Genomic DNA, 112,452 nt, shown 5'->3' on the forward strand with positions numbered 1-112,452 from the left:
CGCGATGACGAAGATCGAACACACGCATCGCACCGAGGCTCACCGACGCGATCACCGGCGCATCGCCGAGTTCGGGCTCGTTGTCCGCGTGCCAGCCCAGGCTGTCCTGCCCGTTGCGGTAGCGATTGAGCAGCACGCTGTTGAATCGCGCGCCGCACGTCGCCTCGACCGCGTGCTTCAGGTCAAGCACGGCCGGCGTCCACGGCGCCGGCACGTTGCGGATCCCCGAATACACGTAGACGGCGTCGGGTTCGCCCTGCCACGCGGTGAGCCTCGGCAACGGAATGCGTCCGCGCGGCGTGCGGATCGTGTCCTGCCGCCACGCGACCTCGCCGATCAGCGCGGCCAGCGCGCGGTCGGCGTCGGGTTGCGCGAGCCAGTCCGGGTACCAGTCCACGTCTGGCGCGGGCGTATCAGCGAAGAGATCGGACGTCGACATGTCGGCAGGAAACGGGCGATGAACGGGACGAACAGCGCATGTCTGCATACTAGCCAACGGCGCCGCGCGCCGCCATGCGCTGTCATTCGCCGATGCAAGGAAACCGCCGCGCACCGCACTGTGCGTTCGCGCATCACACTATCATCGCGGCGTGTCGCGGCGCCCTGCCGCAAGGCGCCGCTTGCTTCCGCCATGCCTGCCGGCGCGACCCGGCCGCTTTCTTTCCGGATCCCATCATGACGACGCTCTCCGATTCCGCCCTCGATCAACTGTTCCTCACCGCGCGCACGCACAACGCGTGGCAGGACAAACCCGTCGACGACGCGCTGCTGCACCGGCTGATCGACCTGACGAAATTCGGCCCGACGTCGGCGAACTCGAGCCCCGCGCGCTTCGTGTTCGTCAAGTCGCCCGAAGCGAAGGCGCGCCTGAAGCCCGCGTTGTCCAAAGGCAATCTCGCGAAGACGATGGCCGCACCCGTCACCGTGATCGTCGCGATGGATTTCGCGTTCCTCGATCACCTGCCGCGCCTGTTCCCTCGCGCCGACGCACGCAGCTGGTTCGCCGGCAACGATGCGCTGATCGAGGCCACCGCGTTCCGCAATTCGTCGCTGCAAGGCGCGTACCTGATCCTCGCCGCACGCGCGCTCGGCCTCGATGCGGGCCCGATGTCGGGCTTCGACAACGCGAAGGTCGATGCCGAATTCTTCGCGGGCACCGCGATCAAGAGCAACTTCCTCGTGAATCTCGGCTACGGCGATCCGGCCGGCCTGTTCCCGCGCAGCCCGCGCTTCGACTTCGACGATATCGCCCGCATCGAATGACGGGGCTCGCTAGCCGCCGCTCGTCAACCGGATCAGCGTGATCTCGGACGGCACGCCGAAGCGGTTCGGCGGCCCCCAGTATCCGGTGCCGCGGCTCGTATAGAGCCACAGATCGCCGAAGCGGCTCAGCCCGCCGATCACCGGCTGCTGCATCCGCACGAACGGCGGCCACGGCAGGAACTGGCCGCCGTGCGTGTGCCCCGACAGTTGCACGGTAAAACCCGCGCGGTTCGCCGCTTCCGCGCTGCGCGGCTGGTGCGCGAGCAGGATCTTGGTGCCGACGTCGTGCGGCGCGCCGGCCAGCGCCTGCTCGGGGTCGCTCCGATGCGCGGGATCGAACCCGCCCGCCGTGAAGTCGGTCACGCCCGCGAGCACCGCGCGCGCGCCGTCGTGCTCGATCAGCACGTGCTCGTTCAGCAGCACCGTCAGCCCGATGCGCCGGAATTCGTCGATCCACGCGTGCGCGCCCGCGTAATACTCGTGGTTGCCCGTCACGAGAAAGCTGCCGTGCCGCGACTGCATGCGGCCGAGCGGCGCGGTGTGTTCGCGCAGGCGCTTGACCGAACCGTCGACCACGTCGCCCGTCACGACGACGAGGTCGGCATCGAGCGCATTGACCGCACGCACGATCCGTTCGATATAGGGCCGCTTGATCGTCGGCCCGACGTGAATGTCGGACAGTTGCACGATCGTCAGCCCGTCGAGCGCGGCCGGCAGCCCGGCGACCGGAATCGACACGCGCTTGACCGCCGCCGTGCGGCGCGCGCCGACGAACCCGATCGCGGTGACGAGCACCGCGGCCGCCAGCACGCCGAGCGCCGTGTCGGCCGCGGCGCCGCTCCACGCGCCGTCGTACCCGAGCTGCCGCCACGCGAACACGCCGAGCAGCACGAACTCGCGCAAGAACGTCAGCACCAGCAGCGACGAAAAGAATCCCATCAGGAGCGAGCCGGTCCAGCCTGCCAGCGTCGCGGCCCAGCCTTCGTCGAAGCGGCGCGAGAACATGCCGACCGGGATCAGCACGACGAAGCTCGCCAGCACGAGCGCCGCGATCGTGCGCGCGACCGGCGACGCGAACGCGTCGGGAATGATCCGCATCCCGACATACAGATGGAACAGCACGCCGATTGCAATGAACCGGACAAAGAAACTTCGCATGGAGCGCTCACCTTCGTTGCAATACGGCTTCCGCGACGCGCGTCGTACGGGGCCGTGACGCCCCGGGCCGCGCTTCGCGCCATACGTACGATGGTACACAGATCCCGGCCGCGACGACCGGTCGCGGCCGCCGGTGGTGACTCGCGCGGCTTCGCGCGGTAATCGGCCGTTTCCACGCCGATTCCGCCGCATCGGCGCGGCAAATTTCGCCAGCCCTCTTTCGTCTTACGATCCTTTACAGTCCGTTAGCAACCCTACACGAGCTTGCGCTGGCAGAATCACGGCGATCCGGCCGCCCCGCCGCCGAAACGCGATGCCGGACGGGCCGGCACCACCGCCAGCGCGACCGCGACCGGCCATGGCCTGTACCGCCCCCCTCAAGACGGACGGCTGGCGATCCGCATCGCGCTGCTTTATTATCGGCCCCGTATCTCGGAATCGTCGTCGCGGCGACGAACCGCATTGCGCCGTGCCCGGCATCCACCCCCATCGTCGAGCTCGTCACCCCATGAGAAAAACAACGCCGCGCGCGCCCCTGCGCGTCGCCGCCGTCCTGGCGCCAGCCCTGCCGCTCGCGGGCTGCGCATCGCGCGGCGCACCGTCGTACGTGCTGTTCGGCGCGTATTTCCCGCTCTGGCTCGTCAGCGCGATCGTCGGCATCGTCGGCGCGATCGTTGCGCACCGCGTGTTCGTCGCGACCGGCTGGGCCGCCACGGTCCCTTACCAGCTTGCCGTCTGCACCGCGATCGGGCTCGTGATCGCCGTGATCGTCTGGCTCACCGGCACGGGGCCGTTCGCATGAAGGCCGCCGGAACCGCCCGCCCCTCCTTCAAAGGCCGCGTGATCGCGCTCGCGATCGTCGCGCTCGGCATCGCGGCGCTCGCGTATGCATACCACCGCACGACGGCCTACCCGTCCACCGACGACGCATCGATCGACGCGGACGTCGTGCATGTCGCATCGCCTGTCGGCGGGCGCATCGTGCGGCTCGCTGTGCATGAAAACCAGCGCGTCGCGAAAGGCGACCTGCTGTACGAAATCGATCCCGTACCGTACCGGCTGACGGTTGCGCAAGCGCAGGCCGATCTCGAGCTCGCGCGCGCATCGCTCGACACGCGCCGCCGTTCGCTGATCGGCGAACGCTCGAACGCGGCGGTCGCCGCCGAGCAGGTCAAGCGCGCGACGCAGAACGCCGACCTCGCGACGCGCGACGTGAACCGGCTCGCGCCGCTCGCCGCGCAGGGCTACGTCAGCGCGCAGCAGTTCGACCAGGCGAAGGTCCGCCAGCGCGACGCGGCCGTGTCGCTCGCGCAGGCGCAGGAACAGCAGCGCGCGTCCGCGCAGACGATCGGCGACGAAGCCGACGCGATCGCGACGCTGCATGCGCGCGAGGCCGCGCTGGCCCGCGCGCAGCACGCGCTCGACGATACCGTCGTACGCGCGCCGCACAACGGGCTCGTGACGGGCCTGACCGTGCTCGCTGGCGAGACCCTCGCGCCGAACCAGTCGATCTTCACGCTGATCGATGCGAGCGAATGGTTCGCCGTCGGCAATTTCCGCGAAACGTCGCTGAACCGCATCGAGGTCGGCGACTGCGCGACCGTCTATTCGATGATCGACCGCAGCCGCCCGATGACGGGCAAGGTCGTCGGCATCGGCGCGGGCATCGCGGACAGTGCCCGCATCAACCTGCCGCGCTCGCTGCCGATCGTGCAGAACTCGGTGAACTGGGTACACGTCGCGCAGCGCTTCCCCGTGCGCGTGAAGCTCGACGAACCCGACGGCAAGCTCGTGCGCGTCGGCGCCAGCGCGATCGTCGAGGTCCGGCATGGCACTGCCTGCCGCTGACGTCCGCTCGCCGGGCCCGCGCGAAGTCCTGCGGCTGCTGGCACCGTTTCCGGGGCGCGCGGCGATCGCCGTGCGCGTCGCGCTGATCTGCGCGCTGGTCGTGCTCGTGACGAGCGGCTACGGCACGCCGGAAGCCGCGATCTCCGCGTATGTCGTGTTCTTCCTGAACCGTGCCGACCGCGTGACGAGCGTCGTGCTCGCGGTCGCGATGCTGCTGCTCGTCACGGTCGTGATCGCGCTCGTGATGGGCGTCGCGATCTTCAGCATCGATTATTCGATCCTTCGGGTCGCCTGCATGACGGTGATGTCGATCGGCTTGCTCTACCTGACATCCGCCAGCAAGCTGCGCCCGGTCGGCGCGATCCTCGCGATGATCATCGGCTTCGGGCTCGACCAGCTCGGCCTGGCGCCGTTCGGCGAAGCCGCGACGCGCGCGCTGCTCTATGCATGGCTGATGGTCGCAATCCCGGTCGGTGTCGCGATCGTCGTCAACCTGCTGATCGCGCCGTCGCCGCGCAAGCTCGTGCACGCGCAGCTCGCGAAACGGCTGCGGCTCGCCGCGCGGCGGCTGCACGGCGATGACAGCGGCGACTCTCGCGCCGCGTTCGACGCGAGCCTGCGCGAAGGCGACAAGCAGTTGCTCACGTGGCTCAAGCTGTCGAAGCTCGAAGGCTCGTCGGCAGCCGCCGACGTCGTCGCGCTGCGGCAGGCCATCGCATCGAGCACCGCGCTGCTCGTCGCGGTCGCGCTCGCCGACCGCGAACCCGACGCGCGGCTGCCCGACGCGTTTGTCGAGCCGATCGCGACGACGCTCGACGAGATGGCCGCCATCCTCGAACGCGGCGGCTATCCGGTCGACGTGACGCTCACGCTGCCGGCAGCCGATGCGCTGCCGCCGCTCGCGCGCGTCGTCGCGACGGATCTGCACACGGCGATCACACTCTTCGCGGAACCGGCCGAGGCCGATGCTTCGACCGACACAGCCCACGCGCACGCCGCCGACACGCCTGCCGAACCCGCCGCACCGCCTGCCCCCGGCGGCGGCTTCTTCCTGCCCGACGCGCGCACCAATCCCGACCACGTCCGCTATGCGCTGAAAACGACGGCAGCGGCGATGTTCTGCTACCTGCTGTACTCGCAGCTCGACTGGTCGGGCATCCATACCTGCTTCATCACCTGCTACATGGTGTCGCTCGGCTCGACGGCCGAAACGGTCGAGAAGCTCACGCTGCGCATCGCCGGCTGCATCGTCGGCGCGCTGCTCGGTACGGCCGCGCTCGTGTTCGTCGTGCCGTCGCTGTCGTCGATCGGCGAGCTGATGGCGCTCGTGTTCGCCGGCGCATGGCTCGCCGCGTGGATCGCGTTCGGGTCGCCGCGCATCGCCTACGCGGGCTTCCAGGTCGCATTCGCGTTCTTCCTGTGCGTGATCCAGGGCGCGGGCCCCGGCTTCGACCTGACGCTCGCGCGCGATCGCACGATCGGCATCCTGCTCGGCAACGTGGTCGTGTATCTCGTGTTTACGCGCATCTGGCCCGTCAGCATCGGCAAGCAGATCGACACGGCGCTCGCGGCGCTGCTCGACCAGTGGCGGCGCGTCGCGCAGATCGCACAGCCGGCCGAACGGCGCGCGCTGGCCGCCGAAGCGTTCGCACGCCACGGCGCGATCGCGCAGGAGCTCGGCCTGATCCATTACGAACCGTCGTGGGTGCGGCCGGGCGCCACGTGGCTCGCCGCACGGCGGCGCGCACTCGCGGAACTCGGCGCGCTCGAAGGCCCGCTGTTCCTGCTCGCCGAGCGCGCACCGGGCGACGCCGCGATCGGCGCGCGGCTCGCACGCGTGGTCGACCTGCACGACGACGAAGCCGCGCCTCGCGCGGATTCCCCCGCGCCACCGGCCCCACCGCCGAATGCCGCCCCCACCGACCCCGCACGCGACGCGCTGCTGAACCTGATCGACACGCGGCTCGCGCACATCGCCGACGCCGCCCGTCAAGACACACCGAAGGAGCCTGTTCCCCATGCGCCTACCTGAACCGCCGGCCGCGTCGATCGCCGCCGCCGCCCTCGCGACCGCCGTCGCGCTGGCCGGCTGCGCGACGTCGTCGATCGATCTGGCGCCGGAGGCGTCCGACCGCCCGTGGCAGCCGCAGACCTCGGCCGCGGGCGACATCGTGCCCGCACCGCCGCGCGCGACCGCGCAAGGCGCGCACGACTACACGCTGCCGGCCACGCCCGCGCTCGCGTCGGTAGCGCCGCCTGCCGCGCTCGATGCCGCGCATGCGTACACGCTGCCCGAACTGATCGACCTCGCCGAATCGGCGAACCCGCTGACGCGCATCGCATGGAACGACGCGCGCAATGCGGCGCTCGCGGTCGGCATCGCGAAATCCGCCTACCTGCCGAAGCTGTCGGCAACGGCCATGGGCGCGTACCAGGCGAGCCACGGCTCGACGTCGACGATACTCGGCGACTCGTCGAGCGACACGACCGCGCACGGCACGATCTCGGCGCTGTCGCTGCAATGGCTGCTGTTCGATTTCGGCGGGCGCGCGGCGCGCGTCGAAGCGGCCGAACAGGCGTCGATCGCGTCGAACGTCGCATTCACGGCCGTGCACCAGCAAGTGATCCACGACGTGACCGTCGCGTACTACCGGTACGAAGCCGCGCGCTCGCGCGCACTCAGCGCGCAGCAGGGCCTCGCGAACGCGGACGCGATCCTCGCGGCGTCCCGCGCGCGGCTCAAGCATGGCGTCGGCACGGTCGTCGAGCTCGCGCAGGCGACGCAGAACCGTGCGCAGGCGAACCTCGCGCTCGTACAGGCGAGCGGCACGGAGAGCGACAGCTACCTCGCCCTCGTGTCCGCGCTCGGCATCTCGCCGCTGTCGAAACCGACGATCGCCGCGCTGCCGAAGCGGCCGCTGCCGCCCGCGCTCGGTTCGTCGGTCGACGCGATCGTGTCGGACGCGATCGCGCGCCGCCCCGACCTGCAGGGCGCGTTTGCGCTCGAAAAAGCCAATCGCGCGAAGATCAAGGCCGCCGAAGCCGCGTTCATGCCGAAGATATTCCTGTCCGCTTCGACGTCGTATGCGAGCGGCGGCACGGCCATCACCGCACTGCCTGCGATCGGCGACCAGGCGCCGACCGTCAACCTGAACGGCAGCCGCTACGGCGGCGGCGTGTTCCTCGGCGTGACGATCCCGCTGTACGACGGCGGCCTGCGTTCGGCCGTGCTGATGCAGGCGCGCAACGACGCGCAAAGCGCATCCGCGCGCCTCACGCGGACCAAGGAGGAAGCCGTCCGCCAGGTCGTCGCCGCGCAGAACGCGGTGCAGACGAGCCTCGCGTCGCACGACGCCGCGACCGCGCTCGTCGATGCCGCGCAGACGAGCTACGATGCGGCGCTGACCGCGTACCGGAACGGCGTCGGCTCGGTCACCGATACGACGATCGCGCAAAGCCAGCTGCTCGCAGCGCGGAATGCGGAGGTCGACAGCTACGCCGGCGCGCTGTCGGCGGCTGCCGCGCTCGCGCTCGCAACCGGGACGATCGGCTCCGCGCAGTAGCGCAACCGCCGCCGGGCGGTTGACGCATGCGCACGCCGCCCACTAGAATGCCGCCCATTCTTCCTTCAGGAACCATCGTGGACAGTTGCAGCACTCCGTTGCGTGCGCCGCTTGCCGCCTGAACGCCTGTCCGACGCAGTTCTCCTGCCCCGGCTCGCGTTCCGCGAGCCCGCACGCCTACCGTTTCACACTGAATGACGCATACGCGCGGTACAGTACCGCGCGATGACGGCTATCTTCGCGTCGCCTTCGGCATTGCGCCACGGCGATGCGAGCCGCTATGCGCGCCTTGCACGGCAGGACAACCATGACTTTCGATTTCGCACTCCGTCTTTTCACCGCGTTCGCCTGCGGCGTCGCCATCGGCCTCGAGCGCCAGATGCGCCAGCGCACGGCCGGCCTGCGCACGATCACGCTCGTCGCGAGCGGCGCGTGCCTGTTCGTCACGCTCGGCGTGCTGACCGGCAACGGCGTCGCGGGCGTCACGCAGATCGCCGCGTACGTCGTGTCGGGCGTCGGCTTTCTCGGCGGCGGCGTGATCATGCGCGACAAGGGCTCGATCCAGGGCATCAACACGGCCGCGACGCTGTGGTGTTCGGCCGCCGTCGGGGTGCTGGCCGGCTCCGGCCATTACGTGCCCGCGCTCGCCGGCACCGGCGTCGTGCTGCTCACCAATACCCTGCTGCGCGGCGTCAGCCAGGCGATCAACGCAACGCCCGTGTCGAATGCCGATCTCGTGCGCGAATACCAGATCACCGTGATCTGCCTGGCCGCCGACGAGGTGCACATCCGCACGCTGCTGTCGAACGCGATGTACGCGAAGCCGCTGTCGTTCCAGAGCCTGACGAGCGAGGACGTGCCCGACCAGCCTGACCGGCTGAAAGTGACCGCGACGCTGAAGCTGCATCCGAAGGATCAGCAGAAGCTCGAGCAGATCGCGAGCCGGATGAGCATGGAGAAGAGCATTTCCAGCGTGAGCTGGACCGCGAAGGAAGCGGAGCCGTTGATGGAGTGAGCGGCATGGCGGCCGCCGGATTCGGCGCCGCCGCCCTCGCTTGCGTCAGGGTGCCTCGATGAGCCCGGCCGAGATCGCCTTGACGACCGCCTGGACCTTGTTCGTCGCGCCGAGCTTCTCGAGGATGTTGTTGACGTGGAAGTTGACCGTCCGCTCCGAGATGCTGAGGATCTGGCCGATTTCGCATGCTGTCTTGCCTTCGGCGGTCCAGCACAGCACCTCGCGCTCGCGCGCGGTCAGCGTGACGCCCGCCGCGGGCGACAGCTTCGGCACCATGAAGCGGCTCATCAGCGAATGCGACAGGTTCGCGAGCCAGTTCGTCTGCAGCGTCAGCATGTTGATCTCGGCCGGCGTCAGCCGGTCGGCGTGGCGCGCGATGCTCAGCAGCCCGAACGCACCGCGGGCCGCCCAGCTCGACTGCGCGACACCCACCGACAGCCCGAATTCGCGCGCGTCCTGCCACAGCGGGTTCGGATCGATCCGGTCGACATCCGGCCAGACGATCATGTTGGTGCTGTGCGCGCCGTCGCGCACCGTCGAATCGATCTCGATGTAGTTCCGCGCCTGGTAGTGCGCCATCCAGCCGTCCGGATAGGTATCGAAGATCGCGACCGACGGTTTCGACACCGGCAGCGGCACGCGAATGCCGTAACAGCAATATTCGAATCCCAGCCGCCTGGAATAGGTGGCGATCCGCTGGAAGAGCTGCTGCTCGTCTTCCGCGGCGCTGAATTGTTGATAGGCATCCTGCCAGCGCAGTTCCATTCGTTCTCCGACAACGTCACGCTGTCATACTTGTCAGGTGCCAGCTCCGGTTCGAGGCTGATACATTCCGCGCATGACTTTACCTTTGCTGCACCCGGTTCCCGGCCCGTCCCCGGACGGCTACGTGCGCCTGTCAAAAGGCGCACTGGCCGCGCTTGCACTCGATCATGTCACAAGCGGCCTCGACGCATCACTGCTCGCGGAACTGCGCGACAACGCGATCGACGCACGCCTCGCCGGCTATACCGAATGGCAGCGCACGGCCCGTGCCGGCGTCCCTTACGTGACGGTCGGCTGGGACTGGTACCTCGAACGCGCAACGGGCACGTTCGTCATCGCCGGCGGCGACGTCCGCAGCAACGTAATGGCCGTCGACGCCACGGGTGCCGACATCGGCATGTTCCGCACGGCCGCCGCGCTCGTCGCGCGGCTCGCCTGCATCGACTGGCACGCCGCGGTCGCGTCTGCCCTGCTCGGTTGCAACGACGCCTATCATGCCGGTCCGACGCTCCAGTGACAACCGGCTGCGCATTCCTCTGACAATTTCCAAGATGCTGGCGCTCTTTATAAGCAAAAGCGCCCGGTTTTTCAATCCCGTCGATCAAGAAACCGTTACCACGTCCTAAATGGCGCTTTTGCGCCGCCCAACCTGTAAGAGTTACCAGTTACCGCCCCCTCGTGCCGCGCGATGTAATGCATGCATACAAAAGCACAAATCCGAGGACACCATGCGGACCTTCGTTCACGAAGAAGGGCGGTTACCACACGAACTTGCAGCGGATCTCGGGCGCTACCGGCGCCGCGTGTTCGTCGAACAACTCGGTTGGGAGCTCCCGTCGGCGAACGAAAGCTTCGAGCGCGACCAGTTCGATCGCGACGATACCGTGTACGTGTTCGCGCGAAATGCCGGCGGCGACGTGTGCGGATGTGCGCGCCTGCTGCCCACGACGCGCCCGTATCTGCTGCAGTCGCTGTTCGCCGACCTGATCGCCGTAGACATGCCGCTGCCGCAATCGGCGGCCGTCTGGGAGCTGTCCAGGTTCGCGGCGACCGACGACGAAGGCGGGTCGGGCAATGCCGAGTGGGCCGTGCGGCCGATGCTCGCGGCCGTGGTCGAATGCGCGGCGCAGCTCGGCGCGCGGCAGCTGATCGGCGTGACGTTCGCGAGCATGGAGCGGCTGTTCCGCCGGATCGGCATACACGCGCACCGCGCAGGCCCGCCGAAGCAGGTGGACGGACGTCTGGTGGTCGCATGCTGGATCGATATTGATCCGCAAACGTTTGCGGCATTAGGAATCAAGCCGGGGCAGGCAGCCCGGCAAGCCATCGCCGCCTGAGCCGGAACGCGCGTTTCCGTCCGGGCGGCATCGTAACGAAGGAGAACCAACGTGGACCAGTCTCAGGTCTTTCGCGCGATGATGCCCGGGTTGACGAGCGCCAACGGCGCCCGCATCGCGGTCGCCTATCCGTCGTTTCCCAGGCCGCTGCCGCTCGTTCGGCTCGACCGCCGCGGGCTCGTGTTTCGTGCCGCCGGCGCCGCGCCGCTCGTCTGCGGGCTGCCGCGCGCGGCGACGCTGCTGGTCGCGGACGAGCCGCTGTGCTCGCTGCGCCTCGTGATCCGCGACATCGCCCCTGCCGGCGACGGCCGCCACGACCTGACGATGCAGCCGTCCGGCGCCGTCGGCGACGAATTGCTGTGGCATGCGCTGCGCGACCATGCGCCGTACCGGCGAATTCAGCATCCGCTCGCGCCCGTCGACGCGCCCCTCGCCGCGAATAACGAACCGCGCGCGGCGGCCGGCGAAGCCGGGCCGCGCCCGTCGCGCAGCGCGGCTTTCCGCCTGCCGTGCCACAGCGACGCGCTGTTCTTCGCGGACTGGCTCGAATATCACTTCGACGAGCTGCGCGCGCTGTCGCAACAGCACGGGCCGCAACTGCAACTCAATCAGCTCGAGCGGAAAGTTGCCGACGACGAGGTTGGCGTGCGCTTCGTCTACGACATCGACGGACACGCGACGCGGCACGCGCTGACCGACTGCGCGCGCGAGGCCTGTGCGTGGATCGAGACGGAGATGCGCGACAAATACGCGCTGCCTGTCGCGCAGGAGCGGTTCGGTGCGTTTGCGGCGCACGCGCGGGCCGGCGGCATGTGAGTGCGGTACCGACGCGAGGCGACCGGAACGGCAGCAAGTTGCATCGATACAACGGGGGCTTGCCAACCCTCGGGTTTTCCCTTAAATTTGTGTCTGTCTCCTCCATGTCTCCAAACATGGATTCAGCCCGCTCAAGCAGCGGGCTTTTTCTTGCCTGCGTGAATTGTGGGGCCATACCGCCCGACGCCCTCTGCCAGAGCATTCCTGCGCGCCACAATCCGAATTGGCCGGATTATCATCGGCGGGACTGCCACGCTCCCCCCGAGTCCAACTTGCACGCCCATCTGCGCATTGCTCGCCCGGTTGGCAACCTCGCCAGAACCGAGCGCATGTATCGCGACGCCCTCGAATTGTCGGTGCTCGCGCGCTTCGAAGATCACGACGGCTTTTCCGGCGTGATGCTCGGACGCGAAGGACTCGACTACCACTTCGAATTCACGCACTGCCCGGACCATCCGATCGCGCCGTCTCCGACGCCCGAAGACCTGATCGTCTTCTACCTGCCCGATCGTCCGGCATGGGAAGCTGCCTGCGAGCGCGCGACCGCGCACGGCTTCATGCCTGTGATGTCGTTCAATCCGTACTGGGAGATATCGGGCCAGACATTCGAGGATGCCGACGGCTACAGAATCGTGCTGCAGAACGCCGCATGGCGCTGACGGCCCGATGTACGTGAGCCATTACGCGCCGACGCTGCCGCCGGGGCGCGCGACATACACGACGTGCCGCCGCAGCGCATGCCCTTCCGGCAACACCGGATGATCGAAATCGCGCGCGGGTTCGCGCAGCATACCGAGCCGCTGCATCACGTGTTGCGATCGCAGATTGGTATCGGCCGTCCATGCGAAGATCTCGCCGAGTCCGATCCGGTCGAATCCGTCGACCAAAGCCGCGGCCGCCGCTTCGGCAATATAACCATGACCCCATGCGGGACGCGCCTGCCGCCACATGATCTCGACGCACGGCGCCACCGGATGCGTTGCGCGCGCTTCGTGCGACAAGCCGCACAGCCCGATCAGCATCGCGTCGGCGCGACGCTCGACCGCCCAGAGCCCGAAACCGTGCGCATCGAAATGCGCTTCAAAGCGCGCGATGGCGTCGTTCACCTCATCGATGGACATCGGGCCGCATGCGAGCCACGCGGTCACGTCCGGATGCGCATGCATCGCCGCAAGTGCGTCCGCGTCCGCCGGTCGCCAGCGACGCAGCGTCAGGCGTTCGGTTTCGATCCTCGATGGCGTGGTCATGGGTGATACGGATCGTACGGGTTGCGGTGCAACGCGGTAACGTCACGAACCCGGATACAGAACGAATGAAGGGGAAATCGCGATCGTCGCGTCAGCCGACGACGACCGGAAGAACAAGCAGCGAGAAACGGGCGCCAGTGCGCCCGCTGTAATTACTCGTTTTCCTCGAAGTAATGCCCGAACTTCGTCTGCTTCGTACGGATATAACGCTCGTTTTCCTCGCGCACGGGCACCGCGAGCGCCACGCGTTCACAGACGGGAATGCCGTGCTTCGCGAGCGTGTCGAACTTCTTCGGGTTGTTGCTCATCAGGCGCACCGACGTCACGCCGAGGATCCGGAGGATCGCGGCGGCCGAGTCGTATTCGCGAGCGTCGTCGGGCAGGCCGAGGTCGAGGTTCGCCTCGACGGTATCGCGCCCCTGCTCCTGCAACGCGTATGCGCGAATCTTGTTGCTCAGGCCGATCCCGCGCCCCTCATGGCCGCGCAGATACAGCAGCACGCCGCGGTCTTCGGCCGCAATGTAGCGCAACGCGAGATCGAGCTGCTCGCCGCAATCGCAGCGGTACGAGCCGAACACGTCGCCGGTCAGGCATTCGGAATGCAGCCGCGTCAGCACGGACTGCTCGCCGGTCACGTCGCCCATCACGAGCGCGAGATGTTCGGCATCGCTGCCCGATACGCGGAATGCGTATGACGTGAACGTACCGTAGCGCGTAGGCAGCGACGCAGTGGCGACGAGCGTCACGCACTCGTCGGCCTGGCCATTGCCCGGCGTGGGCGATTGGGGACGCAAAGACATCATGAATTCAATCGAAACGTTCAGGAATGTAGGAGTTGTGTGGATAGTGCGTGACGGGAGTTTACCGCTAATCTGGAAACGTCACGCGACTGCCGCCGCCTGCCCGGCTATACTGGGCCCATCGGGTGACGCGCATCACGCCTGCCTTCCCTGCATCGACCTGCACACGGAGAAAGCGAATGAGCACGACTGTCGCGCAGATTCTCAAGGCCAAGCCGGATTCGGGCCGCACCATCTACACCGTCAAGAAGAACGACCTCGTCTACGACGCCATCAAGCTGATGGCGGAAAAGGGCATCGGCGCTTTGCTGGTCGTGGACGGCGACGACATCGCAGGCATCGTCACCGAGCGCGACTACGCGCGCAAGATCGTCCTGCAGGACCGTTCATCGAAAGCCACCCGCGTCGAGGAAATCATGACGGCGAAGGTGCGCTACGTCGAACCGTCGCAGTCCACCGACGAGTGCATGGCGCTGATGACCGAGCACCGGATGCGCCACCTGCCCGTCCTCGACGGCGGCAAGCTGATCGGCCTCATCTCGATCGGCGACCTCGTGAAGAGCGTGATTGCCGATCAGCAGTTCACGATCAGCCAGCTCGAACACTACATCCACGGCACGCCCTCGGTTACGTCCGTCTGACCCGCTCCAGCAAAAAAGGCCCAAACGCGTAAGCGTCTGGGCGGAAAGCCGCCGGAATGCGGCGACGGAGGTTCTGCTCCTGCGGGCGAACGACGCGCGCGGACGGCGCGCGCCTCGTCGATTAAGTGGTGCGCTCGGGCAGACCGGGGACGTTCGCTTAGTTGCCGAAGTAGACCGAGTTCACGGGGTTCGGTGCTTCCCGCGTCATGCGACGGCCAGTTTGTCCGGCACCCGTCGCCACCGCACCGTAGCCGCTCGTATCGGCCTGCGCGAGCATCGGCTGGTTCGGCTGGATCCGTTGTTCGGCGGCCTGGATATCGCTCGGATATTGCGAATCGCTCGCCAGCGGCTTGTAGCCGTTCTGTTCGAGTTGCACGAGTTCGGCCTTGACCTGGTCGCGGGTCAGCCCTTGGTCGGACTGTGCAAACGATGCGATCGGGGCGGCAAGGACGGATGCGGCGATGGCTGCGTAGATGATCGACTTCATGATTTACCTCCGGAATATGTTCTGTTTTGACGTCGCCTCGGCAGGACTGTCTGAAGCGATTGAATCCAGTGTAGTTCTCGCCGCCTCAAGGGAAAACCCTTGGTTTGAACATACAGCGTTGCGATTTTGGAAAATATCGCCCACTGTTTATGGGCCAGGGCATCGCCACTTGCTTCATCCGCACAACAATCGTTGACGAAACGCCAACAGCCGGATCACATATCCCGAAGGTTGTGTTGTAAAATCGTAAGGTTTTATTCGCCAGTCGATTCGATATTCCATCCACCATGTACGCGCTCACGCCCCTCTCGGTTTCGCTGTCCGGCCCGGCCGGCGCGCGCGCACGCGCCGGCCATCCGGCGCATCCACTCGCTCGACGCACGGCCCAGGCGCCGCTCGCCCCTGCCCGGCGCCTGATCTGACGGCTCGGTCTCCTCCCGGAGCCAGGTCAGACAGGCTCCGGGCGATCCTCATAGGCACGCCACGCCTGCCCCTGCCGATCATTTGGAGAACTGCCATGAAACAACGCCTTTACCAGTTGACTGAACTCGACGTCGCTCGCCTCGAGAAGCACGCCGAACACAACCCGCGATTCCAGACGATGCTCGACACGCTGCTCGAACGCGCCGATATCGTCCAGCCCGACGCCATCAAGGCGAACGTCGTCACGATGAACTCGCAAATCACGCTGCTCGACGAAGCGACCCAGGAACAGGCCACCTGGACAATTGTTTATCCGGACGCCGCCAATCTCGAACTCGGCCGCCTGAACGTCTTCTCGCCCGTCGGCATGGCTCTGCTGGGTACGCAGCGCGGCCAGATGGTCAAGGTGATGCAGCCGAGCGGCGCCGAAAAGCTGATGAAGGTCGCCGCGATCGTGTTCCAGCCGGAAGCCAACGGCGAATACACGCGCTGAGCCATCTGCCACGGGTACCGCCCCCGCGACGGCGCGCAACGAGAAAAGCGAGGCCCGTGCCTCGCTTTTTTTGCGTCCGGACGATGCGAATCGCCGACATCTCATTCCACAGACGAAAAAAAGGCGCCCGAAGGCGCCTTTTTCGATGCTGCGAAGCGGGTTACCCCGCCGTCACGCTTAGAAGCGGTGACGCAGACCAACCGTTGCTGCGGTTTGGTTGATCGACGAGCTCGGAGCCGTCGTGACGTCGCCGTTGTAGATCGAAGCGCCGCCGGCGTTCTTCGATGCACGTTGGTACACAGCTTGTGCGTACACGTCCGTGCGCTTCGACAGAGCGTAGTCAGCTTGCAGGCCGAACTGGTTCCAGTGCGCGCTGCTGCCGTCAACCTTCGCGTTCGTGTACGTGTAAGCAGCACCCAGGCCGAGAGCCGGCGTCAGGTTGTACTTTGCGTTGACTTCGTAGTTGTCAGCGCGCAGCGAGCCGCCGCCGTTCGCTTGGTTGTCCAGACGCGATTGCGTCCATGCTGCACCGACTTGCGCCGGGCCGAATGCGTATGCTGCAGCTGCACCGAACGTGCGGTTACGGCCTTGAGCGGCGAACGCGTTGACTGCGCCCGACGGGTTAGCCACGGAACCGATGTTCGCTTGCGAGTATGCTGCACCCAGCTTCAGGCCTTGGAACTGGTACGACGCACCGCCGCTGTATGCACGGTTGTTGCCGAAGTTCGTGTTGTTCGAGAACGAGTACGTGCCGCCGAATTGCAGACCAGCGTAGTTCGCGCTCGTGTACTTGACCGTGTTGTTCAGCGCGACGTCGCCATTCGTGCTCAGACGGTCATTGTTCAGCGGGTGCGCGAAGTACGTGCCGCCCCACGAACCCGTTGCCGTCAGCGGCGCCAGGTAGTCTTGCGTTGCGTCGTACTGCTTGCCCAGCGTGACCGTGCCGTACTGGCTCGACAGGCCAACGAACGACTGACGGTTGAACATGCCGCCGTTGCCGTTTGCGAAGCGGCCGTTACCGATGTTGAAACCGCTTTCCAACGTGAAGATTGCCTTCAGACCACCACCGAGGTCTTCCGAGCCACGCAGGCCGAAACGGCTCTGGTCAATGCCCGAACCCATCGCCCACTGCGACTTGCCGTTGACCGGCTGGCCAGCTGCGTTGACGCCCGTTGCGATGTTGCTTTGGTAGGTGATGCCTGCGTCCAGCACGCCGTACAGCGTGACGCTGCTTTGCGCGTGAGCGACGGTAGCGAACGATGCTGCAGCTGCTGCAACGATCAGAGTCTTGTTCATTCGTGGAGCTCCCTTCTAAAAAGAGGCAGGTCTCGCGACCTTGTTTCATAAACGGTCTCAACCGCCCGGGAACGCCATCGGTCCTGCTGGCCGCGCCCGGATAGTTGCCCGTTTGGGAACCGTGAGTTTAGGGGTGTACCCTAGGGGCGCGATCCGCAAATAAAGAAATAAGCTTTTCCAGAACTAGAAATAATGAAAGTGGGGAAACATTATAAGTATTTGTTTTGATGTCTGTTTTTGACTTCTTGACGGGGACTTTTTGGAGGCTTTCATCGCACCATTCTTTCATGTCGCCGTCTTGACGGTTGCATAGAAACAACAAACAGGTTCGACTGAAACCCCGAAGTCGGCAATTTTTACCCATTTCAGCCTCAAATGCCGAGCTTCGATCGTCTAAACCGTGTCGGTCGACCAGTAAACAGGGAGCGACGCCCGTGCAGCGGGCGATGTCCGCCTGTCAGTCCGCAGAAACGGGAAGGTCGATCTCCACCGGCTGGGCCGCCCAACCGTGTGCCGTGACACGCGGTAACAGCCTTAACCGCCGGCGTAACCCGGCCGGCGTACCGGCACGCTAATGTGAGGCCGCCTCCAATACAGAACAGGGACACGCCATGAATCGACGCTCGTTGCTGCGCGCCATCGGATTGACCGCCGCCTTCGTCGGCACCGGCTGGCTCCGCGCCGCCTCGGCCCAGCCCGCACCGCCGGGGTACCGGCCGTCCGGCCCGAACCGCGTGCCCGGCGGGCCGCCTTATGACGACCGCCCGGGCTTCGGGCCGCCGGCGGCCCGGCACGACCGCCGCCCGCCGCCGCCACGGCCGCACGGCTATATATGGACCGACGGTTACTGGCGCTGGCAGCGCGGCCGCTATATATGGGTATCCGGTCGCTGGGTCGCACGGCGCCCCGGGCGTCGCTGGGTGCCCGGCTACTGGCGTCGCCAGGGGCAGGTGTGGGTCTACGTCGACGGTTCGTGGCGATAGGCGGTTGCGCGGCTCCGGCCCGTGGCGCGCCCGGACCCGGAGCCGGACGGCTTGCGAACCCGCGCCGTTCGGCTCCGGATTCATGGGTGCCCGACAGGCGTACTCGCGACTCTGCTGCGACGCTCGCCCTTTCCCTGGAACGATCCCGACCGCCAAAGCCGATGCCCGGGCGTCCAATCAGGCAACGTCGACATGCAACATGCCCGCCGATCTCAGGCGCGTCATCGTGCATCGACCGAATTCCTGCCACTCTCTTATCGTGCGCATCGCATGCCGCGCAATTAGACGACCGAATGTTTCGGTCGCGCCGATGCCAGGTCCATTCTCCGGGCGCGGTGTTGCAAGCGCATCGCAGCATTCGCGACGAATACGGCAAAGCATCGTCAAGCCGTCCATTCCGACCAAACCATTCGGATAACGAAATCATGCGATGTCGATGCGAATGCATCGAACATGCGTCACCGCATCGCGCTTCGTCCGCAACAGCCCGACAAGCGAAAGAACTGCACGCGCATCCCCTCAGCGCGCGACGCAGATCGCGCGATGATGTTGGTCGGCCCACCGGATCATCGCCTGTATCGGCGTCAGGAACGAACGCCCGAGGTCGGTCACGCACCGGCTGATCGACCAGCCCGACAGCCCGTCGAGACGTTTACGACGAAGGAGAACAATGTTTCCCGGCGGGCGGGCGGCTGGTTCCCGCGCCGCCCGTGCGGCGCGGGCGCTGCATCCGTCAGTGCGCCGGCGCTGCGGCCGGCGCGCGGCAGGCGTCCAGGCCTCGCTGAACGGCCGGCCGTGCGGCGATGTCGGCGAGCCAGCGCTCGACGTGCGGGTAATCGGCAACGTCGAGATCGAGTTCGGCCGCCGAGCGCAGCCACGGAAACGCGGCGATGTCGGCGATCGAGTATCGCGACGATGCGAGATACGCCGATTCCGACAATCGGCCGTTCACGACCCCATAGAGGCGCCGCGCTTCGTTCCGGTAGCGAGCGATCGCTTCCGCATTGACCGTCTTCGATGCATGCAGGAACCACCAGAGCTGGCCGAGCATCGGCCCGATCCCGCCGATCTGGAAGTGCAGCCATTGCTGGACCGCCGTACGCTCGGCCAGCGTTTCGGGATGCAGACAGCCCGTCTTCGCGGCGAGATAGCCGAGGATCGCGCCGGATTCGAACACGGCCAGCCCGGTGTCGTGGTCGACGATGGCCGGAATCTTGCCGTTCGGGTTGATCGCGAGAAACGCCGGGCTGCGCTGCTCGCCAGCGGACAGGTTCACGTGCACAAGGTCGTGCGCGAACCCCGCCTCTTCCAGATAGATCGCGATCTTGTGCCCGTTCGGCGTGTCGGCCGTATAGAACGTGAGGGAGTGCGTCGATGTCATGTCGGTCCTTGTCATCCGGTTATCATTGCAACTGCAATCGTTGCAATTGCAATCCTACGCCGAGACCGAGGGCTCCGATACATGCCTGCACTCGAAGGAGGGATATGCAGACTATGCGATCCGGGGCAGGCAGGCGCTCGACAGCGAGCGCAAATCCGGCTGTGCGGTGCCTGCCGCACAGGCGATGCACCGGTATGCGCGCGGCCGACGCGCGAGCAGGCCTCCGCTACTTCGCGTCGGCCGTCGCTTCACGCGCCGCGGCGGTCGCGCGATCGAGCGCGGCGGCCATCGCCACCTGCTCCTTGCCGGTGAACTGCCCGAGAAAGAGTTCCGAGACCGTCGACTGGTACACCTTCCACATCTTCTTGCGCAGTGCCCGCCCCTTGTCGGTGATGCTCGCGTATGCTGCGCGGCCGTCGTCGGCCGAACGGGCGCGCGTGACGAGCCCCTCCTGTTCGAGCCGGTCGACGAGCCGCGTGAGGTTGTAGCGCTCGATCGCGAGCACGTCGGCCAGTTCGTGCATGCGGCGCGTGCCGTCGGGCTCGCTTTCGAGGCCCCACAACGCGTCGTACCACGCATACGTGGGCAGGCCGGCATCCGCAAGGCGGCGCTCGATCTCGCGAATCATCGTCCGATGCGCGCGGACGAACGAGAACCACAGATCGGGTTCGGATGCGCTCATGTCAGGTCGTTCCTTTCGTTTAATTGCAGTTGCAATTAAATCTTACCTCGATACGGTTCCCCTCCACATATAGTCGTGCTCCGCGCGGCAGGCACCACAGTTCCGGCCTGCCGCGCCGCCCTGCCCGCGCTACCGTCCCGACTGCGCGAGCGGCCCTTGCGCGCGCTGCGCCGTTCCCGACGGCCAGCCGCCCGCGAGCGCCTTGTACAGCGCGACCGTCGATGCCGCGCTGCGCGTGCGCGCGTCGGCCGCCGCATCCTGCGCCTGCAGCAGCGTCCGTTGCGCGTCGAGCACTTCGTAGTAGTCGATCGCGCCGGCCGAGAAGCGTGTCTGCGCGAGCTGCGCGGCACGTGCGCTGTCGTCCGCCGCACGCACGAGGTGCGTTGTCTCGTCACGCGTGCGTGCGACGCGCAGCAGCGCGTTCTCCGTTTCCTCCAGCGCACCGAGCACGGTCTGCCGGTACTGCGCGAGCTGGCCGGCCGCTTCCGCATCGCTCGCGGCGATCCGCGCACGCACGCGGCCGACGTCGAGGAACGACCAGTCGATGCCGAGCGCGATCAGGTTCGTGTCGCTGCCCGCGCGAAAGAACCCGTAGCTGCTCGTCGCGCTGCCGAGCAATCCCGACAGCGTGAAGCGCGGAAACAGGTCGGCCGTCGCGACGCCGACACGCGCGGTCGCCGCGTGCAGCCGTGCCTCGGCGGCCGCGACGTCGGGGCGCCGCCGCAGCAGGTCGCCCGGCGTGCCGGGATCGATGTCGGCGGCAAGCGTCGGCAGCGGCACGGGCGTGCCCGCCGAAGCGACGGCCTTCGGGAGATCGAACCGGCCGATCAGCGCATCCGGCGTCTGCCCGGTCAGCACCGCGAGCCGATGCTCGTCGACGCCGATCGCGGCTTCGTACACGGCAATCCGCGACGTCGTCGATTCATACTGCGCCCGCGCACGCGCCGCATCGAGTTCGGAGCCGCGCCCCGCGCCGACGCGCGCATTGATCAGCGCGAGCGTCTGCTTCTGGTTGTCGGCGTTGTCGCGCGCGATCCGCAGCCGCTCCTGCGAGCCGCGCAGATCGACGTACGTGCTCGCGACCTCGCCGGCGATCGCGACACGCACCGCGCGCACGTCCGCCGCGCTCGCCGCCGTTTCCGCACGCTGCGACTCGATCGAGCGGCGCACCCGGCCGAACAGGTCGAGTTCCCACGCCGCGTTGATCCCGACGCTGGATATAGGCGTATCGCGCTGGCTGCGCGGCGCGCCGAACGCCTGGTCCTTGCTCGTCAGTTGATGGCCGATCTGACCGCTCGCGGTGATCGTCGGATAGCGGTCGAACGTCGCCTGCGACAGCAGCGCGTTCGATGCGTCGTAGCGCGACACGGCAACCTGCAGGTCCTGGTTCGCCGCGAGCGCCGTCTCGATCAGCCGCGTCAACGCCGGATCGCCGAAGCCGCGCCAGAACGCGGCATCGGCATCGGCCGACGCGTCGGGCGGCGTATCGGACGTCGGATTGGACGTCGTATTGGACGGTGGCCCCTCGCGCTGCGTCGCCGGCTGTGCGTCGCGCGCGAACCGCGCGGCCGTGGCCGTATCGGGCCGCTTGAAATCGGGGCCGACCGCGCACGCGGCCAGCGTCACCGACATCGCGAGCGCGGAAAAACGGAAAGCGGCGCTCATCGGTTTTCTCCTTCGAGGGTGCCGTGCTGTTCGCTCCAGACGGCCGGCGTGCCGCCCGCGAGCTTGCGGATCGCCACATAGAACACGGGCGTCAGGAACAGCCCGAACAACGTGACGCCCAGCATCCCCGCGAACACGGTGACGCCGGTGGCCGCGCGCACTTCGCTGCCCGCGCCGCTGCCGATCAGCAGCGGCACGGAACCGGCAATGAATGCGACCGACGTCATCACGATCGGGCGCAGCCGCAGCTTGCACGCTTCGAGCGCGGCCTCGATCACGCCCTTGCCCTGGATTTCGAGCTCGCGCGCGAACTCGACGATCAGGATCGCGTTCTTGCACGCAAGCCCCATCAGCACGACGAGCCCTACCTGCACGAACACGTTGTTGTCGCCGCCCGACAGCCACACGCCGAACAGCGCCGCGCACATGCACACGGGCACGATCAGGATCACCGCGAGCGGCAGCGTCCAGCTCTCGTACAGCGATGCGAGCACGAGGAACACGAGCATCACCGCGAGCGGAAACACGACGATCGCCGCGTTGCTCTGCGTGACCTGCTGGTAGCTGAGGTCGGTCCATTCGAGCGTGATGCCGGGCGGCAGCACCTCCTTCGCGATCTGCTGGAGCTTCGCGATCGCCTGCGACGACGACATCGCCTTCGGATCGGCGTCGCCGATCAGGTCGGCGGCCGGATAGCCGTTGTAGCGGACGACCGGGTCGGGCCCGTACGCGGGCCCCACCGTCACCATCGAGCCGATCGGCACCATCTCGCCCTTCGCGTTGCGCGTACGCAGGTTCGCGATGTCGGCGGCCGTCTGCCGATGACCGGCATCGGCCTGCGCCATCACGCGATATACGCGGCCGAACACGTTGAAGTCGTTCACGTACATCGAGCCGAGATAGACCTGCAGCGTGTTAAACAGGTCGGTCAGCGCGACGCCCTGCGCCTTCGCCTTCAGCCGGTCGACCTTCACCTCGAGCTGCGGGATGTTCGCCTGGTACGAGCTGACGGGGTAGCTCATCCCCGGCGTCTTCGCAACCGCCGCCTGGAACGCGGTGAGCGCGTTCTGCAATGCGCCGTAGCCGAGCCCGCCGCGATCCTCCAGGTACAGCGAGTAGCCGGAGCCGTTGCCGAGGCCCTGGATCGGCGGCGGCATCAGCGCGTAGGTGATGCCGCCGCCGATGGCCGCGAAGCGCGCGTTCAGGTCCGCGTTGATCTGCGCGGCGCTGCGGTGACGCCGGTCGAATGGCTTCAGGATCACGTACGAGTTCGTGATGTTCGGCGTGTTCACGCCCTGCAGCGCATTCAGCCCGGCAAACGCCGGCACCATCTCGACGCCGTCGGTGCCGAGCGCGATCTTCGTCATCTGCTCGGTCACCGCGCTGGTGCGCGCGAGCGACGCGCCTTCCGGCAGCTTCGCGCCCGCGAACAGGTACAGCTTGTCCTGCACGGGGATGAAGCCGCCCGGCACCGCGTTGAACAGCAGCGCGGTGGCCGCGAGCAGCGCCGCGTAGACCGCGAACACCACGCCGCGCCGTTTCAGCGTGCGCGCGACGACACCGTGATAGCGGTCGGAACTGCGCTCGAAGAAGCGGTTGAATGGATGGAACAGCCAGCCGAATGCGCGGTCGAGCGCGCGCGTGAGCGCATCCTTCGGCGCGCCGTGCGGGCGCAGCAGCTTCGCGGCGAGCGCGGGCGACAGCGTCAGCGAGTTGATCGCGGAAATCACCGTCGAGATCGCGATCGTCACCGCAAACTGCCTGTAGAACTGGCCCGTGACACCCGACATGAACGCCATCGGCACGAACACCGCGCACAGCACCAGTGCGATCGCAACGATCGGGCCCGACACCTCGCGCATCGCCTGGTGCGCGGCATCGCGCGGGCTGAGCCCCTGCGCGATGTTGCGCTCGACGTTCTCGACGACGACGATCGCATCGTCGACGACGATCCCGATCGCGAGCACGAGCCCGAACAGCGTCAGCGTGTTGATCGAATAGCCGAGCAGATGGAGAAACGCGAACGTGCCGACCACCGACACGGGCACCGCGACGAGCGGAATGATCGACGCGCGCCAGGTCTGCAGGAACAGGATCACGACCAGCACGACCAGCACGACGGCCTCGATCAGCGTGTGCTGCACCGCGCGGATCGATTCGCGCACGAACACGGTCGGGTCCCACACGGGGCGGTACGCGACGCCGGGCGGGAAACGCTTCGACAGTTCGTCGAGCTTCGCATACACGGCCTTCGCGACGTCGAGCGCGTTCGCGCCCGGCGACAGGAAGATGCCGACCACGGCCGAATGCCTGTCGTTGAAATACGAGCGCAGCGTGTAGTCGCCCGCGCCGAGCTCGATGCGCGCGACGTCGGACAGCTTCACGACCTGGCCGTCGTCGCCGTTGCGCAGCACGATGTCGCTGAATTCCTGCACCGTGCGCAGGCGGCCGCGCACGTTGATCGACACGAGGAAGTCGTTCGCCTTCGGCGACGGCTCCGCGCCGAGCTGGCCGGCCGACACCTGCACGTTCTGCTCGCGCACGGCCGCGATCACGTCGCTCGCGGTCAGCCCGCGCGACGCGAGCCGGTTCGGGTCGAGCCACAGCCGCATCGCGTAGTCGCCGGAGCCGTACACGCCGACGTCGCCGATGCCGGTGAGCCGCGACAGTTCGTCCTTCACGTTCAGCGTCAGGTAGTTGCGCAGGTACAGCGAATCGCGGCTGTTGTCCGGCGAATAAAGGCTCACGTACATCAGCGGTGTCGGCGACTGCTTCTGCGTCGTCACGCCGTACTGGCGCACCTCGTCGGGCAGGCGCGACAGCGCCTGGCTCACGCGGTTCTGCACGCGCACGGCGGCCGTGTCGGGATCGACGCCCTGCAGGAACGTGACGACGACCTGCAGGCTGCCGTCCGACCCGGCGACCGACTTCATGTACATGATGCCTTCGACGCCGTTGATCGCCTCTTCCAGCGGTTCGGCGACCGATTCGGCGATTTCCTTCGGGTTCGCGCCCGGGTACGTCGCACGCACGACGACGCTCGGCGGCACGACTTCCGGGTATTCGCCGGCCGGCAGCATCGGAATCGAGATCAGGCCGATCGCGAAGATGACGATCGACAGCACGACCGCGAAGATCGGCCGGTCGATGAAGAATCGGGAGAAATCCATTATCTGTCTCCCGTCATTGCGCGGCCGGCGCGCCGGCGTCGGCCACGGCCTGCGTGCCACCGCCCGTGCCACTGCCATTGCCGGAACCGGCATCGGCGCGTGCGGGCAGCGCTTTCGGCTTCACCTGCGCGCCCGGATAGTAGATCCGCTGCACGCCGTCGACCACCACGCGGTCGCCCGCCTGCAGCCCCTTCTCGACGATCCGCGCGCCCTCGAGCTCGCGGCCGATCGTCACGTCGCGCCGCAGCGCCTTGTCGCCGGGGCCGATCACGTACACGTACTTGCGGTCCTGGTCGGTGAGCACGGCCTTGTCGTCGACGAGCAGCGCATCCTGGTCGCGGCCGCTGACGAGCTGCACGCGCGCATACAGGCCCGGCGTGAACGTGTGGTCCGCGTTCGTCAGCCGCACGCGCGCGCGAATCGTGCCGGTTTGCGGATCGAGCCGGTTGTCGAGGAAGTCGACGGTGCCCGCATGCGGGAAGCCCGTCTCGTTCGCAAGACCCACGCGCACCGGATCGGCGCCGATCGCGCGATGCGTCGGATCGGCACGCCGCGCGTTGTAGCGCAGGTAGCTCTGCTCGTCGCAGTCGAAATACACGTAGACCGGATTCTGCGACACGACGGTCGTCAACAGCGTGTCGTCCGCGCGCGCGAGGTTGCCGGCGGTCGCGACCGCGCGGCCGACGCGGCCCGCGATCGGCGCGCGCACTTCGGTGAAGCCGAGATTGAGTCTGGCATCGGCAACAGCCGCATCGGCCGCCTGCAGGTCCGCATGCGCCTGCGCGGCGGTGGCGCGCGCGTTGTCGAGCTCTTCCTGCGACGTCGCATGCGCATCGATCAGCGTCTGCACGCGCTTGAGCTGTACGTTCGCGAGGCTCGCGGCCGCGCGGGCCCGCTGCTGCTGCGCGTTCGCGCGGTCGAGCGCGATCCGGTACGGGCGCGGGTCGATCTCGAACAACAGCGCGCCCTGCGTGACGAGATCGCCCTCCTTGTACGCGACACGCTGCAGATAGCCGCTTACGCGCGGCCGCAGTTCGACCGCGTCGACTGCTTCGACGCGTCCGTTGAATTCGTCAGCGAGGCGGACCGTGCGCGGCGCGACGGTTGCGACGCCGACTTCGGGAAGGGGATGGGCTGACGCTGCGCCTTTGCCGTCGTGACAGCCCGACAATGCCAGCAACAGGGCACAGGTCGCGCCCAAAGGCGACGTCCTGCGTAGGGATAAGGAGAGCATGATGCCTCGCGACGGGTTAAACTGCCGCGTAGCATAAAAGTTGAAGTTAACTTCAAGTCAAGCTTTTCCCGGAGAACGCCATGGGTACCCCGGAAGAACCGAAATGGCCGCTGATGTCGATTCGCGAAGTGGCCGCGCGCAGCGGCGTGCCGGCGTCGACACTGCGGTTCTACGAAACGCGCGGGCTCATCAAGTCGCACCGGAACGGCTCGAGCCATCGCCACTATTCGCGCGCGGTGTTGCGGCTGATCGCGTTCATCGTGTTCGCGCAGAAAATCGGCTATTCGCTCGACGAGATTGCCGAGCAGCTCGTCAGCCTCCCCGAGGACACCGCGCCGAGCAACAAGGACTGGCAGCGGCTGTCGCGCGGCTGGAAGCAGCGCGTCGCGAGCCGGATCGAGGAATTGCAGCGGCTCTACATCAACCTCGACGAGTGCATCGGCTGCGGTTGCCTGTCGCTGAAGCGCTGCAAGCTGACCAACCCGGAAGACCGCGCGGGCCGCAACGGGCCCGGCGCGCGGCGCTGGCTCGGCGACAAGCCGCCTACGGACGTCGAATGATGCGCGGGCCGCACCCGGCCGCCGGCGCGGATCGCGTCACCCGACGCGCCAGATGCAGACGACGGCCGGGCTCGTCGAGGGTGGCATCGGCGTCGCGCTGATGCCGCGCCTGTTCGTGCCGATGCAGCCGCAATGCATTACGTTCTGCGAACTGAATGATGCGGGCAGCCTGCTCGCGTACAAGCTGGCGATCGCGTACCGGACGCCGTCACCGCTCGTCGATGCACTGCACGAAACCGCACGGAATGCAGTGAGCGAACCGGTTCTGGTTACCGCGACGTGACCGCGCGCATCGTTCGCGCGGCGGCGCTCAGTCGCCGATGATGTTGAGCGCGGCGGCGAGCACGGCCTGCTTGAACGCGTCCCGCTGCGTCGGCAGCGACGTGAACGCCAGCATCATGTGGCTGTACGACACCGTCGTGCCGATCGCGCTCGCGATCATGAAGAACAGCACGTTCGGATCGACCGCACGAATCGCGCCGGCCTGCACGGCGTCCGACAGCAGCGGGAACATCACGTCGTGATACGGCCGCACGATCCGCTCCTGCAATCGATCGAGCCGCCCGCCCACCTCGGTCGCCGCGGTCGAGAAGAACATGCCGATGTCGGGCTCGTCGAATTCGTGATCGACGCACAGCTCGAGCGCGCGCCGCACGCGGTCGCGATGCGGCAGTGACGACGTGCGCAACGCACGCAGCGCGTCGAACATCGGCGTCGCCAGGTCGACGATCTGCTCGACGACGGCCAGCCACAACGTTTCCTTCGTACCGAAATGATGGGCGATCAGCGCCGCGTCGACGCCCAGTTCGCGCGCGACCTCGCGCACGCTCGTCGCGTCGTAGCCTCGCTTCGCGAACGTGCGGCGCGCGGCCCGCAAAATCACGTCCGGACCGACGGACGCACCCGCCAGCGGCCGCCCGCGCGAACGCCGCTTCGACGGCGCGCGCTCAGTGACTTCAGCCACGTTTTCCTGCTCCCCTTGAATGGTTCGAATGCCCGTGTTCGGGCCCCGGTTTCACGTCGCCGGAACCGGGCTGCCTGCCCCGCTCCGTTGACACGCGAAGCCGGGAAGCGCTAGGATCATACATTATTCATCACGTGATGATTTATTCATGACAACCCCTACACGCATCGTCATCGTCGGCGGCGGGATCGCCGGACTGCAGCTCGCGACCCGCCTGGGCGAGCGCCTCGGCCGGTCCGGGCGTGCGCAGGTCACCGTCGTCGACCGCAGTCCGACGCATATCTGGAAGCCGATGCTGCACACGATCGCGGCCGGCACGCGCGACGTCCAGCAGCAACAGGTGATCCTCCTCGCCCATGCACGCGACCATGGCTACACGTACCAGCCCGGCGAACTGAAGGGGCTCGATCGTGCGCGCCGCCGCGTGCAGCTCGGCGAGATTCGCTCGCAGGACGGCGACGTGGTGATCGAGGCCCGCGAACTCGAATACGACGTGCTGATCCTCGCGCTCGGCAGCCAGGCCAACGATTTCGGCGTGCCGGGCGTTCGCGAGCACTGCTACTTCATCGACAGCCAGCAGCAGGCCGAGACCTTCAACGAAGCGTTGCGGATGCGCGTGTTCCGCAGCATCGCGCGCGACGAGCCGTTTCGCGTCGCGATCGTCGGCGCGGGCGCGACGGGCGTGGAACTCGCGGCGGAGTTGAGCCGGTTACTGGAAGTGGCGCAGGCGTATGGCGACGCGACGGTGCGCGAACGGCTGCAGTTGACGCTGCTCGAAAGCGGCCCGCGCATCCTCGCCGCGTTTCCGCCGAGGATTTCCGCGTCGGCGCAGCGGCGGCTCGAACAGATCGGTTTTCACGTGCTGACGTCGACGCGCGTCACGTCGGCCGACGCGAACGGCTTCCACTACGGCGACGGTTCGTACGCCGAAGCAGATCTGATGGTCTGGGCGGCGGGCGTGAAGGCGCCCGATTTCATGCAGGCGCTGGGCGGGCTCGACACGAACCGCGCGAACCAGATCGTCGTCGGGCCGACGCTACAGGCCACGGGCGACGAGCACGTGTTCGCGATCGGCGATTGCGCGAGCCTGCTGCCCGACGGCCACGAACGGCCGCTGCCGCCGACCGCGCAGGTCGCGACGCAGCAGGCCGAGCATCTCGCGAAGCACCTGCCCGCGTGGCTCGACGGCAAGCCGATGCCGCCGTTCGCGTTCCACGATTTCGGCGCGCTGGTGTCGATCAGCGACTACGACGCGTTCGGCACACTCGGGCAGTTCGGGTTCTTCCGCGGCGGCTTCATCCAGGGGCGTTTCGCGCAGTTCAGCCACCTGATGCTCTACCGGCGGCACCAGCAGGCGCTGCACGGTTTCTCCAAGGCGACCCTGCTGTGGATCGCCGAACGGATCAACGGCTGCGTGCAGCCGCGCATCCGCCTGTCGTGATGCCGCGCGTCGCGGTGTCGCGTAACGTTTCGAGGAAAACAGACATGAACGACAGTGCAGCGCCCTGGCTCATGACCGTCGCCGCGATCGGCAGCTTCGACATGCCGTCCTTATCGTGGGGCATGCCGCGGCGACGCAGCGTCACGCGCGATCGCCTGCCGTCGTGGGACGCGACGAGCCGGCCGACCATCAGCGTGCTCGAGCGGCCCACGGCCGACACCGTGATGATTTCGTGGTGCGATGCGTGCACCGGGCACTACGGCTACCAGAAGTGGCGGCTGCTCACGACGCGCAAGCGCGGCGTCTGCGCACTGTCGGGGCGGTCGATCGGGATCGGCGACAGCGTCTATGCGCCGCAATTGCTCGGCTCGACGCCGGGCAATGCCGCCGCAATGGTGCTGGCCGCGTGCATCGACGAAGCCTGCACCGCTTGAGGTCAGCTCGACGTAGCCTGACCGGCGCCGTAGGCCTGATCGCGGTTCTGCCGTTCCAGTTCGGCATCGAGATGTGCGGCATGCACTTCCGCCTCTGCTTCCGACATCAGCTCGCCTTCCCACTTCGCGACCACCGCGCTGGCGATCGAGTTGCCCACCGCATTCGTGGCCGAGCGCCCCATGTCGAGGAACGTGTCGACGCCGAGAATCAGCAGCAGCCCGGCTTCCGGGATATTGAACTGGTGCAGCGTCGCCGCGATCACGACGAGCGATGCGCGCGGCACGCCGGCCATCCCCTTCGACGTCAGCATCAGGATCAGCAGCATCGTGACCTGCGTGCCGAGCGACAGGTGGATGTTGTAGGCCTGCGCGATGAACAGCGACGCGAACGTGCAGTACATCATCGAGCCGTCGAGGTTGAACGAATAGCCCATCGGCATCACGAAGCTCGCGATCTTGCGCCGCACGCCGAAACGGTCGAGCGCGTCGAGGATCTTCGGATACGCGGCCTCGGAGCTCGCGGTCGCGAACGACAGCATGAACGCTTCCTTGATCAGCAGGAGCAGCTTGAACACGCGGCGGCCGAGGAACAGCAGCCCGGCGGCGACGAGCGTGGCCCACAGCAGCACGAGGCTCACGTAGAAGTCGCCCATGAACACCGCGAACTTCAGCAGGATCGACAGCCCGTTGATCGCGACGGTCGACGCCATCGCGGCCATCACCGCGAGCGGCGCGAGCTTCATCACGTAGCCGGTGATCTTGAGCATCACGTGCGACAACTGGTCGATCGCGGCGACGAGGATCTTGCCGCGCTCGCCGAGCGCCGCCAGCGCAACGCCGAAGAACAGCGAGAACACGACGATCTGCAGGATCTCGTTGTTCGCCATCGCCTCGGCGAACGACTTCGGCACCATGTGGCCGACGAAATCCTTCAGCGTGAACTTGGACGTCGCGAGATGCGCGGACGCACCGATGTCCGGCAGCGGCAGGCCGAGGTTCTCGCCGGGCCGCAGCAGGTTCGCCATCAGCAGCCCGAGCAGCAGCGAGATCAGCGACGCGGTGACGAACCAGCCGAGCGCCTTCACGAACACGCGCCCGACGGACGACGCATCGCCCATATGCGCAATGCCGACGACGAGCGTCGAGAACACCAGCGGGCCGATCACCATCTTGATCAGCCGCAGGAACACATCGGACACGAGCGAGATGTAGCCGGCGATTTCCGCGGCCGACTGCTTGTCGGGAAGCTGCGTGAAGATCAGGTAGCCGATGAGGATGCCGGCCGCCATCGCGAGCAGGATCCAGCCTGCCGCAGACATTCGTTTGTTCATAACGGGATTCGTCGCACGGTGAAGGGGTTGACGGATGAAAGGCGCGTGTCAGCGCACGTGTGTGGCAAGCCGGTCGTACGCGGAATGCCACGCACAGGCGCCGATCGTGCTTGCGGATGTCCGCGAACGGACGCGCTGCCGCCGTCGCGGCCTTCGCGGAAACGCGAATGCGGGCGGCGGCAGCGGTTCAGCATGATGCGATCAGGTCAGTAGCCGATCGCCGATCCGGCCGGACGGCGCGGATCGTTGTAGCCGTAGATGAAGCCGGCGCGCACGTTGCCGGACACGGACGAATCGTTCCCGGAACTCTGGCGGCTCGCCGCTTCGGTGCCCGGCAGGCCGACCATGATCAGCTCGGCCGCGCCCCACGGCGTCTGCTCGACCATCTTGTAGCCCATGTTGCGCAGGATCGCGAGCGTGTCCGGCGACAGGCCGTAGGTTTCGTAATAGACCTCGTCGGGCAGCCACTGGTGGTGGATGCGCGGCGCGGCGACCGCGTCCTGCGGCGTCATCCCGTAGTCGATCACGTTCAGCACGGTCTGCAGCGTGATCGTGATGATGCGCGATCCGCCCGGCGAACCGACCACCATGAACACCTTGCCGTCCTTCGTCACGATGGTCGGCGCCATCGACGACAGCGGACGCTTGCCCGGCGCGATCGAGTTGCGCGTGCCCTGCACGAGGCCGAACAGGTTCTGCGCGCCGACCTTCGTGGTGAAGTCGTCCATCTCGTCGTTCAGGAAGAAGCCCGTGCCCGGCGCAATGACCACGGCGCCGAAGCGGCCGTTGACGGTATAGGTCGTCGATACCGCATTGCCGTCGTGGTCGATGATCGAGTAATGCGTCGTTTCCGGCTTCTCGTGCATGCCGACGCCGGGCTGCACGTCGACCGACGGCGTCGCCGTATCGGCATGGATGCTCTTGCGGATTTGCGCCGCGTATTCCTTGCTCGTCAGCTTCGCGATCGGATTGTCGATGAAGTTCGGATCGCCGAGCAGCGTGTTGCGATCCTCGTACGCGTGCCGCATCGCTTCGGTCATGTAGTGGACCGACGTCGCGGAGTGATAGCCCAGCTTGCGCAGGTCATACCCTTCGAGGATGTTCAGCGTCTCGCACATCGTCACGCCGCCCGAGCTCGGCGGCGGCGCCGACACGAACTCGTAGCCGCGGTATGTGCACTTCAGCGGAGCCATGTCGTCGGCCCGGTAGGACGCGAAATCGGCCGCCGTGATCAGGCCGCCCGCCTGCTTCGACGCCGCCTCGACGATCTTCGGAATCTCGCCGTGATAGAACGCGTCGGGCCCCTGCGCCGCGATCCGCTCCAGCGTGCGGGCCAGATCCTTCTGCACCAGGCGGTCGCCCGGCTGCAGCGGCGTGCCGTCCGGCCGCAGGAAGATGCGCGCCGCGTCCGGGTCCTTCTTGAAGCGCTCGATCGTCGTGTCGAGGATGTCCGTATCGCCGCGCGTCAGGATGAAGCCGTCGCGCGCGAGCCGGATCGCGGGTGCCATCACCTGCTTGCGCGTCAGCTTGCCGTATTTGCGCTGCGCGAGATCGAGGCCGGCGACCGTGCCCGGCACGCCGACGGCGCGATAGCCGTACAGGCTTTCGCCCGGGCGCACGTTGCCCGACGCGTCGAGATACATGTTCGCCGTGGCCGCGGCCGGCGCGGTCTCGCGGAAATTGATGAAGCGGTCGCGGCCGTCGGCCAGGTGCACGGTCATGAAGCCGCCGCCGCCGATGTTGCCGCAGCACGGATTGGTCACCGCCTGCGCATAACCGACCGCCACCGCCGCGTCCACCGCGTTGCCGCCTTGCTTCAGGATGTCGACGCCGATCTGCGACGCGAAGTGCTGCGACGACACGACCATGCCGTTCTTCGCTTCAACCGCGGGGTCCGAAGCGGCGAACCCGCACACGCTCAAAGCCGACAACAGGGTGAGTACGACGAGCCGCCTCATGCGGAATCCTCCAGACAAATAACCGGACCATGCCGGGATGCGCCGCCGCGTCATCGCGTGCCAACGCTGCCGATCCGGCATGTAATAAACGGTACATTCCGGCGAGGCCGCGATCATAGCACTCGCTTTTTCACGCAAAAACCTAGGGTTACTACTGAATTTGAAGCGAATACACGCGGAAACACTACCCGCCAAATGTTCGTTTCATTACATTGATGGGCGGGCCACCTGGCCGAGCGATGCGTCCCTCTAATTTCGGCCCGCGCGCGGCCCGCCGCACGTCGATCGGCTAACATGCGTGGAGTCCCGGCAGACGCACGTCTGCCGTTTGTCATTCAGATAAGAGAGCTGGAGTGCCCGATGGGGACGAGCATCAGGGCGTTGCTGTTATCCCAGATGGATAGCTTCACGCCGTCGGAACAGAAGGTTGCGCAGGCGTTGCTGGATCGCTATCCGAGCCTCGGCCTCGGGCCGATCGCGAGCTTCGCGAAGCAGGCTGAAGTCAGCGATCCGACCGTGTTCCGCTTTGTCGGCCGGATCGGCTTTCCGAATTACTCGTCGTTCCAGCAGGCGCTGTACGACGAGATCGACACGGCGATGAATTCGCCGCTCGCGCGAATGGATGCGTTCCATTCGGAAACGGGCCTGCGCGACAGCCATTCGGCGATTTTCCAGCGGCTGTCCGAATCGCTCGCGGCCACGATCGAAGGGCTCGACGCGGCGGCGTTCGACGCAGCCGTGGCGTTGCTGGCCGATACCGACATCCGCATCTTCTGCGGCGGCGGGCGCTACACGGCGCCGCTCGCGTCGCTGTTTTCGTTCACGCTGGCCTATGCGCGCCCGCACGTGCAGTACGTCGAACCGAACGTGAATCTCGCGTCGGTCGCACTGACCGACATGGGGCGCAACGACGTGCTCGTCATCTTCGACTTTCGCCGCTACCAGAAGGACAGCATCCGCTTCGCGCAGGCCGCGCACCGGCTCGGCACGCGGATCCTGCTGATCACCGACGAATGGATGTCGCCGATCGGCAAGTTCGCGGAGATCGTGCTGCGGATCCACGGGCGCCCGTTCGCGATGCTGCAGACCAATGTGCCTGCGCTGGCGCTCGCGGAAGCGCTCGTGATCGGCGTGACGAACCGGCTGCCGGAACTGGCGCGGCAGCGGATGGAGAAGATCGAGCATCTCAGTACCGGCGGGATCGATCTGGACGCCAACCAGCGCGATTTGCCCGAATGACGATCACTCGCCATTCGGGTGCGGACATCAGCTCTCGACATCCTCGAAACTGAACACCTCGGTCTTGTCGTTATACGAAAAAACTTCGCCGTAACGCCCCCAGTCGATCACCGCGTCGAGCGTTTCCTCGGCCGCTTCGTCCGACAGGAAATCCTCGAGCTCCTGCTCGAAGCGCACACGCGGCGCACGATGGCCCGGACGCTCGTTCAGCACCTTCCTGATCCGTGCGGCGAGCGGTACGTGCTTCAGCAGATGATCCGCGAACATCAGCTTGCGCTCCTGCGTGCCGAATTCCGCGAACACGCGCGCGGGCGGCGTCAGGAACACGTCGCCTTCCCGCACGTCCGCAAAGCCGAGATACTGCAGCACTTCGGCGATCGGAAACAGTTCGTCGACTTCCAGATGCAGCGTGCGCGCGATTTCCGGCATGTCCGCGCGGCCATGGTACGGCGCCATCGCAAGCGTTTCGATCAGGCCGGCCATCAGGTTGGTCGACACCTGCGGCAGCCAGCTGCCGAGCTCGAGCCCCTTCTTCGTCGCCTCGCCGGTCTGGCGGGCCGTCATCTTCGCGTAGATGTCGTCGACGAGCTTGCGGAAATCGGTGTCGAGCCGGTTGCGCGGATGCTTGAACGGCACCTTGATCTCGGCGATCACGCGGCCCGGATTCGACGACAGCACGAGGATCCGGTCGCACATGAACACGGCTTCCTCGATGTTGTGCGTGACGATCAGCACCGACTTGATCGGCATCCGCCCTTGCGTCCACAGGTCGAGCAGGTCGGTACGCAGCGTCTCGGCCGTCAGCACGTCGAGCGCCGAGAACGGCTCGTCCATCAGCAGGATCGTCGGATCGACGACGAGCGCGCGCGCAAAGCCCACGCGCTGGCGCATGCCGCCCGACAGCTCGCGCGGGTACGCGTTCTCGAAACCGTCGAGACCGATCAGGTCGATCGCGGCCAGCGCACGCTCGCGCCGCTCGCGCGCGCCGACGCCGAGCGCTTCGAGGCCGGCCTCCACGTTCTGCAGCACGGTCAGCCACGGGAACAGCGCGAAGGTCTGGAACACCATCGCGACGCCTTCGGCCGGGCCGCGCAGCGGCTGGCCGAGATAGGTCACTTCACCGCCGGTCGGCTCGATCAGCCCGGCGATGATTCGCAGCAGCGTCGACTTGCCCGAGCCCGAACGGCCGAGCAGCCCGACGATCTCGCCTTCGCGCAGCGACAGGTTCGCGTCGTCGAGCACGAGCAGTTCGCCTTGCGACTTGTTGAAGCCGCGGTTCACATGCTCGACGCGCAGGATTTCCTCGCCGAGGCGCGGCGGCTGCAGCGGCTGAGATGTCTTGGCAGGGGCGTTGATAACGGTCGAATTTTGCATCGCGCTTACTCTCAATCGAGACGGAGCCGGGATTCCGCATAGGCGTACATCGGACGCCACAACAGACGGTTGAACAAGGTAACGAACAGGGACATCACGGCGATGCCGAGGATGATCTTCGGGAAATCGCCGGCGGCAGTCATCTGCGCGATGTACGCGCCGAGGCCGTGCGCGACGACCTTCGTGTCGCCCCACTGCACGAACTCGGACACGATGCTCGCGTTCCACGCGCCGCCCGATGCGGTGATCGCGCCGGTCACGTAGTACGGGAAGATGCCGGGCAGGACCGCCTGCCGCCACCACTGCCAGCCGCGGATGCGGAAATTCTTCGTCGCTTCCTTGTAGTCGTTCGGATAGGACATCGCGCCGGCAATCACGTTGAACAGGATGTACCACTGCGTGCCGAGCACGATCAGCGGCGACAGCCAGATGTCCGCATTCAGGTGGAAGCGGACGATCACGATCACGAACACCGGGAACAGCAGGTTCGCCGGGAACGCGGCGAGGAACTGCGCGAGCGGCTGGATCTTCTCGGCCAGCGCGGGGCGCAGCCCGATCAGCACGCCGAGCGGCACCCAGATCACCGACGCGATCGCGATCAGCACCATCACGCGCAGCAGCGTGATGAGCCCGAGCATGAGCACGTGCCCGACTTCGCCCATCGTCACGCCGGTCGCGACGAAGCTGACGACGCGCCACACGACGTACACCGTCAGCACGATCACGAACACGCCCCACACGATGTCGCCGATGCGCGACGAGCGGCGTGCCGACGCGCCGCGCGAGCGCGCTCCCTTCAGCGACGGCACGCGCAGCGGAATCCGCGCGGCCTGCGACAGCAGCCAGCCGGCCGGCACCAGCAACTGATGAATCAGGTGCGTGCGGCGCATCATGTCGAGCAGCCACGATTGCGGCGCATCGCCGGACGCGGTGTTCTCCATCCGGAATTTGTCGGCCCACGCGACGAGCGGGCGGAACAGGAGCTGGTCATAAGCCAGGATCACGACCGACATCGCGACGATCACCCAGCCGACCGCGCCTATATTCTTGGCCGAGATCGCCTGCGCGAGATACGCGCCGATCCCCGGCAGCGTGATCGTCTGGTTGCCGACGGTGATCGCCTCCGACGCGACGACGAAGAACCAGCCGCCCGACATCGACATCATCATGTTCCAGATCAGGCCCGGCATCGAGAACGGCACCTCGAGCTTCCAGAAGCGCTGCCACGGCGTCAGGTGAAAGCCGCGCGACACTTCGCTCAGGTCTCGCGGCACCGTGCGCAGCGACTGGTAGAAGCTGAACGTCATGTTCCATGCCTGGCTCGTGAAGATCGCGAAGATCGCCGCGAGTTCCGCGCCGAGCACGCGGCCCGGAAACAGCGCGAGGAAGAACGTGACCGTGAACGAGATATAGCCGAGCACCGGCACCGACTGCAGGATGTCGAGGATCGGGATCAGCACCATGCCCGCACGGCGGCTTTTCGCGGCGAGCGTGCCGTAGACGAGCGTGAACACGAGCGACGCGACCATCGCGGCCAGCATCCGCAGTGTGGTGCGCAGCGCGTATTCGGGCAGGTTCGACGGATCGAGCGAGATCTTCTGCGTCTGCAGCACGCCGATCGGCGCCATCGTTTGATGGAAACCGACGATCGCCATCGCCAACAGGCAGATGATCAGCGGAAACGCAATGGCATCCCAGCGGTTGGGGAGCACGCGCCACGCCGAGGCGTTCGCGGTGCGATTCGGATCGAAGAACCTGATATCCATCGGTAGCGTCTTGTGTCGGATTGAAATTCGATGGGACCGGCCGCGGGCCGGGCGTTGCGTCGGCCGGCGCCGCTGCCGACCTGCAGGATCAGCTCGACGGGCAGCAGCTGCACGATGCCGAATGCGACGGCGCCGCTCGACACGAGCACGCCGAACAGGTTCCAGAGGCCCGACCAGACCACGGCCAGGTGATGCCGCAGGCAATGATCGGGAAAAACAGCGCGAAGCTGAGGGTGCGCGTGCGGTGGCTGACCGCGCCGCTGGTTTCCGTTGCCGCGAGATTCGGCATGAAGGGGCTCCGGATAGGTGACTCGGTGTCGCAGGCTATCGGGCGGCCATGACGCAAATGTGACGTATCGATTACAGGACATTAACAAGTCATCGTTCGGCATCCCGACGGCCGCCTTGCGCGTCCGCCGGCACCGGTGCCCGAATTCGCACATCTCGGGAATAAAACCGTCGCCGCACCGGTATGGCACACGAAGGCGCCGGTTTATTCCAGGACGACCCGGCCGTCCCGTTTCGTCATACGATTGCGAGGCTCCCATGTCTTCATCGAATCCCACCCGCCCGTCGCGCCGCAAGGCCCTGCAGTGCATGGCCTTCGGCGGCCTCGGCACGCTGTTTACGCTGTCGGGCGGCATCCTGACGCCGTTCGACCTCGCGCTCGCGCAAACCGGCGACGCGCGCCCGGCCGACGCGGGCCGGCCGCTGTTCGTGCAGATCAGCGACACGCACATCGGCTTCAACAAGGATGCCAACCCCGACGTGTCGGCCACGCTGCGGCAGACGATCGAACTCGTCAACGGGATGCCGGCGATGCCCGCACTGACCATCCATACCGGCGACATCACGCACCTGTCCAAGCCGGAGGAATTCGACCGCGCGTCGCAACTGCTGTCCGCGCTGCGCGTGTCGGAACTGCATACGGTGCCCGGCGAGCACGACGTCACCGACGGTTCGGGCGCCGAATATTTCAGCCGCTTCGGCAAAGCGTCGGACAACCGCGGCTATTACAGCTTCGATCACGCGGGCGTGCACTTCATCGGCCTCGTCAACGTGATGCATTTCAAGCCGAACGGGCTCGGCAGCTTCGGCGACGACCAGCTCGCGTGGCTCGCGCAGGATCTGAAGGGCCGCTCGTCGAGCACGCCGATCGTCGTGTTCTCGCACATGCCGATGTGGACCATCTACGAGCCGTGGGGCTGGGGCACCGGCGACGCACCGCAGACGATGGCGATGCTGCGCCGCTTCGGCTCGGTCACCGTGCTGAACGGGCACATCCACCAGATCGTGTCGAAGGTCGAGGGCAACATCACCTTCCACACCGCGCGCTCGACCGCTTTCCCGCAGCCGACGGCCGGCAACGGCCCGGGCCCCGTGCCGCTCACGGTGCCGCGCGACCAGTTGCCGAAGATGCTCGGCGTGACGACGGTGGAGTTCGCCGGCCACCCGGCTGCGTCGGCGCTGCACGACGCGACGCTGGCCTGATAGACCTAAGGAGACCGACATGACCCGCTTCAAGCAACCAAAAATCATCGCGGCGCTGATCCTGTGTGCGGCCGCCGGCACGCCGCTCGCCGCGTTCGCGCAGGGCCCGGACGGCCCGCTGGTCACGATCCGAAACTTCATGTTTTCGCCGATGTCGACCACGATCAAGGCCGGCACGACGATCACGTGGAAGAACCTCGACGGGGAGCCGCACACCGTCGTCAACGACGCCGGCATCTTTCATTCGAAGGCGCTCGACCAGGACGAGACGTACTCGTTCCGCTTCGACAAGCCGGGCGTCTACAAGGTGTTCTGCGGGATTCATCCGTACATGAAGGAGACGATCACCGTCGAATGAAGCGGCCCGCCACGAAACGCGCGGACGAACGGCGGGCGGCGGCCGCCTACAATGGTCACCGTCCCATTCGCCCGCGTGGCAGACGGAGCCGCCCATGCCCAGGATCGACCTCAGTACCGTGCCCGAACGCCGCGGCAGCGGCTATCCGCGGCCGTTCGACGCGCCGTGCGCGCAACGCATCCGCCAGCGCCTCGGCGACGCCGGCGGGCTGCGCGATTTCGGCGTCAACCTGATGCGCGTGCCGCCGGGCGGCTGGTCGAGCCAGCGCCACTGGCATTCCGACGAAGACGAATTCGTGTACGTGCTCGAAGGCGAACTCGTGATGATCGAGGACGGCGGCGAGACCGTGCTGCACGCGGGCGACTGCGCGGCGTTTCCGAAAGGCTCCGGCAACGGCCATCACCTCGTCAACCGGTCGGACGCGGTCGCCGTCTATCTCGAGGTTGGCTCGCGCTCGCCGGACGACGTGATCACCTGCCCCGACATCGACATGATGAGCCCGAGCCGCGATGGCCGGTTCCTGCACAAGGACGGCACACCGTACCCGGACGCGTGACGCCCGCCGCACCGCGGCGCATGCCTGCCGATGCGCATCGGTCGATCCCCTGCCGCCGATCGCCTACACTGAATCGAACTGTTCGGATCCGACCCACCGTCACACGCAGCGAGGCAAGTCATGACCGCGAGCCAGCCGACACGAATGGATCTCCCCGGGCAAGTCGTGCTCGTGCTCCAGGGCGGCGGCGCACTGGGTGCGTACCAGCTCGGCGTGTTCCAGGCGATGGACGAAGCCGGCATCCGGCCCGACTGGGTGGTCGGCACGTCGATCGGCGCGATCAACGCGGCGCTGATTGCCGGGAATCCGCCGGAGCGGCGCTACGAGAAGATGCTGGCGTTCTGGCAGCGCGTGACCGAACGGACCCGCTTCGACGTGCCCGCGCTGCTGCCCGGCTGGGACAAGATGCTGGCCGAACTGATGATCATCGGCGGCGGCATCACGGGCTTCTTCCAGCCCAATCCGGCGTCGTGGCTCGGCCCGATGGTCCGCCTCGGCGTCGATCGCGCGTCGTACTACCGGATCGCGCCGCTGCGCGACACGCTCGCGTCGCTGATCGATCCCGGCCTGTTGAACGCGGGCCACCCGCGCCTGACCGTCAGCGCGGTCAATGCGTGCACGGGCACGATGCGTTATTTCGATTCGCGCGACACGCACCTGGGCATCGACCACATCATGAGCTCGGGCGCGCTGCCGCCCGCGTTCCCGGCGATACGGATCGACGGCGAGCCGTACTGGGATGGCGGCGTGTATTCGAATACGCCGGTCGAGGTCGTGCTCGACGACAATCCGCGCCGGAGTTCGATCATCTTCTCGGTACAGATGTGGAATCCGGCCGGCCCCGAGCCCGAGAGCATCTGGCAGGTGTCGGAACGGCAGAAGGACATCCAGTACGCGAGCCGCACCGACAGCCACATCGCGCGCCAGCAGCAGATCCACCGGCTGCGCCACGTGATCCGCGAGCTGGTCCGGCACGTGCCGGAAGCCGAACGCGCGTCGCCGGCCGTGCACCGGCTGGCCGCATGGGGATGCGAAACCACGATGCACCTGATCAAGCTCGCGGCGCCGCGGCTCGACGGCGACAATCAGTTGAAGGACATCGATTTCACGCCGGCCGGCATCGCGGCCCGCCGGCAGGCCGGCTACGACGCCGCGAAACGGGCCATCGCAGCACGCCCGTGGAACCTGCCGATGGACCCGACGGAAGGATTGACGGTATTCGATCCGGACGCGCCGCCGGTCACTGAAAAAACGGCATGACGTGCGGCGTCGCAGCGCGCGCCGGTTGCATCGGCGCGATCAGGTGGGCGCGGCCGGCGCGGTTCCGGCGACGACCGGACACGATTGCGGCAACGCCTGGCCGAACAGCACGGCCAGCCCGCAGGCGGACGTGAACATGCCGAGATTGTCGTGCCCGACGCCCGGCACTTCGACGACCTGCTGCGCGAGATCGTCCGGATGCCGCTTCTTCAGGTAGGCGAAATACGCGAGCCCGCGCGCGAGCCGGTACGGCCCTTGCGCCATCGCCGCGCACGAACGGTCGATGAAATGCGTGTACGGGTTCGTGTCGGCCTGCCCGAGCAGGTACACGACATGGCGCGCGACGTAGCGCGTTTCGAGATCGCGCACGTCCTGCGACGCGACGTAAGGCGGCGCCGACTTCAGCCCGTATTTCCATTCCGTCGCACGCGGGCAGGCACCGCCCGCGATTGCTTGCGCGTCCGGCCGTTCGTCGTCGAAATACAGGTAGCTCGACGGGTTCGCGACCACATAGCGCACGGCGATGCCGGCCTGCACCAGCGCATCGCCTTCGTGCCCGGCCACCGCGTAGCGCTGCAACAATTGCGCGCCGGCCGAATGACCGATCACGACCACGGTCGACAGCGCGGGGTACAGGCTGCGATCGGCGAAATGCGCGAGCAATGCATCGAGTGCGGCGAACGAACTGACCGGGCCCGGCTGGCGCGCCGGTTCGCCGCCCTTCCATCCTTCCTGGGTCCAGGCCAGCGTCTGCGCGGGCAGCGAGAACGCGCGCGTATCGGCGCGCGTCAGGAACTGCGGGGCGACGACCATCGTGCCCTGCCCGGCCGCGCCGGCCTTCTCGACGACCTTGAGCCCCGACGCATAGTACGCGTCGGCATTTCGCAGCGTGCCGTGAATCACGATGAACACGCGCGTGACATCGGGCGCGACCGTGTCGAGCGGATGATCGGCGTAGACGGGCAACACTGCGCTGCCCTGCGGCGTAGCGACGGCCACGCGCTGGTCGGCGACGGCCTTGACCGGGGCCTCGAGACGTTCGCGCTGCGTGGCGGCATCGGCCGGACGCGCGCCGCCCAGCACACCGATTGCGGCACCGGCTGCCGCGAGCGTAATTGCGCACGACAGGGTTCGGGCGGCCGGCAGCACGCGCGAGAGCCGGATTCTTGCAAAGGCGACGGAAATGAGTGACATGGCGACGGACCTGGATGCGGATATGACTTTAACGGCGATGGTCGCAGAATCCGTCGCGCGCTGCCGACCCGTTGCGGAAAGCGGCTCAGTCGGCCGGTTTTGCACCATGTTCGGCGTCGACTCGCGCTTCACCCTAAGCACGCTGCATCCGCCGCACGATCGCGGCCAGTTCGCCGATATGCGCGGTCACCGCCTGCTTGCCCGCGCGCGCCCATGCGTCGAACGACGTCATCCCGCTCACCGCGCCGACAAACGGCAAGCCGGCGCGCTCGGCCGCCTGCGCGTCCACCGCATGGTCGCCCACGTAGATCGCCGCAGCGGCCGGCAAGCCAAGCCGCGCCAGCGCCAGCTCGAGCCCTTCCGGATCCGGCTTGTGACACTGCACGTCTTCTCCGCCGATCAGCACGTCGACCAGCGACTGCAGTCCGTTCAACGCGAGGATTGCGTCGATCCGGTAACGAAACTTCGACGAAACGATCGCGACCGCGAGACCCTGCTCGCGCAGACGCGCGAGCAGCGGCGGGACTTCGGGATAGATGCGCGTGCCGTGCACCATGATCTCGTCGGCGCGCGCCACGAAGTGCCGCTCGAACGCGTCGGCCCGCGCGGGGTCGGTTTCGCCTGTCAACGAACGGAACATTTCGCGCAGCGGCAGCCCGATCACGAAGCCGATCTGCGCAGGCGTCGCGCCGGCGGCGCCAAGCTGGTGCAACGCGTACTCCGTGCATTCGATGATCGCGGCGGACGAATCCGCCAACGTCAGATCGAAGTCGAATATGACGGCCCGAACAGGCATGAAAGATCCCCTCAAACAAGAAAGGCCCGCGCGCGACGCGCAGACCGTTTCACAGCATAGCCAAAGAGGTCAGCGAACGGTTCGCATATCGAGGTGCAGACGTCCGTACTGAAGCACGTGTGCTTCAAGTATGCGGCCGCCACTGCGAACGCACACCGTCGATCACCACACCGATGCCGGCGCAGCCATTACCGGGCGGCAGCCGTCGGAACTCGCGGCACGTCAAGCGACGACCCGAAAACGCTCCACAAGCTACGTGCGCAGCTCGGTGAATCAAGAAGGCGACGTGATTGGCTCCCGGATTGCAGCGCGCACGGAAAATCAGGCCGGCACCTCGAATGCATGTTGCCACAATAATGCACGTCGTATACATTTGCATGTAGTGCATTTCTTCGCCTATGGGGTGTCGCTCGGCTTGGTTTCAGTGTTCGCTCTTGGCGCAGGCCTGCACGTCGCAACGTACCTTACCTCCATGGAGGCTGGCATCGGAATACTGTCGTCCGGTAGATCGCTATCGTGAAAGCGACTTCGAGAACTGACGACGTATCGAGATCGAGGTGCACGAACATGCGCCACCTGACCTTTTTCCACCGGGTTTCCCCGGTTTCCGGGGCTTCCTGAAACGCTGCCGCACATCATCATGAATGCAAGCGAACTCTTTCAACAAGCAACTGAAATCGCCAGCAATTGCGCCTTCTGTTTTGTCTCTTCTAACGACGCGTCCGGTCAGATCAACTCCAGAGTCGTCGAGGTTCTGGAGATCGGGAAGGACCTCACGATTCGTTTCATGACCGACTCGAGAACGCGCAAAGCGCTGGAGATTCGCCAGGGGAAGACGATCAGTCTGTCCTTCCTCAGCATGGCTGACCGAGGATACGTCACGATCGGGACCGTCCCGACAGTCTCCGCGGAGACTGCGCTGAAGCAACGCATCTGGAAAGAATCACTGCGCACCTGGTTCCCCAACGGGCCGGACGATCCTTATGTAGTGACCGTTACCTGTGAGCCCGCCTGGGTTGAACTGTGGTCGCACATGCGGGGGGTTGCGCCTGATCCGCTGGGCCTCAACTCGGTCCGGCTGACTCGGAACGATGGTGGTTGGAACGCCCGGCATACGTTCCCGACCGAAGGCGAACCGTTGCATCCCTGACCGCCCTCTCGACGCGGCGAGCTACGCGTCGATCGCTGCCCTGTGGCGGCAAGTTCTGTTCGCTGGCGTTCGATGCGGTCGAGACTTGCCGCAACTTCACCATTTATGCACGATACGCAATATTGCTCATCGTGCAAATCATGAAGGATCGTATGACGAGCAATGGCAAGGAACCCGTCGTCGTGATCGGCGCAGGCCTGGCCGGCCTGGCTGCCGCGCTGACGCTGGCACGCAATGACAGACCCGTCGTCGTACTGGAGGCCTCGAACGAGGCCGGCGGCTGCTGTTCCACCACGACGGCCAATGGGTTCACATTCAATAACGGCGCGATGTATGTCGCGGTGCCCTCGCTCATTCGTGCGTCGTTCCGGCGCCTTGGTCTCGACTTCGATCGCGAGGTTCCGATGGTGGCCATTGAACGGCCTCACGTTACGCATCTGGAGAATGGAACGGCCGTTCATCTATCCAGTGCCGGCACGTCGTATGTGGAAGGCGACAGGGAGGATACGCGGACACGGCAACTGCGTGACGGCCTTGGCAGGCTCCAACAGCAATGGGGCCCTGTCTACCGCGCGCTGGTTGACGAAGTTCTGCCGCAGGAGCCTTCGCTTCTACGGACGTTAAGCAAACTGTGGCGTTACCTGCCCCGCATGAACGGGCATGTCAGCCACCTGATCACGTCGCACTTCGCCGATGCGGACCTGCAGGCGGCGGTTGCATCGACACTGCTCTACACCGGGCAACCGCCCGATCGCCTTCCGGCAACGCAGATCATCGGCTTGCTGGCCATGCTGGAGGAGGGATTCCATTTGCCTCGCGCAGGCATGGGCGCCATCAGCTCCGTGATGGCGCGCGAACTGTCCAGACGGTCGGTGCCGATCAGGTTCGGTGCCCATGTACGCGAAGTCCTCGTGGAGAACGGGGCCGCCCGGGGCATCGTTCTTGCAGACGGCGAGCGCATCTCGACCGATTGCGTCGTGGCGACGTGTTCAGGTTTCGAAGTGGTCCGCCACCTGTTGCCCGCGCACGCCCTCCCTCGGCGGCTAGCGCACAAGGCTCGAGCGGCACCGCTCTCGCATCGCGCGATTTCAATCCAGATCGGTTGCTCCGGAGCCGTGCTGCCACGCGCCTTCATTACCAATCATGTTCCCCCGATGCCACAACAGGCGGCCATGCATGTATCGACGCCCGGGGTTCCTCGCTGGCTCGCCTACACGTGTCCGTCACAGGTGCTGCCAGGGCTTGCGCCAAACGGCAAGGCAGTATTGGAACTGTATGCGCCGGCAACGGGAGTCGACTCTGCATCGAATTGGACGAGCGCGATGACGCAGGCCGTGGTCGGCGACTATCTCGACGCGATACAGGCCCATCTCCCCGGCCTTTGCCTGGAAGACGTCCGCGTATCGGATCCGCAGGATTTCGCGCACGGACGGCACCTATACGAAGGAGCGCTCTACGGCATTGCGCCGGGCACCACGCCCGACAAGTTCTTTCCGCATCGGACCGGGCTGCGCGGCCTCTATCTCGGAGGACAAACGACGTTCCCGGGGTATGGCGTACCCACGGCAATTTTCTCCGGCGTCCAGGCTGCGGAAGCGGTCGTGCAGGACATGCGGGGGCATGTGCGGGTTGCGCCTTGCATGACTTCGGGCAGGTCGATCCAGTGAAGCGGAAAACTTGAGCAGGATCTTCATCCGGGCGTTTTCGAACTATCCGGGAGAATCGGTGACAGCCCCAGCGTCGAACGAAGCTGCTGTATCGTAACGGCTTCCGATATTTCCGGGTGTGATGTGACAGATGACTCCGCTCTTTCGCAATCCAGCCTTCTATCAGTTGCTTGCCGACAGCCATGCTCGACTGCTCGGTCGCCCGCTCGTGCCCGCCACCGTTCCCGAGAATGACGCAACCGAGTGGCTCTATGAGAGCGCCCCGTTCGCAGTGCTTGCACACAACACCGACCCCGATCCGCTTTTTATCTATGCCAACAAGGCCGCGCAGCGCCGATTCGGATATGGCTGGGATGAAATCACCCGGCTTCCGTCCCGGCTCTCTGCCGAAGCGCCGAATCGCGAGGAACGGCAGCAATTCCTCGCACGCGTACAGCGGCTCGGTTACGAGACCGGATACAAAGGGGTTCGCATCACGAAATCCGGCCAGCGCTTCATGATCGAGGAAGCAACCCTGTGGCAACTTCTCGATACGGATGGCGGATTGCACGGCCAGGCAGTCGTCATTCCCCGTACACGTGACATCTGATTGCATTACCCGCGGTCCGCGCGACACAACGCAAAGCCGGAATTGATTGCGCCCCCAACCGGAGAAGGAGCACGTGCGGCGATCGTGCGTGCAGCGCCCGACCACCCGGCGCATCGTGATCGATGGTTGGCTCTGGCCCCATGGCATGTGCCGGTCAACCTCGCGCGGCGATAGCGAATCGCCTCGATCGACAGCTATCGCCCCCATAGCCAGCAGGGCTTTCAAACATATCGTCAAATTCCGATATATGATTCGCCCATCGACGATACCCGTCTGCCCGACCGAAACAACCGCTCCATCCATGCCGACCGAAATCGACATCGACGCGATCCTGAAAGCGCTGTCCAACCCCGTGCGCCGCGAAATCCTCAACTGGCTGAAAACGCCGGGCGAGCATTTTCCGGCGCAGACGCTGCCGTACGACCACGGCGTCTGCGCGGGGCAGATCGACGCGCGCTGCGGGCTGTCGCAGTCGACCGTTTCCGCGCACCTCGCGACGCTGCAGCGCGCGGGGCTCGTGACGTCGACGCGGATCGGCCAGTGGGCGTTCTTCCGGCGCAACGAGGCCGTCATCGACGCATTTCACGACGCTTTGCGCCGCGATCTCTAGCCAACCGGCCGTATCGGCCACGCGGGCCCGCGTTGCGCATGACGCGATGGCGTGCCCGCCTTTCGTGAAGAGGTTATCTGTCATGCCCACGCTGTTCGATCCCGTTACCCTCGGCGAACTGACCCTGCCGAACCGCATCGTGATGGCGCCGCTCACCCGCTCCCGGGCGGGCGCGACGCGCGTGCCGAACGCATTGATGGCCCGCTATTACGCCGAGCGCGCATCGGCCGGCCTGATCATTACCGAGGCGACCTCGGTCACGCCGCAGGGCGTCGGTTACGCGGACACGCCCGGCATCTGGTCCGACGAGCAGGTCGAAGGCTGGAAGCAAGTGACGCAGGCCGTGCACGCGGCCGGCGGGCGCATCGTGCTGCAACTCTGGCACGTCGGCCGGATCTCCGATCCTGTATTCCTGAACGGCGACCTGCCGGTCGCGCCGAGCGCGATCGCCGCGGGCGGCCACGTGAGCCTCGTGCGTCCGCAGCGTCCGTACGTGACGCCGCGCGCGCTCGAACTCGACGAAATTCCGGGCATCGTCGCCGCATACCGTAAGGGTGCCGAAAACGCTAAGGCGGCCGGCTTCGACGGCGTCGAGATCCACGGCGCGAACGGCTACCTGCTCGACCAGTTCCTGCAGGACAGCACCAATCGCCGCACCGATGCCTACGGCGGCCCGATCGAGAACCGCGCGCGCCTGCTGCTCGAAGTGGTCGACGCGGCGATCGACGTGTGGGGCGCCGGCCGTGTCGGCGTGCACCTCGCGCCGCGCGGCGACGCGCACACGATGGGCGATTCCGATCCGGCGGCAACGTTCGGCTATGTCGCGCGCGAGCTGGGCCGCCGCAAGATCGCGTTCATCTTCACGCGCGAATCGTATTCGGGCGACCACTTGAGCCCGCACCTGAAGGAAGCGTTCGGCGGCCCGCTGATCGCGAACGAGCAGTTCACGCTCGACACCGCGCAGGCCGCACTCGCGAGCGGAAGCGCCGACGCGATCGCATGGGGCAAGCTGTTCATCGCGAATCCCGACCTGCCGCGCCGCCTCGAACTCGGCGCGCCGCTGAACCAGCCGGTGCCGGAGACGTTCTACGCGGAAGGCGAAACGGGCTACACCGACTACCCGGCGCTGAGCGACGCGGCCTGACGGCCGGGCAGCACGTGTTCAGGCGCGCACGTCCGCGCGCATGAACACGCGCTGTGTCTCGTCGAGCCCGCGCGCGACGTGATGCGCGCGGACCGCGCGCAGCGTGTCGTCGAGCGATGCGTCGTCGATGATCCGGAAACCGAGGCGCGCGTAGTACGGCGCGTTCCACGGTGCATCGCGGAACGTCGACAGCACGACCTGCGCGATCCCGCCCGCCGCCGCGCGCGCGTTGATCGCTTCGATCAGGCGCGCGCCGATCCGCTGTCCGGCATGCGACGGCGCGACATCCAGTTCCTCCAGATACAGCCGCTGCGCATCGAGCAGCCGGTAGAACGCAAACCCGACGCACGCGCCCTGCGCATCGACCGCGACAAGCGCGCGGCTGTCGTCGATACGCGCAAGCACGTCGGCCGCATCGGTCGGCTCGCCATCGGCGATGCCGGCCATGCCGATCTCGCGAAACCGCTGCGCGGCGGCGACCTCCACGGCGGCCATCGCGGCCGCGTCTTCCCGCGTGGCGGGACGGATCAGGATCGATGCAGTCATGACGGCAATTCAGGCAGGCAGTCTGGAACGGCCGTCACTATAATCGAAACTTCATACGTTTCGAACGCCCCACCCACGAGGTCCGTCATGACGTTGTCCGCGCTTGCCGTCTTCGCCTTCGCCCTGCTCGTCACCGCCGGCACGCCCGGCCCGAGCGTTGCCGCGCTCGTCGCGCGCGTGCTGACGAACGGCGTGCGAGACGTGCTGCCGTTCCTCGCGGCGATGTGGCTCGGCGAAGCGCTGTGGCTCACGCTCGCAGTCGCCGGGCTGTCCGCGTTCGCACGCACGTTCGAGACGGGCCTGATCGTGCTGAAACTGCTCGGCGTCGCGTACCTGCTGTTCCTTGCGTGGAAGATGTGGACCGCGCCGACCGGGACGGGCACGGACGACCTGCCGCGCGGCCAGTCGCCGTGGCGCATGTTCGTCGCGGGCATGCTGGTCACGCTCGGCAATCCGAAGATCATGCTGTTCTATCTCGCGCTGCTGCCGACCATCGTCGATCTGACGCACGTGGGCGTTCTCGCATGGGCCGAACTCGTCGGCACGATGCTCGCGGTGCTGATCCTCGCCGACTGTTTCTGGTCGCTGCTCGCGGTGCGTGCGCGGGCTTTTCTCACTTCGGCGCGCGCGAAACGGATCGCGAACCGCACGAGCGCGACCGCGATGGCCGGTGCGGCGGTGGCGATCGCGACGCGGTAGCCGGCCGATCCCGCGCCACACCGCCCCCTACCGCCCGCCATGTCGCAACTCGGGAAGATTCCTGCCGCACTCGCCGCGCAATCGATTTCCCGTCGCGAGATCGTGCTTCCGCTCGACGCCGCGCTCGAATGCATCGATTATTGCGAGCGTCATCGCATTCCGATCTACGGGTGGGAAGGCTGGGTTCTGACTGCCGACGGACGAGTCGGACACGGCAGCGCGCCGCAGGGCACAGTGAGTCTTGAAGACTTGCCGCTTGAAGATGCCGCCGCGTTCTGTCGCAGCACGATGGTGTCCGACGCACAGGCGTGGCGCGACGAGTACCCCGAAACGACCGACCGGCTCCATTTCTGCATCACGATCGGCAACGCGCGCTGATCGTCGTAACCGTGCAATCGCACCGGCACCCGGCCGGCGATCCGCAACGGCAATCCGATCGTTGCCCCCGTAGGGATTCGTCATGAAAACCTGGCGCATGGTCGTTGCAATCGATCAGCGCGCGCACCAGCGCCCAATCGTCGTCATCGCAGAAATCAAGCAGCATCGCGCCGCACCGGCCGCGCTGCTCGCGCAATCGTTCGGCCAACCGCGCATGAATGCCCTGCACCCGGCCGTCGCCGTGCGCGACCGTCGACGGATTCGCGCCCATCCCAGTCCCGCTGCAGAAATTGATCGCCCAGCGCCCGCTTTCCGGCGTCGGCAAGTGCGTGAGCAACGTATCGATCGCGCGCCACTTCCAGCCGATCGACGCGGCCACCGGCACGCGGTATTCGTCCTGGATCACGAACGCACCGTCGGGATGATCGATCGTGAACGTCGCGTTGTCGGGCCACGCGGTCAGGTCGATACCGAGCGGCCTGCCGCTGCGAAAGCGCCGCAGCAGCACGACCGCGCCGCGCACGCCGCCGAGCGCGGGCAGCGTGCCGCCGGCATGCCAGCGCAGCCGCGGATGCCGCGCGCGATGCGCGTCGAACGTCGCATCGAAGCCGCGCGTGCACGCGTGCGCCGGCCATTCGTCCTTCACCGACATCACGATGCATTCGCGCGGATGCGCATCGAGAAAGCGCGTACAGGTTGCCAGCACGTCGTCGAACGTCATGCCGAGCGCGACGCCGCCGTGATGAATGTCGAACCCATCGCGCACGTGCCGGCAGCGGATATCGAGCAGCCGCACGCCGTGCGCGAGCTGCGCGTCGAGCGGCGCGCGCTGCGTGCGCACGAGCCGATCGTCGACGGTATACGCACAGGTGTCATGGCTGCCCGGTAGGGTCATCGTATGCAGCAGCCGCGCATCGTCGAGCACCGACATCCAGTCGGCGGGCGGCGTGCACGTATCGTGGCTCGAACGGATCATGACTCAATGAATGACAAGGAAAGAAAACCGTGGGTAACGGCGTCGGATGTCGCGGCGCGCGCCGGCGTATCGCGCTCTGCGGTATCGCGCGCGTTCTCGCCGACGGCAAGCATCGCGCCGCAAACGCGCGAACGCGTGATGGTCGCCGCGCGTGCGCTCGGCTACCAGGTCAACCTGATCGCGCGCGACATGATCACGCAGCGCAGCAGCATGATCGGCGTCGTAACGGCCGGCTTCGAGAATCCGTTTCGCGCGCGGCTGCTGACGGACCTGATGGCCGCGCTCGGGCAGCGCGCACTCACGCCGCTCGTGACCAACGCGGAAGATCCGCGCCAGGTGCGGCAATCGCTCGAGCAACTGCTCAGCTACCGGATCGCGGGCCTCGTGATGACGTCCGCGTCGCCGCCGCTGTCGGTGGCGCAGCAGTATCTCGAACACCGGATCCCCGTCGTCATGATCAACCGCGACGCGAACCTGCCGGGCGCGGATGTCGTCGTCAGCGACAACGCGGCGGGCGCCGCTCATGCGGCGCAGCGGCTCGTGCGGGCCGGCGCGCGCCGGCTCGCGTTCGTCGGGCCGCGCGGCGCAAGCTACAGCGCGCAGTCGCGCGCCGCGGCGTTCGAGCATGCGATCGAGCACGGTGACGCATTCGACGCGACGCTCACGCGCGTGCTCGACACGCCGTCCGACATGCATGCATGCGGGATCGACGCCGCGCGGCAACTGTTCGCGTCCGGCGAGCGGCCCGACGGCGTGTTCTGTTCGTCCGACCTGCTCGCACTCGGCGTGATCGACGCCGCGCGCAGCGAATTCGGGTTGCGCGTGCCGGACGACCTGCGCGTGATCGGCTTCGACGACATCCCGGCCGCCGAATACGACGCCTATCGGCTGACGACGCTCCGGCAGGACACGCGCAGCCTCGCGCATGCAGCGGTCGACTTGCTTGCCGACCGAATGCAGACGTTCGACGGCCCGTCGCGCACGCGCGTCGTGCCGGTCACGCTGGTGGTGCGGCATAGCTGCGCATGACACGGTGAAATCGGGCGCGGCGTTGCCGCGCGTCACTTCAACCCGCCCGCGAATCCGCGCAACAGGTAGCGCTGCACATAACCGGCCACGGCCAGCGTGGGCAGCGACGCCATCAGCCCCGCGCTCATCAGGTCGCCCCAGTCGATGCCGTTCTCCGTCACATAACCGGCGATCGCGAGCGGCAGCGTGAAGCGGCTCGGCGTCGACACGAACAGCAGCGCGATCAGGAACTCGTTCCATGCGGCAATGAACACGAAGATCGCGGTCGCGATCAGCCCAGGCGCGCACAGCGGCAGCACGATCTGCACGAGCCGTCGGGCCAGCCCCGCGCCGTCGATGCATGCCGCTTCCTCGTATTCGACCGGCACGTCGCGCACGAACGCGAGCAGCATCCAGATTGCCATCGGCAACGCGTAGATCTGATACGCAAGCATCAGGCCGAGCGTCGAATCGAGCAGGTGCAGCCGCTTCGCGAGCGCGAACAGCGGCACCGCGATCGTGATCGGCGGCATCAGTTTCAACGCCAGCACGAGCACCAGGAACAGCAGGTCGAGCCGCGCCGGAAACCTCAGTCGCACGAGCGCATACGCAGCCGGAAACGCGAGCGCCAGCGCGAGCAGCGTCGTGCCGAATCCGACCAGCAGCGAATTGAAGAGCGGCGCGCCGATGCCGTTGGACCACACCGACGCGAAATGCTCGAAGGTCGGCGCGGCCGGCCAGATCCGCAACGGATGATCGAGCCGTTCGAGCGTCGGCATGAAGGCCGCGCCGGCCATCCACAGGCAAGGCAACAGCAACAGCGCGAGCGCGGCAACGCGCAGCGCCCACGGCACCGCGCGACCGAATGCGGCGCCCGCTCGCGCGCGTGAGATGCCAGCGGGTTGCGCCGTCATGCGCGCCGCTTGCGAACCGTCTTCCATACATACCCCGAGACCAGCAGCGCGGACGCCGCGAGCATCAGCACCGACGCGGCACTCGCCGGACCGACGTTGAAGAAGCGAAAGCCCGTGTCGTAGATATAGGTCGACAGCGTCTGCGTCGCGTTGCCGGGGCCGCCGCCCGTCAGCGCATAGACCTTGTCGAACAGCTTGAACGTGTCGATCGAGCGCAGCAGCAGCGCGAGGCCGATCTGCGGCGCCGCGAGCGGCAGCGTGATGTCGCGCAGGCACTGCCACTCGCTCGCGCCGTCGGTGCGCGCGGCTTCGTACAGTTCGGTCGGAATCGACTGCAGCCCGGCCAGCACGATCAGGAACGCCATCGGCGTCCACTGCCACACGTCGACGAGCGCGAGCGACCACAGCGCGAGATGCGGATCCGACAGCCAGCGCACGCCTTCGATGCCGAACGCCGCGAGCAACTTGTTCAGGAATCCGTCGAAGTTGAGCCAGTTGCGCCAGATCGCCGAACACACGAGCGTGGACAGCATCATCGGCAGGATCGCGAGCGGCAGCGCGATGCGCCGCCCCGGAAACGCACGCACGAACAGCAGCGCGAGGCCGAAGCCGAGCGCGACCTCGGCAAGCGACGCGACGATCGTGAAGCGCAGCGTATTGCCGAAACCGGCCGTGAACGCGTCGTCGCCGAGCACCGCGCGATAGTTCGCAAGCCCCGCGAACGCGCGGCGACCGGCCGCGTAGTCGACCCGGCAGAACGAGTCGATCAGCACCTGCGCGACCGGATACAGCGCGAGCGCGGCGAGCACCAGCAGCGCGGGACCGAGCAGCGCGACGAACGGCAGGCTGCGGCCGAAGGCTTTCATGCGCGGGTTCCGGGCGGCGTATCGAGGCGGGCCGTCACTTGCCGGCCGCGGCCATCGCCTGTGCGATCTTCTGCTGCGCCTGGCGCAGCGCTGCATCGGGCGCGACCTGCCCGGTCAGCGCGAGCTGGAGCTGGTCGCCGAGAAGGCTTTCCACCTGCTGCCAGTCCTTCACGCGCGGTCGCGCACGGCCGGCCTCGAGCGCCTTCAGTTGATCGGGATACCAGCGGTACTGGCGCACCAGCGCCGGATCGGCGAACACGCTGCGGCGGGTCGGCGGAATGCCGATGCCGGCGAGGCGCGTCTGCGTGTCGCGCGAGCTCAGGTAAGCCAGGAAGTCCTGCGCGAGCTTCGTATGCGGCGCGTCCTTCGGAATGCCCATCTGCCAGATGCCGAGCATCGGTGCCGGGCCGGCGGTCTGCCCGGGCGGCGGCTGCAGCGCGATCTGCCCGACCACGCGCGACTGCTTCGGATCGTCGAGCGCCGGCACCCAAGCGGGCCACACCTCGATCGACTGCGCGGCCGTGCCGCGCTGCAGCGCATCGCGCACTTCCGCCGCGCCGTACACGTCGACGTCCTTCGGCGCGGACGCCTTCAGCGCGAGGAACGTCTTCAGCGCGGCCTGCGCCTCGCGCGAATCGATCGTCACGTTGCCGGCATGGTCGAACACGTCGCCGCCGTACGCCCACAGGATCGGCAGGAAGCCCGTCACGACCGGGTTGCCCTTCGTGCCGCGAAACACGACGCCCGACACGCTCTTGTCCGCGCCGCCGACGGTCTGCGCGATCTTCAGCACGTCGTCCCAGTTGCGCGGCGGGTGCAGCTTGTATTTCGCGAGCAGGTCCTTGCGGTACGCGAACATCTCGACGTTGCCGACGATCGGCAGCGCATACAGCGCGCCGGCTGCATTGCGGCCGAGCGCGACGGCGGACGGCACGAGATCGGCGTCCGCGAGCGACGCCGGCAGCGGCTTCAGCCAGCCGTTGCCGATGAATTCGGGCGCCCACGTGTCGTCCATCATCACGAGGTCGTACGCGCCGGTGCCTTCGCGCATCGACAGCTTGAGCTTCTGGTACAGGTTCGCGTTCGGCAGCTTGAGCAGCTCGATCTCGGTTCCCGGGTGCAGTTTGTTGAAGCCGGCGACGGCGTCGGCCAGCCCCTTGCCGTAGATGTCGTCGCGGCCTGCGATGACGAGGTCCGCGGCAACGGCGTGCGTGGCGGCGAAGGACAGCGCAAGGGCGGCGGACAGCGCGCGCAGGCGGCTCAGCAAGGTCATGAGGTCTCTCTCGTTCGGCGTGGTGGCGGGACAGCCGGGCGTTGCACACGTGTGCAACCCGGGCGACGCTTCCGGCTGCCTGAAGCGAACGCCATTGTTCACGCCGATCGTTAAGAATTTATGGCAGCGCGCCGAGGCGGCCCGTAGGTCCGCATTCCCGCGGGGCACGACATCGACCGCTCCCTGGCTGCGATCGGTTGCGCGATATCGAACCAGTCCCATGATATTCCCGTACCGGCCCCAATACTCGTCTTAATTTGAATTAGTACGAGTCCTATTCGGCAATTAAATAATCTAGTACTCGTCCAATAAACAACCTTCTTATAAATCGAGATAATGATTTCCGGAATGCAATTCATCTGAACCGCATTTCCATTTCATTATTTCAAACCTCCTTTCCTCTCGGAAAAAAATCAATGAAGATCGCGACCAACAGCAAACTGCTCTCCCTCCTCGTCGTGTCGGCCGGCCTCGCGGCTGCTTCGGCGGCACACGCATCCGACGGCACGATCACCTTCACCGGCAATGTCATGGCATCGACCTGCAAGGTCGACAACGGCGGCAATGTGGCTGTCGCGCTTCCGCACGTCGGCGCCAACACACTCGAAGCACCGGGTTCGACGGCAGGCCGTACGCCGTTCACGCTGTCGTTGCAAGGGTGCGCGACGGGCGCCGGCAATCCGACGAAGGTCAGCGCCGTGTTCGAGTCGGGCTCGAACGTCGACCAGGCATCCGGCCGTCTCAAGCTCGACGCCGGCACGGAAGAACAGCCGGCGGCGCAGAACGTTCAGATCAACGTGCTGAACGACGCATTGACGCCGATCCATCTCGGCGCGATGGGCAGCCAAGGCTCCCAGGTCATCGATATTGCAGCCGATGGCAGCGCGAAGCTGAACTACTTCGCCGAGTACTACGCAACCGGCAAAGCCGCCGCAGGCTCCGCCAATTCGAAGGTGCAGTACTCGCTGACTTACCAGTAAGTCATGCGCGAATCCGTAGCCTTCCCGTGGAAGGCTACGGCCTCTCGCCGCACATCCATTTGCGAAAACATGAATCCAATCATCGAGCCGCCATGAAAATCTTCAAGTCGCTTCCAATCCTCGCACTGTTTTCCGCCCTGATGACATCGCACGCATACGCGGGCATCGTGATCTCGGGCACGCGTGTCGTGTTTCCTTCCACCGAGCGCGAAGTCACGATCAAGCTCACGAACGAAGGAAAGGCGCCCGCACTGGTGCAGGCATGGATCGACAACGGCGAACAGAATGCATCGCCCGACGACATCGAGGCCCCGTTTACGTTGACGCCCGCCATGTTCCGAATGGAATCGGGCAAAGGCCAGACGTTGCGCCTGATCTACACCAAGGAGCCGCTGCCGGCCGACAAGGAATCGCTGTTCTGGCTCAACGTGCTTGAAATTCCGCCGAAGGCATCGGCCGGCGACGATCGCAATCACATCCAGATCGCGTTCCGCTCGCGCATCAAGGTGATGTTCCGCCCGTCCGGCTTGCCCGGCAGCGCGAACACCGCCCGCAAGCAGCTCGAATGGCGCATCGTCCCCGCCGAAGGCAATCGCTATGCGCTGCAGGCGACGAACCCCACGCCGTACGTCGTCAACCTCGGCAACGTCGCGCTGAAGTCGGTAGGCCAAAAATATGACGCAGGGATGGGCTACATCCTCCCTGGCGGCCAGCAGCAGTTCCCGGTCAACGGCCTCGCCGCGCTCCCGGCCGCGAACGCCACCGTCGAGTTCGGCAGCATCGACGACTGGGGTGCGACAGTCGACAACGAGCAACCTGTTTCTTCAAAACCCTGATCCACAGGCGATCACACCAATTCGGCCCGCCGTCGGCGTCTCCCGCCGCCGGGCCCGGTTCCGGATTTCCAGCTCGAGCGAGCTGACGGGTTGGCAAGGCGCCAGCCCATTTCCGATCCCAACTCCACGCCGGCCGTTCCCGCCGCCGGATCCGTGCACCCCACCGCTTCGACGCCGGGCGGGGCCGAAATGCGCGCCGTGGCAATGCAAACAACACCAGGAGTGCACGGGGAATGACCTCGATTCGACATGCGCACCGTGACGCGGCGAACAACCCGCGTCCCAAAGCAATCTACCTGTTGATCCTGTCCAGCCTCGCGGCATGGTCCGACGCCGGTCACGCCGACGTCGCGGCCCCCGCGCGGGCCGCGCAGGCGCAGGTCGCGCACGTCGATTTCGCCCAGGTCGAATTCGATCCCGGATTCCTGAGCAGCCGCCCGGGCCAGAAAGTGGACGTGACGCGATACGGGCGCGGCAACGTCACGCCGCCGGGCGTCTATAGCGTCGACATCCACGCCGGATCGAACTGGGTCGGACGCTACGACGTGCCGTTCAAGACAGCCGAAGGTACACCAGACGCTCAGCCCTGCTTCGACGCGCGGCTGCTGAAACGCATCGGCATCGACTTTCGCAAGCTGCCGCCCGACCTCGTCGCCGAACTCGCCGTCGATGGCGAATGCCGGCGCATCGGTCAGGTCGTGCACGACGCGAGCGCGTCGTTCGATTTCGCCGAGCAGACGCTCACGCTGAGCATTCCGCAGGCATCGCTCACCAGCACCCCGCGCGGCTACGTCGATCCCGATCAGTGGGATGCAGGCGTGCCGATGGGCATGCTCGGCTACAGCCTCAATCTCTACGGTTCGAAGCATCAAGGCAGCGCAAGTCAGATGCAGGGCTATCTCGGCCTGAACGGCGGCGTGAACATCGGCAATTGGCACTTCCGCCACAACGGCTCCTATACGTGGTCGTCGCCCGGAGGCAGCCAGTACCAGGATATCGCCACCTACCTGCAGCGCGACCTGCCGTCGCTGTCGTCGCAGCTCGTCGTCGGCGAAAGCTATACGTCCGGCGAACTCTTCGACTCGGCGCAGTTCCGCGGCGTGCAACTGGCATCCGACGACCGGATGCTGCCCGATTCCCTGCGCGGCTATGCACCCACGGTTCGCGGCGTCGCGAACAGCAATGCGCAGGTGACGATTCGCCAGAACGGCGTGACGATTTACGAGACGACGGTTGCGCCCGGCGCATTCGAGATCAACGACCTGTATCCGACCGGCTATGGCGGCGACCTGAACGTATCCGTTACGGAAGCCGACGGCTCCGTGCATACGTTCGCAGTGCCGTATGCGGCGGTCCCGCTATCGTTGCGGCCCGGCATCGGCCGCTACAGCTTTACCGCTGGCGCATTGCGCAACCAGCAGGGCACGAGCAACCCGCTGTTCGCGCAAGCTACGTACCAGCGCGGCCTGACCAACCTGGTGACCGGCTATGGCGGCGTGACCGTCGCGGCCGGCTACGCCGCGGCGATGGTCGGCGCGGCGCTCAATACGTCGATCGGTGCATTTGGCGCTGACTTCACGCACGCCGCCACGTCGATTCCCGGCGTCAAGCGCTTCCACGGTTCGAGCCTGCGCGTGAGCTACTCGAAATCGATCCTCGCGACCGGCACCGACGTCGCGCTTGCCGCGTACCGATACTCGACGAGCGGCTATTTCAACCTGAACGACGCGATGCTCGCGCGCGACACCGTGCGGGACGGCGGCCGGCTCGACGACGTCTGGCGCCAGCGCAATCGCGCGTCGCTGACGCTCAGCCAGCGGCTCGGGGAAAAGGGCGGGCAGCTCAGTGTCACGGCGTCCGCGTCGACCTACTGGAATCGCCCCGGCTCCGACGTCAACTACTCGGTCGGCTACAACAACACGTTCAGGAACATCTCGTACAACCTGAGCGCGACGCGCCAGCGCAGCGCCGGCGGCAACATGAGCACGCTCTACTACGCCGGCGTGACGATCCCGCTCGGCCGCACGCGCCCCATGATGCTGTCGACCAACATCACGCATGACTCGCTCGGCCGCAGCCGGGTCCAGTCCGCGCTGTCCGGCTCGCTCGGCGAAGACAACGCCCTGTCGTACGGCTTGAACGTCGATCACGCCTCCGGCTCGGGCAGCACGTCGACCAACGGTGGCGCAAACGTCGCGTATCGCGCGCGCTTCGCGGAACTGAATGCGAGCGTCGGCGCCAGCACCGACTACCAGCAGGGCTCGATCGGCATTCGCGGTGCGGTGGTCGCGCATCCGGGCGGCGTCACGCTGTCGCAGCCGCTGTCGGAAACGTTCGCGATCGTCGAGGCACCCGGCGCCGCCGGCGCACGCATCTCGAACGCATCGGGCGCGCGGATCGACAGCCGCGGCTACGCGATCGTGCCGTACCTGACGCCGTACAACCTCAACACGGTCGAGATCGATCCGAAGGGTATTTCGATGGACGTCGAGTTGAAGGAAACGAGCCAGCAGGTTGCGCCGCGCGCGGGCGCCGTGCCGCTCCTCCGGTTTGCGACCGAAACCGGGCGTTCGATGCTGATCCGCGCACGCCGCGCGGACGGCAAGCCGCTGCCGTTCGGTGCAAGCGTCTACGACGCGACGGGCAAGCAGGTCGGCGTCGTCGGTCAGGCGAGCCGGATCTTCGTGCGCGGGATCGACGACAACGGCTCACTGACGGTGAAATGGGGCGACGACAGTCTCTCCGCCTGTCGTCTCACATACGAATTGCCGGTCGCGAAGAGCGAACGGAAATCGACCGGCTTTCAGACGATCAAGGGCGCCTGCGTGCCCGACGCGACCGTCGCGGCCCACTGACCCATTCGAAGGCCGTGCGCCGACCAACCAGACAAACGGAAAGAACACCCATGAAGATGCTGAACTTGCGATGGACCCCGAACCGGAATCGGCAAACCCGCAGCCGCGCAATGCGGATGCTCGCGCCGTGCCTGCTGCTGCTCGCGGCGTTCGGCGCGCATGCCGAATGCAATGTCATTTCCCAAACGCCCGTTTACGGAATGGTGCCGCTGTCGGGCACGATCAACGTTCCGCGCGACGTTGCCGTCGGGACTGAACTGGGGAAGATGGTAATGACACTTGCCGAGCGATTGGACTTCGCGTCCTGCTCCACAGCGGGCACGATGGTTCTCGACCGAAAACTTTCTTCAACACCCCATCTTCCGCCGACCTCAGACAAGGTTTATCCGACCAACCTGCCCGGCGTCGGTGTCAAGTTCCTTTACGGGAGCAGCACAGATCCATTTCCCTATCAATCCAGCATCACAGTGAAGGCAGGTTCAGTCTGGGGTATGGCTGCGGGTACTACATTTACATACGTATTCGTTGCGACGGGCCCCGTATCGGGTGGAACCATCGAGGCGACCGACCTGCCCACCGCCTCGTTCGAACTGCGCGGCAACGCGTATTTGACCGTCCAGGCGATAGGCAGCCTCAATTTCGCCGCGCTATCGTGCAAAACCCCGGACGTGACCGTCGACATGGGCACCGTGCGGGCGGCCGACATGAAGAGCGTCGGCGCAACATCCAACCCGGTCAGTTTCAAGGTGGCGGCCAACAACTGTCCGGCCGGCATCTCGAAGATCACCTATCAGTTCAAGGCGCCCAACGGCGTGCTCGACGCGGCGGCCGGCGTCGTTGCGCTGAGCGACGATTCCACCGCGCGCGGGTTCGCACTCAAGCTGATGGACGAGAACGGCGCGGCACTCCGGTTCGACTCGCCCTATCCGATCAATGTCGCGCCGACCGGCGGCTCGTACGCATTACCCATGAAAGCCGCGTATTACCGCACGAGCCAGACGATCAGCTCCGGGAGCGCGAATGCGATCCTCACGTTCACGATGTCCTATAACTGATCGAGCGTGCAGCCACGCCGGGTATCGTCGGTTCCGTCGCCCCGTCAGAAGTTCACGCGGATCCCGGCCATCACCGCCAGTTGCCGGCTCGAGTTGCTGTTCGCGAGCACCGGAATCTGCGCGTAGTTCGCCGCGTTGCCGTTCGTATCGGTGCCGAGCCCCGCGCCGCTCGCGATCTGGCCGATCGCGACCGCGTACAGCGCCGTGCGCTTCGACAAGCTGTAGTTCGTGCCGACGTTCAGCTGGTGGAAACGCGTCGTGCCGCGCCCGTCGGTATGCGCGGCGTTGAAGATGTACGCGACGCCGCCCTGCAGCGCGGGCGTGAACATGTACGTGACGTTCAGCTCGCCGATGTCGAACGTGAACGCCTGCGTGCGCGGCTGTGCGGCGGTCGAGAAATAGCGGCTGTCGCCGAGGCGCGTATGCGTATAGGTAAGCGCAACCGTCGCCGCGCCGAACGTCACCGAGCCGCCCGCGCCGAACGCGCGCATCGAGCCGGCATCCTGCAGCAGGCAGTACATCGCGCCCGGATTGCTGCACGCGAAATCGCCGATATAGCCGCTCGCGCCGCCGAGCGCCGCATCGAGAGGTTGGTGCAGGTCGAGGTAGCCGACCGAGAACGCCACCGGCGCGCGCGCGTACGTCGCGGCCACCGCATAACCGCGCTTCGCGGAAAAATCGCCGGCCTGCCCGCCGAAGCTGAACGTACCGCCGAACGTGAGGCCGTTGAAATCGGCGCTGGTGAACTTCACCGCGTTGTTGAAGTTGAACGCGGCGTTCAGGTTGTCGACGTCGCCGAGATGCGAGCCGTACGGCGTCGCCCAGTTGTTGCTCGACACATACGCGCCGAGCATGTCGGTGTACGAATCGTATTGCCGGCCGAGGCCGAGCGTGCCGATCCCGTCCTGGCGCAGCCCGACCCACGCCTGCCGGCTGAATGCGGTGCCGCCCTGCAGCGCCTGACCGTTCGCGGACAGGAACTGCTGCTCGAGCGTGAACACCGCGTCGAGCCCGCCGCCGAGCGGCTCGGCGCCCTGGAACCCGAAGCGGGACGGCACGAGGTTGCCGCCGCCCATCTGCCACGCATGGCCGCCGCCCGTGCTGCCGTCGGCACGCGTGAACTGCTGGTTCGTCGAGTAGATGATGCCGGTATCCACGGTGCCGTACAGCGTCACGCTGCCCGAGGTCTGCGCGTGTGCGTGCATGCAACCCAGCGTAGCCGCGGCCGCGGCCAGTCGTCGTCCGATCTTCATGTCCCGTCCTCTGGTGTCGTCGATTCGCAGTGCAAACCGATGATGTTGTCGATATGAGTGACGGGACTCTATCCAGCGAAAATTCAGGACCTCTATCGCAAATCGGCAAACGGTGGATCGCGCTGCCCGCGACGGTATCGTCGCGGTGCGCGTGCGTCAGTCGGGACGCGTCGTCTGGGAGGGCAGCTCGCCGAACAGGTCGCGATATTCGCGCGCGAAATAGCCGAGATGCGTAAAACCCCAGCTCGCGGCGGCCTCGCCGACGCCGAGCTGCTGTACCGGCGTCGTGCGCAGCATGCGCCGCACCGCGTTCAGCCGGATCGTGCGCAGATAACCGACCGGCGTGACGTCGGCAACGCGCTGGAAGCTGGTTTGCAGCGTACGGCGGCTGCAGCGCAGCGCGCGGCACAGTTCGAGCACGGTGACGGGTTCTTCGGGCCGGTCGCGCAGATGCTTCTCGCAGCGGCTCACGATGTCGCTGTAGGTGGCATGCGTGATGTCGCGGCGCTCGACGCCGATGCCCTGTTCGAGCGCATCGAGGAACATGCCGAGCATCGCGTCGCGGAACATCTTGCGGGTGGCCGCGTATTCGAGGTGGCCGGGGTCGCGCTGCGCATCGTCGATCAGCGACGACAGCCGCACGCCGAGCGCGACGCCCTGCGCGTCGGACAGCCGCGTCACGTGCCGCAGCTTGCGCGCGCCGGCCGCGCCGAATTCGGCTTCGCACAGCTCGTCGACCATGTCGGACGCCGCGCTGATCCCGACGAGCCCCATCCCTTCCGGCGTATGGAATTCGAAATCCTCGCCGGCGCGCAGCGCGAGCAGCGCATAACCGTCGACCGGCTGGCCCTGGAACGTGCCCGCGAGCGGCACGGACAGCGGCACCGCGAGCGACGTGCGTCCGGCCGGCGCGAGCCCGGTTTGCGCGACGCGCCGGTTGGTCGTTTCGCGGAAGAAGTGGAAATCGTCGTACAGCACCTGCGTGACCGTGCCCCTGAAGCGGCCCGGCGTCATCTGGCGGTAGACCTGATGCCAGCCCGCGATCGCGAGCCCGTGGTCGTGTACGTCTTCGTGCGAGCGTGACTGGAACAACATCGGCGCCTCCGGTAAAACCCTGATTCCTGGATGCGACCGAGGCGTTCGCCCCGCCGCAACGCCACAGCTTACCCGTGCAAAATCCTGCGCAGTGCCGTTTCGAATGCAAGACAGGCCGCCGACAACGCGGCCGCCTGCTCGCCGGTCAGCCGGACGTAGCGGCGAAACGACGGCATCCGGTTCACGACCTCGCTGCCGCCGAACGGCATGATCGCGAGCGTCCAGCGGCCGTCGCGCGCGTCGATCGCGCAGTCGGTCAGGTGCAGCGGCCGCAGCGCGTCGGCCAGCGACGGCTCGGCGACCACCGCAGCCACCGTGTCGACGAATCCGGGGTCGCATCCCGGCGCGGGCGCCGCGTCGATACCCGTGCGGCGCAGCCAGCCGGTCTGCCGCACACGGGCGCAGCCCTGCGCGGCCGGGCCGCATACGGTCACCGCCACCTTCACGCTGACCGTATGCATCAGGAACTGGCACTCGACGTGCTCTTCGACGTTTACGCACACGCCGTTCGGCAGCCTTACCGTCGGACTGCCCACACCGTCGGTATCGCGCACGGCATGCAGGTCGGCGAGCACGCGCGCGGCGATCGCGCCGGGCCGGTGGCCGGGCGGCGGCGCATCGGGCGCCGCGCGCCATCGAGCGAGCGCGGCCCTCACGACGCGACGTGCTCGTTGCGCAGCACTTCCTCGACCGGCACCGGCTTGAACGGATGCCGGCGCTGCACGACCAGCGTCCAGAACAGCGCGTACAGCGCGGTAAGCCCGAGCATCGCGCCGAACGGCACGTAGATGTCGCGCGCGTTCATGCCGGGCGGCGTGATGTACCAGATCGCGAGCACGATGCCGACGCTCGACACGATCTGCGGCAGCGGGAACAGCGGCGAACGATACGGGCGCGGCAGGTCCGGGCGGCGGATGCGCAGCATCACGACCGACGCGGTGACGAGCAGATACGCGGTGCCCCACGCGCAGGTCGCGGCGAGCACGAGGTGCAGGATGCTGTCGAGATTGCCGTTGATCAGCCATGCATGGAATATCGGCACGACCGCCGCCGCGACGATGCCGACCACCGGCGTCTTGAAGCGCGGATGCAGGTACGCGAAGCAGCGCGGCAGCGCGCCGTCGATCGCCATCCCGTACAGGATGCGCGGCAGTCCGGCCATCAGCGTGTTGATCGTCGCGGCGCCCGCGAACAGGAACGCGATGCCGAACCAGATGCGGCCGAAGGGCCCAAGCACCTGCAGCGCGAACGCGGGAATCGCGCCCGGCGTGTCGAGCAGGTGCGTGAGGCCGTCGGGGCTCACGGGCACGTTCGCGACCTGACGGCGGATCGCCGCGCCGTACAGGAACATGCAGATCGCGACGCCGACGAGGCCGATCGTCATCGCGCGCGGGATCGTGCGGCCCGGCGCCTTCATTTCCGGCGCGAGCGGCGTGACGAACTCGCAGCCGACGAACATGAACATCGCCATCCCGACCAGCGACAGCACGGCCGGCACCGACGTGCCGACTTCCGAGCCGCCGAACCAGCCGTCGAGATGCACGGCCGGCGCGGCCGCGAGCCCGAGAATCCCGAAGATCATCAGCGACAGCCACATGCCGGCCGTCAGCACGATCTCGAGCTTGCTGAACACCTTGATGCCGATGATGTTGGTGATCGCGAACGTGATTACGAGGCCGACGCCGACGAGCCAGGAGCTGTTGTGCTTCTCGAACGCGGCGTTCAGCGATTCGAAATTGACGAGCGCCATGATGCCGCTCAGGATCGTCTCCGCCGTGCCGGCGAACACGTGCACGAGGAAATACGCGGAAATCGTGCCGGTGATGGCCCAGAAGCGGCCCAGCCCGCACGACAGGTAATCGTAAACCGAGCCGGCCGTCGGCAGCATCGCGGCTGCTTCCGAGAACGTGGTCGCCTGCGCCTGCATCATCACGAACGCGATGATCATCGCGACCGCGAACGCCCAGCCGCCCATCCCGAAGCCCGACGTCGCGGTGAGGATCACCGGGCTTGCCATGATGAGGCCGACGGCGCTCGCCAGCGCGGTCGGAAAGCCGACCGCGCCCGCCTTCAGCGCCGTGCCGCCGCCCGCTTCGGCCGGCGTGCCGGCGGGCGTATCGCCCGCAGCGCCGGTAACTCCTGACCATCCCGACATCGTTGTCTCCTTCCTTTGTCGACCGGTGCCGGCGCTTCGGCCCCTGCTCCAGTCGAATGCTTCACGATCGGCCCGGGGGCGGAGCTTCAGCGCTTCGGCACCCGGGTCTCCTGTCGATCACACTTGATCCGATGTCGAAAAAATACGCAGGCAAAATAAACCGGTCATAGCGCAAATCGGCAAACCGGCGGCGGCGAGGCTGCCCACCGCCGGTTTGCGGTCACACTGTCACGCGCTCATGCCGCCATTCCGTCACGCGAACGGCACGGCCTCGAAGCCCGCCGCGAGCGCGTCGACGATCCGGTCGAGCTGTTCGCGCTGGATCACGAGCGGCGGCGACAGGATGATCTTCGTGCCGACCGGCCGCACCAGCACGCCGTTCTCGCGCGCGACTTCCGCAACCGCGTTCGCATAACCGGACAGCGGGTCGATCGGCTCGCGCGTCTCTTTGTTCGCGACGAGGTCGAGCGCGAGCATCAGCCCCTTGCCGCGCACCTCGCCGACCGCCGCGAAGCGTTCCGCGAACGGCCGCAGCGCCTCGAGCAGATACGCACCCTGCTTCGCCGCATTTGCCGGCAAGTCTTCCTTGACGACGATGTCGAGGCTCGCGATCGCGGCCGCGCACGCGACCGGATGGCCCGCATACGTGTAGCCGTGCATGATCGCGCCGCCGAAGTCCGCATTCGCGGCGAACGCGTCCTCGATCCGCGCGTTCACGACCGTCGCGCCGAGCGGCACGTAGCCCGACGAGATCCCCTTCGCGAGACACATGATGTCCGGGCGCACGCCCCAGCCGCGGCTGCCGAACATGCTGCCGCTGCGGCCGAAGCCCGTCACGACCTCATCGGCGATCAGCAGCACGCCGTAGCGATCGCACACCTCGCGCACGAGCGGCCAGTAGTTGGCCGGCGGCACGATCACGCCGCCCGCGCCCTGGATCGGCTCCGCGATGAACGCGGCGACCGTGTCGGGGCTCTGGAACTGGATCTCACGCTCGAGCATTTCCGCGCAGATCCGGCCGAGTTCCTCCGGGTCCTGCGTGAACGGGTTGCGGTACAGCCACGGTGTCTCGACGTGGAAGCAGCCGGGCAGGTTCGGCTCGTAGTTGCGGCGGAACACCGTGTTGCCGTTCACCGACGCGCCGCCGAAGTGCGTGCCGTGATAACCCTGCTTCAGCGAGATGAACTTCGTGCGATCGGCCTGTCCGCGCACCTTCCAGTACTGGCGCGCGATCTTCAGCGCGGTCTCGATCGCGTCGGAGCCGCCCGAGCTGTACAGCACGCGGCGCATCCCTTCCGGTTCGAGCATGTCGATCACCTTCTTCGACAGCTCTTCCGCGCGCGGATGCGAGATCCCGTCGAACAGCTGGAAGTATTCGAGCTCGTCGAGCTGGCGCACGATCGCGTCCTTCACTTCCTGGCGGTTGTGGCCGACGTTCACGTTCCACAGGCCCGCGACGCCGTCGACGAGCTTGCGGCCCTGTTCGTCGAACACGTAGCAGCCGTCACCGCGCACGATGCGGATCGGCTTGCGCTGCTTCATTTCGTTCGGGTGCACCATCGGATGCCAGAATTTTGCTTCGTTGTAGCTCATTGCAGTCTCCACTGTCGGATCGTTTGAACCTGGTCGTTCGGGGTCAAGGGTCGTGGTTCGCGCCGCGCGTCAGTGCGCGATGCAGACGGATTTGGTTTCGGTGAAGCCTTCGATCGCGTACTGGCCGAACTCGCGGCCGATGCCCGATTGCTTGTAGCCCCCGAACGGCATCGACGGGTCGAGCGGGATATGGCAGTTCACCCACACGGTGCCGGCTTCGATCTGCGGCACGAGGTTCATCACGCGCTTCAGGTCGTTGCTCCAGATGCTCGCGGCAAGGCCGTACGGCGACGCGTTCGCGAGGCGCACGGCGTCGGCCGCGTCGTCGAACGGCACGACGACGATCACCGGGCCGAACACCTCGTCGCGCACGATCGCGCTGTCCGGATGCGGATCGGCGATTACGGCCGGCTTCACGAAATAGCCGGGCAGGTCGTCGGCCGGCGTGCCGCCCGCAAGGAACGTGAGGCCGGCGCGGCGCGCGCCTTCGATGTGCTGGACGACCTTGTCGCGATGGTGCGCGGAGACGAGCGGGTTGATCTGCGCGGTCGTGTCGAGGCCCGCGCCGAGCTTCATCGACTGCGCGACGCCCGCGAGGCCGTCCGCGAGCTGCGCGAACTTGCTGCGATGCACGTAGATGCGCGACGCGGCCGCGCACACCTGCCCCTGGTTGAAGAACGCGCCGGCGGCGACGCCGTCGAGTGCCTGCGCGACGTCGATGTCATCGAGCATCACGATCGGGTTCTTGCCGCCGAGTTCGAGCGAGAAGCGCGTCATGTTCTGCACGGCAGCCGCGCCGACCCGCTTGCCGGTCGCGGTCGAGCCCGTGAACGAGATCTTTGCGATCGACGGATGGCTCGCGAGCGCGGCGCCGCACGTGCGGCCGCCCGTGACGACGTTGAACGCGCCGGGCGGCACGCCGGCTTCGCGAGCGAGCTCGGCGAGACGCAGCGCGGTGAGCGGCGTTTCCGGCGACGGCTTCAGCACGATCGTGCAGCCGGCCGCGAGCGCGGGAATCAGCTTCCACACCGCGATCATCAGCGGGAAATTCCACGGCACGATCGCGGCGACCACGCCGACGGGTTCCTTGCGCGTATAGGCCGTATAGCGCGTGCCGGGCGGGAACGGGATCGACACGTCGAGCGTCTGGCCGGTGATCTTGGTCGCCCAGCCGGCCATGTAGCGCACGTATTCGACGCTCGCGCCGACCTCGATCGCGCGCGACACGTGGATCGACTTGCCCTGGTTCAGCGTTTCGAGCTGCGCGAGCGTTTCGGCGTCGCGTTCGATCAGGTCGGCGAGTTTCAGCAGGATGCGCTCGCGGTCGGCCGGGCGCAGGCCGCTCCACACGCGCGTGTCGAACGCGTGCTTCGCGCTGGCGACCGCGCGGTCGACGTCGTGCTCGTCCGCATCCGCGACCGTTGCGAGCCGCTCGCCCGTCGCGGGGTCGTACACGTCGAGCCGCGCTGCCGCGTGCGCGGGCTGCATTTCACCGTCGATGAAGAGGCCGAAATCGCGCGCAACGAAGGTGCGCACGGTGTCGCTGACGGCGACGAAATTCGTGTTGCTCATAAGCGTCTCGAGGATTGTCGTGGCTGGACCGCGTGCGCGTGGGCACGCGGGCGTCGGACCACTGTATCGACGACGGATCGCGCTCGGTGAGCGCAAATTGGCAGCGCGTTAGGGAGGCGCGTGCAGTCGCAAACAACGGACCGCGTAATCGGGAACGGAAGGCGTTACAGGAACAACGCCCCGACCAGCTCCGTACGATTCGACACGCCGAGCTTGCGATACATACGCATCAGGTGCGTCTTGACGGTCGGTTGGCCGAGCGCGAGATCGCGCGCGATCTCCTTGTTCGAACGGCCGTCGCGCACGAGGCGCGCGATCTGTTCCTCGCGATAGGTCAGCCTTTCCTCGCAACCGATCCGGTGAATCCCGCGCCGCGCGCGCAGTTGCGGGCTCAGTGCGGCTTCGGCGACAGGCTGCAGTCGCGCGAGCGCATCGATCTCGCCCGGTGCGAACCGGCCCGCCGTCCTATTTCCAGCCGCACCGCCGACCGCTTCACCCATCCCGAAGCGCAGCAACGAGAACGCGCCGACCGTGCGGCCCGCGTCGCGCAGCCAGATCTCGACGACGTCGGTCACGTCGTGCCGGCGCAGGAAACGGGTCCAGTACGCGGACGCCTCGCGTCTTTCGTCAGGCAATTGGGAAGCGAGCGTGACGACCGCCCGCTCGCCCGCCGCGCAACGCGACGGATGCAACGGATCGAGCATCCGGTAGCGCGCGACATAGGTTCGATGCATCGACTCCGGCATCCCGAACAGCTCGAAATCGGCCGGTTCGCCGCTCTGGTCGAGCCGGTAGAACACGATCGCGGACGGGCTCGCGAACGCGTCGAACGCGTCCACGCACGCGCGCAGCGCACGTTGCCAGTCGGCAGCGCCCTGATCGGCGGGAATGGATGGGATGGATGGGGGCGGCATGGAGGAATCGGCTGGCGGGCGAACGCATCTAGGTTCGGGCCAGCCTACCGGCGCCGAAAGGCGCCGGTGAGCACAAATCGGCAAATCGTCCCGGTCTGGCGGATTCGGCCGGTGTGGCCGGTGTGGCCGGGACGATGCGGGCGCGCGACGGTGCGCGCGCCCTCTGTCAGCGCGCGTTCGCGGCGAACGTGTCGCAGGCGCTCACCTCGCCCGCTTCCATCCCGCGCCGCAGCCAGTACACGCGCTGGTCGCTGCTGCCGTGCGTGAAGCTTTCCGGCACGACATAACCCTGCCCTTGCTGCTGCAGCCGATCGTCGCCGATCGCGGCGGCCGCCTTCAGCCCCTGCTCGAAATCGCCGGGCTCCATCAGCCGCTGGTTCGCACGCTGCGCGTTGTTCGCCCACACGCCGGCGAAGCAATCGGCCTGCAGTTCCATCCGCACCGACAGCGCGTTCGCGCGCGCCTGGCTCGAACGCCTGCGCGCGGCGTCGACCTTGTCGGAAATGCCGAGCAGGTTCTGCACGTGATGGCCGACTTCGTGCGCGATCACGTAAGCCTGCGCAAAATCGCCGCCTGCGCCGAAACGCTTGCGCAGTTCGTCGTAGAAACCGAGATCGATATACACCTTGCGGTCGGCCGGACAGTAGAACGGCCCCATCGCCGTCTGGCCCGTGCCGCATGCGGTCGGCGTCGAGTTCGTGAACATCACGAGTTTCGGCGGCTCGTACTGCCCATGCAGCTGCGTGTTGAACACGCCCGACCACGTGCGCTCGATATTGCCGAGCACCTTGCGCGTAAACACCGAGCCCGGATCGTTCGCCGGCGCGCCCTGGCGCTGTGCCGGCGCGGGCTGCGCCTGCTGCTGGCGGCCCTGCAGCGCCGATGCGCCTTCGAGCACCACGCGCGGGTCGATCCCGAAGAAATACGACGCGGCCAGCGCAACCACGATCGTGCCGATGCCGATCGTCGCGCCGCGCCCGCCGCCGAAACCGCCGGCGCCGCGGCGGTCCTCGACGTTCATGCTTTCTCTTTCGTCGTCCAGCCTCATTGCCGGCTCTCCCTGTTCTTGTCGATGGTCCGGCCGCGCCAGCGCGCAACCGGGCGATACGCCGTGGCAACACGATCCATCGGCAGACACGATGCCCGCGCCGATCTCGCCGGCCTGCCGCTCCGCCCGAACGACGGAATCGGCCGGCCAACGCGCCGCGCGTCGATACGCATGCTCGCCCGCGCTATTTTGCCGGGCTTTCGTGACTTATCCCAAAAATGTGCAGGATAGAGCGATTCGGCGCCGGACATCGTCAGCTTTTGCAAAATGGGCCATGACCGTTCCGGCGACCGGGCGCCGTCCGCGTTCATCCTTTCGGCTGATACCGGCGCTCGCCCGCTCCGCCTAAAGTGACCGGAAACGACACCCTTCCGGAGAACGACATGACGCATCCACAGCCCCGCACGATCGCGATCACCGGTGCGGGCACCGGCATCGGCGCCGCGTGCGCGCGCCGTTTCGCCGGCCGCGGCGACCGCGTCGTGCTGATCGGGCGGCGTCAGGCGCCGCTCGACGCGCTGGCCGCCGAAACCGGCGGCCTCGCGCTCGCCGGCGACGCCGCGAGCAGCGCCGACTGGGCCGGCTTCCTGCCGCGAATCGCCGAACGCTTCGGCCGCGTCGACGCGCTCGTCGCGTGCGCGGGCGGCCACGGCGTCGGCCGCGCGGATGAAACCGGCGACGCGCAGTGGCGCGACGCGATGCACGCGAACCTCGACACCGCATTCGTCAGCGCACGCGCGTGCGTGCCCGACCTGATCGCGCAGCGCGGCAGCATCGTACTGGTCGCATCGATCGCGGCACTCGCGGCCGGGCCCGACGTATGCGGCTATACGGTCGGCAAGCACGCGCTGCTCGGGCTCGCACGGTCGCTCGCCCGCGACTACGGTCCGCACGGCGTGCGCGCGAACGCCGTGTGTCCGGGCTGGGTCCGCACGCCGATGGCCGACGCGGAAATGGAGCCGCTGATGGCCGCGCACGGCGACTCGCTCGACGGTGCTTACGCACGCGTCAGCGCCGACGTGCCGCTACGGCGCGCGGCCGATCCGGACGAAATCGCGGCCGTCTGCGCGTTCCTCGCGTCGCCCGACGCATCGTTCGTGACCGGCGCGACGCTCGTCGCGGACGGCGGTGCGATGGCCGTCGACGTGCCGACGCTCGCGTTCGGCAAGCTTTGAGGCTCGAGGGCACGCCGCGCGCGTGATGCGTCGCTGCGGGCGGCGTTCCGTGCAACGTCCTCCGGCACTCCGACGCCCGCTGCGGCACGCTCATCGCACCGTCCGCTCGTTTCCCGCTCCAAAAATCCGCTACCATCGACCGATCCTGCCGCCCCGCCCGGCGCCTCCTCACCGTTCCGACCTCGATGAATATCCGGTTTCTTGAAACCTTCGTCTGGCTCGCAAAGCTGGAAAACTTCCGGCTGACCGCCGAAAAACTGCACACGACGCAAGCCGCCGTGTCGAGCCGCATCGCGTCGCTCGAAGAGGCGTTCGACGTGCGCCTGTTCGACCGCAACACGCGCTCGGCCACGCTCACGCCCGCGGGCCGGCGCATGCTGGCCTATGCCGAGCGGATCGTGCGGCTCGACGGCGAAATGCGGCGCGACATCGACGCAGCGAGCGATGCCGGCCTGATCCGGATCGGCGTGATCGAATCGATCGTGCACAGCTGGTTTCCGGCGCTGATGGCGCAACTGCGCGAGCGCTATCCGCGGCTCGACGTCGAGATCACGAGCGACACCACGCTGCACCTGACTCGCCTGCTCAGCACCGACGGCGTCGACCTGATCCTGCAGACCGACCCGGTGCCGGGCCCCGATTTCACGAACCTGCCGCTGTGCGAATTCCCGGTGCGCTGGGCGGCAAGCCCGCGCCTCGGGCTCGGCGGCCAGCCGCTCGACGTCGCGCGCCTCGCGGAATTTCCGATCATCAGCTTCTCGCGCCACTCGGGGCCGCACGCGACGATCGAGCGGCTGTTCGCGGCCGTCGAGCGGCCGGCCAGCATCAACTGCATCACGTCGGTCGCCGCGATGATCCGCCTCGTCGCCGACGGCCTCGGCGTGGCCGCGCTGCCGCCCGCGATCATCGGTCGCGAGCTGCACGAAGGCACGCTCGAACTGCTCGACGTCGAACCCGAATTCCCCGCGCTGCCGCTCGTCGCAACATACCGCAGCCAGGGCCTGCCGGTCGCCGCACGCATCGCGGAACTGGCGAGCGAGATCGCGCGCGCGATGCCGGCCGCCGCGAGCATCGCGAAACCGGCTGCAGCGGCCAGCCCAGAACCCGTCGACGCATCGCCCGCCCGTACGACGGCCAAAACAAAGAAAAATGCCAAGGCAACTGCGAAGCGCACGGCGAAATCCGCGCCGCCCGCCGCCGCCCCGGCCAAACGCCGCCCGCGCCGCTCATAAGAAAACCTGTTCACCGCGAATTTGTTTTCTTGTTGGACGGGCGCGGCCCGTCTTCGGGACACTGCGGTTCCTGACATCCCCCGTCACGAGGAACCCCGCGATGACCTGCCTTCCCCTTCCGCACGGCCAGCTTTGCGTCTGGACGGATATCGACCCCGCGCACGAAGCCGACTTCAACGCGTGGTACGACCGCGAACACATGCAGGAACGTGTCGCGATTCCCGGCTTCACGCATGCGCGGCGCTTTCGCGCGACCGACGGCGGCCCGCGCCAGTACCTCGCGCTGTACGTGACGGACACGCTCGACGTGTTCCGCAGCGACGCCTACCGGCGCGCGTTCACGCAGCAGACCGCGTGGTCGCTCGCGAACTTCGAACGCATGACGGGCACGCAGCGGCGCGTCGGCGAACTGACGATCGAGGCCGGCGACGGCGAAGGCGCGCAACTCGCGCTGTTCGTGCTGCCGCCGGAACGCATCGACGTGCCGCAACTGCGCGAGCGCTTCGACGCCGCCATGCAGGAACCGGGCATTCACGCGGCGCGACTCTTCTGCACCGCGCCCGACCTGTCCGCGCCGATCGGCGCCGATGCGGCCGCCCGCCCGGCCGCCGACGCGCTCGTGCTGATCGAAGGCAGCGACGCGGCCGCGACGCGCCGCGTGGCCGCCGCACTCGCCGGGCACGACGACGTACGCACCTTCGACCTGCTGTGGCGCGCCGCCGCGCCGCTGCAGGTTGCGCGCCGCGACGCCGAAGCAGAAGCAGAGCCGGCCGCCGCCGCGCTGCCTGCCTGAACGCCGACGCCGGCCGCACCGCACCAGCCCCCGCACCAGCACCCGCACGCGGCCGACGCGTCGGCCCCGCGCTTGATCCCGTTCTCCGTCACGACAGGCCCGAACCCATGAGCACTCTCGCCCAGCCCGCCGCCCACGCGCCCCGGCGCGTCCGCACCAGCCGACTCGCGACCGCGAGCATGATCGGCACGTCGCTCGAGTGGTACGACTTCACGATCTACAACACGCTCGCCGCGCTCGTCTTCAACCACCTGTTCTTCCCGTCGGTCGATCCGCTGGCCGGCACGATCCTCGCGTTCTCGACCTATGCGGTCGGCTATGTGTCGCGCCCGCTCGGCGGCTTCGTGTTCGGCAATCTCGGCGACCGCATCGGCCGCCGCGCGGTGCTGATGCTCACGCTGGTGCTGATGGGCGTGACGACCGCGCTGATGGGCGCGCTGCCGACCTATGCGCAGGCCGGCATCCTGAGCCCGATCCTGCTCGTCGCGCTGCGCTTCGTGCAGGGCGTCGCGCTCGGCGGCGAATGGGCCGGCGCGGTGCTGCTGTCGGTCGAGCACGGCGACCAGAACCGGCGCGGGCTGTCCGCGTCGTGGACGCAGATGGGCCCGTCGTTCGGCACGCTGCTCGGCACCGGCTGCATCGCGCTCGTGACGCTGTCGACCACGTCCGCGAACTTCCTGTCGTGGGGCTGGCGCGTGCCGTTCGCGGCCAGCGCGCTGCTCGTCGTGTTCGGCTTCTGGCTGCGGCGCGGCGTCGACGAAACGCCGCAGTTCGAGCAGCTCGCCGAATCGCACGCGACCGCCGAGGTGCCCGTCGCCGACGTGCTGAAGTACCACTGGCGGCGCCTGCTGATCGCGGGCGGCGCACGGATCGGCTCGGACGTGCTGTATGCGCTGATCGTCGTGTTCACGCTGACCTACGTGACGACCGTGCTGCACCTGTCGCGCCCCGTCGCGCTGACGGCCGTGATGGTCGGCACGGCCTGCAACGCGCTCGCGGTGCCGTTCTTCGGCGCGCTGTCGGACCGCTTCGGCCGCCGGCCCGTCTATCTCGCCGGCGCGATCGCCGGTGTCGTGTGGGCGTTCGTGTTCTTCGTGATGCTCGATTCGGCGCGCCCCGGTGCGATCGTCGCGGCCGTCGCGATCGGCCTCGTGATCCATGCGGTGATGTATGGCCCGCAGGGCGCATTCGTGACCGAACAGTTCCCGACGCGCGTGCGCTATGCGGGTTCGTCGCTCGCGTACACGCTCGCCGGCATCGTCGGTGGCGGCTTCGCGCCGCTCGTGATCGCCACGCTGTTCCGGCAGACGGGTACGACGACGGCCGTGTCGCTGTACGTGACCGCCGCGCTCGTCGTCACCTCGATCGCACTCCTCGCCGCACGCGAGACCGCGCACCGGCCGCTCGCGGAATGAGCATCGCCGCAAGCCGATTCATTCCTTCGCACTTCAAACGGATATCTGCATGCAAGCCCTGTCGTTCAACGTGATTTCCCTGCAGCGCGCGCCGGCCGCCGTCGACGTCGAGATCGAGCGCGTCGTGATTGCCGGCTGGGCCGGCCGCGATCCGGCCGCTATCCGCGCGCACATCGACGAACTCGCGGCGCTCGGCGTCGCGCCGCCTTCGACCACGCCGTGCTTCTATCGCGTGTCGTCCGCGCTGCTTACGCAGGCGCCTTCGATCGGCGTACTCGGCGCACGCTCGGGCGGCGAGATCGAATGCGTGCTGGTCGACAGCCCGGCCGGCACGCTGGTCACGGTCGGCTCCGATCATACGGATCGAGAAGTCGAGGCGTACGGCGTCGCGGTGTCGAAGCAGGTGTGTGCGAAGCCGCTCGGGTGCGACGCGTGGCTTTACGCGGATATCGCCGATCACTGGGATGCAATCGAGATGCGTTCGTGGTTGATCGCGCGTGACGGCGAACGCATTGAATATCAGCACGGCGCGGTCAGCGGCCTGCTCGCGCCGGACGCGCTGTGGCAGCGCTTCGACGATCGCCGCACGATGCCCGCGCGCTGCGCGATGTATGGCGGCACCGTCGCCGTGCATGGCTCGATCGCCGCGATGGGCGACGGCGACGCGTTCGAGATGGAGCTGCACGATCCGGTGCTCGGGCGCAGCCTTCGGCACCGGTATGCGGTCGAGGTGTTGCCGATCGTGGCGTGACGGGGGACGGCGGGCCTGACGGATGCCGAAGTGAAAGGCTCTGCACACATGCTTTCGTGCCGACACGTTTCGTTGGCCTCCGCCTCTCGCGTCGCCGTTCAACGCACGTTTCGCTCGCCTCCACCTTTCGCGTCGCCGCTCACCGCACGTTCCGTTCACCTCCGCCTCTCGCGCCGCCGTTCACCGCAAGCAACCCAACCCCGCCAGCGTCGCCTCCACCGCCGTATCGAGCGGCGTCAACGGCTCGCGGCCGAGCACCGCCGTCACCCGCGCGTTGTCCATCCTGAGCGGCTCGCGCCACAGATAGCGCATCTCCAGCATCTCGCGCAGCGTCGTGACGAACGGCGCCGCGGCCCACACGAGCCACCACGGAAAGCGCCGCACCGCAGGCCGCATTCCGTGCCGCTGCGCCACGCGACTGATGGCCTCGGCCATCTGCGTGCCGTCCGCGTCCCAATGCCCGCCGAAATGGAAGCGGGCAAACGGCTCCAGCGTGTCGCGCCGCTCGATCAGTTCGACCATCGTGCGCGCGACGTCCGGCAGATACGCCCACTGATGGCCGACGCCCGGCCGCCCCGGCACGCGAATCGTCGAGACGGGCCGCCCCGGCTTGATCAGCCCCTGCGCAAACCAGTTGTTGCCGGCACGCACCCCGAAGAAATCGCCCGCGCGCACGATGATCGTGCGGACGCCCTGCGCGGTCGCTTCCTGCAGCCGCCGCTCCAGTTCGACGCGGATCACGCCCTTGCGGGTCGCCGGATGCTGCGGCGCGTCTTCGCGCAGCACCGGAAACGCGTCGGCGCCGTAGTTGTAGACCGTGCCGGGCAGCACGACGGTCGCCTGCGCCACCGTCGCCGCCGCGATGGTGTTGTCGATCATCGGCAGCACCTGCGTCGGCCAGTTCCGGTAGCCGGGCGGGTTCACCGCGTGCACGATCACGCTGCTGCCGCGCGCGGCCCGCACGACCGCCTCGCGATCCAGCGCGTCGCCGCGCATCCAGGTGATGCCGTCGCGCTCCACGACTTCGGCGTCGAGCCCGCGCTTGAGCGCACGCACCTGCCAGCCGGCATCGCGCAACTGCCGCGCGACTTCCCCACCGATCCCGCCGCTCGCGCCGAGCACGAGTACCTGTCGTTGCGCCGCGCCTGCGTTCGTCGTCATTGCCGTTCTCCTTGAATGAACCGTCGTGAGATGCATTCTGGCGCGCCGACAGCTAACAAGGAATTGCCTAACATCGGAAATCAGCTATACATTTATGCATGACCACTGATCTGAACTGGGAACGCTACCGGACCTTTCTCGCGGTGCTGACGGAAGGCTCGCTGTCCGGCGCGGCGCGCGCGCTCGGCATCACGCAGCCGACGGCCGGCCGCCACGTCGCGGCGCTCGAGGCCGCGTTCGGCCAGACGCTGTTCACGCGCTCGCCGTCCGGCCTGCTGCCGACCGAGGCGGCGCTCGCACTGCGCGGCCATGCAGAGGCGCTGCGCAGCGCGGCGGCCGCGTTCGAGCGCGCGGCCGCGAGCCACGGCGCCGGCGTGCGCGGCACCGTGCGGATCTCGGCCAGCGACGTGATCGCCGTCGAGGTGCTGCCGCCCATGCTCGCGCAATTGCGGCGCGATCATCCGGGGCTCGTCATCGAACTGGTGCCGACCGACCGCATCCAGGACGTGCTGAACCGCGAAGCCGACATCGCGGTGCGGATGGCGCCGCCCGCGCAGGACGCGCTCGTCGCGCGGCGCGTCGGCGCGATCGAGGTCGGGCTGTATGCGCGCGACGACTACGTGGCGCGCAACGGCGCGCCCGCGACGATCGACGAACTCGCGCATCACGCGCTGATCGGCTTCGATACCATCACGCCGTTCATCCGTTCGGCGGGGCGCGGGATGCCGCTGTGGAAGCGTGACGCGTTCGCGCTGCGCACCGACAGCAACCTTGCGCAGCTCGCGATGATCCGCGCCGGCTACGGCGTCGGTTTCTGCCAGACGGGGCTCGCGAAGCGCGACGCGAGGCTCGTGCGCGTGCTGCCGGACGGGCCCACGATGAAGCTGGAAACCTGGGTCGTGATGCACGAAGACCTGCGGACGAGCCCGCGCTGCCGGGCCGTGTTCGATGCGCTGGCGGACGGGCTGCGCGCCTACGCCGACGGAGAAGCCGCCGAGTAGAAGGCGCGAATCGCCCGGACGGTACTACTCGTAGATTTTCCCGGCGAACAGGATGTCCGCGATGCGCCGCCACGGATTGTCGGGCACGTCGTAGAAGCGCAGCCCGTCCTCCGACGCTTCGGCCCAGTCGACCATCGCCTCCAGGTACTCGCCGATCGAGCGGTTTTCCCAGCCGAGCGCGGCGCGCGCGTATGGCGACGGCGGCACGTCGGCTTCGAGCTGCCGCTCCGTGTTCCAGTCATGGCCGAGCACGCGCAGGAAATGGATCAGCGAGCGCTCGTCGACCACCCGCTCCAACGCGTCCTGCAGCCTGTCGGCCATCTGCTGCTTCAGTTCGTCGTTCATGCTCATGCGTAGGCCCTCTCCCGCGTCTCTCGAATACGCGCCGCTGCCTGTCGCGCGGCGCGTTTCTACATCAGCAATTGCCGCGACAGCACCTCGCGCGCCTGCGTGACGGTTTCGCGTTCGCCCGGCATCGGCGGCGTCAGCGAAAACACCGCGTCGGGCAGCGGCGGCAGACGGTATTTCGCGCCGAGCCGCATCATGCCGTCACCGATCGCCGACGCGCACAGGCAGCCGACACCGAGCCCCGCCGCGAGCATCGACTGCAGCCCCGCGACACCCGACGCGCTGTGCACGAGCACGTACGGCATGTGCTGCTCGTCGAGCGAGCGCACCGCGATCTGATGCATCATGCAGTCGTCCGGCAGCAGCACGAGCGGCAGCGGCTCGGGCAATTGCTCCGCGAGCGCCGGCGACGCGACCCATGACAGCGGCTCGCGCCGCAGCACCCAGCGCGTGTCGGCCGACGCCGGCCGGAACGGCCCGCTCGACAGGTTCATCACGACGCCGAGATCGATCTGCCCTCTCGCGTGCGCCGCCTCGATGTCCGCGCTCTTCATCGCGCTCACGTGCAGGCTCAGCTGCGGGTAGCACTCCCGCAGCCGCGCCAGCAGGCCCGCGACTTCATTCGTCCGGTAATAGTCGGTGATCGCGACGCGCAGCTCGCCCTTGATCGCCTGCCCGCGCAGCTCGTCGAACGCGGCCTCGTTCAGCGCGACGATGCGCCGGGCGTGCTGCAGCAGCCGCGTGCCGGCCGGCGTCGGCTCGACGCCGCGCTTGCTGCGCACGAACAGCGGCACGCCGGCGCGCAATTCGAGCTTGCGCACCTGCTCGCTGACCGTCGACTGCGACAAATGCAGCAGCGGCGCGGCGGCCGTCAGGCTGCCGGCGTCCGCGACCGCCGCGAAAGTGCGCAACTGGTCCAGATCGAAACCGCGCATCGCCATCCCCCATCCATCGATTAACCCGATGGATGCTACCACTCTTTCCCGCTTTTCCGATTCGTCGACCGCATCCAGAATACGGGGTCAATGGCCGGCCCGCGCCGTTCGCGCATACGGCCCTCATACTTTTCGGACCCTTCGTTCATGACGAACCCCACCCTTGCCCCCTGCGCGCCGGCCGGCGCGGCTGCCGCGGCGACGCCGCGCAGCCATCACGGCTGGGCGCTCGTGGTCCTGCTGGTCGGCGCCATTCTGCCGCCGCTCGACTACTTCATCGTGAATCTCGCGCTGCCGGCCATCCGCGACGGCATCGGCGCGCGCCCGGCCGAGCTCCAGCTCGTCGTGTCGGCCTATGCGTGCGCGAGCGCGGTCGTGCAGATCACGGGCGGCCGCCTCGGCGACCTGTACGGCCGCAAGCGCATGTTCATGCTGGGCATGGCCGGCTTCGTGCTCGCGTCGACGCTGTGCGGGCTCGCCGGCAGCGGTACGGTGCTCGTCGGCGGCCGCGTGCTGCAGGGCCTGTTCGCGGCGATCCTCGCACCGCAGGTGCTCGCGACGATCCGCAGCGTGTTCAGCCCGCAGGAACAGGTGCGCGTGATGGGCTTCTACGGTTTCGCGTTCGGCCTCGCGGCCGTGATCGGCCAGCTCGGCGGCGGCGCGCTGATCAGCCTGCATCCGTTCGGGCTCGGCTGGCGCGCGATCTTCCTCGTCAATCTGCCGATCGGCATCCTTGCGCTGATCGGCAGCTGGCGCTTCATCCCGGAAAACCGGCCGCCGCGCGGCCAGCGCATCGACGTACCGGGCACGGTGCTGATGTCGCTGTTCCTGCTGATGCTCGTGTATCCGCTCACGCAGGGCCGCGAGGCCGGTTGGCCGCTGTGGATGATCGCGTGCGTCGTCGGCGCGCTGCCGATGCTCGGTGCGCTGCTGGCGGTCGAAGCGGGCCGGCTCGCGCGCGGCCGCGATCCGCTGCTCGACGTGCGCCTGTTCCGCAACCCGGTCGTCGCGCTCGGTCTGATGCTCGCGTTCCTGTTCTACACGCTGAGCGCATTCTTCCTGAGCTACGGGATCTATCTGCAGGGCTGCCTGAACTGGTCGCCGCTCGCGTCCGGGTTCGCGATCCTGCCGCTCGGGCTCGGCTTCCTCGCGAGCCCGCTGCTGATGCCGCGCCTCGTCGGCCGGTTCGGCGGTTATCGCGTGCTGACGCTCGGCTTCGTCATGCTCGCCGCAGGCGTCGCGACCGCCGCCGCGCTCGCCCGCGAAGGTGCGCCGGGGCCCGGCTTCTACGCGGGCATCGCGGCGATCGGCATCGGGCAAGGCCTCGTGCTGCCGTCGGTCGTGCGGATCGTGCTCGCGGAAGTCGATGCGGCCCGCGCGGGCGTCGCGTCAGGAATGGTCAGCGCGATGCTGCAGATCGGCGCGGCCGTCGGCGCCGCGACGATCGGCGGCGTGTTCTTCGCGCGGCTCGGCGTGCATCCGGCCGCGGTGGATTACGTGCAGGGGTTCCGGACGTCGATGTTCACGCTGACGGTCGTATTGCTTGCGTGCATCGCACTGTCGACGGCGCTCGGGCCGCTGCATCGGCGGCTGCATGCAGGTGCGTGACGCGGGGCGTGGATCGCACCGCCGGCGGGATCTGCGACGGAAAGGTGAATGCGCAGCCGCTCGCCGGCATTCGACTCATCGGTGTTTTTTGCGTTGCGCCTGCCGCGCTTCCCACTCGGCCAGCTCGACGCGATAGCGCGCCAGCGCTTCGTCGTACAGGTCGAAGACGCACGGCGAGCAGCCGCTGTTGCAGCAGTCTTCCAGTTCAGGCTGTTCGGGCGGAATCGGGCGGGGATCGTCGGCGGACGGATCGGATGGATCGGTGGGGGCAGGCGTGGGCACGGCGAAGATCGAATGACGAAGTACGTCCAGTATAAGGGGATGCCGCCCGGCCTGCCGGCAGCGTCACATCCGTCCGCAGATGCGCGATGTGATCTCGCTCGTCCATCACGCGACCGACATCGATGCGTTCATGCAGGCCGGCGATATCCGCAACACCTGCTTCGCCGAGCCTTGTCCGGTCCGGTCCGGTCCGGTCCGGTGACGACGGTGGTCCAGGTCGAGCGTCTCTGCCATCCGGATCTGCTGATCGAGATCAGGGCCGCGACCGGAATTCCGCTGGCGCGGTTTCGCCGCCCTTCACCTCACGCGTGAATCGCGGCCGTCCCACGCTGCGTTGCGCGCCGGCCAGGGCGTACCCGGCCGGCGCGCACGTGAAACCCGCGCTTACTTCGCCGGCGCGCCCGGCTTCACGGCATCCGCGCCCGACTTGTCGCCCAGCGGCTGCCACGCGGCGCCGAGCGCATACCAGTCGATGCGGCGCGTGAGCGTCATGATGCCGGCGAGGATCGCGAACAGCAGCAGCGAACCGAGCATCAGCGCATTGTCCTCCGACAGCAGCAGCCCGTAGAGCGCCGCGTACAGCATCGCGAGCAGCGCCGCGAACGTCGCGCCGCGCTTCACGCTGTGCAGCACGAACGACAGGTAGAAGCCGAGCAGCCCGATGCATGCGCCGCTCGCCGCGAGATACGCATGACCGAACGCGATGTGCTCGGACAGGCTCAGCAGCAGCAGGAAGAACAGCGCGAGCGACAGGCCGACCAGCAGGTACTGGATCGGGTGAATGCGCAGCCGCTTCGCGAGTTCGTACATGAAGAAGCTCGCGAACGTGAGCATCACGAACAGCGCACCGTACTTCGTCGCGCGTTCGGCCTGCAGATAGACGTTCACAGGTTCGATCACCGATACCGACGCCATCTCGATCGCACCCTCCCCGTTGCCGGTCGCGACCTGCTCGCGCGCCTTCGTGTTGAACGACGTCACGTGCCAGTTGCTGGTGAAACCCTGCGCATCGATCGTGCGCTCGCCCGGCAGGAACGCGCCGCCGAAGCTCGGATGCGGCCACGTCGATTTCAGCGAGAAATCGTTCTGGTCGGCCACCGGCGCGAACGCGACGGATTCCGCGCCCGCCAGCGGCAGGCCGATGCTGAACGGCACGACAGCCCCTGCGTTTGCGTCCGCCAGCGCCGCGAGATCGATATTCGCGTGCACGCCCTGGCGCAGGCTGTCCAGCCGCGTGCCCTGCTCCACGTCGAACCGCTTGCCGCCAAGGCGCAGGTCGGGCTGCGCCTTCAGCCCGCGAATATCGCCGATGCCGATTGCGACATACGCGCTGTCGACCGCGAAACTCACGTGGCCGTCGGCCTGCGGCAGCTTCTTCAGGTCCGGCAGCGCCAGCGTGCCCGTCAGCCGGCTATCCAGCCCGTACACGAGCGCCTTGTGGATGCCGCGGTAACGCACCTCGACCTTGAGCGTGCCGTCGACGTTCAACGTCTTCGGAAACACGAGCAGGCGCTTCGTCTCGCTTCTCAGGCTCGTTTTCGCCGCGCCGCCGGCCGGCGTGTCGTCGCGAACGCGCGTGACTTCCGTGTAATGCACGACGAGCACCGGGCCCGTTACCGTCTGCGGCCCGGCGTAGCTCGCCCAGATGCTCTGCAATGCGCTCTCGCGATACTCCGCACGTTCCCGCACGATGCTTTGAACCATGTGCAGCGGGATCAGGATCGACAGCGCGAGAAACGCGGTGATCACGGACTTGAACAACAGGACTCGATTCATTGCTGACGGATACCGGAGTGGAAGATGCGGTCAGCATGAGCGGGCCCGGTGAACGGCGATTGAAGCCGGTGTGAAGCGAATGTGTGGCGAGCGTGAAGCGCGCTCAGCCCGGCGACGGCAGCGTGAGCGTCGCGCACGCGCCGCCTTCGTCGCGGTTCGCGAGCGCGACCTGGCCGCGATGCAGCATCGCGACTTCGCGGACGAAACACAGCCCGAGGCCCGTGCTGCGATCCTGCCCGTCGGGGCGCGGCAGCGAATAGAAGCGTTCGAACACGCGCGACAACGCGTAGTCGGGAACGCCGGGGCCGTCATCGGTAACGCGCACGACCGCGACATGCGCCCTGCCCGCCGGCTGCCGTTCGAGCGCGATCCGGATCGTGCTGCGTTGCGGCGCGAAATCCAGCGCGTTGTCGAGCAGGTTGCCGAGCGCCTGGCGCAGCAGGAACGGATCGCCTTCGACGACTGCCGGATCGGAAGCGTCGTTCGCGTCGATCCGCAGGCTCACGCCGCGCTGCCGCGCGCGCGGCTCGATATCCTCGACGAGCTGTTCGAGCACCGGCAGCAGCGCGACCGGCTCGTGTACCGACAGGCGCTGCTTCTGCTCGACTTCGGCCAGCGCGAGCAGCTTGCGGATCATCTGTTCGAGTCGGCCGGCCTGGCGGCGGATGTTTTCGGTGAAGCGCCGCCGGTTCGCGACCGGCATCTCTTCCTGCAGCAGCTCCGCCGCGCCGCTGATCGCGGCCAGCGGGCTTTTCATCTCGTGCGTGAGCGTGTGGATGTAGGTTTCGACGTACTGCCGGTCCTCCAGACGCTGGTGCATGCTCTCCACCGCGCGCCCGAGCTCGGCCAGCTCGTTCGCGCCCTGCAGCGGCATCGCCGCGCGCTCGCCGGCCGCGATTGCGCGCGCATAGCGTTGCAGCCGCCGCAGCCCGAGCACCAGCCACCATGTGCAGGCGGTGCCGATCAGGATCGCGCCGCCCATCAGCAACGCGCCATACAGCATGATCTTGCGCTGGCTGCGCACGATGAACGGCTCGACCGTCTGGTTCGGTTTCGCGATCGTCAGCACGCCGATGATCTCGTTCCCGCGCCGGATCGGCGCCGCGACGTGCATCACGGTGCTGCTGTCGTCGTTCGGATCGGCACGCGTGCTGCGTGCGCCGTATTCGCCGCGCAGCGTCCGGTACACGTCGTTCCAGCGCGAATAGTCCTGCCCCACTGCGCTGCCGGTCGAGTCGTAGCGCACGATGCCGTGCGCATCGGTGATGTAGATGCGATAGCTGATCGTGTTCTTGTGCATGCCCCACACGTTCGCGCTGACCGGGTTCTCGTGAAGTTTTTCGAGCTGCCGCGCGAAGGCGCCGTCGGCGATATGCCCGTTCGCCATGTCGGCGGCGGCCAGCGTCGCCAGCACCTGCGCGACGTCGACGAGCGTGTCCTCCATCGCCTCGCGCACCCCCGGCTTCACCTCCTGCACGAACACGCGCAGCGTGATCAGCGCGGCAAGACCGACGATCAGGAAAAAACCGAAGAAGATGCGCAGGCCGATATGCATGGCGGTGCCGGTCGTTACGGTTGCAGCGAATAACCCATCCCGCGATGCGTGCGGATCGGGTCGCGCTCGGGATCGATCGCGCGCAGTTTCGCGCGCAGCGTCTTGATGTGCGTGTCGACCGTGCGGTCGGCCGAATCGAGCGCCTCGTGCCACACGAGGTCCATCAACTGCTCGCGCGAATAGATGCGCCCCGGATGCCGGACGAGCAGCGCCAGCAGGCCGAATTCGTAGCGCGTGAGGTCCAGCGCGTGGCCGAGCCACGACACGCGCGCGCCGTCGGTGTCGAGCACGAAGCCCGGCGCGGTTGTCGCGGCCTGCGCCTCTGCCGGCGCGGGCGCCGTTTGCGGCGCGGCCGCCCGGTGGAAGCGCCGCAGGATCACGCGCACCCGCGCGGCCAGCTCGCGCGGCGAAAACGGCTTGACCACATAATCGTCGGCGCCGATTTCGAGCCCGACGATCCGGTCGATCTCGTCGTGCCGCGCGGTCAGGAAGATCACCGGCACGTCGGTGAACGTGCGCAGCCGCCGGCAGACTTCAAAGCCGCTGAGGTCCGGCAGGCCGACGTCGAGCACGACCAGGTCGAAGCGCGACTCGCGCAGATGATCGAGCGCCGCCTGCCCGAGCGTGCAGTGGACGGTCTGCATGCCGTCGGTGCCGAGGGCATAGACGATCGTGTCCGCGATCGCCGTTTCATCTTCGACGATCAGGATCTTGGGCTGATTCATGGTCTCAGTCTGGGCTCGCGCGTTTCCGGTGCGACATTGTACGCACGGCCGGCCGCGGCGCGAGCCGCAATGCGGCGAGCCCCGCCCGCGCGCGCTACGCCACGCGGCCGTTCACCGGAATCGACGCGCCGGTGATCGCCTGTGCGTCGGCCGACAGCAGGAACCCGATCGTCGCCGCGACCTGTTCCGGCCGGACCCAGCGCGTGAAATCCGCGTCGGGCATGTCCGCGCGGTTCGGCGGCGTATCGATGATGCTCGGCAGGATCGCGTTCACCGTCACGCCGCGGTCGAGCAGTTCGGCCGCCAGCGCCTCGGTGAGACGCGCGACGCCGGCCTTCGCGGCCGCATAAGCGCCCATGCCCGCGCCGGCCTTGAACGCCGCGCCCGCGCCGATGTTGACGATACGGCCGGCCGGGCTCGCGACCAGGTACGGCAGCGCGGCCTTCGACGCGTTCAGCGCGGTCTTCACGTTCAGCTCGTACATGCGGTCCCACGTGGCGGCGTCGCCGTCGGCGATCGTCTGCCATACGAACGCACCGGCGATGTTCAGCAGCGCGTCGACCCGGCCGAATTCGCGGTTTACCGATTCGAGCGCCCGTGCGGCGGCCTGCGGGTCGACGAGGTCGATGCCGCCGATGCGCAGCGCGTCGGCCGGCACGCCGGGCAGCGTCTGCGCAGCCGGCGCGGCGCCGCGGCCGATCAGTGCGACGCGTGCGCCGCGCTGGCCCAGCCATGCGGCCGTCGCGACGCCCAGATGACCGAATCCGCCGGTGATCGCGACTGCCTTGCCTTTCAGGTCGTGTTCCATCGATGTGCTCTCCTGGATCGAAAATGGGTGGTTGATGCGTGGTGCATGAGTCATGCCGGCCGCGGCACGGACGTGCGCTGCCGGCGTTTCGACAGCGTAGCGCCGTTCACGCCTGCGTGCGCGCGGCGACGAAGCTGCGGCGCGGTTCCTCCGTCGTTTCGCGCTGGTTGCAAGGGCGCCAGTCCGGCGGCGGTATCGCGCAGCGGAACGCGGTCCACACGTCGCGGGCCATCGCGACTCCGCACGCGAGGCCCGGCGGGCACGCATGCGGACAGCCGGGCATAATGCACGAGGCCCGTTCGGCGTGGCGCGAGCCGCGACAGAACCGTGCCGGGCTACCCGACGCCTACGCCGATCCCGTATCAAATACTGAACCTCAACCCGTCAATCCCATGCAAGTACTCGTCGTTGGAACCGGCAAGCTGGCCAATGAGCTGCTCGGCTCGCACAAGCTCGACCCGGCAACCTGTCGCGTGATGCGCTGGTCGGACAGTGCGCGAACCGATGAGCGACGTAGCGACGCCCGACGTAGCGACGCCCGATCGATCGTCGTGCATGCCGGTTCCGGCCGCGAACTCCCCGCCGTGATCGCGTTCTGCGAGGCCACCGCGTCGCCGCTCGTCGAACTGTCTACCGGCTCCGACGTCGAAACCGGAACGCACGGCTTTCCGGTCGTGCTGTGTCCGAACACGAATATCCTGATGCTCAAGTTCATGAGCATGCTGGAAACCAGCGGCCACCTGTTTCGCGACTGCGAGATCAGCCTGACGGAGTCGCATCAGGCAGGCAAGACGTCCGTCCCCGGCACGGCCGTCGGCATCGGCCAGTCGCTCGGCGTGCGGCCGGAAGACATCCGCTCGGTGCGCGACCCGGACGTGCAGCGCAGCGAATTCGCGATCCCCGACGATCAGCTCGGCCGCCATGCGGTTCACCGGATACGCATCGACGACGGCGCGTGCAGCCTGCAGTTCGAATCGCGCGTGTACGGTGCGACGCCCTATGCGGATGGTGTGTCGCGCATCGTCGAAGCCGTCCGCCAGCACGATCTCGAGAACCGCCGCTATTCGATCGTCGAGTTCATCCGCAACGGCTGGCTGTAGTCGCGGCGACGTGCGGCGGGCCTGCGACGGCGCCGCCACAGGAACCTGCCGGCCGCGGTCCCGCCGCGGCCACATCGGGTGCCGGTTCGACACCGCCGTCACACGTCTCCCAGCACCGCGCCGCTCTCCGGCAAGGTCGCGCCGCCGTCGACGACGATCGTCTGCCCCGTGATGTACGCAGCATCGACCGAGGCGAGAAACAGCATCGCGTTCGCGATGTCCTCCGGCTCGCCCATCCGCGCGAGCGGAATGTCGCGCGCGATCTGCGCCGCGACCGACGCGTCGCCGAGATTGCCGGCCGCCGGCGTGCGGATCATCCCCGGCTCGACACCGTTGACCGTCACGTTGCGGCGCGCGAGCTCCAGCGCCGCCGCGCGAATGAAGCCGTTCACGCCGGCCTTCGACGCCGCGTAGTGCGCGAGCCCCGGATAGGCGACGCGCGGCCCCGTCACCGACGACGTGACGAGCAGCCGCCCGGCCCCCGCGCGCTCGAATGCCGGCAACGCAGCCTGCGCGAGCCAGAACAGCGCCGACAGGTTGACCGACAGCGTTCGCTCGAGCGTCGGCTCGTCGATCTGCGCGAACGGCGTCAGCGGAAAATACGCGGCATTGTGGACGACGACATCGAGCCGGCCGCCGTCGCGCTCGACCGCTGCGACCAGCGCGCGCAATTCGTCGCGGCTGGCGGCGTCCACCCGATACGCGCGTGCAGCGCCGCCCGCGCCGGCGAGTGCATCGGCCTGCGCGGCGGCGGCCTCGCCGTTCAGGTCGGCGAGCGCGACGAACGCGCCGGATTCCGCGAAACGGCGCGCGATCGCCGCGCCGATCCCTTGCGCGGCGCCCGTGACGAGCACGACGCGCCCGCTGAAATCCGCACGCAGTCGGCCACTGCCCGGCACGGCATTCATCGCTGCGCCCCGCCGCCGAGCGGATGCACGGTTTCGTTCAGCACCTGCGCATGGGCGCCGATCTGGAAGTTCGACAGCGTGCCGAAATCGCCACCCTGGTAGCCGAAGATCTTGCCGTCGGTCTTGCACTGCGCGAGGTCGATCAGCACGACGCCGAGCGTCGGCACCACCTTTTCGCGCCACACGAACAGATACAGCTCGTCGGCGATCCTGAAGTAATGGCAGCGGTCGACGTCGGCCAGCCCGCCTTCGACGCCCTGCAGGCACTGCCACGCGTAGAAGTTCTCGTTCAGGTAGATGTGCTCGTAGCATTCGGTCGGGCTGTAGCGGTACATCGTCCGCTTGCCGATCAGTTCGCGCGTCGGTCCGTGCAGCGGCCCCGGCTGTGCGTGACCGCCGAGCGTGCCGTGCCGGAACGCCGCGTCGACGGCCGTCAGCGGCAGCCCGCGCGCGACGCGCGTGAACGCGTCGATGCGCGTGTCGGCTTCGGTCGGCAGCACGCCGACGACCGACGTCCATACGCCGCTGTCGAGATCGATCACGAGACTGACCGACGTCGCGCGGGCGGCCGTGTCGATGTAGTCGACGAAGTACAGCGCGTCGCGCAGCCGCGTCACGCGGCACGGCTCGCGGCCGCCCGTGTCGGTCGCCGCGTCGTGCCACTGCAGCGCGCCTTGCTCGAACGTATAGACGCGCCACGCGCCCGATGCATCGCCGAGCGCCAGCGTGCGCCCCGCGAGCGCGTCGACGGGCGCGAGGATGTTCGCTTCCGGCGCGAAGCCGTCCGCGAGCGCGCCAACCTGAATGAATACCGGATCCTGTCGTTCCACCTGCCGCCTCCCGCGCAGCTTCAGGCCCGGCGGGCCGTATACGCTGCTCATGTGTACATGGTGCGGGCTGCGCGCGCCGCGCGGTATCGGCCAAAAGGATGAAGGGCGCGCGGCGGCGGAACGCGCTAAAGTGCACGTGATCCGCGCCGCAGCCGGCGCGAGGAGCGCACATGCACCGTGTCACCCACTACCGACGGACCGGCGAAGGCATCGAGGCAATCAGCCTCGAATCCGACCGCGCGTTTCCGCGCCACGCGCACGACGAATTCGGGGTCGGCGTGATCGTCAGCGGTGCGCACCGGTCGTGGAGCGGCCGCGGGCAGGTCGACGCGCTGGCCGGCGACGCGATCATGGTCAACCCGGGCGAAATGCACGACGGCTCGCCGATCGATGCCGGCACGGGCCGACGCTGGCGGATGCTGTACCTCGCGCCCGCGCTGGTCGCGGGCGTCGCGGCGGAAGAAGGCCTCGGCGGCGTCGAGCTTGCGCATCCGGCGGTGCGCGACGCGCGGCTCACGGCCGCCGTCGGCCGATTGCATGCGCGCATCGTCGCCGGGGAAACTCAACCGCTCGCCCGCGACGAGGCGCTCGTGATGCTCGTCGCAGGGTTGCTCGCCCGGCACGCGAACCGCACGCTGCCGGCGGCCGGCGTCGCGCCGGCGATTCGTGTCGCCCGAGAACGGCTGGACGCGGCGCCGGCCGCGCCCGTTTCGCTCGCCGAACTGGCCGACCTGAGCGGCGTGAGCCGCTTCCAGTTGCTGCGCGGGTTTGCACGCGAGCTCGGTATCACGCCGCACGCGTACCTGATCCAGTCGCGCGCGCGGCTGGCGCGCACGCTGCTCGCCAGCGGCCTGCCGATCGCGGATGCCGCGGCCGAAGCCGGTTTCGCCGATCAGAGCCACCTGACGCGCGCATTCGCGCGCCAGTTCGGGATCACGCCGGGGCGGTTTACGCAGGCCGGTTGACGCCGGTCGTGGCCGCGCGCAAGGCGATCGAAGGCGGGTCCCGCGTCGACGATGGTGGCTGACGCTGCGGCTACCGCTTCGGCTTCGGCTTCGGCTTCGGCTTCGGCTTCGGCAGACGCTAACACTGACGCACGCTCGCAAGGCGGCCCCACGCACCGCCCTCGGCATCCCCTCCCGCCCGCTGCAATTTCATTCAAGACGCGCACCGTCGCCGTACGCGACGATGCGCGCATGAAAACACGACTGATTGGCTATCTCTATCTCGCCGCCGCGATGGCGGGCGTCGGCAGCACCGTCATCGCGAGCCGTCTCGCGGCCGGCGGCCTGCCGCCGTTCGCGGCCACGGCGCTGCGCTTCCTGATCGCGACGCCGCTGCTGTTCGCGCTGATGCGCGCGCAGCGAATGCGCTGGCCGCGCATTTCCCCGCGCGACGCCGTGCTGCTCGTCATCCAGGCCGCGGCCGGCGGCGTCGGTTATACGGTGCTGCTGATCAGCGGCACGAAGCTGTCGTCACCGCTCGATGCGGGCGTGATGCTCGGCACGCTGCCGGCGATGTCGACGCTGATCGCGGCCGTCGTGCTGCGCGAGCGGCAGACGCCGCGCGACTGGCTGGCCGCCGCGCTCGCCACGGCCGGCGTGCTGTTCGTCACGTTCGCGCCCGGCCAGACGATGCCGTCGTTCCAGACGCTTGCCGGCGATGCGCTGGTGCTGGCCGCCGTCGCGTGCGAAGCCGTCTTCATCCTGCTGAACCGACGGCTTGCCGCACCGTTGCCGCCGCTCGCGCTGTCCACCGCGATGTCGGGCCTCGGCTTCGTGCTCGCCGTCGTGCCGGCCGCGTTCGAATGGCGCGCGGCGGCAACCGGCTGGACCGTCGGCGCCGTGTCGGCGATCGCCTACTACGCACTGGTGCCGACCGTGCTCGGCTACCTGTGCTGGTATGCGGGCTCCGCGCGCACGAGCGGCACCGAGGCCGCGCTGTTCACGGCGGTCGCGCCGGTCTCGGCCGTTCTGTTCGCGGTCGCGCTGTTCGACGAAACGCTGACCGGCACGCGTGTCGCCGGCATCGCGCTCGTCGTCGCGGGCATGCTCGTCGGCGCGACGCGGCGGCGCGAACCGCCCACGCACACCACCACGCGCGATGCGAAGCCGGTGAACTCGATACAGCCTGCCAGCCCCGCGCCGTCGACGCAAACCGCCACCGACTGACACGAACCCGCGCTCATGCAAAAACGACGGCCGCGCATTTCCGTCACATGGCCGGTCGATCCCCCTACTCTCGCAAAGCCGTCGGCGACTGTAGGAATGTGTCCGCGCGCCGCAAAACCGTTGCGCACCACCGCACAAGATGCAATATTCGCGTGGCCGGAACCTTTGACAACCATCTAACAACAAGCCGCCAAGCAATGAACAGGAAGGATGCCAAAACAAGAATCGCGGTGCTGCTGTCCGCGGGAACGAGGAAGGCCGACGTGCTGGCCGAACTGTCCGGACAGGGGCTCAAGGATCGCGTGATCGCAAGCCTGATCGCGTCGCGGCCCGATCCGGAACGCTGCCGCAAGAACAAGGTACACACCTGGATCCTGGTCGCGCTCGGCACCCTCCAGCTGGCGATCAGCCTGATGCTCGCGTATTACTTCTCCGCCGCTGCCGGCGACGTTGGCGTGTCGGGCGCACTCGGCAATGGCCTCGTCGTCGTGTTCCTCGCGCTGACCGTGCCGCTGTCGCTGCTGTTCATCTGGGGCTTCGCGACCCATCGCGTCGGCGCGTATCACGCGTTCATCCTGCTGTCGCTGCTGCAGTTGCCGAAGACCGTCGCCGAGCTCGGACGCGATCCGTCGACCGCGCTGCCGGGCCTCGCGGTCACGCTGGTGCTGGTGGGCTACGTCTGGTTCGTGCGCAACCGGATGTTCCCCGATTACGGCTGGTTTACGCCGCGCAAGGTCGAAGGCCGCTACGCGTTCGTCGAACGCGCGTGACGCCGCCGGCGTCAACGCCGCGCCGCCCCAAAAAAAAGCGCCGGGCCGTCCCGCAATCGCGGGACGGCCCGGCGCTTTCTGCATTCCGGAACCGGTCGGCTTACTTGGCCTTTTCGGCCGTATCGCTGATCGCCTGGCCGCCCTTCGAAATGTCCTGGCCCACGCCGGCGACCGTATTGCAGCCGGCGAGCGCGGCGGTCACAACCAGCAACATTGCAGCAATCGTACGCGTCATTCTCATTCTCCTTCGAATCAACAAGCCCGACCGGGCGAATCGTTTTCGGCATGGTGCCCTGCCGATGCAGGGCACGGGGCCTGACCTGATTATACGGAGGCGGACGCCGCGCGCCAGTGCGAGCCCGTCGAGTGTCACACGCACCGCACAGCCCGATCGCGCAGATTTTCCTTGACTTCAGTGCGCCAGGAACTAATATACGCACCGCGTATATTTTCCGCCAGGAGCCGCCGATGACCGTTCCCCAGCAAGCCTTCCTCCGCGACGCGATGCGCCGCCTCAACATGACTCGCGAAGCGTTCGCCAATCGCATCGGCGTCAGCCGGCGCGCACTGGATACTTGGCTGCTGCCCGACGATTCGCAGGAATCGCGCGGGATGCCCGAGATCGTCGAGCGCTTCGTGTCGGAAATCGTCGAGCGTTCGGCACCAGAAGGTGGAGTCTATACGCAAAGCGTAGACAATCAGGGGCTCGCGAAGCAGTTCCTGTTCGAGGGCAAGCCGCAGTTGCTGTCGGTCGACCAGTTCTCGCGGGAATCGGTCGAGGCGCTGTTTCGCGTGGCTGACGTGATGCAGCCGATCGCGCGGCGCCACAAGATTTCGCGCGTGCTGGAAGGCGCCGTGCTCGGCAACCTGTTCTTCGAGGCGAGCACGCGCACGCGCGTGTCGTTCGGCGCGGCGTTCTGCCGGCTCGGCGGCTCGGTGTGCGACACGACGGGCTTCACGTTCTCGTCGATGGCCAAGGGCGAATCGATCTACGACACGAGCCGCGTGATGGCCGGCTACGTCGATGCGCTCGTGATCCGCCACCCGGAGAAAGGCTCGGTGGCCGAGTTCGCGCGCGCGACCAACCTGCCCGTGATCAACGGCGGCGACGGCCCCGGCGAGCACCCGAGCCAGGCGCTGCTCGATCTCTATACGATCCAGCGCGAGTTCTCGCGGCTCGGCAAGATCGTCGACGGCGCGCACATCGCGCTGGTCGGCGATCTCAAGTACGGCCGCACCGTGCACTCGCTCGTCAAGCTGCTCGCGCTGTACCGCGGGCTCAAGTTCACGCTCGTGTCGCCGCCGATGCTCGAAATGCCGGCCTACATCGTCGACCAGATCTCGACGAACGGCCATGTGGTCGAACAGACGACCGACCTCGCGGCCGGGCTGCGCGGCGCGGACGTCGTCTACGCGACGCGGATCCAGAAAGAGCGCTTCACCGACGAGTCGTTCGAAGGCTATACGCCGGATTTCCAGATCAACCAGGCGCTCGTCGACTCGGTCTGCAAGCCCGATACGCTGATCATGCACCCGCTGCCGCGCGACAGCCGGCCCGGCGCGAACGACCTGTCGGTCGACCTGAACCGCGACCCGCGCCTCGCGATCTTCCGGCAGACCGACAACGGCATTCCGGTGCGAATGGCGATCTTCGCGGTGCTGCTCGGCGTCGAAAACCTCGTGCAGCATTCGATGCGCGACGCGACGTGGCGCCCGCCGGCATACCTCGGGCCGGAGGACGCGGTGTTTCACGGAGTCGATTGAGCCGCACCGGAGGTCTCGCGCCCGCCTACCATTGCTTCATGGGCCGGGCGCGCTTGCCTGACGCAGAACGCGCCGCATTGCACGGCGCGTTTTCAATTTCGGCACAGGTGATGGAGCTTCGCAGTCAGGAGCTACCGCGCCCACGGATCGATCACGCGAAGCCCCACCGCCTCGAACGGCGCGACATCGCGCGTGGCCACGATCAGGCCGTTCGCCTCGGCCGTGGCGGCGATAAAACAATCGACAGGCGCGATCGCGCTACCTGCGACACGGGCCCGCGCCCGAAGGCTCGCATACGCTTTGCTCGCTGCATCATCGAACGGCAGGATCCGGCCTCGAAACAGCGGCACGACACGTCGTTCGATGCTTTGATGCAGCCACTCGCGCCTGCGCCCTTCCGGCAATACAGCCACACCGAATCGCATCTCCGCGAGACTGATTGCAGCAAGAAACAGCGTCTCGACGTTCTGGGCATCGAGCCACTCGATCACGGCCGCGCTCGGCTCGCGTCGCAGCGGTTCGAAAATGACGTTCGTATCAACAAGGATCATTCGAAGCTCATCGGATCGGTTGACGTCTTGTCGCGCTGGACGTCGAAATCGACTCCACCAGCCTCCCGCCCGATTTCCGCCAGCAACGTTCCCAGCTTGAGCCGCCCGCCTGGCAGGACGGCCTGCTCGAGAATGTCACGTACCTCGGCTTCGGTGCTGCGTCCGTGCTGGGCCGCGCGAATCCGAAGTGCGCGATGCACTTCATCAGGCAAATTTCGAACGGTGATCACCGGCATGATGCGCCTCGCTAAGATTGCTTTCAATGCAGTCATATTAGCATCTTGCTGTCATACCAAGTGAACACGACACTGCCACTCTAACCGGCCCGACTAGCCCGTCACATCTGGCCAATCGGCCATCATCCACCGCCCATCCACCCCGTAACATTCGTCAACACTTGCTTTTTTATTGATAACAAGAACGCTTCTCATTCAACAAAAAATTACATAGAATGCCGGCTGAAAACAAATCGTAATAATTCCCGGCGGCATGCACATTTCCGTAGCGCACCTCCCCGGGGCCACATCGCGAGGTCCAAGCGCATCATGAAGTCCCGTTCCGACGAGTTGAAGCTCGGCAAATTCACCACCCTGTGCAGCGTGCTCGCCGCGAGCCCTGCATTCGCCGACGGCACGCCGCCTTCGCCGCCGCCGTCCAGCACCGAAGGCCATCTCGCGCCGATCGAGATCCAGGGCAAGACCGAGCACAGCTACAAGGCCGACTTTTCCGCTTCCGCGAAATTCACCGCGCCGCTCGTCGACACGCCGAAATCCGTCACCGTGATTCCGCAGGAACTGATCCGGAACAGCGGCGCGTCGACGCTGACCGAAGCGCTGCGCACCGTGCCCGGCATCACGTTCGGCGCCGGCGAAGGCGGCAACCCGCTCGGCGACCGTCCGTTCATCCGCGGCTACGACACGCAGGGCAGCATGTTCGTCGACGGCATGCGCGACACGGGCGCCACGACGCGCGAGATCTTCAACACCGAACGCGTCGAGATCACCAAGGGTTCCGACGGCGCGTACGGCGGCCGCGGCGGCGCCGGCGGCAGCATCAACCTGATCACGAAAGCCCCGCACCTCGGCACGACGGCCAGCGCGAGCGCCGGCCTCGGCACCGACCGCTATCGCCGCTTCACGGCCGACGGCAACTGGCAGTTCGCCGATCACGCCGCATTCCGCCTGAACCTGATGAGCCACAACAACGACGTCGCCGGCCGCGACGCCGTCAACAACGAGCGCTGGGGCGTCGCACCGTCGATCGCATTCGGCCTCGGCACGCCGACGCGCGTGACCGCGAGCTACTACCACCTGTCGACCGACGACATGCCGGACGGCGGCATTCCGTACGTCTACGGCTTCAACATCCCGAAGGGCGTCACCGACGGCCCGGCAAACGTCGATCGCCACAACTTCTACGGGCTGATCGACCGCGACTTCCGCAAGACCACGTCGGACATCAGCACGATCAAGATCGAGCACGACATCACGTCGTCGCTGACGATCCGCAACACCACGCGTTACACCGAATCGACGCAGGACTACATCTGGACGCAGCCGGACGACAGCCAGGGCAACGTGGTGAACGGCAAGGTCTGGCGGCGCAACAACAACCGCAACAGCTCGATCAACAGCATCGCGAACCTGACCGAGCTGTTCGGCGAATTCCGCACCGGCCCGTTCAAGCACAGCTTCACGACCGGCATCGAGCTGACGCGCGAATGGGGCAAGCGCGACACGTACAAGGTCGCGACGGATAACGGCAAGATCTGCCAGCAAGGCATCGGCGCGGCGTCGGGCTACAACTGCACGAGCCTGTGGTCGCCGAACCCGAACGATCCATGGGCCGGTTCGATCACGCGCAACAACGACTACGCGCATGCGCGCACCACGACGAAATCGATCTACGGCTTCGACACGATCGAGATCACGCCGCGCTGGCAAGTCAATGCCGGCGTGCGGGTCGACGACTACTCGACGCGTTTCACCGACACCAAGGCCAACGGCAGCAAAACCTATACGCGCGACGACACGCTCGTGAACTGGCAGGCCGGCCTCGTGTTCAAGCCCGCGCAGAACGGCAGCATCTACGCGTCGTATGCGACGTCGTCGACGCCGGCCGGCATGCTGCTCGGCGAAGGCAGCGAAACGCAGTCGCTCACGCCGGGCCGCGGCGGCGTCGGCCCCAACGCCGACCAGATGGCGCCGGAAAAGAACCGCAGCATCGAGCTCGGCACCAAGTGGAACGTGCTGAACGACAAGCTCGCGCTGACCGCCGCGCTGTTCCAGATCGACACGACGAACGCGCGCGTGACGCTGCCGAACAACCAGTACGCGATGGTCGGCAACAAGCGCGTGCAGGGTCTCGAGCTCGGCGTCGCAGGGCAGATCACGAAGCAGTGGCAGGTGTTCGGCGGCTATACGTACATGAAGAGCGCACTGCGCGACAACGGCAAGGATGCGGCGAACAACGGCAACCGCTTCCCGAATACGCCGAAGCACAGCCTCACGATGTGGTCGAACTACGACGTGACGCCGAAGTTCACGGTCGGCGGCGGCGCGTTCTACATGTCGGAAGTATTCGGCGATCCCGCGAACCAGCGCGCCGTGCCGTCGTACTGGCGCTTCGATGCGATGGCGCAGTACCGGATCAACAAGAAGCTCGATCTGCAGCTGAACGTGAACAACTTGTTCAACCGCACGTACTTCGATCAGGCGTATCCGGCGCACTACGCATCGATCGCACCGGGCCGCTCGGCGTTCGTCACGCTGAACGCGCGCTACTGATCGATGGAGGCCGTGTCGCTGAAGGCGCTCGCGTCGGTATCGCCGCGCGAGTTCGCCGACATCCTGGCCGGGCCGCCCGAGCGCGCCGCCGCGTGGGTCGCGGCGGCGGCCGACAACGGCATCGTCGATGCGCAGGCCGTCTACGGGCAGTACCTGCTCGACGGCCATGGCGTCGCGCGCGATCCGGCTGCCGCGTTCAACTGGTTCCGGCACGCCGCGCGGGCCGGCCACCCGATGGCGATGAACATGCTCGGCCGCTGCTACGAGTTCGGCTGGGGTACGGCCGCGTGCGCGCCGGTCGCCGTGTACTGGTACCGGCTCGCCGCGCAGGCGGGGCTCGACTGGGGCATGTACAACTACGCGACGGCGCTCGCGCTCGGCAACGGCGTCGATGAGAACCGCGCCGACGCGCTCGACTGGTTCCGCCGCGCGGCCACGCTCGGCCATGCGAAATCGATCAACCTGATCGGCGGCTTCTACGAGGACGGCTGGGTCGTATCCGTCGACACCGATGCCGCGTTCGACCACTATCGCCGCGCAGCCGCTGCCGGCGACTTCCGTGGCCAGTTCAACTTTGCGCGGCTGCTTGCCGAGCGCGGGCGCATCGACGAAGCGCTCGTCTGGCTCGCGCGCGTGCCGGCCACCGCGACGCCCGCGTTCATCGCGAAAATGCACGCGTATCTCGCGTCGTCGCCGCTCGACGCATTTCGCTCTGCGGCGCTGCAATTGCCGCCGCATGCAATGGAATCAGCAACATGATGCTTCATATCCCCGGCGTATTGACCAAGACGCAGGTCGCGCAATGCCGCGACCTGCTCGATGCGGCCGAATGGGTCGACGGCAACGTGACATCCGGCGCGCAGTCGGCGCTTGCCAAACGCAACCGGCAACTGCAGGAAGGCTCACCGGCCGCGCGCGCGGTCGGCGACGCGATCCAGGATGCGCTCGCACGCCATCCGCTGTTCTTTTCGGCGGCGCTGCCGCTCAAGGTGTTTCCGCCGCTGTTCAACCGCTATGAAGGCGGCGAGACATTCGGCACGCACGTCGACAACGCGATCCGGCTGCTGCGCGGCACGGATTTCCGCGTGCGCAGCGATCTGTCGGCAACGCTGTTTCTCGAGGAACCCGATGCGTACGACGGCGGCGAGCTGTGTGTCGAGGATACCTACGGCGTGCATCGCGCGAAGCTGCCGGCCGGCGATCTCGTGCTGTATCCGGCGTCGAGCCTGCATCACGTGACGCCCGTTACGCGCGGCGAGCGCGTCGCGTCGTTCTTCTGGATTCAGAGCATGGTGCGCGACGACGCCGACCGCACGCTGCTATTTCAACTCGATACGCAGATTCAGCAGCTTTCCGCGGACAAAGGTGCGCACGACCGGGGCGTGATCGCGCTCACCGGGATCTATCACAACCTGCTGAGACGGTGGGCGGATGCGTGAGCCATCTGGCGGCGCCCCGCAACATCCTGAAACGCATGCCCCCTTCCGGCCAATGCCAGTCCACCGTCCAGCGCAGCCGCCTTATGCCCGCTGCAGGAGATCGATCGCCTTGTCTGCATCGTCCGCCGAATCGACCGCGAAATAGGCAATGAACTGGGAACCCAACACGGCGGCCGAGACGCCACGGAGATTGATCGCGCCGTCCGCGAGCATCTGGGCCAGTTGCCCGATGATGCCCATTTGATCCAAACCCATTACGCGGACGGAGTGAACGCTCGGGGTGACGCTGAACCCCACCTGCGTGGCCGCGCGAATCACCGCATCTCCCTGCAGTGGCGCGACAAACACGACGCCCTTGCCCGGCGTCTCCGATGTGCGGCGTGCAACGATGAACTGCAAGTCTGCGCCGGCAGTCCGCAGGGCGCTTAATACTGTCGCGAGGCCGCCCGGCTTGTCCTCGATGGTCGCCGCCCAGACATCGACACGTTCTACGCTCAGTTCCATGGCCGTCCCTCCCGCCTGAGAACCCCGATAGAAAAAATCTAGATCACAGCAAGCGCGCGAGCAAGGCGGACAGCGCCTTCCGGCCCCCGGCATCGACGCCCCCTGTCGCGCTTTGCATGCATCGGGTGACGCCTGGCCTTCGCGACTTGCCTTCCTCCGCCGCACCGCCATAAAATGACCATCGTCAAATGACCATGCTCATATCATGATGCCGCACGCTCCCGTTTCGAAATCCGAATTCAAGGCTCGCGCACTCGAATACTTCCGGCTCGTCGAGTCGTCGGGCGAAAGCCTGATCGTCACCGATCACGGCAAGCCGACGCTCGAGATCCGGCCGTATCACGCACGCGAGGCTCAGCCGTTGGACATATTGCGCGGCTCGGTCATGCGCTACGACAATCCTGTCGATCCGATTGCGGAAGATGATTGGGAGGCGTCGCGGTGATCGTGCTGGATACGCATGCATTGGTGTGGTGGGTGGCGGGCGATCCTTCGCTCAGCAAGAAAGCGCGAAGTGCGATCGAGCGCGCGCGGGGCGAAGGCTCACTCGCGGCATCCGCGATCTCCGCGTGGGAGATTGCGATGCTGGTGCGCAACGACCGTCTCGCACTGACGATGGATGTCGACGCGTGGCTCGCCACCGTCGCGCAGATCGACGGCATGCGCTTCGTGCCCGTCGATGCCGACATCGCCGCGAAATCCACTGCCCTGCCCGGCACGTTCCACAAGGATCCGGCCGACCGGATGATCGTCGCCACCGCGCGGCGGCTCGGCGCACCGCTCGTCACCCGCGACGAAAAAATCCGCGCTTATGCGCATGTGAAGACGCTGTGGTAATCCTCTCGCAGTCGCAGGCCAATCCACACCGCACGCCCGCGCCAACGCCGACATGTCGGCGTTTCGTCTGACCAGATCGACCATAAGCTTGCAGGTACAACGCGTTCATCAGCCGCCGGGCCGCACGAAACCGCCACGTACTGATCGCCGCACTGACCGGCGCCGGCTTCACGAATTACCCGTCCGAATGGTGGCACTGGTCGTTCGGCGACCGCTATTGGGCCGTCATGCAGCGTGAATCGCACGCGATTTACGGCCCCGTCGAGGAAAACATGCTCGACGAAGGTGCGCGATGACAGTCTTTCCGACCTGACGGGCGCGACTCGGTAACATCCTCACTTGCCGATCCCCGCCCGCTCCCGCACAATCGCAGCACCTGTCTCACTCCCCCCGCGCCGATGTCCTATGCGTCACTCGTCACCGGCGTCCTGCTCGCCGGCGGTCTCGGTCAACGCTTCGATCCAAGCGGTCTGCAGAGCAAGCTGCTCGCGCGGCTTCCCGACGGCACGCCGATCGCGGTCGCGGCCGCCCATCGTCTCGCGGCGGCCACGGCCGACGTGATCGCCGTCGTGCGTCCCGGCGCCGAAAAACTCGCGATCCTGCTGAACGAAGCCGGTTGCCAGGTCGTCTATGCGCCCGACGCGTCGCGCGGCATGGGCGCAAGCCTCGCGGCCGGCGTGCGCGCCACGCCCGATTCGAACGGCTGGCTCGTCGCGCTCGGCGACATGCCGTGGATCGCGGCATCGACCTATGAAGCCGTCACGCGCGCGCTCGACGCCGACGATGCGTCGATCGTCGCGCCCGCGCATCGCGGCGTGCGCGGCCATCCGGTCGGCTTCGCCGCGCACCACTTCGATGCGCTCGCCGCCCTCGACGGCGACACGGGCGCCCGCGCGCTGTTCGCCAGCGAGCCGGTGAAACTGCTGGACGTCGACGATCCCGGCATCCTGCGCGACGTCGACACGCCGCAGGATCTGCGCTGACCGCGATCGCGCGGACCACGCAATACATTGCAATACGGAATCCCGCCCGACGGTCGACAATCGCGAATTCATGGATTTCACCGACGATCGACAAGCCGCCGCAAGAATCCCGCAGCAAACGCTCGCCCGATTGCCTATAACGAAGACGAGGCGCGCCCTCCGCGCCGCCGCCATCACGCATCGCGCGAGCTCTCCATGACCGATCACACGACCCCGACACCCGAGCCACCGGCCGACCCGAACCGCGATCCGGAAGACGACCCGCTGTCGTCGCCGCCGGGGCATCACCACGACAACCCGCAGCAACCGGACGGACCGCCGAGCAAAGACCCGGTGTAGCCGCACGTCGGCCGCTCCGCACATTCGCCCCTATTTCCCGTCATGCTCTGCAGGCGGCAACTCGTCACCGCATGACGTGACCTATCGCGCCGTATACCCGCCGTCGATCGGCAGCGACACGCCGCTGATCATCGACGCCGCATCGCTCAGCAAGAACAGGATCGGCTCGACGACCTCGTCCGGCTCCGCAAATCGCCCGAGCGGAATCGCCGCCAGCATCGGCGCGCGCTTCTCCGGTTCGCTCCACGCAAACTGCGCCATCGGCGTGAGCGTGACGGTCGGGTTCACGCTGTTCACACGAATGCCGTGCGGGCCGAGCTCGATGCACAGCACGCGCGTGATCGCGTCCATCGCCGCCTTCGACGCGCAATAGCTCAGATGCGCGGGCAAGCCGACGAGCGCGGCCTGGCTCGATACGTTGACGATGCTGCCCCGCGCATGCGCATGCGTGGCGCCCCGCCCGTCGCGCACGATCATCTTCCGTGCAACCGCCCGCGCCACGAGTGCCGCGCCGCGCGCATTGACGGCCATCACGCGGTCGAAATGCTCGGCGCTGACGTCGAGCGCAGGTTCGAGCGACGCGATCCCCGCGCAATTGACGAGGCCGTCGAACACATCGTGCGCGGCGAGCGCGGCATCGATCGCGTGTTCGTCGCCGCCGACATCGATGCGCAACGTATCGCACCCGGTCTCGCCGGCGAGCGCATCGAGTGCGGCCATGTCGCGCGCTGCCGCGACGACCCGCGCGCCCGCCTGCGCCAGCGCAACCGCGCATGCGCGCCCGATGCCGCTCGATGCGCCCGTGACGAGCATCCGCGAGCCGCTGAAATCGAATCGTGTCTTCATGATGATGTGTGCAGTTCGTGCATGATCGGCTTGAGTGCCGGATACAGCGCCGTGTAAAGCCCGAAGCGCACCGCATACGCTTGCGCACGTTCGGCATCGGGTCGCGCGCGCTCGACGAGCGTGACCCAACCGCCCTGCGCGTCGTCGTGCGACACGAGCCCCGCCCCGACACCCGCGAGCAGTGCCGCCCCCATCGCGGCTTCGACATCCTGCTCGATCGTCCACACCGGAAAGCCCGTCACGTCCGCGATGATCTGCATCCACAGCGCCGAATGCGCGGCACCGCCGACGACGATCAGCCGGTCGTCCAGCGCCACCGCGCCGCGGCGGCCGGCCTCGATGTTGTGCCGCAACGCGAACGCGACGCCTTCGAGCACCGCGCGATAAAGATGCGCCCGCGTATGCGCGAGACTCAGCCCGACGAACGCGCCGCTCGCCTTCGCATCCCACACCGGGCTGCGCTCGCCCATCAGGTACGGCAGGAACAGCACGCCGTCGGCACCGGCCGGCACACTTTCGGCCGCCTCCTCGAGCAGCACGTGCGGATCGCCGTGCGGCAGCAGGCGTGCTGCATCGATTTCCGCATGACAGAACTGGTCGCGAAACCACGCGACCGATGCCCCGGCCGTGATCGCACCGCCGAACACGTACAGGTCGCGCTGCCCGTCGAACACGTGCGGCATGCTGACGAGCCCGTGCCGCGCATCGACGTGCCGGCTCACATAGCCCCAGCACATGCTGGTGCCGATCATCGCGACATGCTGCCCGGTACGCGTCGCGCCGGCCGCGAAGGTCGCGACGGCCGCATCGACGCCGCCCGCGACCACGGGCGTGCCGGCCGGCAGCCCGAGCTGTTCGGTCCATTGCGACAGCAGCCCGCCGACGATCTCCGTCGAATCGACGAGCCGCTCCGGCATCATCGTCGCCGGAATGCCGAGCATGTCGAGCGCATCGTCGGACCACTCGCGGCGCGCGACGTCGTACACGCCGCCGATATTGCCGGCCGAACTGTGATCGACCGCGACTTCGCCGGTCAGCAGGTAGATCACGTATGCGTTCGGCGGCAGGAAATAGCGCACGTTCGCCCACACGTCCGGCCGCTGGTCGCGTAGCCACAGCATCTTCGTGAAGCCGTAGTAGCTGTCGACGCCGTTGCCCGTGATCACGCGCAGCCGCTCGACGTTCACGTGCTCGCCGACCCAGTCGACTTGCGCGGTCGCGCGCCGGTCCATCCAGATCAGGCACGGATGGAGCGGCCGCATGTCGCTGTCGACCGGAATGCCCGAGCCGCCGTACAGGCTGCTCACGCACACCGCGCGGATCGCATCGGCCGGCACGCCCTGCGCGCGCGCATCGCTCACGCAGCCCGCGACGCATTCGAGCACCGCGTCGAACCACACCTGCGGCCATTGCTCGGCCCACAGCGGGCGCGGCGTATCGGGCTGGTAGCCGGCCGAGCACCGCGCGACGATCGTGCCGTGCCGGTCGACGAGCAGCGCCTTGGTGCTCTGCGTGCCGATATCGACGCCTATCACGTATTCCATGATGTCTCCGGTGAGGCGCACGCCGGCCGTCAGCGGGCCGGCTTCAACAGCACCTTGATCGATTCGGGCGATTTCGCGACGCGGATCGCGTCGTCCCAGTCCTCGAGCGCGAAACCGTGCGTGACGATGCCTTTCGACGTGACGAGCCCGCGCGCTAGCAGGTCGATCGCGACCGGATAGCAGTATGGCCCGAGGTGCGCGCCACGCACGTCGAGCTCCTTGCGATCGCCGATGATCGACCAGTCGACGGTCGCATCCTCGCCGAACACGCTGAATTCGACGAAGCGGCCGAGCTTGCGGATCAGGTCGAGCCCCTGGTTCACGCCGACCGGCGCGCCGGTCGTCTCGATGTACACGTCGCAGCCGTAGCCGTCGGTCAGCGCGCGGACGATCTCGCGCGCATCGTCGCGCCGCGGGTTGATCGTCACGTCGGCGCCGTACTCGCGCGCGAGTTCGAGCCGTTCGTCGATCAGGTCGATCACGACGAGTTTCTTCGGCGTCTTCAGGTGCGCGACCTGCGTCATCATCAGCCCGAGCGGGCCCGCGCCCGCGATCACGACGACGTCGTCGAGCTGGACGTCGCCGCGGTTCACCGTATGGATCGCGCACGACAGCGGCTCGATGATCGCGGCATCCTCGAGCGATACGCCGAGCGGAATCCTGTGGACGATCGCGGTCGGCGGAATGCGCATGTATTCGGCCATCCCGCCGTCGGCGACGTCGCGCTGGAAGCCGAAGATGTTGTGCACTTCGCACATCCAGTACTGCCCCGACTTGCAATAGCGGCACTTGCCGCACGGCACGATCTGCTCGGCGATCACGCGGTCGCCCAATGCCACGCCGAAATGCTCGGCCGCGCCGTCGCCGAGCGCTTCGACGTAGCCGAAAAATTCATGGCCGGGAATCACGGGCGCCTTCACCCACGGATTCGGGCCGCCCCAGAACATCTTCGCGCCCGTATAGCATTTGCAGTCGCTCGCGCAGATCCCGCACGCGGCGATGCGGATCACGAGCTCGTTCGCGCCGGGGTGCGGCTTCGCGACCTGTTCGACGCGATAGTCCTCGGGGCCGTGGCAGACGACCGCGGTCATCCGCGGCTGGGCTTCGGGTGTCGTCATGAGTTGTCTCTTTCGTTGATGATTCGGATGTCTGATCGATCACGCGTTACCGCGATCGTTCGCGGCTGATGTAGATCGCGAGCAGGATGATTCCGCCCTTGATCACGTTCTGCACATACGGGTTCACGCCGATCATGTTCAGCCCGTTGTTGAGCACGCCGAGCAGCAACGCGCCGACCAGCGTGCCGAGAATCGCGCCGCGCCCGCCGGAGATCGACGTGCCGCCCATCACGACGGCCGCGATCGCGTCGAGTTCGAAGCCCACGCCCGCGTTCGGCTGCCCGCTCATCAGCCGGCCCGTCAGCACGATCGCGGCGAGCGCCGACGTGAGCCCGGCCAGCGTGTAGACGATCAGCTTCACGCGCGCGACGCGCACGCCGGTGAGCCGCGTCGCCTGCTCGTTGCCGCCGATCGCATACACGTAGCGGCCGAACGGCATGCGATCGAGCAGCAGCCACGCGATCGCGTAGACCACCAGCATGATCAGCACGGGCGCCTGGATGCCGAGCACCTTGCCGCTGCCGAAGAACGCAACCCAGTCGGGCAGCCCGTCGATCGGATAACCGCCCGTGTAGATCAGCGCGAGGCCGCGCGCGATGCCCATCGTCGCGAGCGTGACGATGATCGGCGGCATCCCCGCGAACGCGACGAACACGCCGTTCAGGAAGCCGAACCCGAAGCCGACCGCAATCCCGATCGCGAGTGCGGCGACCGCGTTGACGCCCGCGACCATCAGCCCGGCCGCGAGCGTGCCCGACAGCGCCATCACCGAGCCGACCGACAGGTCGATCCCGCCCGTCAGGATCACGCAGGTCATGCCCACCGCGATGATCGCGTTGATCGACACCTGGCGCAGCACGTTTTCCAGGTTCGCGGCGGACAGGAAGCTCGGGCTCGCGATCATCATCGCGATGCATACGACGACGAGGCCGACGAGCGGATAAAACAGCGTCGAACGCCGCAATTGCGCCCACATCGCGCGTGGCGGCGGCGCATCGCCGTTTCCGGCGTTGGCCGCGAGCGTCGTGGAAGGCGTGGAAGAAGAATCAGGCAGGTTCATGCGTCGCTCCTCGCGTGCCGGCCGTGGCATGGGTCATGACCGTGTCGGGATCGATCTCGTCGCCTTCGAGCGTCGCCTCGATGCGGCCCTGCCGGAACACGGCGACGCGATCGCACATGCCGACGATTTCCGGCAGCTCGGACGAGATCATGATGATGGCGTAGCCGCGCGCGGTGAGTTCGCGCATCAGCCCGTAGATTTCCGCTTTCGCGCCGACGTCGATGCCGCGCGTCGGCTCGTCGAAGATCAGCACCGACGTGTGATGGTTGAGCCAGCGCGCGATCACGACCTTCTGCTGGTTGCCGCCGGACAGCGTCGCGACCTCGGTATGGATCGACGGCGCCTTCACGCCGACGCGCCGCATCACGTCGTGCGTCGCGCGCGCCTCGCTACGGCGGTCGATCAGCCAGCGCATCGACCGGTACTTGCCGAGGTTGTTCAGCGAGATGTTGTCGCGGATCGAGAACGACGTGACGAGCCCTTCCGTCTTGCGGCTTTCCGGCAGGATGCCGATGCCCGCGCGCAGCGCGTCGGCCGGATCGCCGAGCTTCGCCGCCGCGCCGCGCACGCGCACGTCCTTGCGGTGCGCACGCGTCGCGCCGATTACCGCGAGCGCCGTTTCCGTGCGGCCCGAGCCGACGAGCCCGGCGAAACCGAGGATCTCGCCGGCCCGCAGCGCGAAGCGGTTCACCGGGCCGTCGCGCTCGATCTGCAGCGCATCGACTTCGAGCACGGCCTGCGCGTCGGCCGGCAGCGCGGGCTTCGGCGGAAAGCTGCTCTCGATCCGGCGGCCGACCATCATCCGCACGAGCTGTTCGACGTCCGTGCGCGCGACGTCGGTCGTCGCGACGTACTGGCCGTCGCGCAGCACCGTGATGCGGTCGCATACCGCGAAGATCTCGTCGAGGTGATGCGAGATGAAGATCATCGCGACGCCCTGCCGCTTCAGCTCGCGCATGATCGCGAACAGGTGTTCGGCTTCGGCCGGCGTGAGCGTGGCGGTCGGTTCGTCGAGGATCAGGATGCGCGCGTCGAGCGACAGCGCCTTGCCGATCTCGACGAACTGCTGCTGCGCGACCGACAGCGCACGGATCGGCGCATCGAGATCGATCGACACGCCGAGCCGCGCGAAGATGCCGGCCGCCGCGCGGCGCATCCGCATGCAGTCGCGCGCGCCCCAGCGCGTGCGCAGCTCGCGACCGAGGAACAGGTTGTCGACGGCGTCCAGGTGCGGGATCAGGCTGAACTCCTGGAACACGATGCCGACGCCCGCCGCGACCGCCTCGTGATAGTTCGAGAAATGGCGCGCGGTGCCGTCGATTTCGATCGTGCCGGTATCCGGTTGATGGATGCCGCACAGGATCTTCATCAGCGTCGACTTGCCCGCGCCGTTCTCGCCGAGCAGCGCATGGATCTCGCCGCGTGCGATGTCCAGGTGAATGTCGGACAGCGCCTTCACGCCCGGAAAGCTTTTCGTGATGTGGCTGAGCCTGAGTATCGTTTCCATCGGCTTCTCCGTGCGAAGAGCGCCGGCCATGCCGCCGCCCTTCGCGTCGCATCGCACGTCGTTCACCAGCTGAAGCCCTTCGCATTGCTGCGATCGACGACCTTCACGTCGACCGGAATCGCCTTCGGCACCGTCGCGCCCCACTTGCGCGCGATCGCGATGCCGAGCGCGATGCGCACCTGGTCGGCCGGGAACTGCGCGGTCGTCTCGATGAACTTCGAGTTCGGCTTCTGGATCGCGGCGATCGCCTCGGGCGCGCCGTCGACGCTGGTCAGCTTGATATCCTTGCCGGAGCCCTCGATCGCCGCTAGCGCGCCCATCGAGCCGCCGTCGTTCACGCTGAAGATGCCCTTCAGGTTCGGACGCGCGGAGATCATGTTTTCGGTGACCGACAGCGCGGTCGCGCGCTCCTGCTTGCCGTTCTGCGTGTCGACGAGCTTCACGTTCGGGAATTTCGCGAGCCCGGCCTTGCAGCCGCGCACGCGTTCGAGGATCGGCACGACCGGAATGCCGTCGAGGATCGCGACCTCGCCGCTGCCGCCGATCGCCTTCGCGAGGTATTCGCACGACATCACGCCCGCGTCGTAGTTCTTCGAGCCGACGAACGAATCGACCGGGCCGTTCGCGTTCGCATCGACGGCGACGACCACTGCACCGGCCTTCTTCGCCTGCGTGATCGCCGACTGGATGCCGGTCGAATCGGTCGGGTTCACGAGCAGGATGTCGATCTTCTTCTGCAGCATGTCCTCGACGTCGCTCACCTGCTTGCTGACGTCGTGATGCGCGTCGGTCACGACGACCTGCGCGCCGATCGACGTGGCCGCATCGTTCAGCGCCTTCTGCATCGTCACGAAATACGGGTTGTTCAATTCCTGAAACGTCATGCCGATCCGCAACGGCGCGGCATGCGCGACGGCTGCGGGCAGCAAGGCCGCGAACGCGGCGAGGGTCGCCATCCGGGCGGCGCGGCTGAATGATGAAGCGGGCGATGCGTGCGTCATGACGGTGTCTCCATTTATGTGCGGCTTTTTCGAGGTTGAACGAGCCCCTCGCGACGTGAGCGACGCGATCGGCCGGGTGAAACGGTGTGGAAAGTTCAGGCGGGCGGCGGCCCGGCGATCATCCGGGCTGCGGCGCGAGTTCAGGCACGCCGGGCGTCAGCACGCGCGGCGGCATCGGGTTGCCGGTGGGCGCCGCGTGCAGCGCAAGCTCGCGGCTGCGCGCGTTCAGGCGCTGCAGCGCACGGAATTCGGACGGCGCCATCCCCTTCACCGAACGGAACTGGCGGTTGAAGTTCGATACGTTGTTGAAGCCGGCCTGGAAGCAGATGTCGGTGATGTTCGCGTCGTCGGCAAGCAGCATCTGGCACGCGGATTCGATCCGCATCCGGTTCACGTACTGGACGAACGGCATGCCCGTGTGGCGGTGGAACGCACGCGAGAATGCGCTGACGCTCTGCCCGGTCAACTGCGCGAGTTCGGACTCGCGCAGCTCGGATGCGAGGTTCTTGCCGATATACGACAGCGCATGGCTGAGCCGCGTCGGCGTGACGTCCGCCTGGTCGTATGCAGGGCTCGCGAGCAGCGTGCGCTCGTCGGCGCCGCAAAGCCGTTCGAGGATCGCGATGAACAGCGCGATGCGGCGCATGCCGCGCGCGGCCAGCAGTTCGTCGAACAGCGGTGCGATCGCGGCGCTGGTCGCATCGTCGAAGCCGACGCCGCGCCGCGCGTCGTCGAGCAGCGCCTGCGCATCGCGGCATTCGGGAAACGCATCCATGCAGCGGCGCACGAACGCCGGGTCGAACTGGATCACGAGGTTGCGGCGCTCGACGGTTTCGCCTTCGGCCATGTCGCTGACCCAGTTGTGCGGCAGGTTCGGGCCGAGCAGCACGAGATGGCCGGGGCCGAACGAGCCGATGTGATCGCCGACGAAATACTTGCCGCGCGTGGCGACGATCAGGTGCAGTTCGAATTCAGGATGGAAATGCCAGCGGATCGTGCGATACGGGTAGCCGTGCGACCAGACCTTGAACGACTCGTCGCGTCGCACTTCGACCACTTCGAGATCGGGATGCATCATGTTGGCGTCTCCATTCCCATGTATCGCTGGCCGGCCTGTTCGGCTGTTCGCTCGTGCGCCGCGTGTTGCTCGTGTTTCGTGCGGCGACACCGACCGGTCGCATGGGAAGCAATGTAGGTCGATCGCGCGCGCGGCTCCACCAACTTTACGCCTGATTTCCGATACTTTTTTGCGCTTTCCGGCCGAAAACGGCGCCGGATGGCAAATTTGTGCAGCGCGCAACGGCACCGGGCGGCCAGCCGCCGGGCCGGTGCGGTGCGCGCGCACCGATGGTTTACGCGGCTGCGTGCTCGCGCGCCGTGCGCACCTCGTACGCCTTCAGGTGGTTGTATGCGATCCGCAGCAGCGACAGCGCATCGGCCGCCTGCGGGTCGCGGCGCGCGAGCAGGTCGCCGATCACGTGATCGGCTTCGACGCGCGCATGGTTCTCGACGTCGCGCAGCATCGACGCGGTCAGCGGCGACGGCGTCAGCACCATCCGCTGCATCCGCTCGATCGCCGCCGGGTCGGGCCGTTGGCCATTGTGTTCTGCGATCGCGCTGCATTCGCCGAGCATCGTCTCGAGCAGGCGGCGGCCGTCCGGCGCGGCGAGGATGTCGCCGATCGAGCCGCGGAACAGCGACGTGCTCGCGGCGAGCGTCGCGAGGAATACCCACTTCTCCCACATCCGCGCGGCGATGTCGTCGCTGAGCGTCGCGTCGAAGCCCGCGCCGCCGAGCACGTCGGCCACCGCGCGCACGCGCGGCGATTCGCCGCCGGCGAGTTCGCCGAACGACACGCCATGCGTGTCGTTCAGGTGCACGATGCGCTGCTCGCGATCGAGCGTGGCCGCGATCACGCACAGCCCGCCGAGCACCTGCGCGGCGCCGAACCGGTCGCGCAGCACGTCGAGGTGACGCATCCCGTTGAGCATCGGCAGGATCAGCGTTTGCGGGCCGACGAACGGCGCGAACGAGAGAATCGCATCGTCGAGGCTGTACGCCTTGCAGCTCAGCAGCACGAGGTCGAACGGCGCAACCCCGGCGCCGGCATCGCCCGCGCGCACGGTCTGCACGTTCGCGAGCGTCAGGTCGCCGCGCGGGCTGCGGATCAGCAGCCCGTCGCGCGCCAGCGCGGCCGCGCGGCCGTCGCGCACCAGGAACGTCACGTCGCGCCCCGCCGCGGCCAGCCGGCCGCCGAAGTATCCGCCGACCGCGCCGGCCCCTACCACCAGAATTCGCATCGTTGCCCCCTTTCGGTTTCATTCCGCGCCGCGCCGCCGCCCGCCCGGGCGTGCGGGCGCCCGGCGCGCGCAATCGTTCCGACAGTATAGCGATGCCCGTTATGCATATGCATAGATACCCGCGCCGACGTCGAAGGCATGAGCGGCCGCACCCTTTCTAAGGGATTTCCCGCCTACGGCGACGCGCGTCGCCTGCCGTCAAGACACTTATCCCGTCACGCCTTTCCGGCGAGCATCCTCGACTGACCGACCCGATACCATGCGCAACCTTTCCCTGAATCAGAAACTCGCCTCGATGATCGTCATCCTGTGGCTCGGCCTGCTCGTGATCGCCGGGCTCGGCGCGTGGCAGACGCGCGCATCGATGATCGCGGACCGCCGCGACCAGCTCGCGTCGCTGGTCGCGCAGGCCGCGAGCGTGACCGACCACTACTACAAGCTGTCGCAGCAGAACGCGATGCCGGAGGCCGACGCGAAGCAGAAGGCGCTCGAGGCGATCGCCGCGATGCGCTACGGCGCCGACGGCTATATCTCAATCAACGACTCGAAGCCCGCGATCGTGATGCATCCGATCAAGGCCGAGCTCAACGGCAAGGACATGTCGAACTTCACCGATCCGAACGGCAAGCACCTGTTCGTCGAGATCGTGAAGGCCGGCAACCTGGAGGGCGGCAAGGGCTTCGTCGAGTATCTGTGGCCGAAGCCGGGCGCCGACAAGCCGCAGGAGAAAACCAGCGCCGTGCAGCGCTTCGCGCCGTGGGACTGGTATCTGGTGACGGGCATGTACATGAACGACGTGCACTCGGCCGTGCTCGCAAGCGTCGGCCGCTGGCTCGCGATGACGGCCGTGCTCGGCGCGATCGCGACCGCCGTGATGGTGCTGGTGCTGAAAAGCGTGCGCGCGAGCCTCGGCGGCGAACTCGAAGTCGCGCTCGACGCCGCGCAGCGCATCGCGCAGGGCGACCTGACCGCGCGCGTCGCCGTGAAGCAGGACGATCGCGGCAGCCTGCTGCATGCGCTGCACACGATGCAGGGCGGGCTGATCGACATGGTGTCGCGCGTGCGGATGGGCACCGAGAACATCAACGTCGGCGCAAGCGAGATCGCGTCCGGCAACACCGACCTGTCGCAGCGCACCGAGGAACAGGCGGCCGCGCTCGTGCAGACCGCATCGAGCATGGACCAGATGACCGCGAACGTGAAGCAGAACGCGGACAGCGCCGCGCAGGCCGCATCGCTCGCCGGCCAGGCCGCGCAGGTCGCGACGCGCGGCAGCGCGGTGGTCGACGACGTCGTGCGCACGATGAACGAGATCACCGGCCGCTCGCACAAGATCGGCGACATCATCGGCGTGATCGACGGGATCGCGTTCCAGACCAACATCCTCGCGCTGAACGCGGCCGTCGAAGCCGCGCGCGCGGGCGAACAGGGCCGCGGCTTCGCGGTGGTCGCGGCCGAAGTGCGCTCGCTCGCGCAACGCTCGGCGACGGCCGCCAAGGAGATCAAGTCGCTGATCGTGTCGTCGAACGAGACCGTCGAGCACGGCGCGACGCTCGTCACGCACGCCGGCGAGACGATGGCCGAGCTCGTGCAGTCGGTGCGGCGCGTGAACGAGATCCTCGACGAAATCAGCCATGCGTCGCGCGAGCAAAGCGCCGGGATCGAGCAGGTCAATCGCGCGGTGGGCGAAATGGACCAGGTCACGCAGCAGAATGCGGCGCTCGTCGAACAGGCGGCGGCGGCCGCGCATTCGCTGCGCGATCAGGCCGAAGCGCTGCGCGACGCCGTTACGCGGTTTGCGTTGCCGGCTTGATCTTGGGCAGCGTGCGGGCGCGGCTTGCCGCTGCCTGCTGCTGCCAGGCCCGCGCGCACTCGGCTTCATCGGATGCCCTCATGCCAGTGCCCGCCGGTAGCGCGCCGGGCGCATCCCCCCGCTCCCGCGCGGTGCCGGCCAGCATTCAGCGACGAATGGGGCGCTGTTTTGAACGATGCTTGCGCGGTGGGTCCGGCGTCATGTTACTTACCGGTGCAGCACTTGTTAGGGCAATCGGGCAGGAAGGAAATTTCCACACGCCGCCCGTTGTCCACATCGCCACGCGAATAGACACGTGCGCTTGCCCGAATGGTCCCGCGTAGAAAGCCCAATTGCTCCAGCAGAGCACGCCCGACTTGCAGTCGTGATTGTGCAAGTGCCTGTGCCCCGTGTTCATCTTCTTCAGCGTGACCGCTAATTAAAGTTGTCTCTTTGGTTGTGTGGTTGGTGTAAGTAATCTTTTGGTCGGCCACCCAATTTGCGACGCGCACGATTTCCGAGTTCGATATGACAGTATCATTCCTATTGAAATATATATCGAAATTCTCGCT

110 protein-coding genes and 3 pseudogenes (1 of these 113 only partly in view) are annotated in these 112,452 nt (G+C 67.2%); 57 read left to right on the plus strand and 56 right to left on the minus strand.

Annotated features, from left to right (window positions below; translation table 11 throughout):
* Positions 1–439: the 5' portion of an alpha-ketoglutarate-dependent dioxygenase AlkB gene (locus KVT39_RS02985; protein ID WP_175747496.1), read on the minus strand. The gene continues 167 nt to the left of window position 1, outside the view; the window shows 439 of its 606 coding nt (coding positions 1–439); it begins with the start codon at positions 437–439; the stop codon falls past the left edge of the window.
* A gap of 236 nt (positions 440–675) precedes the next feature.
* On the opposite strand from KVT39_RS02985, the gene KVT39_RS02990 reads away from it, so the two are divergent.
* Positions 676–1,263, plus strand: a complete 588-nt coding sequence (locus KVT39_RS02990) for a malonic semialdehyde reductase (protein WP_131949446.1) — start codon at positions 676–678, stop codon at positions 1,261–1,263.
* A 9-nt stretch (positions 1,264–1,272) separates the two neighbouring features.
* Here KVT39_RS02990 and KVT39_RS02995 read toward each other — a convergent pair whose 3' ends face one another.
* Positions 1,273–2,421: a metallophosphoesterase gene (locus KVT39_RS02995; RefSeq protein ID WP_217587735.1), complete on the minus strand. Its 1,149-nt coding sequence runs from the start codon at positions 2,419–2,421 to the stop codon at positions 1,273–1,275.
* 508 nt (positions 2,422–2,929) lie between these two features.
* Here KVT39_RS02995 and KVT39_RS03000 point away from each other — a divergent pair.
* From KVT39_RS03000 to KVT39_RS03020, 5 genes are all read left to right on the plus strand, one after another.
* Positions 2,930–3,223, plus strand: coding sequence for a hypothetical protein (locus KVT39_RS03000; protein WP_034180399.1), 294 nt, complete (start codon positions 2,930–2,932; stop codon positions 3,221–3,223).
* A complete protein-coding gene (gene mdtN, locus KVT39_RS03005; protein WP_217587736.1) occupies positions 3,220–4,269 on the plus strand; it encodes a multidrug transporter subunit MdtN in 1,050 nt (349 codons plus the stop codon). The genes KVT39_RS03000 and mdtN overlap by 4 nt, the downstream gene beginning before the upstream one ends.
* Positions 4,250–6,301, plus strand: coding sequence for an FUSC family protein (locus tag KVT39_RS03010; protein WP_217587737.1), 2,052 nt, complete (start codon positions 4,250–4,252; stop codon positions 6,299–6,301). Before mdtN ends, KVT39_RS03010 begins: the two co-directional genes overlap by 20 nt.
* Positions 6,288–7,832, plus strand: a complete 1,545-nt coding sequence (locus tag KVT39_RS03015) for a TolC family protein (RefSeq protein ID WP_105392089.1) — start codon at positions 6,288–6,290, stop codon at positions 7,830–7,832. Before KVT39_RS03010 ends, KVT39_RS03015 begins: the two co-directional genes overlap by 14 nt.
* Before the next feature lie 307 nt (positions 7,833–8,139).
* Entirely contained in the window at positions 8,140–8,847 is a 708-nt protein-coding gene (locus KVT39_RS03020; RefSeq protein WP_034180403.1) for an MgtC/SapB family protein, read from the plus strand.
* Positions 8,848–8,892: 45 nt separating this feature from the next.
* On the opposite strand, the gene KVT39_RS03025 is transcribed toward KVT39_RS03020, so the two are convergent.
* Positions 8,893–9,612, minus strand: a complete 720-nt coding sequence (locus tag KVT39_RS03025; protein WP_034180404.1) for an autoinducer binding domain-containing protein — start codon at positions 9,610–9,612, stop codon at positions 8,893–8,895.
* A 73-nt stretch (positions 9,613–9,685) separates the two neighbouring features.
* Between KVT39_RS03025 and KVT39_RS03030 the strand changes: the two genes are divergently transcribed.
* The 4 genes from KVT39_RS03030 to KVT39_RS03045 all read left to right on the plus strand — a co-directional run bounded on the left by KVT39_RS03030 (position 9,686) and on the right by KVT39_RS03045 (position 12,424).
* Positions 9,686–10,129: a DUF4902 domain-containing protein gene (locus tag KVT39_RS03030; protein WP_034180405.1), complete on the plus strand. Its 444-nt coding sequence runs from the start codon at positions 9,686–9,688 to the stop codon at positions 10,127–10,129.
* Between the two features lie 211 nt (positions 10,130–10,340).
* Positions 10,341–10,949, plus strand: coding sequence for an acyl-homoserine-lactone synthase (locus KVT39_RS03035; protein ID WP_217587739.1), 609 nt, complete (start codon positions 10,341–10,343; stop codon positions 10,947–10,949).
* A gap of 51 nt (positions 10,950–11,000) precedes the next feature.
* Entirely contained in the window at positions 11,001–11,765 is a 765-nt protein-coding gene (locus tag KVT39_RS03040; protein WP_217587741.1) for a hypothetical protein, read from the plus strand.
* A 272-nt stretch (positions 11,766–12,037) separates the two neighbouring features.
* Entirely contained in the window at positions 12,038–12,424 is a 387-nt protein-coding gene (locus KVT39_RS03045) for a VOC family protein (protein ID WP_034180408.1), read from the plus strand.
* A 21-nt stretch (positions 12,425–12,445) separates the two neighbouring features.
* On the opposite strand, the gene KVT39_RS03050 is transcribed toward KVT39_RS03045, so the two are convergent.
* Both KVT39_RS03050 and ribA read right to left on the minus strand, forming a co-directional pair.
* Complete coding sequence (locus KVT39_RS03050; protein WP_217587742.1) at positions 12,446–13,012, minus strand: GNAT family N-acetyltransferase; 567 nt, start codon at positions 13,010–13,012, stop codon at positions 12,446–12,448.
* Between the two features lie 152 nt (positions 13,013–13,164).
* Positions 13,165–13,815, minus strand: a complete 651-nt coding sequence (gene ribA, locus KVT39_RS03055; RefSeq protein ID WP_034180409.1) for a GTP cyclohydrolase II — start codon at positions 13,813–13,815, stop codon at positions 13,165–13,167.
* Between the two features lie 176 nt (positions 13,816–13,991).
* Between ribA and KVT39_RS03060 the strand changes: the two genes are divergently transcribed.
* The gene (locus tag KVT39_RS03060; protein WP_034180410.1) at positions 13,992–14,453 is read left to right on the plus strand and encodes a CBS domain-containing protein; all 462 of its coding nucleotides are present in this window, start codon (positions 13,992–13,994) and stop codon (positions 14,451–14,453) included.
* Positions 14,454–14,610: 157 nt separating this feature from the next.
* Here the strand turns inward: KVT39_RS03060 and KVT39_RS03065 are convergent, their stop codons facing one another.
* Positions 14,611–14,940, minus strand: a complete 330-nt coding sequence (locus KVT39_RS03065; protein WP_034180411.1) for a DUF4148 domain-containing protein — start codon at positions 14,938–14,940, stop codon at positions 14,611–14,613.
* 517 nt (positions 14,941–15,457) lie between these two features.
* Between KVT39_RS03065 and KVT39_RS03070 the strand changes: the two genes are divergently transcribed.
* On the plus strand, positions 15,458–15,856 hold the full coding sequence (locus KVT39_RS03070) for a GreA/GreB family elongation factor (RefSeq protein WP_006486027.1): 399 nt from the start codon (positions 15,458–15,460) through the stop codon (positions 15,854–15,856).
* A gap of 177 nt (positions 15,857–16,033) precedes the next feature.
* Here KVT39_RS03070 and KVT39_RS03075 read toward each other — a convergent pair whose 3' ends face one another.
* Entirely contained in the window at positions 16,034–17,152 is a 1,119-nt protein-coding gene (locus tag KVT39_RS03075) for a porin (protein ID WP_105392044.1), read from the minus strand.
* Between the two features lie 611 nt (positions 17,153–17,763).
* Between KVT39_RS03075 and KVT39_RS03080 the strand changes: the two genes are divergently transcribed.
* Positions 17,764–18,135, plus strand: coding sequence for a YXWGXW repeat-containing protein (locus KVT39_RS03080; protein ID WP_217587744.1), 372 nt, complete (start codon positions 17,764–17,766; stop codon positions 18,133–18,135).
* Between the two features lie 519 nt (positions 18,136–18,654).
* Here KVT39_RS03080 and KVT39_RS38390 read toward each other — a convergent pair.
* The 6 genes and pseudogenes from KVT39_RS38390 to KVT39_RS03105 form a co-directional block, all read right to left on the minus strand.
* Positions 18,655–18,747: pseudogene (locus KVT39_RS38390) on the minus strand (transcriptional regulator); the annotation flags it as partial.
* A gap of 121 nt (positions 18,748–18,868) precedes the next feature.
* Entirely contained in the window at positions 18,869–19,516 is a 648-nt protein-coding gene (locus KVT39_RS03085; RefSeq protein WP_217587747.1) for a glutathione S-transferase family protein, read from the minus strand.
* Positions 19,517–19,742: 226 nt separating this feature from the next.
* The gene (locus KVT39_RS03090) at positions 19,743–20,198 is read right to left on the minus strand and encodes a MarR family winged helix-turn-helix transcriptional regulator (protein WP_175747482.1); all 456 of its coding nucleotides are present in this window, start codon (positions 20,196–20,198) and stop codon (positions 19,743–19,745) included.
* Positions 20,199–20,327: 129 nt separating this feature from the next.
* Entirely contained in the window at positions 20,328–21,863 is a 1,536-nt protein-coding gene (locus KVT39_RS03095; RefSeq protein ID WP_217587748.1) for an efflux transporter outer membrane subunit, read from the minus strand.
* Positions 21,860–25,033: an efflux RND transporter permease subunit gene (locus tag KVT39_RS03100; protein ID WP_217587749.1), complete on the minus strand. Its 3,174-nt coding sequence runs from the start codon at positions 25,031–25,033 to the stop codon at positions 21,860–21,862. The genes KVT39_RS03095 and KVT39_RS03100 overlap by 4 nt, the downstream gene beginning before the upstream one ends.
* 13 nt (positions 25,034–25,046) lie before the next feature.
* Positions 25,047–26,267: an efflux RND transporter periplasmic adaptor subunit gene (locus KVT39_RS03105; RefSeq protein ID WP_217587751.1), complete on the minus strand. Its 1,221-nt coding sequence runs from the start codon at positions 26,265–26,267 to the stop codon at positions 25,047–25,049.
* Between the two features lie 80 nt (positions 26,268–26,347).
* Between KVT39_RS03105 and soxR the strand changes: the two genes are divergently transcribed.
* Positions 26,348–26,827 (plus strand): redox-sensitive transcriptional activator SoxR, encoded by a 480-nt coding sequence (gene soxR / locus KVT39_RS03110; protein WP_034180419.1) that lies wholly within the window; start codon positions 26,348–26,350, stop codon positions 26,825–26,827.
* Between the two features lie 46 nt (positions 26,828–26,873).
* Positions 26,874–27,110, plus strand: a pseudogene (locus KVT39_RS03115) (LysR family transcriptional regulator); the annotation flags it as partial.
* A gap of 27 nt (positions 27,111–27,137) precedes the next feature.
* On the opposite strand, the gene KVT39_RS03120 reads toward KVT39_RS03115, so the two are convergent.
* Positions 27,138–27,791: a TetR/AcrR family transcriptional regulator gene (locus KVT39_RS03120; RefSeq protein ID WP_034180420.1), complete on the minus strand. Its 654-nt coding sequence runs from the start codon at positions 27,789–27,791 to the stop codon at positions 27,138–27,140.
* Positions 27,792–27,939: 148 nt separating this feature from the next.
* Between KVT39_RS03120 and KVT39_RS03125 the strand changes: the two genes are divergently transcribed.
* Positions 27,940–29,232, plus strand: a complete 1,293-nt coding sequence (locus KVT39_RS03125; protein WP_217587752.1) for an NAD(P)/FAD-dependent oxidoreductase — start codon at positions 27,940–27,942, stop codon at positions 29,230–29,232.
* A 44-nt stretch (positions 29,233–29,276) separates the two neighbouring features.
* On the plus strand, positions 29,277–29,666 hold the full coding sequence (locus KVT39_RS03130; protein WP_217587753.1) for a DUF3331 domain-containing protein: 390 nt from the start codon (positions 29,277–29,279) through the stop codon (positions 29,664–29,666).
* 2 nt (positions 29,667–29,668) lie between these two features.
* Here KVT39_RS03130 and KVT39_RS03135 read toward each other — a convergent pair whose 3' ends face one another.
* Positions 29,669–30,997: a dicarboxylate/amino acid:cation symporter gene (locus KVT39_RS03135; protein ID WP_034180423.1), complete on the minus strand. Its 1,329-nt coding sequence runs from the start codon at positions 30,995–30,997 to the stop codon at positions 29,669–29,671.
* 206 nt (positions 30,998–31,203) lie between these two features.
* Positions 31,204–32,955, minus strand: coding sequence for a gamma-glutamyltransferase (gene ggt, locus KVT39_RS03140; protein ID WP_217587754.1), 1,752 nt, complete (start codon positions 32,953–32,955; stop codon positions 31,204–31,206).
* Between the two features lie 360 nt (positions 32,956–33,315).
* Between ggt and KVT39_RS03145 the strand changes: the two genes are divergently transcribed.
* Positions 33,316–34,194 carry a MurR/RpiR family transcriptional regulator gene (locus KVT39_RS03145; RefSeq protein WP_034180425.1) on the plus strand — a complete coding sequence of 293 codons (879 nt, stop codon included), beginning with the start codon at positions 33,316–33,318 and terminating at the stop codon, positions 34,192–34,194.
* Positions 34,195–34,221: 27 nt separating this feature from the next.
* Here KVT39_RS03145 and KVT39_RS03150 read toward each other — a convergent pair whose 3' ends face one another.
* The gene (locus KVT39_RS03150) at positions 34,222–35,568 is read right to left on the minus strand and encodes an AAA-associated domain-containing protein (protein WP_217587756.1); all 1,347 of its coding nucleotides are present in this window, start codon (positions 35,566–35,568) and stop codon (positions 34,222–34,224) included.
* 11 nt (positions 35,569–35,579) lie between these two features.
* A complete protein-coding gene (locus tag KVT39_RS03155) occupies positions 35,580–37,334 on the minus strand; it encodes an ABC transporter permease subunit (RefSeq protein WP_217587757.1) in 1,755 nt (584 codons plus the stop codon).
* Between the two features lie 20 nt (positions 37,335–37,354).
* On the opposite strand from KVT39_RS03155, the gene KVT39_RS03160 reads away from it, so the two are divergent.
* The 5 genes from KVT39_RS03160 to KVT39_RS03180 all read left to right on the plus strand — a co-directional run bounded on the left by KVT39_RS03160 (position 37,355) and on the right by KVT39_RS03180 (position 40,999).
* Entirely contained in the window at positions 37,355–37,675 is a 321-nt protein-coding gene (locus tag KVT39_RS03160) for a hypothetical protein (RefSeq protein WP_217587758.1), read from the plus strand.
* Positions 37,676–37,880: 205 nt separating this feature from the next.
* Positions 37,881–38,825, plus strand: coding sequence for a metallophosphoesterase (locus KVT39_RS03165; protein WP_034180429.1), 945 nt, complete (start codon positions 37,881–37,883; stop codon positions 38,823–38,825).
* A gap of 19 nt (positions 38,826–38,844) precedes the next feature.
* Complete coding sequence (locus KVT39_RS03170) at positions 38,845–39,183, plus strand: cupredoxin family copper-binding protein (protein ID WP_105392659.1); 339 nt, start codon at positions 38,845–38,847, stop codon at positions 39,181–39,183.
* A 94-nt stretch (positions 39,184–39,277) separates the two neighbouring features.
* The gene (locus KVT39_RS03175) at positions 39,278–39,739 is read left to right on the plus strand and encodes a cupin domain-containing protein (RefSeq protein ID WP_217587764.1); all 462 of its coding nucleotides are present in this window, start codon (positions 39,278–39,280) and stop codon (positions 39,737–39,739) included.
* Positions 39,740–39,859: 120 nt separating this feature from the next.
* Complete coding sequence (locus KVT39_RS03180; RefSeq protein ID WP_034180432.1) at positions 39,860–40,999, plus strand: patatin-like phospholipase family protein; 1,140 nt, start codon at positions 39,860–39,862, stop codon at positions 40,997–40,999.
* A 39-nt stretch (positions 41,000–41,038) separates the two neighbouring features.
* On the opposite strand, the gene KVT39_RS03185 is transcribed toward KVT39_RS03180, so the two are convergent.
* Entirely contained in the window at positions 41,039–42,193 is a 1,155-nt protein-coding gene (locus KVT39_RS03185; protein ID WP_034180433.1) for an alpha/beta fold hydrolase, read from the minus strand.
* A 133-nt stretch (positions 42,194–42,326) separates the two neighbouring features.
* Positions 42,327–42,989 (minus strand): HAD family hydrolase, encoded by a 663-nt coding sequence (locus KVT39_RS03190; RefSeq protein ID WP_034180434.1) that lies wholly within the window; start codon positions 42,987–42,989, stop codon positions 42,327–42,329.
* Between the two features lie 640 nt (positions 42,990–43,629).
* Between KVT39_RS03190 and KVT39_RS03195 the strand changes: the two genes are divergently transcribed.
* The 5 genes from KVT39_RS03195 to KVT39_RS03215 all read left to right on the plus strand — a co-directional run bounded on the left by KVT39_RS03195 (position 43,630) and on the right by KVT39_RS03215 (position 48,149).
* Positions 43,630–44,139 carry a pyridoxamine 5'-phosphate oxidase family protein gene (locus tag KVT39_RS03195; protein ID WP_034180435.1) on the plus strand — a complete coding sequence of 170 codons (510 nt, stop codon included), beginning with the start codon at positions 43,630–43,632 and terminating at the stop codon, positions 44,137–44,139.
* A gap of 131 nt (positions 44,140–44,270) precedes the next feature.
* Positions 44,271–45,806: a phytoene desaturase family protein gene (locus KVT39_RS03200; RefSeq protein ID WP_368858905.1), complete on the plus strand. Its 1,536-nt coding sequence runs from the start codon at positions 44,271–44,273 to the stop codon at positions 45,804–45,806.
* 130 nt (positions 45,807–45,936) lie between these two features.
* On the plus strand, positions 45,937–46,395 hold the full coding sequence (locus tag KVT39_RS03205; protein ID WP_131946531.1) for an MEKHLA domain-containing protein: 459 nt from the start codon (positions 45,937–45,939) through the stop codon (positions 46,393–46,395).
* A 301-nt stretch (positions 46,396–46,696) separates the two neighbouring features.
* Positions 46,697–47,005, plus strand: coding sequence for a helix-turn-helix transcriptional regulator (locus tag KVT39_RS03210; RefSeq protein WP_034180436.1), 309 nt, complete (start codon positions 46,697–46,699; stop codon positions 47,003–47,005).
* A gap of 82 nt (positions 47,006–47,087) precedes the next feature.
* Positions 47,088–48,149, plus strand: coding sequence for an alkene reductase (locus tag KVT39_RS03215; protein WP_034180437.1), 1,062 nt, complete (start codon positions 47,088–47,090; stop codon positions 48,147–48,149).
* A gap of 18 nt (positions 48,150–48,167) precedes the next feature.
* Here KVT39_RS03215 and KVT39_RS03220 read toward each other — a convergent pair whose 3' ends face one another.
* Positions 48,168–48,695, minus strand: a complete 528-nt coding sequence (locus tag KVT39_RS03220) for a GNAT family N-acetyltransferase (protein WP_131946529.1) — start codon at positions 48,693–48,695, stop codon at positions 48,168–48,170.
* Between the two features lie 87 nt (positions 48,696–48,782).
* On the opposite strand from KVT39_RS03220, the gene KVT39_RS03225 reads away from it, so the two are divergent.
* Both KVT39_RS03225 and KVT39_RS03230 read left to right on the plus strand, forming a co-directional pair.
* Positions 48,783–49,394 (plus strand): LysE family translocator, encoded by a 612-nt coding sequence (locus KVT39_RS03225; RefSeq protein WP_131946528.1) that lies wholly within the window; start codon positions 48,783–48,785, stop codon positions 49,392–49,394.
* A gap of 39 nt (positions 49,395–49,433) precedes the next feature.
* Positions 49,434–49,772: a hypothetical protein gene (locus KVT39_RS03230; protein WP_175747448.1), complete on the plus strand. Its 339-nt coding sequence runs from the start codon at positions 49,434–49,436 to the stop codon at positions 49,770–49,772.
* Here KVT39_RS03230 and KVT39_RS03235 read toward each other — a convergent pair.
* Positions 49,750–50,748, minus strand: coding sequence for a phosphatidylinositol-specific phospholipase C (locus tag KVT39_RS03235; RefSeq protein WP_243712241.1), 999 nt, complete (start codon positions 50,746–50,748; stop codon positions 49,750–49,752). The two genes, KVT39_RS03230 and KVT39_RS03235, sit on opposite strands and share 23 nt — an antisense overlap.
* A 6-nt stretch (positions 50,749–50,754) precedes the next feature.
* Between KVT39_RS03235 and KVT39_RS03240 the strand changes: the two genes are divergently transcribed.
* Positions 50,755–51,777: a LacI family DNA-binding transcriptional regulator gene (locus tag KVT39_RS03240; protein ID WP_131946526.1), complete on the plus strand. Its 1,023-nt coding sequence runs from the start codon at positions 50,755–50,757 to the stop codon at positions 51,775–51,777.
* A 32-nt stretch (positions 51,778–51,809) separates the two neighbouring features.
* Here KVT39_RS03240 and KVT39_RS03245 read toward each other — a convergent pair whose 3' ends face one another.
* From KVT39_RS03245 to KVT39_RS03255, 3 genes are read right to left on the minus strand one after another with little or no spacing between them, the layout of a single operon-like run.
* Complete coding sequence (locus KVT39_RS03245) at positions 51,810–52,670, minus strand: carbohydrate ABC transporter permease (protein ID WP_175747443.1); 861 nt, start codon at positions 52,668–52,670, stop codon at positions 51,810–51,812.
* Positions 52,667–53,536 (minus strand): carbohydrate ABC transporter permease, encoded by an 870-nt coding sequence (locus KVT39_RS03250; RefSeq protein ID WP_131946524.1) that lies wholly within the window; start codon positions 53,534–53,536, stop codon positions 52,667–52,669. Before KVT39_RS03250 ends, KVT39_RS03245 begins: the two co-directional genes overlap by 4 nt.
* 34 nt (positions 53,537–53,570) lie before the next feature.
* Complete coding sequence (locus KVT39_RS03255) at positions 53,571–54,809, minus strand: ABC transporter substrate-binding protein (protein WP_217587765.1); 1,239 nt, start codon at positions 54,807–54,809, stop codon at positions 53,571–53,573.
* Positions 54,810–55,225: 416 nt separating this feature from the next.
* Between KVT39_RS03255 and KVT39_RS03260 the strand changes: the two genes are divergently transcribed.
* The 4 genes from KVT39_RS03260 to KVT39_RS03275 all read left to right on the plus strand — a co-directional run bounded on the left by KVT39_RS03260 (position 55,226) and on the right by KVT39_RS03275 (position 60,535).
* Entirely contained in the window at positions 55,226–55,789 is a 564-nt protein-coding gene (locus tag KVT39_RS03260) for a fimbrial protein (protein ID WP_131946522.1), read from the plus strand.
* A gap of 92 nt (positions 55,790–55,881) precedes the next feature.
* The gene (locus tag KVT39_RS03265) at positions 55,882–56,625 is read left to right on the plus strand and encodes a molecular chaperone (RefSeq protein WP_217587767.1); all 744 of its coding nucleotides are present in this window, start codon (positions 55,882–55,884) and stop codon (positions 56,623–56,625) included.
* Positions 56,626–56,858: 233 nt separating this feature from the next.
* Positions 56,859–59,480, plus strand: coding sequence for a fimbria/pilus outer membrane usher protein (locus KVT39_RS03270; protein WP_217587769.1), 2,622 nt, complete (start codon positions 56,859–56,861; stop codon positions 59,478–59,480).
* Positions 59,481–59,530: 50 nt separating this feature from the next.
* Complete coding sequence (locus tag KVT39_RS03275; protein WP_131946519.1) at positions 59,531–60,535, plus strand: fimbrial protein; 1,005 nt, start codon at positions 59,531–59,533, stop codon at positions 60,533–60,535.
* Positions 60,536–60,579: 44 nt separating this feature from the next.
* On the opposite strand, the gene KVT39_RS03280 is transcribed toward KVT39_RS03275, so the two are convergent.
* The 8 genes from KVT39_RS03280 to KVT39_RS03315 form a co-directional block, all read right to left on the minus strand.
* Positions 60,580–61,788, minus strand: coding sequence for a porin (locus KVT39_RS03280; RefSeq protein WP_217587770.1), 1,209 nt, complete (start codon positions 61,786–61,788; stop codon positions 60,580–60,582).
* Positions 61,789–61,944: 156 nt separating this feature from the next.
* Entirely contained in the window at positions 61,945–62,883 is a 939-nt protein-coding gene (locus tag KVT39_RS03285) for a helix-turn-helix domain-containing protein (protein ID WP_034180446.1), read from the minus strand.
* A 68-nt stretch (positions 62,884–62,951) separates the two neighbouring features.
* Entirely contained in the window at positions 62,952–63,539 is a 588-nt protein-coding gene (locus KVT39_RS03290; protein WP_217587772.1) for a DUF3156 family protein, read from the minus strand.
* On the minus strand, positions 63,536–65,038 hold the full coding sequence (locus tag KVT39_RS03295) for an APC family permease (protein ID WP_217587774.1): 1,503 nt from the start codon (positions 65,036–65,038) through the stop codon (positions 63,536–63,538). The genes KVT39_RS03290 and KVT39_RS03295 overlap by 4 nt, the downstream gene beginning before the upstream one ends.
* Positions 65,039–65,290: 252 nt before the next feature.
* Positions 65,291–66,631 (minus strand): aspartate aminotransferase family protein, encoded by a 1,341-nt coding sequence (locus KVT39_RS03300; protein WP_217587776.1) that lies wholly within the window; start codon positions 66,629–66,631, stop codon positions 65,291–65,293.
* 69 nt (positions 66,632–66,700) lie between these two features.
* On the minus strand, positions 66,701–68,203 hold the full coding sequence (locus KVT39_RS03305; protein WP_217587778.1) for an aldehyde dehydrogenase family protein: 1,503 nt from the start codon (positions 68,201–68,203) through the stop codon (positions 66,701–66,703).
* Between the two features lie 164 nt (positions 68,204–68,367).
* Positions 68,368–69,117: a response regulator transcription factor gene (locus tag KVT39_RS03310; protein WP_217587785.1), complete on the minus strand. Its 750-nt coding sequence runs from the start codon at positions 69,115–69,117 to the stop codon at positions 68,368–68,370.
* A gap of 166 nt (positions 69,118–69,283) precedes the next feature.
* The gene (locus KVT39_RS03315; protein ID WP_217587786.1) at positions 69,284–70,165 is read right to left on the minus strand and encodes a neutral zinc metallopeptidase; all 882 of its coding nucleotides are present in this window, start codon (positions 70,163–70,165) and stop codon (positions 69,284–69,286) included.
* A 383-nt stretch (positions 70,166–70,548) separates the two neighbouring features.
* Between KVT39_RS03315 and KVT39_RS03320 the strand changes: the two genes are divergently transcribed.
* The 5 genes from KVT39_RS03320 (at position 70,549) to KVT39_RS03340 (ending at position 75,531) form a co-directional block, all read left to right on the plus strand.
* On the plus strand, positions 70,549–71,340 hold the full coding sequence (locus KVT39_RS03320) for an SDR family NAD(P)-dependent oxidoreductase (RefSeq protein WP_217587787.1): 792 nt from the start codon (positions 70,549–70,551) through the stop codon (positions 71,338–71,340).
* Between the two features lie 185 nt (positions 71,341–71,525).
* A complete protein-coding gene (locus KVT39_RS03325) occupies positions 71,526–72,572 on the plus strand; it encodes a LysR family transcriptional regulator (protein WP_175747420.1) in 1,047 nt (348 codons plus the stop codon).
* A 100-nt stretch (positions 72,573–72,672) separates the two neighbouring features.
* Positions 72,673–73,365: a DUF4286 family protein gene (locus KVT39_RS03330; protein ID WP_034180456.1), complete on the plus strand. Its 693-nt coding sequence runs from the start codon at positions 72,673–72,675 to the stop codon at positions 73,363–73,365.
* Positions 73,366–73,472: 107 nt separating this feature from the next.
* Entirely contained in the window at positions 73,473–74,780 is a 1,308-nt protein-coding gene (locus KVT39_RS03335) for an MFS transporter (RefSeq protein WP_105392637.1), read from the plus strand.
* 49 nt (positions 74,781–74,829) lie between these two features.
* A complete protein-coding gene (locus KVT39_RS03340) occupies positions 74,830–75,531 on the plus strand; it encodes a DUF2848 domain-containing protein (protein ID WP_217587788.1) in 702 nt (233 codons plus the stop codon).
* A 180-nt stretch (positions 75,532–75,711) separates the two neighbouring features.
* Here KVT39_RS03340 and KVT39_RS03345 read toward each other — a convergent pair whose 3' ends face one another.
* The gene (locus KVT39_RS03345) at positions 75,712–76,692 is read right to left on the minus strand and encodes an NAD-dependent epimerase/dehydratase family protein (protein WP_217587789.1); all 981 of its coding nucleotides are present in this window, start codon (positions 76,690–76,692) and stop codon (positions 75,712–75,714) included.
* 98 nt (positions 76,693–76,790) lie between these two features.
* Between KVT39_RS03345 and KVT39_RS03350 the strand changes: the two genes are divergently transcribed.
* Entirely contained in the window at positions 76,791–77,693 is a 903-nt protein-coding gene (locus KVT39_RS03350; protein ID WP_217587791.1) for a LysR family transcriptional regulator, read from the plus strand.
* A 24-nt stretch (positions 77,694–77,717) separates the two neighbouring features.
* On the opposite strand, the gene KVT39_RS03355 is transcribed toward KVT39_RS03350, so the two are convergent.
* Positions 77,718–78,038 (minus strand): hypothetical protein, encoded by a 321-nt coding sequence (locus KVT39_RS03355; RefSeq protein ID WP_152865561.1) that lies wholly within the window; start codon positions 78,036–78,038, stop codon positions 77,718–77,720.
* A gap of 65 nt (positions 78,039–78,103) precedes the next feature.
* Positions 78,104–78,976: a LysR family transcriptional regulator gene (locus KVT39_RS03360; RefSeq protein WP_217587947.1), complete on the minus strand. Its 873-nt coding sequence runs from the start codon at positions 78,974–78,976 to the stop codon at positions 78,104–78,106.
* Positions 78,977–79,123: 147 nt separating this feature from the next.
* On the opposite strand from KVT39_RS03360, the gene KVT39_RS03365 reads away from it, so the two are divergent.
* Positions 79,124–80,584 carry an MFS transporter gene (locus KVT39_RS03365; protein WP_217587793.1) on the plus strand — a complete coding sequence of 487 codons (1,461 nt, stop codon included), beginning with the start codon at positions 79,124–79,126 and terminating at the stop codon, positions 80,582–80,584.
* Positions 80,585–80,659: 75 nt separating this feature from the next.
* Here KVT39_RS03365 and KVT39_RS37855 read toward each other — a convergent pair whose 3' ends face one another.
* The gene (locus KVT39_RS37855) at positions 80,660–80,866 is read right to left on the minus strand and encodes an oxidoreductase-like domain-containing protein (RefSeq protein WP_034180463.1); all 207 of its coding nucleotides are present in this window, start codon (positions 80,864–80,866) and stop codon (positions 80,660–80,662) included.
* A 76-nt stretch (positions 80,867–80,942) separates the two neighbouring features.
* On the opposite strand from KVT39_RS37855, the pseudogene KVT39_RS37860 reads away from it, so the two are divergent.
* A pseudogene (locus tag KVT39_RS37860) lies at positions 80,943–81,178 on the plus strand (RidA family protein); the annotation flags it as partial.
* A gap of 72 nt (positions 81,179–81,250) precedes the next feature.
* Here the strand turns inward: KVT39_RS37860 and creD are convergent.
* The 5 genes from creD to KVT39_RS38395 all read right to left on the minus strand — a co-directional run bounded on the left by creD (position 81,251) and on the right by KVT39_RS38395 (position 85,962).
* Positions 81,251–82,642: a cell envelope integrity protein CreD gene (gene creD, locus KVT39_RS03375; RefSeq protein ID WP_217587794.1), complete on the minus strand. Its 1,392-nt coding sequence runs from the start codon at positions 82,640–82,642 to the stop codon at positions 81,251–81,253.
* A 103-nt stretch (positions 82,643–82,745) separates the two neighbouring features.
* Positions 82,746–84,197 carry a two-component system sensor histidine kinase CreC gene (creC, locus tag KVT39_RS03380; protein WP_034180465.1) on the minus strand — a complete coding sequence of 484 codons (1,452 nt, stop codon included), beginning with the start codon at positions 84,195–84,197 and terminating at the stop codon, positions 82,746–82,748.
* Positions 84,198–84,211: 14 nt separating this feature from the next.
* Positions 84,212–84,922, minus strand: coding sequence for a two-component system response regulator CreB (gene creB / locus KVT39_RS03385; protein WP_217587796.1), 711 nt, complete (start codon positions 84,920–84,922; stop codon positions 84,212–84,214).
* A gap of 94 nt (positions 84,923–85,016) precedes the next feature.
* Complete coding sequence (locus KVT39_RS03390) at positions 85,017–85,730, minus strand: SDR family NAD(P)-dependent oxidoreductase (RefSeq protein WP_217587800.1); 714 nt, start codon at positions 85,728–85,730, stop codon at positions 85,017–85,019.
* A gap of 106 nt (positions 85,731–85,836) precedes the next feature.
* Positions 85,837–85,962, minus strand: a complete 126-nt coding sequence (locus KVT39_RS38395; protein ID WP_306795562.1) for a hypothetical protein — start codon at positions 85,960–85,962, stop codon at positions 85,837–85,839.
* Positions 85,963–86,122: 160 nt separating this feature from the next.
* On the opposite strand from KVT39_RS38395, the gene KVT39_RS03395 reads away from it, so the two are divergent.
* Complete coding sequence (locus KVT39_RS03395; protein WP_034180468.1) at positions 86,123–86,830, plus strand: dihydrodipicolinate reductase C-terminal domain-containing protein; 708 nt, start codon at positions 86,123–86,125, stop codon at positions 86,828–86,830.
* Between the two features lie 98 nt (positions 86,831–86,928).
* Here KVT39_RS03395 and KVT39_RS03400 read toward each other — a convergent pair whose 3' ends face one another.
* Together KVT39_RS03400 and KVT39_RS03405 are read right to left on the minus strand one after the other, a co-directional pair.
* Positions 86,929–87,738: an SDR family oxidoreductase gene (locus tag KVT39_RS03400; protein ID WP_217587802.1), complete on the minus strand. Its 810-nt coding sequence runs from the start codon at positions 87,736–87,738 to the stop codon at positions 86,929–86,931.
* Entirely contained in the window at positions 87,735–88,568 is an 834-nt protein-coding gene (locus KVT39_RS03405) for a MoaF C-terminal domain-containing protein (protein ID WP_217587948.1), read from the minus strand. The genes KVT39_RS03400 and KVT39_RS03405 overlap by 4 nt, the downstream gene beginning before the upstream one ends.
* Positions 88,569–88,738: 170 nt before the next feature.
* On the opposite strand from KVT39_RS03405, the gene KVT39_RS03410 reads away from it, so the two are divergent.
* From KVT39_RS03410 to KVT39_RS03420, 3 genes are all read left to right on the plus strand, one after another.
* Positions 88,739–89,533: an AraC family transcriptional regulator gene (locus KVT39_RS03410; RefSeq protein ID WP_131946927.1), complete on the plus strand. Its 795-nt coding sequence runs from the start codon at positions 88,739–88,741 to the stop codon at positions 89,531–89,533.
* Between the two features lie 231 nt (positions 89,534–89,764).
* Positions 89,765–90,739, plus strand: coding sequence for a DMT family transporter (locus KVT39_RS03415; protein WP_217587804.1), 975 nt, complete (start codon positions 89,765–89,767; stop codon positions 90,737–90,739).
* Positions 90,740–90,936: 197 nt separating this feature from the next.
* On the plus strand, positions 90,937–91,509 hold the full coding sequence (locus KVT39_RS03420; RefSeq protein WP_217587805.1) for a permease: 573 nt from the start codon (positions 90,937–90,939) through the stop codon (positions 91,507–91,509).
* A 100-nt stretch (positions 91,510–91,609) separates the two neighbouring features.
* Here KVT39_RS03420 and KVT39_RS03425 read toward each other — a convergent pair whose 3' ends face one another.
* Positions 91,610–91,744 (minus strand): entericidin A/B family lipoprotein, encoded by a 135-nt coding sequence (locus KVT39_RS03425; RefSeq protein ID WP_021158165.1) that lies wholly within the window; start codon positions 91,742–91,744, stop codon positions 91,610–91,612.
* Between the two features lie 233 nt (positions 91,745–91,977).
* Here KVT39_RS03425 and KVT39_RS03430 point away from each other — a divergent pair, with 233 nt between their 5' ends.
* Positions 91,978–93,273 carry an aspartate carbamoyltransferase gene (locus KVT39_RS03430; protein WP_034180473.1) on the plus strand — a complete coding sequence of 432 codons (1,296 nt, stop codon included), beginning with the start codon at positions 91,978–91,980 and terminating at the stop codon, positions 93,271–93,273.
* A 131-nt stretch (positions 93,274–93,404) separates the two neighbouring features.
* Here the strand turns inward: KVT39_RS03430 and KVT39_RS03435 are convergent, their stop codons facing one another.
* The gene (locus KVT39_RS03435) at positions 93,405–93,824 is read right to left on the minus strand and encodes a type II toxin-antitoxin system VapC family toxin (RefSeq protein ID WP_175747399.1); all 420 of its coding nucleotides are present in this window, start codon (positions 93,822–93,824) and stop codon (positions 93,405–93,407) included.
* On the minus strand, positions 93,821–94,060 hold the full coding sequence (locus KVT39_RS03440; protein WP_034180974.1) for an Arc family DNA-binding protein: 240 nt from the start codon (positions 94,058–94,060) through the stop codon (positions 93,821–93,823). Before KVT39_RS03440 ends, KVT39_RS03435 begins: the two co-directional genes overlap by 4 nt.
* 309 nt (positions 94,061–94,369) lie before the next feature.
* Here KVT39_RS03440 and KVT39_RS03445 point away from each other — a divergent pair, with 309 nt between their 5' ends.
* The 3 genes from KVT39_RS03445 to KVT39_RS03455 are packed head-to-tail and all read left to right on the plus strand — an operon-like array spanning position 94,370 to position 98,049.
* Positions 94,370–96,610 carry a TonB-dependent siderophore receptor gene (locus tag KVT39_RS03445; RefSeq protein ID WP_105392623.1) on the plus strand — a complete coding sequence of 747 codons (2,241 nt, stop codon included), beginning with the start codon at positions 94,370–94,372 and terminating at the stop codon, positions 96,608–96,610.
* Positions 96,611–96,613: 3 nt separating this feature from the next.
* Entirely contained in the window at positions 96,614–97,369 is a 756-nt protein-coding gene (locus KVT39_RS03450) for a tetratricopeptide repeat protein (RefSeq protein WP_105392622.1), read from the plus strand.
* Complete coding sequence (locus KVT39_RS03455) at positions 97,366–98,049, plus strand: Fe2+-dependent dioxygenase (RefSeq protein ID WP_217587806.1); 684 nt, start codon at positions 97,366–97,368, stop codon at positions 98,047–98,049. The genes KVT39_RS03450 and KVT39_RS03455 overlap by 4 nt, the downstream gene beginning before the upstream one ends.
* A gap of 81 nt (positions 98,050–98,130) precedes the next feature.
* Here KVT39_RS03455 and KVT39_RS03460 read toward each other — a convergent pair whose 3' ends face one another.
* Complete coding sequence (locus tag KVT39_RS03460) at positions 98,131–98,553, minus strand: amino acid-binding protein (RefSeq protein ID WP_034180480.1); 423 nt, start codon at positions 98,551–98,553, stop codon at positions 98,131–98,133.
* A gap of 205 nt (positions 98,554–98,758) precedes the next feature.
* On the opposite strand from KVT39_RS03460, the gene KVT39_RS03465 reads away from it, so the two are divergent.
* From KVT39_RS03465 to KVT39_RS03485, 5 genes are all read left to right on the plus strand, one after another.
* Complete coding sequence (locus tag KVT39_RS03465) at positions 98,759–98,998, plus strand: type II toxin-antitoxin system Phd/YefM family antitoxin (RefSeq protein ID WP_034180481.1); 240 nt, start codon at positions 98,759–98,761, stop codon at positions 98,996–98,998.
* Positions 98,995–99,390, plus strand: coding sequence for a type II toxin-antitoxin system VapC family toxin (locus KVT39_RS03470; RefSeq protein ID WP_217587950.1), 396 nt, complete (start codon positions 98,995–98,997; stop codon positions 99,388–99,390). Before KVT39_RS03465 ends, KVT39_RS03470 begins: the two co-directional genes overlap by 4 nt.
* Before the next feature lie 107 nt (positions 99,391–99,497).
* Positions 99,498–99,686: a M15 family metallopeptidase gene (locus KVT39_RS03475; RefSeq protein ID WP_105392661.1), complete on the plus strand. Its 189-nt coding sequence runs from the start codon at positions 99,498–99,500 to the stop codon at positions 99,684–99,686.
* Between the two features lie 102 nt (positions 99,687–99,788).
* Positions 99,789–100,373 (plus strand): NTP transferase domain-containing protein, encoded by a 585-nt coding sequence (locus KVT39_RS03480; RefSeq protein ID WP_217587807.1) that lies wholly within the window; start codon positions 99,789–99,791, stop codon positions 100,371–100,373.
* A 195-nt stretch (positions 100,374–100,568) separates the two neighbouring features.
* Complete coding sequence (locus tag KVT39_RS03485) at positions 100,569–100,712, plus strand: hypothetical protein (RefSeq protein ID WP_165948077.1); 144 nt, start codon at positions 100,569–100,571, stop codon at positions 100,710–100,712.
* An 81-nt stretch (positions 100,713–100,793) separates the two neighbouring features.
* On the opposite strand, the gene KVT39_RS03490 is transcribed toward KVT39_RS03485, so the two are convergent.
* From KVT39_RS03490 to panE, 8 genes are all read right to left on the minus strand, one after another.
* Entirely contained in the window at positions 100,794–101,558 is a 765-nt protein-coding gene (locus KVT39_RS03490; RefSeq protein ID WP_175747393.1) for an SDR family oxidoreductase, read from the minus strand.
* Positions 101,555–103,102: an FGGY-family carbohydrate kinase gene (locus KVT39_RS03495; RefSeq protein ID WP_217587808.1), complete on the minus strand. Its 1,548-nt coding sequence runs from the start codon at positions 103,100–103,102 to the stop codon at positions 101,555–101,557. The genes KVT39_RS03490 and KVT39_RS03495 overlap by 4 nt, the downstream gene beginning before the upstream one ends.
* A 29-nt stretch (positions 103,103–103,131) precedes the next feature.
* On the minus strand, positions 103,132–104,220 hold the full coding sequence (locus KVT39_RS03500) for an alcohol dehydrogenase catalytic domain-containing protein (RefSeq protein ID WP_175747391.1): 1,089 nt from the start codon (positions 104,218–104,220) through the stop codon (positions 103,132–103,134).
* Positions 104,221–104,266: 46 nt separating this feature from the next.
* On the minus strand, positions 104,267–105,280 hold the full coding sequence (locus KVT39_RS03505) for an ABC transporter permease (RefSeq protein WP_027789502.1): 1,014 nt from the start codon (positions 105,278–105,280) through the stop codon (positions 104,267–104,269).
* The gene (locus KVT39_RS03510; protein ID WP_217587809.1) at positions 105,267–106,787 is read right to left on the minus strand and encodes a sugar ABC transporter ATP-binding protein; all 1,521 of its coding nucleotides are present in this window, start codon (positions 106,785–106,787) and stop codon (positions 105,267–105,269) included. Before KVT39_RS03510 ends, KVT39_RS03505 begins: the two co-directional genes overlap by 14 nt.
* Before the next feature lie 62 nt (positions 106,788–106,849).
* On the minus strand, positions 106,850–107,788 hold the full coding sequence (locus tag KVT39_RS03515; protein WP_105392615.1) for a substrate-binding domain-containing protein: 939 nt from the start codon (positions 107,786–107,788) through the stop codon (positions 106,850–106,852).
* A gap of 118 nt (positions 107,789–107,906) precedes the next feature.
* Positions 107,907–108,866 (minus strand): AraC family transcriptional regulator, encoded by a 960-nt coding sequence (locus KVT39_RS03520; RefSeq protein WP_217587811.1) that lies wholly within the window; start codon positions 108,864–108,866, stop codon positions 107,907–107,909.
* A 274-nt stretch (positions 108,867–109,140) separates the two neighbouring features.
* Positions 109,141–110,088: a 2-dehydropantoate 2-reductase gene (panE, locus tag KVT39_RS03525; RefSeq protein WP_217587812.1), complete on the minus strand. Its 948-nt coding sequence runs from the start codon at positions 110,086–110,088 to the stop codon at positions 109,141–109,143.
* A 259-nt stretch (positions 110,089–110,347) separates the two neighbouring features.
* On the opposite strand from panE, the gene KVT39_RS03530 reads away from it, so the two are divergent.
* Complete coding sequence (locus tag KVT39_RS03530) at positions 110,348–111,901, plus strand: methyl-accepting chemotaxis protein (protein ID WP_217587813.1); 1,554 nt, start codon at positions 110,348–110,350, stop codon at positions 111,899–111,901.
* Positions 111,902–112,452 lie beyond the last annotated feature (551 nt).

This window comes from Burkholderia sp. GbtcB21 (genome assembly GCF_019091065.1).
Lineage (GTDB): Bacteria > Pseudomonadota > Gammaproteobacteria > Burkholderiales > Burkholderiaceae > Burkholderia > Burkholderia pyrrocinia_C.

Coding starts and splice junctions, on each gene's coding strand:
- KVT39_RS02990 (WP_131949446.1), top strand. CDS start 676: ATGACGACGCTCTCCGATTCCGCCCTCGATCAACTGTTCCTCACCGCG.
- KVT39_RS02995 (WP_217587735.1), bottom strand. CDS start 2,421: ATGCGAAGTTTCTTTGTCCGGTTCATTGCAATCGGCGTGCTGTTCCAT.
- KVT39_RS03000 (WP_034180399.1), top strand. CDS start 2,930: ATGAGAAAAACAACGCCGCGCGCGCCCCTGCGCGTCGCCGCCGTCCTG.
- mdtN (WP_217587736.1), top strand. CDS start 3,220: ATGAAGGCCGCCGGAACCGCCCGCCCCTCCTTCAAAGGCCGCGTGATC.
- KVT39_RS03010 (WP_217587737.1), top strand. CDS start 4,250: ATGGCACTGCCTGCCGCTGACGTCCGCTCGCCGGGCCCGCGCGAAGTC.
- KVT39_RS03015 (WP_105392089.1), top strand. CDS start 6,288: ATGCGCCTACCTGAACCGCCGGCCGCGTCGATCGCCGCCGCCGCCCTC.
- KVT39_RS03020 (WP_034180403.1), top strand. CDS start 8,140: ATGACTTTCGATTTCGCACTCCGTCTTTTCACCGCGTTCGCCTGCGGC.
- KVT39_RS03025 (WP_034180404.1), bottom strand. CDS start 9,612: ATGGAACTGCGCTGGCAGGATGCCTATCAACAATTCAGCGCCGCGGAA.
- KVT39_RS03030 (WP_034180405.1), top strand. CDS start 9,686: ATGACTTTACCTTTGCTGCACCCGGTTCCCGGCCCGTCCCCGGACGGC.
- KVT39_RS03035 (WP_217587739.1), top strand. CDS start 10,341: ATGCGGACCTTCGTTCACGAAGAAGGGCGGTTACCACACGAACTTGCA.
- KVT39_RS03050 (WP_217587742.1), bottom strand. CDS start 13,012: ATGACCACGCCATCGAGGATCGAAACCGAACGCCTGACGCTGCGTCGC.
- ribA (WP_034180409.1), bottom strand. CDS start 13,815: ATGATGTCTTTGCGTCCCCAATCGCCCACGCCGGGCAATGGCCAGGCC.
- KVT39_RS03060 (WP_034180410.1), top strand. CDS start 13,992: ATGAGCACGACTGTCGCGCAGATTCTCAAGGCCAAGCCGGATTCGGGC.
- KVT39_RS03065 (WP_034180411.1), bottom strand. CDS start 14,940: ATGAAGTCGATCATCTACGCAGCCATCGCCGCATCCGTCCTTGCCGCC.
- KVT39_RS03070 (WP_006486027.1), top strand. CDS start 15,458: ATGAAACAACGCCTTTACCAGTTGACTGAACTCGACGTCGCTCGCCTC.
- KVT39_RS03075 (WP_105392044.1), bottom strand. CDS start 17,152: ATGAACAAGACTCTGATCGTTGCAGCAGCTGCAGCATCGTTCGCTACC.
- KVT39_RS03080 (WP_217587744.1), top strand. CDS start 17,764: ATGAATCGACGCTCGTTGCTGCGCGCCATCGGATTGACCGCCGCCTTC.
- KVT39_RS03085 (WP_217587747.1), bottom strand. CDS start 19,516: ATGACATCGACGCACTCCCTCACGTTCTATACGGCCGACACGCCGAAC.
- KVT39_RS03090 (WP_175747482.1), bottom strand. CDS start 20,198: ATGAGCGCATCCGAACCCGATCTGTGGTTCTCGTTCGTCCGCGCGCAT.
- KVT39_RS03095 (WP_217587748.1), bottom strand. CDS start 21,863: ATGAGCGCCGCTTTCCGTTTTTCCGCGCTCGCGATGTCGGTGACGCTG.
- KVT39_RS03100 (WP_217587749.1), bottom strand. CDS start 25,033: ATGGATTTCTCCCGATTCTTCATCGACCGGCCGATCTTCGCGGTCGTG.
- KVT39_RS03105 (WP_217587751.1), bottom strand. CDS start 26,267: ATGCTCTCCTTATCCCTACGCAGGACGTCGCCTTTGGGCGCGACCTGT.
- soxR (WP_034180419.1), top strand. CDS start 26,348: ATGGGTACCCCGGAAGAACCGAAATGGCCGCTGATGTCGATTCGCGAA.
- KVT39_RS03125 (WP_217587752.1), top strand. CDS start 27,940: ATGACAACCCCTACACGCATCGTCATCGTCGGCGGCGGGATCGCCGGA.
- KVT39_RS03130 (WP_217587753.1), top strand. CDS start 29,277: ATGAACGACAGTGCAGCGCCCTGGCTCATGACCGTCGCCGCGATCGGC.
- KVT39_RS03135 (WP_034180423.1), bottom strand. CDS start 30,997: ATGAACAAACGAATGTCTGCGGCAGGCTGGATCCTGCTCGCGATGGCG.
- ggt (WP_217587754.1), bottom strand. CDS start 32,955: ATGAGGCGGCTCGTCGTACTCACCCTGTTGTCGGCTTTGAGCGTGTGC.
- KVT39_RS03145 (WP_034180425.1), top strand. CDS start 33,316: ATGGGGACGAGCATCAGGGCGTTGCTGTTATCCCAGATGGATAGCTTC.
- KVT39_RS03150 (WP_217587756.1), bottom strand. CDS start 35,568: ATGCAAAATTCGACCGTTATCAACGCCCCTGCCAAGACATCTCAGCCG.
- KVT39_RS03155 (WP_217587757.1), bottom strand. CDS start 37,334: ATGGATATCAGGTTCTTCGATCCGAATCGCACCGCGAACGCCTCGGCG.
- KVT39_RS03165 (WP_034180429.1), top strand. CDS start 37,881: ATGTCTTCATCGAATCCCACCCGCCCGTCGCGCCGCAAGGCCCTGCAG.
- KVT39_RS03170 (WP_105392659.1), top strand. CDS start 38,845: ATGACCCGCTTCAAGCAACCAAAAATCATCGCGGCGCTGATCCTGTGT.
- KVT39_RS03175 (WP_217587764.1), top strand. CDS start 39,278: ATGCCCAGGATCGACCTCAGTACCGTGCCCGAACGCCGCGGCAGCGGC.
- KVT39_RS03180 (WP_034180432.1), top strand. CDS start 39,860: ATGACCGCGAGCCAGCCGACACGAATGGATCTCCCCGGGCAAGTCGTG.
- KVT39_RS03185 (WP_034180433.1), bottom strand. CDS start 42,193: ATGTCACTCATTTCCGTCGCCTTTGCAAGAATCCGGCTCTCGCGCGTG.
- KVT39_RS03190 (WP_034180434.1), bottom strand. CDS start 42,989: ATGCCTGTTCGGGCCGTCATATTCGACTTCGATCTGACGTTGGCGGAT.
- KVT39_RS03195 (WP_034180435.1), top strand. CDS start 43,630: ATGAATGCAAGCGAACTCTTTCAACAAGCAACTGAAATCGCCAGCAAT.
- KVT39_RS03205 (WP_131946531.1), top strand. CDS start 45,937: ATGACTCCGCTCTTTCGCAATCCAGCCTTCTATCAGTTGCTTGCCGAC.
- KVT39_RS03210 (WP_034180436.1), top strand. CDS start 46,697: ATGCCGACCGAAATCGACATCGACGCGATCCTGAAAGCGCTGTCCAAC.
- KVT39_RS03215 (WP_034180437.1), top strand. CDS start 47,088: ATGCCCACGCTGTTCGATCCCGTTACCCTCGGCGAACTGACCCTGCCG.
- KVT39_RS03220 (WP_131946529.1), bottom strand. CDS start 48,695: ATGACTGCATCGATCCTGATCCGTCCCGCCACGCGGGAAGACGCGGCC.
- KVT39_RS03225 (WP_131946528.1), top strand. CDS start 48,783: ATGACGTTGTCCGCGCTTGCCGTCTTCGCCTTCGCCCTGCTCGTCACC.
- KVT39_RS03230 (WP_175747448.1), top strand. CDS start 49,434: ATGTCGCAACTCGGGAAGATTCCTGCCGCACTCGCCGCGCAATCGATT.
- KVT39_RS03235 (WP_243712241.1), bottom strand. CDS start 50,748: ATGATCCGTTCGAGCCACGATACGTGCACGCCGCCCGCCGACTGGATG.
- KVT39_RS03240 (WP_131946526.1), top strand. CDS start 50,755: ATGAATGACAAGGAAAGAAAACCGTGGGTAACGGCGTCGGATGTCGCG.
- KVT39_RS03245 (WP_175747443.1), bottom strand. CDS start 52,670: ATGACGGCGCAACCCGCTGGCATCTCACGCGCGCGAGCGGGCGCCGCA.
- KVT39_RS03250 (WP_131946524.1), bottom strand. CDS start 53,536: ATGAAAGCCTTCGGCCGCAGCCTGCCGTTCGTCGCGCTGCTCGGTCCC.
- KVT39_RS03255 (WP_217587765.1), bottom strand. CDS start 54,809: ATGACCTTGCTGAGCCGCCTGCGCGCGCTGTCCGCCGCCCTTGCGCTG.
- KVT39_RS03260 (WP_131946522.1), top strand. CDS start 55,226: ATGAAGATCGCGACCAACAGCAAACTGCTCTCCCTCCTCGTCGTGTCG.
- KVT39_RS03265 (WP_217587767.1), top strand. CDS start 55,882: ATGAAAATCTTCAAGTCGCTTCCAATCCTCGCACTGTTTTCCGCCCTG.
- KVT39_RS03270 (WP_217587769.1), top strand. CDS start 56,859: ATGACCTCGATTCGACATGCGCACCGTGACGCGGCGAACAACCCGCGT.
- KVT39_RS03275 (WP_131946519.1), top strand. CDS start 59,531: ATGAAGATGCTGAACTTGCGATGGACCCCGAACCGGAATCGGCAAACC.
- KVT39_RS03280 (WP_217587770.1), bottom strand. CDS start 61,788: ATGAAGATCGGACGACGACTGGCCGCGGCCGCGGCTACGCTGGGTTGC.
- KVT39_RS03285 (WP_034180446.1), bottom strand. CDS start 62,883: ATGTTGTTCCAGTCACGCTCGCACGAAGACGTACACGACCACGGGCTC.
- KVT39_RS03295 (WP_217587774.1), bottom strand. CDS start 65,038: ATGTCGGGATGGTCAGGAGTTACCGGCGCTGCGGGCGATACGCCCGCC.
- KVT39_RS03300 (WP_217587776.1), bottom strand. CDS start 66,631: ATGAGCTACAACGAAGCAAAATTCTGGCATCCGATGGTGCACCCGAAC.
- KVT39_RS03305 (WP_217587778.1), bottom strand. CDS start 68,203: ATGAGCAACACGAATTTCGTCGCCGTCAGCGACACCGTGCGCACCTTC.
- KVT39_RS03310 (WP_217587785.1), bottom strand. CDS start 69,117: ATGCCGCCCCCATCCATCCCATCCATTCCCGCCGATCAGGGCGCTGCC.
- KVT39_RS03315 (WP_217587786.1), bottom strand. CDS start 70,165: ATGAGGCTGGACGACGAAAGAGAAAGCATGAACGTCGAGGACCGCCGC.
- KVT39_RS03320 (WP_217587787.1), top strand. CDS start 70,549: ATGACGCATCCACAGCCCCGCACGATCGCGATCACCGGTGCGGGCACC.
- KVT39_RS03325 (WP_175747420.1), top strand. CDS start 71,526: ATGAATATCCGGTTTCTTGAAACCTTCGTCTGGCTCGCAAAGCTGGAA.
- KVT39_RS03330 (WP_034180456.1), top strand. CDS start 72,673: ATGACCTGCCTTCCCCTTCCGCACGGCCAGCTTTGCGTCTGGACGGAT.
- KVT39_RS03335 (WP_105392637.1), top strand. CDS start 73,473: ATGAGCACTCTCGCCCAGCCCGCCGCCCACGCGCCCCGGCGCGTCCGC.
- KVT39_RS03340 (WP_217587788.1), top strand. CDS start 74,830: ATGCAAGCCCTGTCGTTCAACGTGATTTCCCTGCAGCGCGCGCCGGCC.
- KVT39_RS03345 (WP_217587789.1), bottom strand. CDS start 76,692: ATGACGACGAACGCAGGCGCGGCGCAACGACAGGTACTCGTGCTCGGC.
- KVT39_RS03350 (WP_217587791.1), top strand. CDS start 76,791: ATGACCACTGATCTGAACTGGGAACGCTACCGGACCTTTCTCGCGGTG.
- KVT39_RS03355 (WP_152865561.1), bottom strand. CDS start 78,038: ATGAACGACGAACTGAAGCAGCAGATGGCCGACAGGCTGCAGGACGCG.
- KVT39_RS03360 (WP_217587947.1), bottom strand. CDS start 78,976: ATGCGCGGTTTCGATCTGGACCAGTTGCGCACTTTCGCGGCGGTCGCG.
- KVT39_RS03365 (WP_217587793.1), top strand. CDS start 79,124: ATGACGAACCCCACCCTTGCCCCCTGCGCGCCGGCCGGCGCGGCTGCC.
- creD (WP_217587794.1), bottom strand. CDS start 82,642: ATGAATCGAGTCCTGTTGTTCAAGTCCGTGATCACCGCGTTTCTCGCG.
- creC (WP_034180465.1), bottom strand. CDS start 84,197: ATGCATATCGGCCTGCGCATCTTCTTCGGTTTTTTCCTGATCGTCGGT.
- creB (WP_217587796.1), bottom strand. CDS start 84,922: ATGAATCAGCCCAAGATCCTGATCGTCGAAGATGAAACGGCGATCGCG.
- KVT39_RS03390 (WP_217587800.1), bottom strand. CDS start 85,730: ATGGAACACGACCTGAAAGGCAAGGCAGTCGCGATCACCGGCGGATTC.
- KVT39_RS38395 (WP_306795562.1), bottom strand. CDS start 85,962: ATGGCCCGCGACGTGTGGACCGCGTTCCGCTGCGCGATACCGCCGCCG.
- KVT39_RS03395 (WP_034180468.1), top strand. CDS start 86,123: ATGCAAGTACTCGTCGTTGGAACCGGCAAGCTGGCCAATGAGCTGCTC.
- KVT39_RS03400 (WP_217587802.1), bottom strand. CDS start 87,738: ATGAATGCCGTGCCGGGCAGTGGCCGACTGCGTGCGGATTTCAGCGGG.
- KVT39_RS03410 (WP_131946927.1), top strand. CDS start 88,739: ATGCACCGTGTCACCCACTACCGACGGACCGGCGAAGGCATCGAGGCA.
- KVT39_RS03415 (WP_217587804.1), top strand. CDS start 89,765: ATGAAAACACGACTGATTGGCTATCTCTATCTCGCCGCCGCGATGGCG.
- KVT39_RS03420 (WP_217587805.1), top strand. CDS start 90,937: ATGAACAGGAAGGATGCCAAAACAAGAATCGCGGTGCTGCTGTCCGCG.
- KVT39_RS03425 (WP_021158165.1), bottom strand. CDS start 91,744: ATGACGCGTACGATTGCTGCAATGTTGCTGGTTGTGACCGCCGCGCTC.
- KVT39_RS03430 (WP_034180473.1), top strand. CDS start 91,978: ATGACCGTTCCCCAGCAAGCCTTCCTCCGCGACGCGATGCGCCGCCTC.
- KVT39_RS03435 (WP_175747399.1), bottom strand. CDS start 93,824: ATGATCCTTGTTGATACGAACGTCATTTTCGAACCGCTGCGACGCGAG.
- KVT39_RS03440 (WP_034180974.1), bottom strand. CDS start 94,060: ATGCCGGTGATCACCGTTCGAAATTTGCCTGATGAAGTGCATCGCGCA.
- KVT39_RS03445 (WP_105392623.1), top strand. CDS start 94,370: ATGAAGTCCCGTTCCGACGAGTTGAAGCTCGGCAAATTCACCACCCTG.
- KVT39_RS03450 (WP_105392622.1), top strand. CDS start 96,614: ATGGAGGCCGTGTCGCTGAAGGCGCTCGCGTCGGTATCGCCGCGCGAG.
- KVT39_RS03455 (WP_217587806.1), top strand. CDS start 97,366: ATGATGCTTCATATCCCCGGCGTATTGACCAAGACGCAGGTCGCGCAA.
- KVT39_RS03460 (WP_034180480.1), bottom strand. CDS start 98,553: ATGGAACTGAGCGTAGAACGTGTCGATGTCTGGGCGGCGACCATCGAG.
- KVT39_RS03465 (WP_034180481.1), top strand. CDS start 98,759: ATGATGCCGCACGCTCCCGTTTCGAAATCCGAATTCAAGGCTCGCGCA.
- KVT39_RS03480 (WP_217587807.1), top strand. CDS start 99,789: ATGTCCTATGCGTCACTCGTCACCGGCGTCCTGCTCGCCGGCGGTCTC.
- KVT39_RS03485 (WP_165948077.1), top strand. CDS start 100,569: ATGACCGATCACACGACCCCGACACCCGAGCCACCGGCCGACCCGAAC.
- KVT39_RS03490 (WP_175747393.1), bottom strand. CDS start 101,558: ATGAAGACACGATTCGATTTCAGCGGCTCGCGGATGCTCGTCACGGGC.
- KVT39_RS03495 (WP_217587808.1), bottom strand. CDS start 103,102: ATGGAATACGTGATAGGCGTCGATATCGGCACGCAGAGCACCAAGGCG.
- KVT39_RS03500 (WP_175747391.1), bottom strand. CDS start 104,220: ATGACGACACCCGAAGCCCAGCCGCGGATGACCGCGGTCGTCTGCCAC.
- KVT39_RS03505 (WP_027789502.1), bottom strand. CDS start 105,280: ATGAACCTGCCTGATTCTTCTTCCACGCCTTCCACGACGCTCGCGGCC.
- KVT39_RS03510 (WP_217587809.1), bottom strand. CDS start 106,787: ATGGAAACGATACTCAGGCTCAGCCACATCACGAAAAGCTTTCCGGGC.
- KVT39_RS03515 (WP_105392615.1), bottom strand. CDS start 107,788: ATGACGCACGCATCGCCCGCTTCATCATTCAGCCGCGCCGCCCGGATG.
- KVT39_RS03520 (WP_217587811.1), bottom strand. CDS start 108,866: ATGATGCATCCCGATCTCGAAGTGGTCGAAGTGCGACGCGACGAGTCG.
- panE (WP_217587812.1), bottom strand. CDS start 110,088: ATGCGAATTCTGGTGGTAGGGGCCGGCGCGGTCGGCGGATACTTCGGC.
- KVT39_RS03530 (WP_217587813.1), top strand. CDS start 110,348: ATGCGCAACCTTTCCCTGAATCAGAAACTCGCCTCGATGATCGTCATC.